Annotated in this window: 103 protein-coding genes (2 of these 103 only partly in view); 59 read left to right on the top strand and 44 right to left on the bottom strand. The window is 63.1% G+C overall.

Going from position 1 to position 113,878, the window contains the following annotated elements; translation table 11 throughout:
* A protein-coding gene (locus tag ACYUME_RS00800; protein WP_279887668.1) for an LLM class flavin-dependent oxidoreductase crosses the window boundary here: on the top strand, positions 1-237 show its 3' portion. 768 nt of this gene lie to the left of the window's left edge; 237 of the gene's 1,005 nt are visible here — the last part of the coding sequence; its start codon lies beyond the left edge, outside the window; it ends in the stop codon at positions 235-237.
* Between the two features lie 100 nt (positions 238-337).
* Here ACYUME_RS00800 and ACYUME_RS00795 read toward each other — a convergent pair whose 3' ends face one another.
* The gene (locus ACYUME_RS00795) at positions 338-559 is read right to left on the bottom strand and encodes a DUF1161 domain-containing protein (protein WP_279887667.1); all 222 of its coding nucleotides are present in this window, start codon (positions 557-559) and stop codon (positions 338-340) included.
* Between the two features lie 102 nt (positions 560-661).
* Positions 662-877, bottom strand: coding sequence for a dodecin (locus ACYUME_RS00790; RefSeq protein ID WP_011531496.1), 216 nt, complete (start codon positions 875-877; stop codon positions 662-664).
* A 118-nt stretch (positions 878-995) separates the two neighbouring features.
* On the opposite strand from ACYUME_RS00790, the gene ACYUME_RS00785 reads away from it, so the two are divergent.
* A complete protein-coding gene (locus ACYUME_RS00785) occupies positions 996-1,319 on the top strand; it encodes an ElaB/YgaM/YqjD family protein (RefSeq protein WP_279887666.1) in 324 nt (107 codons plus the stop codon).
* Here the strand turns inward: ACYUME_RS00785 and ACYUME_RS00780 are convergent.
* The gene (locus ACYUME_RS00780; RefSeq protein WP_460417762.1) at positions 1,316-2,212 is read right to left on the bottom strand and encodes a LysR family transcriptional regulator; all 897 of its coding nucleotides are present in this window, start codon (positions 2,210-2,212) and stop codon (positions 1,316-1,318) included. The two genes, ACYUME_RS00785 and ACYUME_RS00780, sit on opposite strands and share 4 nt — an antisense overlap.
* A 204-nt stretch (positions 2,213-2,416) precedes the next feature.
* Here ACYUME_RS00780 and trpB point away from each other — a divergent pair, with 204 nt between their 5' ends.
* The gene (gene trpB, locus ACYUME_RS00775; RefSeq protein WP_460417760.1) at positions 2,417-3,634 is read left to right on the top strand and encodes a tryptophan synthase subunit beta; all 1,218 of its coding nucleotides are present in this window, start codon (positions 2,417-2,419) and stop codon (positions 3,632-3,634) included.
* A complete protein-coding gene (gene trpA / locus ACYUME_RS00770; protein WP_460417758.1) occupies positions 3,631-4,440 on the top strand; it encodes a tryptophan synthase subunit alpha in 810 nt (269 codons plus the stop codon). Before trpB ends, trpA begins: the two co-directional genes overlap by 4 nt.
* Positions 4,441-4,538: 98 nt before the next feature.
* Here the strand turns inward: trpA and ACYUME_RS00765 are convergent, their stop codons facing one another.
* Complete coding sequence (locus tag ACYUME_RS00765) at positions 4,539-4,871, bottom strand: DOPA 4,5-dioxygenase family protein (RefSeq protein WP_028688720.1); 333 nt, start codon at positions 4,869-4,871, stop codon at positions 4,539-4,541.
* Between the two features lie 176 nt (positions 4,872-5,047).
* The gene (locus ACYUME_RS00760; RefSeq protein WP_460417756.1) at positions 5,048-5,947 is read right to left on the bottom strand and encodes a choline sulfate utilization transcriptional regulator; all 900 of its coding nucleotides are present in this window, start codon (positions 5,945-5,947) and stop codon (positions 5,048-5,050) included.
* A gap of 109 nt (positions 5,948-6,056) precedes the next feature.
* Here ACYUME_RS00760 and betC point away from each other — a divergent pair, with 109 nt between their 5' ends.
* The 3 genes from betC (at position 6,057) to ACYUME_RS00745 (ending at position 10,227) form a co-directional block, all read left to right on the top strand.
* A complete protein-coding gene (betC, locus tag ACYUME_RS00755; RefSeq protein ID WP_460417754.1) occupies positions 6,057-7,574 on the top strand; it encodes a choline-sulfatase in 1,518 nt (505 codons plus the stop codon).
* A gap of 14 nt (positions 7,575-7,588) precedes the next feature.
* Positions 7,589-8,512, top strand: a complete 924-nt coding sequence (gene choX / locus ACYUME_RS00750; protein ID WP_460417753.1) for a choline ABC transporter substrate-binding protein — start codon at positions 7,589-7,591, stop codon at positions 8,510-8,512.
* Positions 8,513-8,661: 149 nt separating this feature from the next.
* Positions 8,662-10,227: a SulP family inorganic anion transporter gene (locus ACYUME_RS00745; protein ID WP_460417752.1), complete on the top strand. Its 1,566-nt coding sequence runs from the start codon at positions 8,662-8,664 to the stop codon at positions 10,225-10,227.
* Positions 10,228-10,305: 78 nt separating this feature from the next.
* On the opposite strand, the gene aroE is transcribed toward ACYUME_RS00745, so the two are convergent.
* Both aroE and hemF read right to left on the bottom strand, forming a co-directional pair.
* Positions 10,306-11,130 carry a shikimate dehydrogenase gene (gene aroE, locus ACYUME_RS00740; RefSeq protein ID WP_460417750.1) on the bottom strand — a complete coding sequence of 275 codons (825 nt, stop codon included), beginning with the start codon at positions 11,128-11,130 and terminating at the stop codon, positions 10,306-10,308.
* 25 nt (positions 11,131-11,155) lie between these two features.
* A complete protein-coding gene (hemF, locus tag ACYUME_RS00735; RefSeq protein WP_011531485.1) occupies positions 11,156-12,067 on the bottom strand; it encodes an oxygen-dependent coproporphyrinogen oxidase in 912 nt (303 codons plus the stop codon).
* Positions 12,068-12,198: 131 nt separating this feature from the next.
* On the opposite strand from hemF, the gene ACYUME_RS00730 reads away from it, so the two are divergent.
* Positions 12,199-13,176 carry an NADPH:quinone reductase gene (locus tag ACYUME_RS00730; RefSeq protein WP_460417748.1) on the top strand — a complete coding sequence of 326 codons (978 nt, stop codon included), beginning with the start codon at positions 12,199-12,201 and terminating at the stop codon, positions 13,174-13,176.
* A gap of 82 nt (positions 13,177-13,258) precedes the next feature.
* On the opposite strand, the gene ACYUME_RS00725 is transcribed toward ACYUME_RS00730, so the two are convergent.
* The 5 genes from ACYUME_RS00725 to dprA form a co-directional block, all read right to left on the bottom strand.
* Positions 13,259-13,564 (bottom strand): Txe/YoeB family addiction module toxin, encoded by a 306-nt coding sequence (locus ACYUME_RS00725; RefSeq protein ID WP_460417746.1) that lies wholly within the window; start codon positions 13,562-13,564, stop codon positions 13,259-13,261.
* The gene (locus ACYUME_RS00720) at positions 13,530-13,814 is read right to left on the bottom strand and encodes a type II toxin-antitoxin system Phd/YefM family antitoxin (RefSeq protein ID WP_046853585.1); all 285 of its coding nucleotides are present in this window, start codon (positions 13,812-13,814) and stop codon (positions 13,530-13,532) included. Before ACYUME_RS00720 ends, ACYUME_RS00725 begins: the two co-directional genes overlap by 35 nt.
* A 294-nt stretch (positions 13,815-14,108) precedes the next feature.
* On the bottom strand, positions 14,109-14,420 hold the full coding sequence (locus ACYUME_RS00715) for a hypothetical protein (RefSeq protein ID WP_280081513.1): 312 nt from the start codon (positions 14,418-14,420) through the stop codon (positions 14,109-14,111).
* Positions 14,421-15,085: 665 nt separating this feature from the next.
* Positions 15,086-15,643 carry an L-threonylcarbamoyladenylate synthase gene (locus ACYUME_RS00710; protein WP_460417744.1) on the bottom strand — a complete coding sequence of 186 codons (558 nt, stop codon included), beginning with the start codon at positions 15,641-15,643 and terminating at the stop codon, positions 15,086-15,088.
* A 39-nt stretch (positions 15,644-15,682) separates the two neighbouring features.
* A complete protein-coding gene (dprA, locus tag ACYUME_RS00705; RefSeq protein ID WP_460417742.1) occupies positions 15,683-16,780 on the bottom strand; it encodes a DNA-processing protein DprA in 1,098 nt (365 codons plus the stop codon).
* Between the two features lie 208 nt (positions 16,781-16,988).
* Between dprA and def the strand changes: the two genes are divergently transcribed.
* The 5 genes from def to ACYUME_RS00680 all read left to right on the top strand — a co-directional run bounded on the left by def (position 16,989) and on the right by ACYUME_RS00680 (position 21,604).
* Positions 16,989-17,495, top strand: coding sequence for a peptide deformylase (gene def / locus ACYUME_RS00700; RefSeq protein WP_460417740.1), 507 nt, complete (start codon positions 16,989-16,991; stop codon positions 17,493-17,495).
* A gap of 62 nt (positions 17,496-17,557) precedes the next feature.
* On the top strand, positions 17,558-18,490 hold the full coding sequence (gene fmt, locus ACYUME_RS00695) for a methionyl-tRNA formyltransferase (RefSeq protein ID WP_460417738.1): 933 nt from the start codon (positions 17,558-17,560) through the stop codon (positions 18,488-18,490).
* A complete protein-coding gene (rsmB, locus tag ACYUME_RS00690; RefSeq protein ID WP_460417736.1) occupies positions 18,487-19,797 on the top strand; it encodes a 16S rRNA (cytosine(967)-C(5))-methyltransferase RsmB in 1,311 nt (436 codons plus the stop codon). Before fmt ends, rsmB begins: the two co-directional genes overlap by 4 nt.
* Positions 19,798-19,822: 25 nt before the next feature.
* Entirely contained in the window at positions 19,823-21,196 is a 1,374-nt protein-coding gene (gene trkA, locus ACYUME_RS00685; protein ID WP_279882473.1) for a Trk system potassium transporter TrkA, read from the top strand.
* Between the two features lie 99 nt (positions 21,197-21,295).
* Positions 21,296-21,604, top strand: coding sequence for a tetratricopeptide repeat protein (locus ACYUME_RS00680; protein WP_460417734.1), 309 nt, complete (start codon positions 21,296-21,298; stop codon positions 21,602-21,604).
* Positions 21,605-21,721: 117 nt separating this feature from the next.
* Here the strand turns inward: ACYUME_RS00680 and ACYUME_RS00675 are convergent, their stop codons facing one another.
* Both ACYUME_RS00675 and ACYUME_RS00670 read right to left on the bottom strand, forming a co-directional pair.
* A complete protein-coding gene (locus tag ACYUME_RS00675) occupies positions 21,722-22,609 on the bottom strand; it encodes a lysophospholipid acyltransferase (protein ID WP_279882470.1) in 888 nt (295 codons plus the stop codon).
* Positions 22,610-22,650: 41 nt separating this feature from the next.
* Positions 22,651-23,202 carry a DNA-3-methyladenine glycosylase I gene (locus ACYUME_RS00670; RefSeq protein WP_460417732.1) on the bottom strand — a complete coding sequence of 184 codons (552 nt, stop codon included), beginning with the start codon at positions 23,200-23,202 and terminating at the stop codon, positions 22,651-22,653.
* Positions 23,203-23,286: 84 nt separating this feature from the next.
* On the opposite strand from ACYUME_RS00670, the gene glyQ reads away from it, so the two are divergent.
* From glyQ to ACYUME_RS00650, 4 genes are all read left to right on the top strand, one after another.
* A complete protein-coding gene (gene glyQ / locus ACYUME_RS00665; RefSeq protein WP_011531473.1) occupies positions 23,287-24,234 on the top strand; it encodes a glycine--tRNA ligase subunit alpha in 948 nt (315 codons plus the stop codon).
* Positions 24,231-26,285, top strand: a complete 2,055-nt coding sequence (gene glyS / locus ACYUME_RS00660) for a glycine--tRNA ligase subunit beta (RefSeq protein WP_460417730.1) — start codon at positions 24,231-24,233, stop codon at positions 26,283-26,285. The genes glyQ and glyS overlap by 4 nt, the downstream gene beginning before the upstream one ends.
* A 4-nt stretch (positions 26,286-26,289) precedes the next feature.
* The gene (gmhB, locus tag ACYUME_RS00655) at positions 26,290-26,817 is read left to right on the top strand and encodes a D-glycero-beta-D-manno-heptose 1,7-bisphosphate 7-phosphatase (protein WP_460417728.1); all 528 of its coding nucleotides are present in this window, start codon (positions 26,290-26,292) and stop codon (positions 26,815-26,817) included.
* A gap of 64 nt (positions 26,818-26,881) precedes the next feature.
* The gene (locus ACYUME_RS00650; protein WP_460417726.1) at positions 26,882-27,652 is read left to right on the top strand and encodes a lysophospholipid acyltransferase family protein; all 771 of its coding nucleotides are present in this window, start codon (positions 26,882-26,884) and stop codon (positions 27,650-27,652) included.
* A gap of 261 nt (positions 27,653-27,913) precedes the next feature.
* On the opposite strand, the gene ACYUME_RS00645 is transcribed toward ACYUME_RS00650, so the two are convergent.
* Together ACYUME_RS00645 and ACYUME_RS00640 are read right to left on the bottom strand one after the other, a co-directional pair.
* On the bottom strand, positions 27,914-29,533 hold the full coding sequence (locus ACYUME_RS00645; RefSeq protein ID WP_279882460.1) for an MFS transporter: 1,620 nt from the start codon (positions 29,531-29,533) through the stop codon (positions 27,914-27,916).
* 97 nt (positions 29,534-29,630) lie between these two features.
* Positions 29,631-31,280 carry a GMC family oxidoreductase gene (locus ACYUME_RS00640; protein ID WP_460417724.1) on the bottom strand — a complete coding sequence of 550 codons (1,650 nt, stop codon included), beginning with the start codon at positions 31,278-31,280 and terminating at the stop codon, positions 29,631-29,633.
* A gap of 239 nt (positions 31,281-31,519) precedes the next feature.
* Between ACYUME_RS00640 and ACYUME_RS00635 the strand changes: the two genes are divergently transcribed.
* Positions 31,520-32,407 carry a LysR family transcriptional regulator gene (locus ACYUME_RS00635; protein ID WP_279882456.1) on the top strand — a complete coding sequence of 296 codons (888 nt, stop codon included), beginning with the start codon at positions 31,520-31,522 and terminating at the stop codon, positions 32,405-32,407.
* On the opposite strand, the gene ACYUME_RS00630 is transcribed toward ACYUME_RS00635, so the two are convergent.
* From ACYUME_RS00630 to ACYUME_RS00620, 3 genes are read right to left on the bottom strand one after another with little or no spacing between them, the layout of a single operon-like run.
* Entirely contained in the window at positions 32,396-33,214 is an 819-nt protein-coding gene (locus ACYUME_RS00630) for a sulfite exporter TauE/SafE family protein (protein ID WP_460417723.1), read from the bottom strand. The two genes, ACYUME_RS00635 and ACYUME_RS00630, sit on opposite strands and share 12 nt — an antisense overlap.
* Positions 33,211-34,491: an NAD(P)/FAD-dependent oxidoreductase gene (locus tag ACYUME_RS00625; protein WP_460417721.1), complete on the bottom strand. Its 1,281-nt coding sequence runs from the start codon at positions 34,489-34,491 to the stop codon at positions 33,211-33,213. The genes ACYUME_RS00630 and ACYUME_RS00625 overlap by 4 nt, the downstream gene beginning before the upstream one ends.
* Positions 34,492-34,532: 41 nt before the next feature.
* The gene (locus tag ACYUME_RS00620) at positions 34,533-35,417 is read right to left on the bottom strand and encodes an MBL fold metallo-hydrolase (RefSeq protein ID WP_460417719.1); all 885 of its coding nucleotides are present in this window, start codon (positions 35,415-35,417) and stop codon (positions 34,533-34,535) included.
* A gap of 246 nt (positions 35,418-35,663) precedes the next feature.
* On the opposite strand from ACYUME_RS00620, the gene ACYUME_RS00615 reads away from it, so the two are divergent.
* Complete coding sequence (locus ACYUME_RS00615) at positions 35,664-36,962, top strand: sigma-54 interaction domain-containing protein (RefSeq protein ID WP_460417717.1); 1,299 nt, start codon at positions 35,664-35,666, stop codon at positions 36,960-36,962.
* Between the two features lie 73 nt (positions 36,963-37,035).
* Here the strand turns inward: ACYUME_RS00615 and gyrB are convergent, their stop codons facing one another.
* From gyrB to dnaA, 4 genes are read right to left on the bottom strand one after another with little or no spacing between them, the layout of a single operon-like run.
* Positions 37,036-39,456 (bottom strand): DNA topoisomerase (ATP-hydrolyzing) subunit B, encoded by a 2,421-nt coding sequence (gyrB, locus tag ACYUME_RS00610; RefSeq protein WP_460417715.1) that lies wholly within the window; start codon positions 39,454-39,456, stop codon positions 37,036-37,038.
* A 4-nt stretch (positions 39,457-39,460) separates the two neighbouring features.
* Positions 39,461-40,564 carry a DNA replication/repair protein RecF gene (gene recF / locus ACYUME_RS00605; protein ID WP_028690032.1) on the bottom strand — a complete coding sequence of 368 codons (1,104 nt, stop codon included), beginning with the start codon at positions 40,562-40,564 and terminating at the stop codon, positions 39,461-39,463.
* Between the two features lie 15 nt (positions 40,565-40,579).
* On the bottom strand, positions 40,580-41,683 hold the full coding sequence (gene dnaN / locus ACYUME_RS00600) for a DNA polymerase III subunit beta (protein ID WP_279882443.1): 1,104 nt from the start codon (positions 41,681-41,683) through the stop codon (positions 40,580-40,582).
* Positions 41,684-41,723: 40 nt separating this feature from the next.
* The gene (dnaA, locus tag ACYUME_RS00595) at positions 41,724-43,259 is read right to left on the bottom strand and encodes a chromosomal replication initiator protein DnaA (RefSeq protein ID WP_279882441.1); all 1,536 of its coding nucleotides are present in this window, start codon (positions 43,257-43,259) and stop codon (positions 41,724-41,726) included.
* Between the two features lie 584 nt (positions 43,260-43,843).
* Between dnaA and rpmH the strand changes: the two genes are divergently transcribed.
* From rpmH to glmS, 21 genes are all read left to right on the top strand, one after another.
* Positions 43,844-43,978, top strand: a complete 135-nt coding sequence (rpmH, locus tag ACYUME_RS00590; RefSeq protein WP_003253163.1) for a 50S ribosomal protein L34 — start codon at positions 43,844-43,846, stop codon at positions 43,976-43,978.
* Between the two features lie 13 nt (positions 43,979-43,991).
* A complete protein-coding gene (rnpA, locus tag ACYUME_RS00585) occupies positions 43,992-44,396 on the top strand; it encodes a ribonuclease P protein component (protein ID WP_279882502.1) in 405 nt (134 codons plus the stop codon).
* A complete protein-coding gene (gene yidD, locus ACYUME_RS00580; RefSeq protein WP_011536514.1) occupies positions 44,389-44,634 on the top strand; it encodes a membrane protein insertion efficiency factor YidD in 246 nt (81 codons plus the stop codon). The genes rnpA and yidD overlap by 8 nt, the downstream gene beginning before the upstream one ends.
* 2 nt (positions 44,635-44,636) lie before the next feature.
* The gene (yidC, locus tag ACYUME_RS00575) at positions 44,637-46,319 is read left to right on the top strand and encodes a membrane protein insertase YidC (RefSeq protein ID WP_279882439.1); all 1,683 of its coding nucleotides are present in this window, start codon (positions 44,637-44,639) and stop codon (positions 46,317-46,319) included.
* 87 nt (positions 46,320-46,406) lie between these two features.
* On the top strand, positions 46,407-47,777 hold the full coding sequence (gene mnmE / locus ACYUME_RS00570; RefSeq protein WP_460417712.1) for a tRNA uridine-5-carboxymethylaminomethyl(34) synthesis GTPase MnmE: 1,371 nt from the start codon (positions 46,407-46,409) through the stop codon (positions 47,775-47,777).
* A gap of 565 nt (positions 47,778-48,342) precedes the next feature.
* The gene (gene mnmG / locus ACYUME_RS00565) at positions 48,343-50,235 is read left to right on the top strand and encodes a tRNA uridine-5-carboxymethylaminomethyl(34) synthesis enzyme MnmG (protein WP_460417710.1); all 1,893 of its coding nucleotides are present in this window, start codon (positions 48,343-48,345) and stop codon (positions 50,233-50,235) included.
* The gene (gene rsmG / locus ACYUME_RS00560; RefSeq protein ID WP_279882433.1) at positions 50,232-50,882 is read left to right on the top strand and encodes a 16S rRNA (guanine(527)-N(7))-methyltransferase RsmG; all 651 of its coding nucleotides are present in this window, start codon (positions 50,232-50,234) and stop codon (positions 50,880-50,882) included. The genes mnmG and rsmG overlap by 4 nt, the downstream gene beginning before the upstream one ends.
* Positions 50,883-50,900: 18 nt before the next feature.
* Complete coding sequence (locus ACYUME_RS00555) at positions 50,901-51,692, top strand: ParA family protein (RefSeq protein ID WP_028690024.1); 792 nt, start codon at positions 50,901-50,903, stop codon at positions 51,690-51,692.
* A 9-nt stretch (positions 51,693-51,701) separates the two neighbouring features.
* Entirely contained in the window at positions 51,702-52,574 is an 873-nt protein-coding gene (locus ACYUME_RS00550; RefSeq protein WP_460417708.1) for a ParB/RepB/Spo0J family partition protein, read from the top strand.
* A gap of 149 nt (positions 52,575-52,723) precedes the next feature.
* Entirely contained in the window at positions 52,724-53,131 is a 408-nt protein-coding gene (locus ACYUME_RS00545; protein WP_279882429.1) for a F0F1 ATP synthase subunit I, read from the top strand.
* A gap of 16 nt (positions 53,132-53,147) precedes the next feature.
* Positions 53,148-54,017: a F0F1 ATP synthase subunit A gene (gene atpB / locus ACYUME_RS00540; RefSeq protein ID WP_279882427.1), complete on the top strand. Its 870-nt coding sequence runs from the start codon at positions 53,148-53,150 to the stop codon at positions 54,015-54,017.
* Positions 54,018-54,161: 144 nt separating this feature from the next.
* Positions 54,162-54,419 (top strand): F0F1 ATP synthase subunit C, encoded by a 258-nt coding sequence (gene atpE / locus ACYUME_RS00535; protein WP_003097235.1) that lies wholly within the window; start codon positions 54,162-54,164, stop codon positions 54,417-54,419.
* A 58-nt stretch (positions 54,420-54,477) separates the two neighbouring features.
* The gene (locus ACYUME_RS00530) at positions 54,478-54,948 is read left to right on the top strand and encodes a F0F1 ATP synthase subunit B (RefSeq protein WP_279882425.1); all 471 of its coding nucleotides are present in this window, start codon (positions 54,478-54,480) and stop codon (positions 54,946-54,948) included.
* 12 nt (positions 54,949-54,960) lie between these two features.
* Complete coding sequence (locus tag ACYUME_RS00525) at positions 54,961-55,497, top strand: F0F1 ATP synthase subunit delta (protein WP_279882423.1); 537 nt, start codon at positions 54,961-54,963, stop codon at positions 55,495-55,497.
* Positions 55,498-55,518: 21 nt separating this feature from the next.
* Positions 55,519-57,063 carry a F0F1 ATP synthase subunit alpha gene (atpA, locus tag ACYUME_RS00520; RefSeq protein ID WP_011536503.1) on the top strand — a complete coding sequence of 515 codons (1,545 nt, stop codon included), beginning with the start codon at positions 55,519-55,521 and terminating at the stop codon, positions 57,061-57,063.
* 48 nt (positions 57,064-57,111) lie between these two features.
* A complete protein-coding gene (atpG, locus tag ACYUME_RS00515) occupies positions 57,112-57,972 on the top strand; it encodes a F0F1 ATP synthase subunit gamma (protein WP_248918073.1) in 861 nt (286 codons plus the stop codon).
* Between the two features lie 27 nt (positions 57,973-57,999).
* Positions 58,000-59,376 carry a F0F1 ATP synthase subunit beta gene (gene atpD, locus ACYUME_RS00510; RefSeq protein WP_279882418.1) on the top strand — a complete coding sequence of 459 codons (1,377 nt, stop codon included), beginning with the start codon at positions 58,000-58,002 and terminating at the stop codon, positions 59,374-59,376.
* Between the two features lie 44 nt (positions 59,377-59,420).
* The gene (locus tag ACYUME_RS00505; protein ID WP_011536500.1) at positions 59,421-59,840 is read left to right on the top strand and encodes a F0F1 ATP synthase subunit epsilon; all 420 of its coding nucleotides are present in this window, start codon (positions 59,421-59,423) and stop codon (positions 59,838-59,840) included.
* A gap of 122 nt (positions 59,841-59,962) precedes the next feature.
* A complete protein-coding gene (glmU, locus tag ACYUME_RS00500) occupies positions 59,963-61,330 on the top strand; it encodes a bifunctional UDP-N-acetylglucosamine diphosphorylase/glucosamine-1-phosphate N-acetyltransferase GlmU (RefSeq protein ID WP_460417704.1) in 1,368 nt (455 codons plus the stop codon).
* A gap of 306 nt (positions 61,331-61,636) precedes the next feature.
* Positions 61,637-62,404 carry a DeoR/GlpR family DNA-binding transcription regulator gene (locus ACYUME_RS00495; protein ID WP_460417702.1) on the top strand — a complete coding sequence of 256 codons (768 nt, stop codon included), beginning with the start codon at positions 61,637-61,639 and terminating at the stop codon, positions 62,402-62,404.
* An 11-nt stretch (positions 62,405-62,415) separates the two neighbouring features.
* Complete coding sequence (gene glmS, locus ACYUME_RS00490) at positions 62,416-64,251, top strand: glutamine--fructose-6-phosphate transaminase (isomerizing) (protein WP_279882411.1); 1,836 nt, start codon at positions 62,416-62,418, stop codon at positions 64,249-64,251.
* 261 nt (positions 64,252-64,512) lie between these two features.
* Here the strand turns inward: glmS and ACYUME_RS00485 are convergent, their stop codons facing one another.
* The gene (locus ACYUME_RS00485) at positions 64,513-65,289 is read right to left on the bottom strand and encodes a hypothetical protein (RefSeq protein WP_460417700.1); all 777 of its coding nucleotides are present in this window, start codon (positions 65,287-65,289) and stop codon (positions 64,513-64,515) included.
* Positions 65,277-66,296, bottom strand: coding sequence for a hypothetical protein (locus tag ACYUME_RS00480; RefSeq protein WP_460417698.1), 1,020 nt, complete (start codon positions 66,294-66,296; stop codon positions 65,277-65,279). The genes ACYUME_RS00485 and ACYUME_RS00480 overlap by 13 nt, the downstream gene beginning before the upstream one ends.
* A gap of 360 nt (positions 66,297-66,656) precedes the next feature.
* Between ACYUME_RS00480 and eprS the strand changes: the two genes are divergently transcribed.
* From eprS to hcnC, 6 genes are all read left to right on the top strand, one after another.
* Entirely contained in the window at positions 66,657-69,644 is a 2,988-nt protein-coding gene (gene eprS / locus ACYUME_RS00475; RefSeq protein ID WP_460417696.1) for an autotransporter serine peptidase EprS, read from the top strand.
* Between the two features lie 178 nt (positions 69,645-69,822).
* Positions 69,823-72,819: an autotransporter outer membrane beta-barrel domain-containing protein gene (locus ACYUME_RS00470; protein WP_460419459.1), complete on the top strand. Its 2,997-nt coding sequence runs from the start codon at positions 69,823-69,825 to the stop codon at positions 72,817-72,819.
* A 497-nt stretch (positions 72,820-73,316) separates the two neighbouring features.
* A complete protein-coding gene (locus ACYUME_RS00465) occupies positions 73,317-74,657 on the top strand; it encodes a hemolysin family protein (protein WP_460417694.1) in 1,341 nt (446 codons plus the stop codon).
* A gap of 189 nt (positions 74,658-74,846) precedes the next feature.
* Positions 74,847-75,161, top strand: coding sequence for a cyanide-forming glycine dehydrogenase subunit HcnA (gene hcnA / locus ACYUME_RS00460; RefSeq protein WP_279882402.1), 315 nt, complete (start codon positions 74,847-74,849; stop codon positions 75,159-75,161).
* Complete coding sequence (gene hcnB, locus ACYUME_RS00455; RefSeq protein WP_460417692.1) at positions 75,158-76,552, top strand: cyanide-forming glycine dehydrogenase subunit HcnB; 1,395 nt, start codon at positions 75,158-75,160, stop codon at positions 76,550-76,552. Before hcnA ends, hcnB begins: the two co-directional genes overlap by 4 nt.
* 2 nt (positions 76,553-76,554) lie before the next feature.
* The gene (gene hcnC / locus ACYUME_RS00450) at positions 76,555-77,805 is read left to right on the top strand and encodes a cyanide-forming glycine dehydrogenase subunit HcnC (protein ID WP_279882398.1); all 1,251 of its coding nucleotides are present in this window, start codon (positions 76,555-76,557) and stop codon (positions 77,803-77,805) included.
* Between the two features lie 336 nt (positions 77,806-78,141).
* On the opposite strand, the gene lpdA is transcribed toward hcnC, so the two are convergent.
* On the bottom strand, positions 78,142-79,542 hold the full coding sequence (lpdA, locus tag ACYUME_RS00445; protein ID WP_460417690.1) for a dihydrolipoyl dehydrogenase: 1,401 nt from the start codon (positions 79,540-79,542) through the stop codon (positions 78,142-78,144).
* A gap of 213 nt (positions 79,543-79,755) precedes the next feature.
* Between lpdA and cfaB the strand changes: the two genes are divergently transcribed.
* Positions 79,756-80,940, top strand: coding sequence for a C17 cyclopropane fatty acid synthase CfaB (gene cfaB, locus ACYUME_RS00440; protein WP_460417688.1), 1,185 nt, complete (start codon positions 79,756-79,758; stop codon positions 80,938-80,940).
* Between the two features lie 44 nt (positions 80,941-80,984).
* Here the strand turns inward: cfaB and cls are convergent, their stop codons facing one another.
* A complete protein-coding gene (cls, locus tag ACYUME_RS00435) occupies positions 80,985-82,424 on the bottom strand; it encodes a cardiolipin synthase (protein ID WP_279884489.1) in 1,440 nt (479 codons plus the stop codon).
* Positions 82,425-82,553: 129 nt separating this feature from the next.
* Here cls and ACYUME_RS00430 point away from each other — a divergent pair, with 129 nt between their 5' ends.
* Positions 82,554-83,081, top strand: coding sequence for a DUF3617 domain-containing protein (locus tag ACYUME_RS00430; RefSeq protein ID WP_279884487.1), 528 nt, complete (start codon positions 82,554-82,556; stop codon positions 83,079-83,081).
* Between the two features lie 21 nt (positions 83,082-83,102).
* Here ACYUME_RS00430 and folE2 read toward each other — a convergent pair whose 3' ends face one another.
* Together folE2 and ACYUME_RS00420 are read right to left on the bottom strand one after the other, a co-directional pair.
* Positions 83,103-83,984: a GTP cyclohydrolase FolE2 gene (gene folE2 / locus ACYUME_RS00425; protein WP_279884485.1), complete on the bottom strand. Its 882-nt coding sequence runs from the start codon at positions 83,982-83,984 to the stop codon at positions 83,103-83,105.
* Between the two features lie 22 nt (positions 83,985-84,006).
* Positions 84,007-84,384 carry a glutamine synthetase gene (locus tag ACYUME_RS00420; RefSeq protein ID WP_279884483.1) on the bottom strand — a complete coding sequence of 126 codons (378 nt, stop codon included), beginning with the start codon at positions 84,382-84,384 and terminating at the stop codon, positions 84,007-84,009.
* Positions 84,385-84,494: 110 nt separating this feature from the next.
* Here ACYUME_RS00420 and zigA point away from each other — a divergent pair, with 110 nt between their 5' ends.
* The 3 genes from zigA (at position 84,495) to ACYUME_RS00405 (ending at position 87,354) form a co-directional block, all read left to right on the top strand.
* Positions 84,495-85,703, top strand: coding sequence for a zinc metallochaperone GTPase ZigA (gene zigA / locus ACYUME_RS00415; protein WP_460417685.1), 1,209 nt, complete (start codon positions 84,495-84,497; stop codon positions 85,701-85,703).
* On the top strand, positions 85,700-86,317 hold the full coding sequence (locus ACYUME_RS00410; protein ID WP_460417684.1) for a DUF1826 domain-containing protein: 618 nt from the start codon (positions 85,700-85,702) through the stop codon (positions 86,315-86,317). The genes zigA and ACYUME_RS00410 overlap by 4 nt, the downstream gene beginning before the upstream one ends.
* Positions 86,318-86,379: 62 nt before the next feature.
* Positions 86,380-87,354: a CobW family GTP-binding protein gene (locus ACYUME_RS00405; protein WP_460417682.1), complete on the top strand. Its 975-nt coding sequence runs from the start codon at positions 86,380-86,382 to the stop codon at positions 87,352-87,354.
* Here ACYUME_RS00405 and ACYUME_RS00400 read toward each other — a convergent pair whose 3' ends face one another.
* Positions 87,355-87,747: a DUF3301 domain-containing protein gene (locus tag ACYUME_RS00400; protein ID WP_279808233.1), complete on the bottom strand. Its 393-nt coding sequence runs from the start codon at positions 87,745-87,747 to the stop codon at positions 87,355-87,357. It abuts the gene before it with no gap.
* 120 nt (positions 87,748-87,867) lie between these two features.
* Between ACYUME_RS00400 and pdxY the strand changes: the two genes are divergently transcribed.
* Entirely contained in the window at positions 87,868-88,740 is an 873-nt protein-coding gene (gene pdxY / locus ACYUME_RS00395; RefSeq protein WP_460417680.1) for a pyridoxal kinase PdxY, read from the top strand.
* On the opposite strand, the gene ACYUME_RS00390 is transcribed toward pdxY, so the two are convergent.
* Positions 88,737-89,222, bottom strand: a complete 486-nt coding sequence (locus tag ACYUME_RS00390; RefSeq protein WP_279884469.1) for an acyl-CoA thioesterase — start codon at positions 89,220-89,222, stop codon at positions 88,737-88,739. The genes pdxY and ACYUME_RS00390 overlap by 4 nt on opposite strands.
* A 325-nt stretch (positions 89,223-89,547) precedes the next feature.
* Between ACYUME_RS00390 and ACYUME_RS00385 the strand changes: the two genes are divergently transcribed.
* A complete protein-coding gene (locus tag ACYUME_RS00385) occupies positions 89,548-91,302 on the top strand; it encodes a cation:proton antiporter (RefSeq protein ID WP_279884466.1) in 1,755 nt (584 codons plus the stop codon).
* 143 nt (positions 91,303-91,445) lie between these two features.
* Here ACYUME_RS00385 and ACYUME_RS00380 read toward each other — a convergent pair whose 3' ends face one another.
* The 3 genes from ACYUME_RS00380 to uvrD form a co-directional block, all read right to left on the bottom strand.
* A complete protein-coding gene (locus tag ACYUME_RS00380) occupies positions 91,446-91,853 on the bottom strand; it encodes an SMI1/KNR4 family protein (RefSeq protein ID WP_279884465.1) in 408 nt (135 codons plus the stop codon).
* 113 nt (positions 91,854-91,966) lie between these two features.
* On the bottom strand, positions 91,967-92,815 hold the full coding sequence (locus tag ACYUME_RS00375; protein WP_279884463.1) for a Tim44 domain-containing protein: 849 nt from the start codon (positions 92,813-92,815) through the stop codon (positions 91,967-91,969).
* 232 nt (positions 92,816-93,047) lie between these two features.
* Entirely contained in the window at positions 93,048-95,231 is a 2,184-nt protein-coding gene (uvrD, locus tag ACYUME_RS00370) for a DNA helicase II (RefSeq protein WP_460417678.1), read from the bottom strand.
* 239 nt (positions 95,232-95,470) lie between these two features.
* On the opposite strand from uvrD, the gene ACYUME_RS00365 reads away from it, so the two are divergent.
* Complete coding sequence (locus tag ACYUME_RS00365) at positions 95,471-98,347, top strand: EAL domain-containing protein (protein ID WP_460417676.1); 2,877 nt, start codon at positions 95,471-95,473, stop codon at positions 98,345-98,347.
* Between the two features lie 21 nt (positions 98,348-98,368).
* Here the strand turns inward: ACYUME_RS00365 and ACYUME_RS00360 are convergent, their stop codons facing one another.
* Entirely contained in the window at positions 98,369-98,686 is a 318-nt protein-coding gene (locus ACYUME_RS00360; RefSeq protein WP_279884457.1) for a hypothetical protein, read from the bottom strand.
* Between the two features lie 93 nt (positions 98,687-98,779).
* The gene (zwf, locus tag ACYUME_RS00355; RefSeq protein ID WP_460417674.1) at positions 98,780-100,222 is read right to left on the bottom strand and encodes a glucose-6-phosphate dehydrogenase; all 1,443 of its coding nucleotides are present in this window, start codon (positions 100,220-100,222) and stop codon (positions 98,780-98,782) included.
* Positions 100,223-100,325: 103 nt separating this feature from the next.
* On the opposite strand from zwf, the gene hexR reads away from it, so the two are divergent.
* Both hexR and ACYUME_RS00345 read left to right on the top strand, forming a co-directional pair.
* The gene (gene hexR / locus ACYUME_RS00350) at positions 100,326-101,192 is read left to right on the top strand and encodes a transcriptional regulator HexR (protein WP_023630201.1); all 867 of its coding nucleotides are present in this window, start codon (positions 100,326-100,328) and stop codon (positions 101,190-101,192) included.
* 160 nt (positions 101,193-101,352) lie between these two features.
* Positions 101,353-101,571, top strand: a complete 219-nt coding sequence (locus ACYUME_RS00345; protein WP_460417672.1) for a PA3496 family putative envelope integrity protein — start codon at positions 101,353-101,355, stop codon at positions 101,569-101,571.
* Here the strand turns inward: ACYUME_RS00345 and ACYUME_RS00340 are convergent.
* Positions 101,513-102,460, bottom strand: a complete 948-nt coding sequence (locus tag ACYUME_RS00340) for a LysR family transcriptional regulator (protein ID WP_279884496.1) — start codon at positions 102,458-102,460, stop codon at positions 101,513-101,515. The genes ACYUME_RS00345 and ACYUME_RS00340 overlap by 59 nt on opposite strands.
* Before the next feature lie 204 nt (positions 102,461-102,664).
* On the opposite strand from ACYUME_RS00340, the gene ACYUME_RS00335 reads away from it, so the two are divergent.
* Together ACYUME_RS00335 and oadA are read left to right on the top strand one after the other, a co-directional pair.
* The gene (locus ACYUME_RS00335) at positions 102,665-104,080 is read left to right on the top strand and encodes an acetyl-CoA carboxylase biotin carboxylase subunit (RefSeq protein ID WP_279884450.1); all 1,416 of its coding nucleotides are present in this window, start codon (positions 102,665-102,667) and stop codon (positions 104,078-104,080) included.
* Between the two features lie 11 nt (positions 104,081-104,091).
* A complete protein-coding gene (gene oadA, locus ACYUME_RS00330) occupies positions 104,092-105,900 on the top strand; it encodes a sodium-extruding oxaloacetate decarboxylase subunit alpha (RefSeq protein WP_279884448.1) in 1,809 nt (602 codons plus the stop codon).
* A 116-nt stretch (positions 105,901-106,016) separates the two neighbouring features.
* Here oadA and ACYUME_RS00325 read toward each other — a convergent pair whose 3' ends face one another.
* The 3 genes from ACYUME_RS00325 to ACYUME_RS00315 are packed head-to-tail and all read right to left on the bottom strand — an operon-like array spanning position 106,017 to position 107,784.
* Positions 106,017-106,688: a GNAT family N-acetyltransferase gene (locus tag ACYUME_RS00325; protein ID WP_460417669.1), complete on the bottom strand. Its 672-nt coding sequence runs from the start codon at positions 106,686-106,688 to the stop codon at positions 106,017-106,019.
* A 7-nt stretch (positions 106,689-106,695) separates the two neighbouring features.
* Positions 106,696-107,142: a GNAT family N-acetyltransferase gene (locus ACYUME_RS00320; protein WP_460417667.1), complete on the bottom strand. Its 447-nt coding sequence runs from the start codon at positions 107,140-107,142 to the stop codon at positions 106,696-106,698.
* Between the two features lie 12 nt (positions 107,143-107,154).
* Positions 107,155-107,784: an FMN-binding negative transcriptional regulator gene (locus tag ACYUME_RS00315; RefSeq protein ID WP_279884442.1), complete on the bottom strand. Its 630-nt coding sequence runs from the start codon at positions 107,782-107,784 to the stop codon at positions 107,155-107,157.
* Positions 107,785-107,874: 90 nt separating this feature from the next.
* Between ACYUME_RS00315 and pdxR the strand changes: the two genes are divergently transcribed.
* Positions 107,875-109,413, top strand: a complete 1,539-nt coding sequence (gene pdxR, locus ACYUME_RS00310; RefSeq protein ID WP_460417665.1) for a MocR-like pyridoxine biosynthesis transcription factor PdxR — start codon at positions 107,875-107,877, stop codon at positions 109,411-109,413.
* A gap of 81 nt (positions 109,414-109,494) precedes the next feature.
* On the opposite strand, the gene ACYUME_RS00305 is transcribed toward pdxR, so the two are convergent.
* The 4 genes from ACYUME_RS00305 to aspA all read right to left on the bottom strand — a co-directional run.
* Positions 109,495-110,598 (bottom strand): extracellular solute-binding protein, encoded by a 1,104-nt coding sequence (locus ACYUME_RS00305; protein ID WP_460417664.1) that lies wholly within the window; start codon positions 110,596-110,598, stop codon positions 109,495-109,497.
* Between the two features lie 2 nt (positions 110,599-110,600).
* Entirely contained in the window at positions 110,601-111,641 is a 1,041-nt protein-coding gene (locus ACYUME_RS00300; RefSeq protein WP_460417662.1) for a histone deacetylase family protein, read from the bottom strand.
* A 188-nt stretch (positions 111,642-111,829) separates the two neighbouring features.
* Positions 111,830-112,822, bottom strand: a complete 993-nt coding sequence (locus ACYUME_RS00295) for an AraC family transcriptional regulator (RefSeq protein ID WP_460417660.1) — start codon at positions 112,820-112,822, stop codon at positions 111,830-111,832.
* A gap of 321 nt (positions 112,823-113,143) precedes the next feature.
* Positions 113,144-113,878: the 3' portion of an aspartate ammonia-lyase gene (aspA, locus tag ACYUME_RS00290; protein ID WP_240064215.1), read on the bottom strand. The gene runs 690 nt beyond the window's last position; 735 of the gene's 1,425 nt are visible here — the last part of the coding sequence; its start codon lies beyond the right edge, outside the window — the gene reads right to left on this strand; its stop codon occupies positions 113,144-113,146.

Below are 113,878 nucleotides of genomic sequence, written 5' to 3'. Positions count from 1 at the left end.
ATGCAGCGCCCGCCGGTCGAAAGCATGAATGGGCTGTGGCTGCCCCATGAGCGCGATGCGGTGAGCAGCTTCCTGGGCCTGGCGATGATCGGCAGCCCGCGGAAGGTACGGGCGAAGGTGGAGGTGCTGCTGGAGCAGACCGGGGCGGATGAGCTGATCTTCACCAGTGATCTGTACGAGCATGCCGACCGGATCAGGTCCTATGAGCTGATGGCGCAGGCTCTGAAGACCGAGTAAACCTCATTCGCGGGCAAGCCCGCTCCCACAGGTACCCCACTGACCTTGAGAACAGTGGGGTACCTGTGGGAGCGGGTTTACCCGCGAAGAATCCACTGCATCAGCCCCGCCGGTAGACAATCTCCTTGGTCCCGCCCTCGCAGGTGCCGACCACCTTGCCCGCCGGATCGCCCTTGTTGACGATCTCCAGCGTGTAACCCTTCACACCCTTGGCATCCAGCTTGGCGGCGATCTCGGCCTTGAGCGCCTCGCACGGCTTGCCCGCCGCCAGCGCGCCACCGGCCAACGCCATCAGCCCTAGGGCCAGAATCAACTTCTTCATCGATCGCTTTCCTTGTACAGATCAAAGACGAAAAGGGCGCGAAGCCCGCGCCCTGGAACCTTATTACCCGATCAGGCCGGGCAAGCCTAGCCCAGCTTCGTTTCAGCTATTGGCGATGCGGAAGCCCACCTTCAGCGTCACCTGGAAGTGCGCGGCCTTGTTGTCGCGGATGTGCCCGCGGGTATCGACCACCTCGAACCACTCCAGGTGCTTGATGCTCTTGCCAGCCTCGGCCAGGGCATTGTTGATCGCTTCTTCGATGCTGGTGGGCGAGGACCCGACCAGCTCGATCTTCTTGTAGGTGTGATGATCGGACATCAGTGCTCTCCTTGACGGTGAAGTGTCAATTGAGCCTAGCAGCGCTGAATCCGATCGCACTTTCGCCGGCCCGCACAGTCGCATTCCTTACAGCCCATCACTGCGAAGGAGAGTCACCATGGCCTACAACTCGCTGCGCAAAGCGTCGCTGGAAAGCATGGAAGCGGAGATCGAGAGCCTGCTCAAGACGCTGGAGCACCTCAAGCACGATGCCTCGGAAGAATCGCACAAGACCATGAAGGCGCTGCGCGGCAATGCCGAGAACGCCCTCAAGCATTCGCGCAGCCTGCTCGGCGATGCCTACGAGGAAGTGAAGACCCGCACCCGCCAGACCGGCGTCGCCACCCGCGACTATGCCCAGCAGCATCCCTGGGCCACCGCAGGCGTGGCGATCGGCGCCCTCGGCCTGCTGGCTGCCTACCTGATGTGCCGACGCAACTAGCCTGCCTGCTGCTGCAGCTCCCGGCGCAGCCATTGCGCCAGCTGCTCGGCGCGCCCGTCCGCGGCGCGCCGGGGCACCCACAGGGCCAATGCGGCACGGGTCGGGGAGAAGCCCCATGGCGCAGCCAGCCGCCCGGCCTTCAGGTCGTCCGCCACCAGCGGCTGTGGGGCGATGGCCACGCCAAGGCCGGCCACCGCCGCTTCCAGCAAGTAGTACAAATGCTCGAATGCCTGGCCGTAACTCAGCGCGCCGGGCTCAATGCCATGCTGCTGCGCCCAGGTCGGCCAAGCCTGTGGACGCGAGGTCGTGTGGAGCACCGCCTCTCGTTGCAAAGCCACGGCTGGCGCGGCTTTCAAACGATCGAAGCCTTCGAAGTGCGGGCTCATCACCGGGCCGATCCGCTCTTCGGCGAGCACATGCACCTGCATGTCCGCCGGCCATGGCGGCTCGGCATAGACCAGCAGCGCATCCAGCCCCGGCCGACGAGGATCGAGATCACCTTCGCCGGCTGACAGGTGCAGGCGCAGTTCCGGCAGGTCGGCCTTCAAGCGCCCCAGGCGCGGGATGAACCAGCGAGCCAGCAGGCTGCCGGAACAGCCGAGCACGAAGGGCGCTTCGTCGGCATCGCGGGAAAGCTCGGCGCAGACGGCACGCAGGCGGTCGAATGCGTCAAAACTTGCATCACGCAGCCGCACCCCGGAATCTGTGAGTTTGACGCCGCGCCCATCCTTAACGAACAAGGCCACGCCCAGGTGTTCCTCGAGCACCTTGATCTGCCGACTGACGGCGCCATGAGTTACGTGCAGTACTTCGGCGGCCTGGCTGACGCTGTTGAGCCTGGCAGTAGCCTCGAAGGCCCGCAGGGCATTGAGGGGAGGAAGGTCCTGGGCCATTTGATTTGTGAGTTTTCCTGACAGGTTTGCGCAATCTTATCGGTTTTCATCGGCGCATGTGCTGATTAGAGTAGACCTCATTGATCGGCGTCAGCCGCATCGCGGGGCAAGCCCGCTCCCACGCCCTCGTATGTGGGAGCGGGCTTGCCCCGCGATTGCAGAGCACACGATCCTATCTATCCCAAAACGCCTATGGAGCGCCCCATGTCCCAGACCCAATACCGCGCCGGCCCCGATGCCAACGGCCTGTTCGGCTCGTTCGGCGGCCGCTACGTGGCCGAAACCCTGATGCCCCTGGTACTCGACCTTGCCCGCGAATACGAAGCCGCCAAGGCCGACCCCAAGTTCCTCGAAGAACTGGCCTACTTCCAGCGCGACTACATTGGCCGCCCCAACCCGCTGTACTTCGCCGAGCGCCTGACCGAACACTGCGGCGGCGCGAAGATCTTCTTCAAGCGTGAAGAGCTCAACCACACCGGCGCGCACAAGGTGAACAACTGCATCGGCCAGGTGCTGCTGGCCAAGCGCATGGGCAAGAAACGCCTGATCGCCGAGACCGGAGCCGGCATGCACGGCGTGGCCACCGCCACCGTCGCCGCGCGCTTCGGCCTGCCTTGCGTGATCTACATGGGTGCCACCGACATCGAGCGCCAGCAGGCCAACGTGTTCCGCATGAAGCTGCTGGGTGCCGAGATCGTCCCGGTCACCGCCGGCACCGGCACCCTCAAGGACGCCATGAACGAGGCCCTGCGCGACTGGGTCACCAACGTCGACGACACCTTCTACCTGATCGGCACCGTGGCGGGCCCACACCCGTACCCGGCGATGGTCCGCGACTTCCAGTCGATCATCGGCAAGGAAACCCGCGCCCAGTTGCAGGAGAAGGAAGGGCGCCTGCCCGACAGCCTGATCGCCTGCGTCGGCGGCGGCTCCAACGCCATGGGCCTGTTCCACGACTTCCTCGATGATGCCAGCGTGCAGATCATCGGCGTCGAAGCCGGCGGCCACGGCGTGCACACCGACAAGCACGCGGCCAGCCTCAACGGCGGCGTACCGGGCGTGCTGCACGGCAACCGCACCTACCTGCTGCAGGACGGCGACGGCCAGATCACCGACGCCCACTCGATCTCCGCAGGCCTCGACTACCCCGGCATCGGCCCGGAGCACGCCTACCTGCACGAAGTGAAGCGCGTGGAGTACGTCAGCATCACCGACGACGAGGCCCTCGACGCCTTCCACGCCACCTGCCGCCTGGAAGGCATCATCCCGGCGCTGGAAAGCTCCCACGCCCTGGCCGAGGCGATCAAGCGCGCGCCGAAGCTGCCCAAGGACCACCTGATGGTGATCTGCCTGTCCGGTCGCGGCGACAAGGACATGCAAACCGTGATGAACCACATGGCCGCCCAGGAGAAACAGGCATGAGCCGTCTCGAACAACGCTTCGCCGAACTGAAGGCCGAAGGCCGTTCCGCCCTGGTCACCTTCGTCACCGCTGGCGATCCGGGCTACGATGCCTCGCTTCAGATCCTCAAGGGCCTGCCGGCCGCCGGTGCCGACGTGATCGAGCTGGGCATGCCGTTCACCGACCCGATGGCCGACGGCGTGGCCATCCAGCTCGCCACCCTGCGCGCCCTGGAAGCCGGCCAGACCCTGGCCAAGACCCTGCGGATGGTTCGCGAATTCCGTGTGGATAACCAGACCACGCCCATCGTGCTGATGGGTTACTACAACCCGATCCACCGTTTCGGCGTGGCGCAGTTCGTCGCCGAGGCGAAAGAGGCGGGCGTCGATGGCCTGATCATCGTCGACCTGCCACCGGAGCATGACGCCGAGCTGGCCACCCCGGCCCAGGCCGCGGGCATCGACTTCATCCGCCTGACCACCCCGACCACCGACGATGCGCGCCTGCCGCGCGTGCTGGAGCGCAGCTCCGGGTTCGTCTACTACGTGTCGGTTGCAGGTGTGACCGGTGCCGGTTCGGCAACCACCGAGCATGTCACCGAGGCCATTGCGCGCCTGCGTCGGCATACCGACCTGCCGATCAGCGTTGGCTTTGGTATCCGCACGCCTGAACAGGCCGCAGCGATTGCCCGTCTGGCCGATGGCGTGGTGGTGGGTTCGGCGCTCGTCGACAAGATCGCCCAGGCCAAGGATGCCGACCAGGCGGTGAACGACGTGCTGAGCCTGTGCTCGGCGCTGGCTGAAGGCGTACGCGCCGCCCGCAACTGATCCACGCAACAGGTGTATTTGTGGGAGCGGGCTTGCCCCGCGATAACGATGGTGGACTCACCGCCGCTGTCGCGGGCCAAGCCCGCTCCCACGTTGCATCAAGCACCAAATATCGACAGATCCAACGGCCTGATCGCCCCCATCCAGATCGCATGATCGCGGTGGTCCGCCAGCTCATCCCCGGTCTCCGGGTGCAGGAACACCACCAGCCCCTTGCGATACAGCGCCAGCCACGGCAGCACCACCCCCACCACTTCCGGCCCGAAGGCCAGCTGGCAGCTCCAGTCCGGGTGCGGCCCAACCGGCTTCTGGTGCATGCGTCCCATGGTCACGGGAAACAGCCGCGTTGCTTCCTCGCACAGCTCACGGGCCTGCTCCATGGTCGATGCGTCGTAGTACACGTGGGCGTGATAGCCCTTGATCCTTTGCACGGTGGCTCCTGATTGCGGTAATGCGAACATCTGGAAGTCTACGCCATCCCTGTAGGAGCGGCCTTGTGTCGCGAAAGGGGCGCGCAGCGGCCCCAGATTCCGAGCCGCCATCGAAATTGCCGGGGCTGCTGCGCAGCCCTTTCGCGACACAAGGCCGCTCCTACAGACAGCGCCGTTCATCGGCCACGCTCCTGCTCCAGCCAATCCACGAACCGCTGGATCAGCGCCCCGCGCCGTTTGCGCGGTGGCAGCACCACATAATACCCGCGCTCCGACCGCAAACTGCCTTCCATGGGCCGACACAACAACCCTTGCTCGACCAGCCCATCAACCAAGTGCGCCCAGCCAATCGCCACTCCTTGCCCGGCAATCGCAGCCTGGATCAGCAGCGTGTAATTATCGAAACGCAACTGCCCGGCCGGTGGCGGACTGTCTACGCCAAACCCGCGAAACACCCCCGCCCAATCAAACCAGCGACTGGCCTGCTCGCCCTTCAGATGCAACAACGGCAATCGTTGCAAAGCCGCGGCTGACAAGGGTTTGCCATGAGCCAGCCGTGGACTGCAGACCGGGAAGACCTCCTCGTCGAACAACCAGCGGCTCTCGCCCTGATGGAAACGCCCATCGCCAAACAGCACCGCCACATCGATGTCCGGGCGCAACATCCCCTGGCTGCGCTCGCCGGTCACCAGGCTCACATCCACCTGTGGATTGGCCTCGTGAAAGCGCTGCAAGCGCGGCATCAGCCAGAACGCGGCGAAGGCGAAGTCGGTAGCCACCTGCAGCACCTCACGCTGCCCGCGGCCACTGGCCTGGGCAACACCCTCGTCCATGGCCTGCAACCCTTGGTGCACCTGCTCGAACAACAGCTGACCCGCTTCGGTCAGCTCGATACCCCGGTAGATGCGGTCGAACAACCGCGTCCCCAGCTGCGCCTCCAGGCGCTTCACCTGCTGGCTCACCGCCGGCTGTGTGGTGCCCAGCTCCACGGCGGCAGCGGTAAAGCCGCGCAGGCGTGCGGCGGCCTCGAAAACCCGCAGCGCGTCGAGTGACAGGTCGGCAAGGTGCTCAAACATAAGCTCGGCTAATCCCAGTCATTGCCCGGCATGGGCTTTACCCACGTTATCCACAGCACCATGCTGGATTGCAAGCGTTCACCATAACTATCGACGATGGAAGGGCACCATGAAGCAACCCAACATCCTGTTCATCATGGCCGACCAGATGGCCGCGCCGCTGTTGCCGATCTACAGCCCGTCGCCGATCAAGATGCCCAACCTGGCGCGCCTCGCCGAGCAGGCCGTGGTGTTCGATTCCGCCTACTGCAACAGCCCGCTGTGCGCCCCCTCGCGCTTCACCCTGGTCAGCGGCCAGTTGCCCAGCCGCATCGGTGCCTACGACAACGCCGCCGACTTCCCCGCCGACATTCCGACCTACGCCCACTACCTGCGCCGCCTCGGCTATCGCACCGCGCTGTCGGGCAAGATGCATTTCTGCGGCCCGGACCAGTTGCACGGCTACGAAGAACGCCTGACCAGCGATATCTACCCAGCGGACTACGGCTGGGCGGTGAACTGGGATGCGCCTGGCGAACGTCCGAGCTGGTACCACAACATGTCCTCGGTGCTGCAGGCCGGGCCGTGCGTACGCACCAACCAGCTGGATTTCGACGAGGAAGTGGTCTTCAAGGCACGCCAGTATCTCTACGACCATGTGCGCGAAGACCATGGCCGGCCTTTCTGCCTGACCGTGTCGATGACCCACCCCCACGACCCGTACACCATCCCCAAACGCTACTGGGATCTCTACCAGGCTGTGGATATCCCGCTACCCCGCGACGAGATCGCCCAGGAACAGCAAGACCCTCACTCGCAACGCCTGCTCAAGGTCTACGACCTGTGGGACAAGCCGCTGCCTGTGGACAAGATCCGCGATGCCCGCCGCGCCTACTTCGGCGCCTGCAGCTACATCGACGACAACATCGGCCAACTCCTGCAGACGCTGGAAGAATGCGGCCTGACCGACGACACCCTGATCATCTTCTCCGGCGACCATGGTGACATGCTTGGCGAGCGCGGACTTTGGTACAAGATGCACTGGTTCGAGATGTCGGCGCGGGTACCGCTGCTGATCCACGCCCCCAAGCGCTTCGCCCCGAGGCGCATCAGCGCCAGCGTATCCACCTGCGATCTGCTGCCGACCCTGGTGGAACTGGCCGGCGGCGCTGTGGATAAAGACCTGCACCTGGACGGCCGCTCGTTGCTCGGCCATCTGCAAGGGCAGGGCAGCCATGACGAGGTGATCGGTGAATACATGGCCGAAGGCACCGTCGGCCCGCTGATGATGATCCGCCGCGGCGCGTACAAGTTCGTGTACAGCGAGGACGACCCCTGTTTACTCTACGACCTGAGCCGCGACCCGCACGAGCGGGAGAACCTCACCGGCAGCCCGGACCACCAGGCGCTGCTGCAGGCATTTGTCGATGAAGCGAAGCAGCGCTGGGATATCCCCAGCCTGCGCCAGCAGGTGCTGGCCAGCCAGCGCCGCCGCCGCCTGGTGGCCGAGGCGCTGGCCATCGGCACGCTGAAAAGCTGGGACCACCAACCCCTGGTGGATGCCAGCCAACAGTACATGCGCAACCACATCGATCTCGACGACCTCGAGCGCAAGGCACGTTATCCACAGCCCGCACCCCTGGATTGAGAAGAGAGGCCGCCATGCAGAAGTTCTCCATCGCCGTGCTCGCCCTGGCCCTGAGCCTGGGCACGGCCCACGCCGCCGACGGCGACGCGCAATGCAGCACCGTGAAACTGGCCGACCCCGGCTGGAGCGATATCGCCAGCACCAACGCCGTGGCCCGCCTGCTCCTGGAAAGCCTGGGCTACCAGGTGAAGATCGACAGCCTGGCCGTGCCGATCATCTACGGCGGCCTGAAGGATGGCCGGGTGGATGCCTTCCTTGGCAACTGGATGCCGGCGCACCAAGGCTTCCATGACAAGTTCATCGCCAATGGCGATGTGCAGCAGCTGGCGCGCAACCTGGAGGGCACCGAATTCACCCTGGCGGTGCCCGACTATGTGTGGGAGGCCGGCGTGAAGGACTTCGCCGACCTGCACAAGCACGCCGACAAGTTCGACAAGAAACTCTATGGCATTGGCTCCGGCGCACCGGCCAACCTGTCGCTGAAGGAGATCATCGACAAGAACGACTTCGCGCTTGGGCAGTGGAAGCTGGTCGAATCCAGCGAGCAGGCAATGCTGGCCCAAGTGGACCGGGCGGTTAAGAAGCAGCAGTTCATCACCTTCCTGGGCTGGACCCCACACCCGATGAACGTGAAGTTGAAGATGCATTACCTCACGGGGGGCGAACAATGGTTTGGCAGCAAAGGCGCTGTGTACACGCTGACCCGCAAGGGCTATCCACAGGCTTGCCCGAATGCGGCGAAGTTGCTGGCCAATTTGAGGTTCACACTGGACATGGAGAACAGCATCATGGCCGAGGTTGTGGATAAGAAGGTGAGCTTTGACGAGGTGGCCAAGGCTTGGGTGAAGAAGCGTCCAGAGTTACTGGATGGTTGGTTGGCTGGAGTGACTACCAAGGCTGGTGGGGACGCAGCAGAAGCGGTTAAAGCCAAACTCTGATTTTTGTCTGTTAGGCTGCTGGGGCCGCTTCGCGGCCCTTTCGCGACACAAGGCCGCTCCTACAGGCGAGCGCGAATCCCTGTAGGAGCGGCCTTGCGTCGCGAAACGAGGGCAACGTCCTCGCCAGCGATACTGAACAGGAATGACGCATGCCTCGTCTCCACCACCTGCTGCCCTTCCTCACCTGGCTCCCCCGCCAATCGGGCCGCAGCCTGCGCCAGGACCTGCTGGTGGGCCTGAGCGGCGCCATCCTCGCCCTGCCGCAATCTATCGCCTACGCCCTGATCGCCGGCCTGCCCGTCGAGTACGGCCTCTACGCCGCCATCGTGCCGGTGCTGGTGGCCTGCCTGTGGGGCTCGTCCTGGCACCTGATCTGCGGCCCCACCGCCGCCATTTCCATCGTCCTCTATGCCAGCATCAGCCCGCTGGCCGTGGCCGGCAGCGACGACTACGTGACCCTGGTGCTGCTGCTGACCTTTCTCGGCGGCATCTTCCAACTCTTGCTGGGGCTGCTGCGCTTCGGCGCGCTGGTCAACTTCGTCTCCCATTCGGTGGTGCTGGGCTTCACCCTCGGCGCCGCCGTCGTCATCGCCCTGGGGCAACTGCCCAACCTGCTGGGCCTGGACCTGCCGAGCCAGGCCACGGCTCTGAAGACCGTGCAAGAATTGGCTGGCCATGTTGGCGAGGTGGACATGCCTTCGCTGGTCCTGGGACTGAGCACCCTGGCGATTGGCGTGCTGTTGAAGCTGTGGCGCCCACGCTGGCCAAGCCTGTTGATAAGTCTGCTGCTGGTGAGCCTGGCGGCCTGGCTGTTGCCCGGCGTGTTCGGCCATGTGCCGCGCGTGCCCGCTTTCGTCGGGCAGTTGCCACCGCTCAGCCCACTGCCGTTACTCGATGTGGAACTGATCCTGCGCCTGCTACCCAGTGCCGTGGCTGTCGGCATGCTCGGGCTGGTCACCAGCCTGTCCATCGCCCGTTCCCTGTCCGCACGTTCCGAGCAACTGATCGACGCCAACCAGGAGATCCGTGCCCAGGGTCTGTCGAACATCGTGGGGGCATTGTTCTCCGGCTACCTGTCCTCCGGCTCCTTTACCCGCTCCGGGCTCAGCTACGACGCAGGCGCCCGCTCGCCGTTGGCCGGGGTGTTCTCGGCGCTGTGGGTGGCACTGTTCGCGGTCACTGGCGCCGGGCTGATCGCTCATCTGCCGATCCCGGCGATGGCGGGCAGCATCTTGCTGATCTGCTGGGGGCTGGTGGACCATCGCGGCATCCGCGCGCTGTTCCGGGTCAGCCGTTCGGAGTTCCTGGTGATGGCGCTGACCGCCGCCGCGACGCTGTTGCTGGAGCTACAGACGGCAATCTACGCCGGGGTGCTGGCATCGCTGTTCTTCTACCTCAAGCGCACCTCGAGGCCGCGAGTGCAGCAGAGCCGGGAAGGGGAGGCGGACGTATTGCGGGTGGGCGGGTCGATCTTCTTCGGCGCGGCGCATTACCTGCAGGTGCGCTTGCAGCGCTGCGAGGGGCCGCATGTGGTGATCGATGCGCGGCAGGTGAACTTCATCGATTATTCGGGTGTGGATATGTTGCACCGCGAGGCCCGGCGACTGATGCGCCTCGGTGGCAGCCTGACGCTGCACCGGGCACGGCCGCAGGTGGTCGAGGAGTTACAGAAGCTGGAAGGGGCCCAAGTCTGCCCGATCAGGTTCGAGGAGTAATCGCGGGGCAAGCCCGCTCCCACGCCATGATCAGCGGCTAGCGTGGGAGCGGGCTTGCCCCGCGATTGGATATCAAGCTCAGCTACGAGCGAGTTGTCGGCGCAGTTCATCCAAGACCGGCCCAGTCTCCGGCCGAACCCCTCGCCAAATGAAGAACGCCTCGGCCGCCTGCTCGGCCAGCATCCCCAGCCCATCCAGCACCTTGGCCGCCCCCAGCTTGCTCGCCCACTGGCAGAAAGGCGTCAGCTCCTTGCCATACATCATGTCGTAGCACACGGTGCGCCCCGCCTCGACCAGGCTATCGGCAATCGGCGGCAGCTCGCCGGACAGGCTCGCCGAAGTGGCATTGATGATCACGTCCACCGGCTCCTGCAACCAGCTGAACCCACTGGCCACCACAGGCCCCAGCTCATCGAACTCCCGCGCCAGTTGCTCGGCTTTCTCGACGGTACGGTTGGCAATCACCAGCGATTGCGGGTTGTGCGCCAGGATCGGCTCCAGCACCCCCCGAACAGCACCGCCGGCGCCAAGGATAAGGATGCGCTTGCCAGCCAAGACCACCCCGGCGTTCACCGTCAGGTCACGCACCAGCCCGGCGCCGTCGGTGTTGTCACCCTGCAGGGTGCCGTCGGCTAGCTTGGTCAAGGTGTTCACCGCGCCGGCACGTTGCGCACGCGGGGTGAGGCTGTCGCACAGGCGATAGGCCTCTTCCTTGAACGGCACGGTGACGTTGGCGCCGCTGCCCTGCTTGAAGAAGCCCGTGGCGCAGTCGCTGAACTCATCCAGCGGCGCCAGCAAGGTGGCGTACTCCAGGTCCTGGCCGGTCTGGTCGGCGAACAGGCGGTGGATCAGCGGCGACTTGCTGTGGCCGATGGGGTTGCCGAATACGACGTACTGGTCCATGGGAGCTCCTCGGTTATCCACAGGCTTACTGGGCGAGCCAGTCGCGGTCCTGCAGGAAGTAGTCGGTCAGGCGCGCTTCTTCGCTGCCCGGCTCGGCTTTCCAATCGTAGCCCCAACGCACCTGCGGCGGCAGCGACATCAGGATCGACTCGGTGCGACCGCCCGACTGCAAACCGAACAGCGTGCCACGGTCGTAGACCAGGTTGAACTCGACATAGCGGCCACGGCGGTATTCCTGGAATTCGCGCTGCTTGGCAGTGTACGGCGTGTCTTTGCGGCGTTGGATGATCGGCAGGTAGGCGTCGACGTAGGCGTCGCCGATGGCGCGCATGAAGGCGAAGCAGGTGTCGAAGTCCCACTCGTTCAGGTCGTCGAAGAACAGGCCACCAATGCCGCGCGGCTCGCCACGGTGCTTGAGGTGGAAGTAGCGGTCGCACCAGGCTTTGTAGCGTGGGTAGACGTCCGCACCAAACGGCGCGCAGGCCTGCTCGGCGACGCGGTGCCAGTGTACGCAGTCTTCTTCGTTGCCGTAGTACGGGGTCAGGTCGAAGCCGCCGCCGAACCACCATACCGCCTCTTCACCTTCCTTCTCGGCGATGAAAAAGCGCACGTTGGCGTGGGACGTCGGCACATGCGGGTTGTGCGGGTGGATCACCAGCGACACGCCCAGGGCCTCGAAACCACGGCCCGCCAGTTCCGGGCGGTGGGCGCTGGCCGACGGCGGCAGGCCGGCGCCGAACACGTGGGAGAAGTTCACCCCACCTTTCTCGATCACCTTGCCCTCGCCGATCACCCGCGTGCGACCGCCACCACCGGCATCGCGCACCCAGGCATCCTCGACGAAACGGGCGCCGCCGTCTTCGGTTTCGAGGGCAGAGCAGATGCGGTCTTGCAGGTCGAGCAGGTAGGCTTTTACGGCCTCGGTGCGGCTGGTCATCGGGTCACCTGGAAGGAGCGGGAAAATTCGCCGCGTAGCATACCACCGGCAAACACCGCGTCGCAGTTGACGGCGATCAAGCAAAGGCGTCCGATAGAAGGTCTTTGCAGCCCTACAGACAGGAGTGTGTGATGGCCAAGCGTATCCAGTTCAGCCAGCATGGCGGCCCGGAAGTCCTGCAACTGGTGGAGTTCGACCCGGCACCGCCCGGCCCGCAGCAGGTGCGGGTGCGCAACCATGCGATCGGGCTGAACTTCATCGACACCTATTTCCGCAGCGGGCTGTATGCGCCGCCTGCGCTGCCTTCCGGGCTGGGCACCGAAGCGGCCGGCGTGGTCGAGGCGGTGGGCGAGGACGTCAGCCGGATCAAGGTCGGCGACCGCGTGGCCTATGCCGGTGGGCCGCTGGGAGCCTACAGCGAGGTGCATACGCTGCCGGAGGCCAACGTGGTGAAGCTGCCGGAGGCGATCAGCTTCGAACAGGCGGCGGCGGTGATGCTCAAGGGGCTGACCACGCAGTATTTGCTCAAGCAGACTTATGCCGTTAAGCCGGGGGACTTTGTGCTGTTCCATGCCGCCGCCGGTGGCGTGGGGTCGCTGGCTTGCCAGTGGGCCAAGGCGCTGGGCGCGAAGCTGATCGGCACCGTGAGTTCTCCCGAGAAAGCCGAACGGGCCAAGGCCCTCGGCGCCTGGGCGACCATCGACTACAGCCATGAAGACGTGGCCAAGCGTGTGCTGGAGCTGACAGACGGTCAGAAGTGCGCGGTGGTGTATGACGGCGTGGGGGCCGATACCTGGCTGACTTCGCTGGATTGCCTGAGGCCGCGAGGGTTGATGGTGAGCTTCGGCAATGCCTCCGGCGCGGTAACCGGAGTCAACTTGGGGATCCTGTCGCAGAAGGGGTCGTTGTACGTCACCCGGCCGACGTTGGGGAGCTATGCCAACAATGCCGAGAACACCCAGGCCATGGCCGATGACCTGTTCGCGATGATCGCCAGTGGCAAGCTGGTTGTGGAAATCCAGCAGCGGTATCCGTTGAGCGAGGCGGCCAAGGCGCAGGCGGAGTTGTCGGCGCGGCGGACTGTGGGCTCGACTGTGCTTCTGCCTTGAGGGCTCTATCGCGGGGCAAGCCCGCTCCCACGCCGATCTCTGGTCATGGCGTGGGAGCGAGCTTGCCTCGCGATGCGATTGCTCAGTCGTAGTGGAACCGGCATTGCAATACCGTCAACCGGCCATCTTCATAGAAGTAAACCAGACGGTGCTCTCGGGTGATTCGACGAGACCAGAACCCGGAAAGATCGCCCTTGAGCGGCTCAGGTTTGCCAGTCCCTTTGAAGGGTGTACGCCAGCACTCGCGGATCAGCACATTGACCGTCTCGAAGATCGCCGAATCAGCTTCCCGCCAGTGGTGATAGTCTTCCCATCCCTCCGCAGTGAACGCAACACTCACGGAATTCCGAGCCTCAGTCTTGTTGCGTTGCTTTGACTTCATGTTCATCGATGATCAGCTCTTGAGTAACTGGCTGACCCGACCGCAGCTGCTCGACTGATGAACGCAAGCGCCTTGCGTTGGCAGAAGACCCTAGCAAGTAAAGGGTCTCCTGCATGCCGTTGTAATCCTCCAGGGACAGCATGACCACCGGCTCGCCACGTTGGCGCGTGATGATCGCCGGCTCGTGGTCGCGGCATACGTCATCCATCGTTTGCTTCAGGTCGGCGCGAGCTTGGCTAAAAGTCAGTACATGCATTTGTCCAATCCTTCCCGGATTACAAAGGAGAGCTGAGCGAACATTGTACAAAGCTGTGTACAAATCTCAACGACCCGCCGTCGGCGTCTTCATCACTCGGGATGGAGTGCTGCGCAAAGCAAAGGGAGATTACCGGCCCAAACCTTCAGCGAGAACGTGATTGGATCGGTGTGACGCGTAGGGTATTTCCCAGTTTCTATTTCATCGCGGGGCAAGTCGCAGCGGCGAACCGCCGCTCCCACGCCATGATCAGAGACCGGCGTGGGAGCGGGCTTGCCCCGCGATTGCGTCAGTTCAGCCAGCGGGTTTCTTCAACGCTGGCGCCGACTCGAGGCCATCGAGCATCGCCTCCACCAACCCCTCCGCCATTTCCAGCGAATGCAGGCTCGACCAGTACATGCCACGCCCCTCGTCGCGCAGGTGATCGAGGGCCTTGATGCCAGTGTCGTAGGCGCAGCGCAGGTAGAGCGCTACGTGCACCAGGGCGTCGTGGGCTTCGATGTTGGGGTTTACGGTGAAGAGCGGTGGGTGGCCGGCATCGCAGCGGCCGAAGGGGTGGGTTGTGGTGTTAGGAAGTGGTGGATCGGGGACAATCTTCTTGTTCATGGCAACCTCTACCAGAGTAGGGCTGACACCTCGTCCGTTACCACACGAATGGGTGGCAGCTGTACACGGGGTGGTAAACCGGGGAGGTACCAGACCCGGCAGGCTCGAAAGCCTCCCGCGCACAGCCGCCATAGGCGACTCTGATACCTTCCTGTTACCGGGTTACCACACCCGATCGCCAAGTTATTCGGCGACGGTCTGGAGCCTAGAGGCAGGAGTTCCCACTGAGAAGGTAATGGCAGTCGACAGACTGCGTAGGATAATTCTCTGAATGCGAGATGGGCAGCCTTGGGAGGAAAAATCAGAAAGTTCTGAGGGTGCTTAGAATCCCCGTGGGAGCGACACGCGAGAGAAAGGGTCTCGCTTGACCATGCCGGCTCTGAGGCGTAGCTTTTTCCGGAGGTTGTGCTGGTGCGCCGGTTGAGTTTCAAGTTATCCGGGCGAGTGCATCCTTACCCTTTGGCCGCTTAAGCGGCCATTATTTTTGGGCTTGTTTCTATCGCCTTTAGGCACGATGGAATAGAGCTCGGCCCTGGGGCCGCTTTGCGGCCCTTTCGCGACACAAGGCCGCTCCCACAGGTTACAGCGCCAAACCTGAGAGCTGCGCTGTATCTGTGGGAGCGGCCTTGTGTCGCGAAACGAGGGCGAAGCCCTCGCCAGCGGTATCAGCCCGGGCGCACAACCTCACCGGTCACGAGGTCGCGAATCAGGCTCGGGTTCTTCCGCCCACCCAACGCCCCACCCAGCACCATGTCCAGCTCGTTGTGGAAATACTGCTCCACCCGCAACCGGCTCTTGGCCGCCGGCCGCCCGGCCGGGTTGCACGAGGTGGAGATCAATGGCCCGACCAGCGCGCACAGCTCCCGCACCTGTGGATGATCGCTGACCCGCAGCGCCACGGTGTCGTGCTGCCCGGTCACCCACTCGGGCAGCAGACCCTGGTGCGGCACCAGCCAGGTGTTCGGCCCCGGCCAGGTGGCGCTCATGCGGTCGATCCAGTCCTGGGGGAAATCCTCGAACAGAAAGTCGAACTGGCGGATATTGTCGGCGACCAGGATCAGCCCTTTATCCACAGGCCGCGACTTGAGCGCCAGCAGGCGATACACCGCGTCCTCGTTCCACGGGTCGCAGCCCAGGCCCCAGACCGCTTCCGTCGGATAGGCGATCACCGCACCCGCCTTCACCTCGCGCGCGGCTTGTTGCACACGCCAACTGCTCACCATTTTCCGTCTCTCCGCATAAACGCCGTGCGCGCAGTGTACTTAGCCGGCACGGGCAAACCAACGCCCGGCTTCATTGCTCACCCGGCCTTCGAGCTCCAGCTCGGTAAGGCTGGCCAGTACCTGGACCAGTGGCAGGCCGCTGCTGCTGGCCAGGCCCTCGGTAGTCTGGGGTGCGGCGTGGAGCAGGGCGATCAATGGATGAGCGGGCTTATCCACAACCGCAGGCGGCAGGTTCTGCCAACCGCGCAGGCTGTCGAGGATCTGTTCCACGCTTTCCACCAGCAAAGCGCCATCGCGGATCAGCTGGTGACAGCCCTTGGCGCCGGGGTGATGAATGGAGCCGGGAATGGCGTACACCTCCCGCCCCTGCTCGGCGGCAAGCCGTGCGGTGATCAACGAGCCGCTGGCCAGGCTGGCCTCGACCACCAGCACACCCAGCGACAAGCCGCTGATGATCCGGTTGCGACGCGGGAAGTTGCCGGCCAGCGGCCCGGCATCCAGCGGGTACTCGGAAACCAGCGCGCTGCCACTGTCGAGCATTGCCCGTGCCAGGTCACGGTGGCGCTGTGGATAAAGTTTTTGCAACCCCGTGCCGAGCACCCCGATGGTGTGCCCGCCGGCCTTCAAAGCGGCCCGATGAGCGGCACCGTCGACGCCCAGCGCCAGCCCGCTGGTGATGGTGAAACCAGCCTGGGAAAGGCATCGGGAAAACGCGCCTGCGGTATCCAGCGCCGGGGGTGAAGCACGCCTGCTGCCCACGATCGCCAGTTGCGGTTGCTCGAGCAAAGCGGGGTCGCCCGCGACGAACAACAGCGGCGGCGGATCGTCTATCTCGGCCAGCAACGCCGGGTAGCCAGGCCCGTCCCACATCAGTAAATGCTGGCCCGGACGCTCTAGCCAGCGTATTGCAGCCAATGCGCCATCGCGCACTTGCGGGCTGCGCCGGGCGTCTGTACTGGCAGCCTTCAATCCCAATGCATGCCAGGCACTGGCCGGCGCGCTGAGTGCCGACGAGGCACTGCCGAACGCTTCTATAAGGGTATGGAAACGACGCAAGCCAATCTCCGGAAGGCTATGAAGACGCAACCGCGCCTCCAGTTCCGCAGGCGGACAAGGCGACGAACGGGATAGGTTCATGGTGGATCATCCTTGATCGACAGGGGGCCAGATACGTGGCACATCCTGTGGATAACTTTGTGAGTAACACTTTGAAAAGCTGTCCATGAAACGGCAGCTATCAAGCCCATAGAGACCCTAGCCAAGCTTCACAGGTGCCGAACGCCCCATTTCCCTTTATTATGTGTGCTCAGTTTTCAACCGACCGCACAGTGACTGCCTGACCCCTATGGCCATCTTGAACATTCTCGAATTCCCCGATCCGCGCCTGCGCACCATCGCCAAACCGGTGACGGAGTTCGACGCCGCCCTGAGCCAGCTGATCGACGACATGTTCGAGACCATGTACGAGGCGCCCGGCATCGGCCTGGCCGCCACCCAGGTCAACGTGCACAAGCAGGTCGTGGTAATGGACCTGAGCGAAGACCGCAGCGAACCGCGCGTCTTCATCAACCCCTCGGTCGAAGAGCTGACCCACGACATGGGCCAGTACCAGGAAGGCTGCCTGTCGGTGCCCGGCTTCTACGAGAACGTCGATCGCCCACTGCGCGTGCGGGTCAAGGCCCAGGACCGCGACGGCAAGCCCTACGAGCTGGAGTGCGAAGGCCTGCTGGCCGTGTGCGTGCAGCACGAGTTCGATCACCTCAACGGCAAGCTGTTCGTCGACTACCTGTCCCAGCTCAAACGCGACCGGATCAAGAAGAAGCTGGAAAAGCAGCACCGCCAGCAAGCCTGATCCCCACCTTCCAGAAGGCTTGCTCCGGCAAGCCTTTTTCTTTTTGAAGAAGCGAGAACTCCATGCGCATCGTCTTCGCAGGCACTCCAGAGTTTGCCGCCGAACACCTCAAGGCCCTGCTCGACAGCCCGTACGAGATCGTGGCTGTCTACACCCAGCCCGACCGCCCGGCCGGCCGTGGCCAGAAGCTCATGCCGAGCGCAGTGAAGGCGCTGGCCGTGGCCCATGACATTCCGGTGTACCAGCCGCAGACCCTGCGCAACGCCGAGGCGCAAGCCGAGCTCGCCGCGCTCAAGCCGGACCTGATGGTGGTGGTCGCCTACGGCCTGATCCTGCCGCAAGTGGTGCTGGATATTCCGCGCCTGGGCTGCATCAACAGCCACGCCTCCCTGCTGCCACGCTGGCGCGGAGCGGCACCGATCCAGCGCGCCGTGGAAGCCGGCGACGCCGAGAGCGGCGTGACCGTGATGCGCATGGAAGCGGGCCTGGATACCGGCCCGATGCTGCTCAAGGTGGTCACCCCGATCAGCGCCGAGGACACTGGCGGCACCCTGCATGACCGCCTAGCCACCATGGGCCCTGGCGCCGTGGTGCAGGCTATCGCCGGCCTGGCTGACGGATCGCTGCAAGGTGAGGTCCAGGACGATACCCTGGCCACCTACGCCCACAAGCTGAACAAGGACGAAGCCCGCATCGACTGGAGCCGCCCGGCCATCGAGCTGGAGCGTCTGATCCGTGCCTTCAACCCGTGGCCGGTGTGCCACAGCACCCTCGACGGAGAAAGCGTGAAGGTGCTGGCCGCCAACTTGTCCACAGGCAAGGGCGCCCCCGGAGAAATCCTCTCCGCCAGCAAGGACGGCCTGGTCGTCGCCTGTGGAGATCAAGCCCTGAGCCTGACCCGCCTGCAACTGCCCGGCGGCAAGGCCCTGGCCTTCAGCGACCTGTTCAACAGCCGCCGCGAGAAGTTCGCCAGTGGCAAGGTGCTCGGCCAATGAACCCACGCCTGGCCGCCGCCCGTGCCCTTGCCGCCGTGCTCAGCGGCAAGGCCTCGCTGAACAGCTCGCTGCCGGCGCAACTGGACAAGGTCGAGGAGCGCGACCGCGGCCTGACCCAGGACCTGGCCTTCGGCACCGCCCGCTGGCAACCGCGCCTGGACCTGCTGGCCGCGCAACTGCTGCAGAAGCCGTTCAAGGCCGCCGACGCCGATGTGCAGGCGCTGCTGCTGGTCGGCCTGTACCAGCTGTTCTACACGCGCATCCCGGCCCACGCCGCCATCGGCGAGACCGTGGGTTGCGCCGACAAGCTCAAGAAGCCGTGGGCCAAGGGCCTGCTCAATGCCGTGCTGCGCCGCGCCCAGCGTGAAGGCGAGGAGCTGCTCGCCGGCATGGAACGCGACCCGGTGGTGCGCACCGCCCACCCGCGCTGGCTGCAGAAGTCGCTGAAAGCCTTCTGGCCGGAACAATGGGAAGCCATCTGCGCCGCCAACAACGCCCACCCGCCGATGATCCTGCGAGTCAACCGCCGCCACCACAGCCGCGACGCCTACCTGGCGCTGCTGGGCGAGGCCGGCATCCAGGCCAGTGCCTGCCAGTACAGCCGTGATGGCATCGTCCTGGCCGAGGCCTGCGACGTGCGCGGCCTGCCGGGCTTCGCCGACGGCTGGGTGAGCGTGCAGGACGAAGCTGCGCAGCTGTCCGCCGACCTGCTCGAACTGGCCCCTGGCCAGCGCGTGCTCGACGCCTGCTGCGCCCCGGGCGGCAAGACCTGCCACTTGCTGGAAGCCGAGCCTGGCCTGTCCCGCATGGTCGCCATCGACCTGGAAGCCAAGCGCCTGACCCGCGTGCGCGAGAATCTCGACCGCCTCAAGCTCGACGCCGAGCTGATCGCCTGCGACGCCCGCGACACCGCCAGCTGGTGGGATGGCAAGCCATTCCAGCGCATCCTGCTCGACGCGCCGTGCTCGGCCACCGGTGTGATCCGCCGCCACCCCGACATCAAGCTGACCCGCCAGGCCGAGGACATCCCGGCCCTGGCCGCGCTGCAAGGCGAGCTGCTGGACGCCCTGTGGCCGACCCTGGAAGTGGGCGGCATGCTGCTCTACGCCACCTGCTCGAGCCTGCCGACCGAGAACACCGAAGTGATCGATGCCTTCCTCGCCCGCACCCCCGGCGCCCGCGAACTGGACCTGGCCACCGAGGCTGGCCTGCGCCAGCCCCATGGCCGCCAGCTGTTGGCCCAGGAAGGCGGTCACGATGGGTTCTATTACGCCAAACTGATCAAGATCGCCGCCTCGCGCGGGTAAGAACAAAAAGGGTAGGGAGTAGCGGATGAAGATCATCATCCTCGGCGCAGGCCAGGTAGGCGGTACGCTGGCAGAGCACCTGGCCAGCGAAGCCAACGACATCACCGTGGTCGACACCGACAGCGAGCGCCTGCGCGATCTCGGCGACCGTCTGGACATCCGCACCGTGCAGGGCCGCGCCTCGCTGCCGACGGTGCTGCGCCAGGCCGGCGCCGATGACGCCGACATGCTGGTGGCGGTGACCAACAGCGACGAAACCAACATGGTCGCCTGCCAGGTGGCCTATTCGCTGTTCCATACCCCGACCAAGATCGCCCGGGTGCGCGAGTCGGCCTACCTCACCCGCGAAGAGCTGTTCGACAACGACCATATCCCGGTGGATGTGCTGATCAGCCCCGAGCAGGTGGTGACCAACTACATCAAGCGCCTGATCGAACATCCGGGCTCGCTGCAGGTGATCGACTTCGCCGAGGGCAAGGCCCAGCTGGTGGCGGTCCGGGCCTACTACGGCGGCCCGTTGGTGGGCCAGCAACTGCGCCAGATCCGCGCGCACATGCCCAACGTCGATACCCGCGTGGCGGCGATCTTCCGTCGCGACCGGCCGATCACGCCCCAGGGCGACACGGTGATCGAGGCCGACGACGAAGTGTTCTTCATCGCCGCGAAGAAGGATATCCGCGCGGTGATGGGCGAGCTGCGGCGCATCGACGAGACCAACAAGCGCGTGGTCATCGCCGGCGGCGGGCAGATCGGCGAACGTCTGGCCGAGGCCATCGAGAGCCGCTACCAGGTGAAGATCATCGAAATGAACCCGGCCCGTTGCCGCCAGCTCTCCGACACCCTGGAAAGCACCGTGGTACTGCAGGGCAGCGCCTCGGACAAGGACCTGATGCTCGAGGAGAACATCGCTGACGCCGATATCTTCCTGGCCCTGACCAACGACGACGAGGCCAACATCATGTCGTCGCTGCTGGCCAAGCGCCTGGGCGCGCGCAAGGTGATGACCATCATCAACAACCCGGCCTACGTCGATCTGGTGCAAGGCGGTGATATCGATATCGCCATCAGCCCGCAGCTGGCCACCATCGGCACCCTGCTGGCCCACGTGCGTCGGGGCGATATCGTCAGCGTGCACTCGCTGCGCCGCGGCGCCGCCGAGGCCATCGAGGCGGTGGCCCATGGCGATTCGAAGTCGAGCAAGGTGGTGGGCAAGGCCATCGAGGATATTTCGTTGCCGCCAGGCACCACCATCGGCGCGATCATTCGCGACGAAGAGGTGCTGATCGCCCACGACGACACGGTGATCGAGTCGGGCGACCATGTGATCCTGTTCGTTGTGGATAAAAAGCATATTCGGGACGTGGAGAAGCTGTTCCACGTGGGCCTGAGTTTCTTCTAGAAGAGAAAGCCAACCCTGTGGGAGCGGGTTACCCGCGAATTCGCGGGTGAACCCGCTCCCACAGGCGCCCGCAACATCATGGATTCGGGAGAGAAACCTATGCGCGAATCGCTGGAGAAGATGCTGGCCAAGGGTGTGGATAACCCGCTGCTGAGGTTCGGGCTGGGCAAGGCCTGGCTGGACGAGGGCAATGGGGCTGAAGCGGTGGTGCACCTGGCTGCCTGTGTGAAGCAGGATCCGAAGTACTCTGCGGCGTGGAAACTGCTGGGGAAGGCGTATCAGCTCAGCGGGGATCTGGCTGGCGCACGCAAGGCCTGGGAAGAGGGGATCGTCGCGGCGCAGGCCCATGGCGACAAGCAGGCCGAGAAAGAGATGACCGTTTTTCTCAAGAAGCTGAACAAGGCTTGAGATTGCCTGGGCTGCTTTGCAGCCCATCGCGACACAAGGCCGCTCCTACAGGGGATTGCGGTCACCTGTAGGAGCGGCCTTGCGTCGCGAAAGGGGCGCAAAGCGCCCCCAGCAATCTCAATACCAGCGCGCTTCGCCCGCCGGACGCTTCTTGAAGCGCTTCATGCTCCACATGTACTGGCTCGGGTACTCGCGCACATAACGCTCGACCACCTTGCTCATGGCCGCCGCCGATTCAGTTACATCGGTGCTGTACATCGCTTCCGGCGCCGCCTCCAGGAACACCTTGAAGCCCGAGCCATCCGGCAGCCGCAGGGCATGCAGGAACACCCCGACCGCCTTGCCGCCGGCCAGCATGTTCGGCACGAACTTGCTGGTCAGCGCCTGGGTCCCGAGGAACGGCACGAACACGCCCGCCGACTCCGCTGGCTCCGGATCGGCCGGAATCCCCACCTGACCACCCCGACGCACTTCCTTGATCACGCTGAGAATGCCTTCCTTGGTCGAAGGCGCCACGCGGTTGCCCATCTGCACGCGCTGCTCGCGCAGCAGGTCATCCACCGCCTTCAGCTTGGGCGGGCGGTAGAAGATGATCGGTTTGCACTGGTTGCAATAGAAGTGGTTGAGCACTTCCCAGTTGCCCAGGTGGCTGGTGATGCCGACCACGCCCTTGCCCGAGGCCAGGGCCTGCTCCAGCACTTCCAGGCCATGCACTTCCTTGACCAGATCGAGCGAGCGCTGCGGCGGCCAGATCCAGGCACAGGCGCTCTCGACGAACGACTTGCCGATGTCCTTCAATGCGCGGCCAACCAGCTGCTCGCGCTCGACCGGGTCCATCTCCGGGAAACACTTGGCCAGGTTGATGCGCACGACATTGCGCGAGCCATTGGGGATTTTCCACATCAGCCAGCCGATACCGGCGCCGACACGCTGCACAGCGCCCCAGGGCAGCTTGGCAAACAGGCGCAGCACCCCGACCATCAGGGCGCCCTTGAACTTTTCCACAGGCCAATTCCTTATTTCAGCAAGGCGCGCATTGTACCCCGTCAGCGCACCAGCGCGGCGTAGCGATCGCAGTCGGTGGTGTGATCCATGACCATGCCGGTGGCCTGCATGAAGGCGTAGCAGATGGTCGGCCCGACAAAGGTGAAACCGGCCTTCTGCAGGGCCTTGCTCATGGCCTTGGCCTCGTCGGTGACCGCCGGCACGTCGCCGCGACCCTGGAAATGGTTGATCTTCGGCTCGCCGCCGACGAACGACCACAGCCACTCGGCGGGATTATCCACAGCCAGCCAGGCCTCGGCATTACGGCGCACGGCCTTGAGCTTGAGGCGGTTGCGGATGATGCCAGGGTCCAGCATCAGCTCCTCGATGCGCTCGTCGCTCAGGCGTGCCAGTTTCACCGGATCGAAACCGTCCAGCACCTGGCGATAGCGCTCGCGTTTCTTCAATACCGTGATCCACGACAGCCCCGCCTGGAACCCTTCGAGCAAAAGCATCTCGAAGAGCAACGCCGGATCGCGCTGCGGCGTTCCCCACTCATGGTCGTGATAGGCCTGGTACAACGGATCGTCGGAACACCAAAAGCAGCGTGGCATAAGGCTCCAATAACGTAGAGGGCGAGGCGAATCGGGTTATACTCCCGCTCTTTACATCCGCATCCCCAGATACAGGTGAATTTCGTGAGCCAGCCTACGCCAGCCGTGCGTACCTTCCAAGACCTGATCCTCGCCCTGCAGAACTACTGGGCCGAGCAAGGTTGTGTGGTGCTTCAGCCCTACGATATGGAAGTAGGCGCCGGCACTTTCCACACCGCTACCTTCCTGCGCGCCGTCGGCCCGGAGACCTGGAACGCCGCCTACGTGCAGCCCAGCCGTCGCCCTGCCGACGGGCGGTATGGCGAAAACCCCAACCGCCTGCAGCACTACTACCAGTTCCAGGTGGTGCTCAAGCCGAACCCGGCCAACTTCCAGGAGCTGTATCTCGGCTCGCTGAAAGCCATCGGCCTGGACCCGCTGGTTCACGACATCCGCTTCGTCGAAGACAACTGGGAATCGCCGACCCTCGGCGCCTGGGGCCTGGGTTGGGAAATCTGGCTGAACGGCATGGAAGTGACCCAGTTCACCTACTTCCAGCAAGTCGGCGGCATCGAGTGCTACCCGGTCACCGGTGAGATCACCTACGGCCTGGAGCGCCTGGCCATGTACCTGCAGGGCGTGGACTCGGTCTACGACCTGGTGTGGGCCGACGGTCCGTTCGGCAAGGTCACCTACGGCGACGTGTTCCACCAGAACGAAGTGGAGCAGTCGACCTACAACTTCGAGCACGCCAACGTCGAGAAGCTGTTCGAGCTGTTCGACTTCTACGAAAGCGAAGCGAACCGCCTGATCAAGCTGGACCTGCCGCTGCCGACCTACGAAATGGTCCTGAAGGCCTCGCACACCTTCAACCTGCTGGACGCCCGCCGCGCCATCTCGGTGACCGAGCGCCAGCGCTACATCCTGCGTGTGCGTACCCTGGCCCGGGACGTGGCGCAAAGCTATCTGCAAGCCCGCGCACGCCTGGGCTTCCCGATGGCCTCTCCTGAACTGCGTGATGAAGTGTTGGCTAAGCTGGAGGCTGCACAATGAGTGCTCAAGATTTCCTGGTTGAACTGGGCACCGAAGAGCTGCCACCGAAGGCCCTCGCCACCCTGGGCGACGCCTTCCTCGCCGGCATCGAGAAAGGCCTGCAGGCCGCCGGCCTGAACTACACCGGCAAGCAGGTCTATGCCGCGCCGCGCCGCCTGGCCGTGCTGATCCGCCAGCTGGACGTGCAGCAGCCGGACCGCAGCATCAACATCGACGGCCCGCCCGTGCAAGCCGCGTTCAACGCCGAAGGCCAGCCGACCCAGGCCGCCCTGGGCTTCGCCAAGAAGTGCGGCGTGGAGCTGTCGGACATCGACCAGAGCGGCCCCAAGCTGCGCTTCTCCCAGCACATTCCGGGCAAGGCCACCGCCAGCCTGCTGCCGACCATCGTCGAGGATTCGCTCAACGACCTGCCGATCCCCAAGCGCATGCACTGGGGCGCCAGCCGTGAAGAGTTCGTGCGCCCGACCCAGTGGCTGGTGATGCTGCTGGGCGACCAGGTGGTCGACTGCACCATCCTGGCCCAGAAGGCCGGCCGTGAATCCCGTGGCCACCGCTTCCACCACCCGGAAAACGTGCTCATCACCACCCCGGCCAACTACGTCGAGGACCTGCGCAAGGCCCACGTGCTGGCCGACTTCGCCGAGCGTCGCGAGCTGATCAGCAAGCGTACCGCGGAGCTGGCCATGCAGCAGGAAGGCACGGCCATCGTGCCGCCGGCGCTGCTGGACGAAGTGACCTCCCTGGTCGAGTGGCCAGTGCCGCTGGTGTGCTCGTTCGAGGAGCGTTTCCTCGAGGTGCCGCAGGAAGCCCTGATCACCACCATGCAGGACAACCAGAAGTACTTCTGCCTGCTGGACAGCGAAGGCAAGCTGCTGCCGCGCTTCATCACCGTGGCCAACGTCGAGAGCCGCGATCCGAAGCAGATAGTGCAGGGCAACGAGAAGGTCGTGCGCCCACGCCTGACCGACGCCGAGTTCTTCTTCAAGCAGGACAAGAAGCAGCCGCTGGAAAGCTTCAACGAGCGCCTGAAGAACGTGGTGTTCCAGGCTCAGCTGGGCACCGTGTTCGACAAGGCCGAGCGCGTTTCCAAGCTCGCCGCCTTCATTGCTCCGTACATCGGCGGCAGCGCCGCCAACGCCGGCCGTGCCGGCCTGCTGTCCAAGTGCGACCTGGCCTCGGAAATGGTCGGCGAATTCCCTGAAATGCAGGGCATCGCCGGCTACTACTACGCCCTCAACGACGGCGAGCCGGAAGACGTCGCCCTGGCGCTGAACGAGCAGTACATGCCGCGCGGCGCTGGCGCCGAGCTGCCGCAGACCCTCACCGGTGCCGCCGTGGCCATCGCCGACAAGCTCGACACCCTGGTCGGCATCTTCGGCATCGGCATGCTGCCCACCGGCAGCAAGGACCCGTACGCCCTGCGTCGTGCCGCCCTGGGCGTGCTGCGCATCCTGATCGAGAAGCAGCTGGACCTGGACCTGGCCGTCGCGGTCGAGTTCGCGGTCAAGCAGTTCGGTGCCAAGGTCAAGGCCGCCGGCCTGTCCGAGCAGGTGTTGGAGTTCGTCTTCGACCGTCTGCGCGCACGCTACGAGGACGAAGGCATCGACGTCTCCACCTACCTGTCGGTGCGTGCCCTGAAGCCGGGCTCGGCGCTGGACTTCGACCAGCGCGTGCAGGCCGTGCAGGCCTTCCGCAAGCTGCCCGAAGCCGAAGCCCTGGCCGCGGCGAACAAGCGCGTGTCGAACCTGCTGGGCAAGGCGGAAGGCGCCATCGCCGAGCAGGTCGAGCCGAAGTACTTCGACAACGCCAACGAGTTCTCCCTGTACTCGGCCATCCAGCAGGCCGACCAGGCCGTGCAACCGATGGCCGCCGCGCGTCAGTACAGCGAGGCCCTGGCTCGCCTGGCCGCCCTGCGTGACCCGGTCGACGCCTTCTTCGAGGCGGTGATGGTCAACGCCGAGGACGCCAAGGTGCGCGCCAACCGTTATGCCCTGCTCAGCCGCCTGCGCGGACTGTTCCTGGGCGTGGCCGATATCTCGCTGCTGGGGTGAGTCGTTGAAACTGCTGATTCTTGATCGAGACGGAGTGATCAACCACGACTCCGACGCCTACATCAAGTCGCTGGAGGAGTGGATCCCCATTCCCGGCTCGATCGAGGCCATCGCGCAGTTGAGCAAGGCGGGCTGGACGGTGGCGGTTGCCACCAACCAGTCCGGCATTGCCCGCGGCTACTACCCGCTGGAGACCCTCGAGGCCATGCATGCGCGCCTGCGCGCGCTGGTGGCCGAGCAGGGCGGCGAAGTCGGCCTGATCGTGCATTGCCCGCACGGCCCGGATGAAGGCTGCGACTGCCGCAAGCCCAAACCCGGCATGCTGCGGACTATTGCCGAGCATTACCAGGTGCCACTGACCGGTGTATGGTTCGTCGGCGACAGCAAAGGTGACCTGGAGGCGGCCCTGGCCGTCGATGCACAACCCGTGTTGGTAAAAACCGGCAAGGGCGAGAGGACCCTGGAAAAGGGTGTCCCGGAAAAAACGCTGATTTTCGACGATCTGGCAGCCATCGCCAGAGAAATTATTTAAATGAGTGCGCCAGGACTGGCGCACTTTTCATTAGGCGGGCACGCCCGCAACGGTACATGCCACTATGTCGATCCTGCAGGCGATCAGAATCTTTCTTTTTTACCTGCTGTTGGGCACCAGTTCGCTGCTGTGGTGCTCGCTGAGCTTTTTCGTCGCGCCTTTCCTGCCGTTTCCCAAGCGCTACAGGTTCATCAACGTGTACTGGTGCCGCTGCGCACTGTTCCTGGTGCGGACGATCCTGCGGATCGACTACAAGGTCGCCGGCGCCGAGAACGTGCCTGACGTACCTTGCGTGATCCTGTCCAACCACCAGAGCACCTGGGAGACGTTCTTCCTGTCGGCGTACTTCTCGCCGCTGAGCCAGGTGCTCAAGCGCGAGCTGCTGTACGTGCCGTTCTTCGGCTGGGCCATGGCCATGCTGCGGCCTATCGCCATCGACCGGAAAAACCCGAAGGAGGCCCTGCGCCAGGTTGCCAGCCAGGGCGACGAGCTGCTCAAGCAGGGCACCTGGGTGTTGATCTTCCCCGAAGGCACTCGCGTGCCGCATGGGCAGATGGGCAAGTTCTCCCGCGGCGGTACCGCGCTGGCGGTGAACGCCGGCTTGCCGGTACTGCCGATCGCCCACAACGCCGGCAAGTTCTGGCCGCGCGAAGGTTGGGGCAAACGCCCGGGCACCATCGAGGTGGTGATTGGCGAGCCGATGTATCCGGAGGGGACTGGCCCGCGTGCCATCGCCGAGCTCAACGACCGTGCCCAGGCATGGAACGAGGCAGCCCAACGTGCCATGGGTTCGCTGCCGCCAGCGGCGGAAAAACCCGAGCAACAGTCTGCCTGACGATCTGTGGATAACTTGTTAGCAATTTTTGGATTAAGCGACTTAGAACATAGCTAAGTGATTGAATTAGCTATTTATTTCTATGTATGACGTTTTTTCGAAAATCGTGCATAAGTTTTTTCCCGCGATAAAAAAACCGGCTTTTACGCCGGTTTTTTTGTGGGCTGAAATCGCTGCAGGCTTCTTCGCGGGTAAATCGCATCGGCGCACCGCCGCTCCCACAGGGTATTGCGCGAGCCCGCGAAGGCCCCAGCGAAAATCTCAGACCTTGTCGATATCCACATCCCGGGTCTCTTTCAGGCAGAAGATCCCCACCACCAGGCTTACCCCGGTGATCAGTACCGGGTACCACAGCCCATAGAAGATATCCCCGGTGTACACCACCAACGCGAACGACACCGTCGGCAGGAAGCCGCCGAACCAGCCGTTGCCGATATGGTAGGGCAGGGACATCGAGGTATAGCGGATGCGAGTCGGGAACAGCTCGACCATCACCGCCGCCAGCGGCCCGTAGGTCATGGTGGCGATCAGGATCATGGCAACGATCAGCACCACCACCATCACCTGGTTCACATGCGCCGGGTCCGCCTTGGCTGGATAGCCGGCAGCCTCGATGGCGCTGCGCATGGCCACTTCGTCGAAGCCGTTGATGACCTTGTCGCCAATGCTCACGCTGACATCGCTGCCGCTGGCGCTCACCGAGCTGTACGGCAGGCCTTGCTTGACCAGGAAGGTCTTGACCTTGTCGCAGGGGCTGTCGAAGCGCGCCTTGCCCACCGGGTCGAACTGGAAGGTGCAGCCCTTGGGGTCGGCGCTGACGACGATCGGAGCCTGACGGCTGGCGGCGTCGATCTGCGGGTTGGCGTAGTGGCTCAGGGCCTTGAACATCGGGAAGTAGCACACGGTGGCCAGCAACAGCCCGATCATCAGGATCGGCTTGCGCCCGACCCGGTCCGACAGCCAGCCGAAGAAGACGAAGAACGGCGCGCCGATCACCACGCTGATGATCAGCAGGGTGTTGGCTTGGGCCGGATCCATCTTGAGCATCTGGGTCATGAAGAACAGCACGTAGAACTGCGCGGTGTAGAAAGTCACCGCTTGGCCTGCGTTGATGCTGAACAGCGCCGTGAGCACCACCTTGAGGTTGGGCCAGGAGGTGAACGACTCGCGAATCGGCGATTTGCTGATCTTGCCCTGAGCCTTCATTTTCACGAAGGCCGGCGACTCGTGCATGCTCATGCGGATCCAGGTGGAGATCGCCAGCAGCACGATCGACAGCAGGAACGGCAGGCGCCAGCCCCAGGTCTCGAACTGGTCGCCGCTGATGTAGCGGCTGGCCAGGACCACGATCAGCGACAACAGCAGGCCAAGGGTGGCGGTGGACTGGATGAAGCCGGTATGGAAACCACGCTTGCCGGGCGGCGCGTGTTCGGCGACATAGGTCGCCGCGCCACCGTATTCACCGCCCAGCGCCAGGCCCTGGAGCATGCGCAGCACCACCAGGATGATCGGCGCGGCTATGCCGATGCTGGCGTAGGTCGGCAGCAGGCCCACGGCGAAAGTCGACAGGCCCATCAGCACGATGGTCACCAGGAAGGTGTACTTGCGCCCGATCATGTCGCCCAGCCGACCGAACACCAGCGCGCCGAACGGGCGCACCAGGAAGCCGGCGGCGAAGGCCATCAAGGCGAAGATGAAGGCGGTGGTGTCGTTGACGCCAGCGAAGAACTGCTTGCTGATGACCGCGGCCAGCGCGCCATAGAGAAAAAAGTCATACCACTCGAACACCGTCCCGAGGGATGACGCGAAAATGATCTTGCGCTCTTCACGACGGCTTGGGCTGCTCGTCGCCGCCCCCTGTTCCTGGATGTAATCCGACATCGTTGCTGTCCTCGGCCCTCGGGCCACAGTGATTATTCTTGTTGTTCCACTGCCGGCGGCTTGCGAACACAAGCCACCGCTGTTGCAAACACCCGGGTCAGGGCGTCGGTATCGCGCTGGCGTCGCTGAGGTTGGTCTGGGTATTGGCCCCCTTGAGGATCAGTTGTGCCGCCTTTTCGGCAATCATCAACGTGGGTGAACAGGTATTGCCGGAGACGATCTGCGGCATGATCGAGGCGTCGGCCACGCGCAGGCCAGGAATGCCATGCACGCGCAGCTGGTTATCCACGACGTCCAGCGCGCCGCTGCCCATGCGGCAGGTGCCCACCGGGTGGAAGATGGTGGTGCCGATCTGGCCGGCGGCCTGGTGCAGGTCGTCCTCGCTCTGCAGCGCGGGGCCTGGCAAATACTCACGAGGATCGAAGGCCGCCAGGGCAGGGGCCTGGACGATGCGCCGGGTAAGGCGGATGGCATCGGCGGCGACGCGCAGGTCCTCGGGGTCGCTCAGGTAGTTGGGGTCGATCACCGGCGCGGCATTCATGTCCGCCGAGCGGATATCGATGCGTCCACGGCTCGCCGGGCGCAGGTTGCACACCGAGGCGGTGAAGGCCGGAAAGCGATGCAGCGGTTCGCCGAAGCGGTCCAGCGACAACGGCTGCACGTGGTATTGCAGGTTGGCCGTTGCCTGCTCGGGGCTTGAACGGGCGAAGGCGCCCAACTGACTAGGCGCCATGGCCAACGGGCCGCTGCGGTCATAGGCATAGCGCAAGCCCATGCCCAGCTTGCCCCACAGGCTGTTGGCCATCTGGTTGAGGGTGCGGGTGTTGCGGACCTGATAGATCAGGCGCAGTTGCAGGTGATCCTGCAGGTTGCCGCCGACCCCCGGCATCTCATGGCGAACCCCGATACCCAAGCCTTCGAGCAGCTTGCGCGGGCCGATGCCGGAGCGTTGCAGGATGCCGGGCGAGCCCACGGAGCCCGCGCACAGGATGATCTCGCGGCGAGCGGCGAACTCGTGCCAGGCGCCTTGCCACAGGGCCTTCACCGCCCGGGCGCGGGTGTTGTCGAGCAGCACCTGGTCGACCTGCACGCCCGTCAACACTGTCAGGTTGGGGCGCTTGAGAATGGGCCTGAGAAACGCCTTGGCCGAGTTCCAGCGCACACCACTGCGCTGGTTAACCTGAAAGTATCCACAGCCGGCGTTGTCGCCCGCGTTGAAGTCGTCGACCTTGGCTATACCGCTCTGCTCGGCGGCGTCACGGAAGGCATCGAGGATCGGCCAGCTGTAGCGCTGCTGCTCGACCCGCCATTCCCCCCCGGCGCCGTGGCTGTCGCTGGCGCCGGCGAAGTGGTTTTCGCTGGCCTTGAACAAGGGCAGCACATCCTTCCACGCCCAGCCGTCGTTGCCTTGCTCGGCCCAGCGGTCATAGTCGGCGGCCTGGCCACGCATGTAGATCATGCCGTTGATCGACGAGCAGCCCCCCAGCACCTTGCCCCGTGGATAACCCAGGCTGCGACCGTTCAGGCCGGGCTGGGCCTCGGTCTTGAGGCACCAGTCGGTGCGCGGATTGCCGATGCAGTAGAGGTAACCGACGGGGATGTGAATCCAGGGATAGTTGTCGCGGCCACCCGCCTCGAGCAGCAATACACGGCACGAAGGGTCGGCGGACAAGCGGTTGGCCAGCAGGCAACCGGCGGGACCGGCGCCCACGACCACGTAGTCGTAGACAGAATCGGCTGATGGCATGTGCAACCTCGCGCCTGATTATTATTCTTGTCCCGGTCCATCTTATTGATTAATTTCGCTGAGGAAACACGAGATTTCGCGCAGCCGTTGTGCGTTTTAGCACAGCGTCATACCTGAGCAGGCCCATTCGCGGGTAAACCCGCTCCCACAGGTTCACTGCCGATCCTGAGTTTGGCATTGACCCTGTGGGAGCGGGTTTACCCGCGAATGGGCTAACGCGAACAGCCAAAAGGATCAGCATGTTCGACTGGAACGATCTGCGGTTTTTCCTCGAGTTGCAGCGCAGCGGCCGTCTGCTTACCGCCGCCAAGCGCCTCAACACCACCCACAGCACCGTGGCCCGGCACATCGAGAGCATCGAAAAGCACCTGGGCACCGCGCTGTTCGTCCAGCACGCCCAGGGCTACGAACTCACGCCTTCCGGCCAGGCCCTGCTCAAGCACGCCGAAGCCATGGAGAACGTCGCCCTGCTGGCGCAGGAAGAAATCACCCAGGCCATCACGCCATTGGGCAAGATCCGCCTGGGGGTGACCGAAGGCATCGGCATCATGTTCTTCACCCCGCGCATGAAAGCGTTGTTCCAGCGCTACCCGGGGCTCGAAGTGGAACTGGTGGCGGTGCCGCGGTTCGTCAGCATCCTCAACCGTGAAGCCGAGATCAGCATCCACCTGGAACGCCCCAACGCCGACCTGTTGATCACCCGCAAGCTTACCGACTACCGCCTGGCCCTGTACGCCAGCCAAGAGTACCTGGACCGCGCACCACCGCTGCACAGCCGCGAGGACCTGGCTCGGCACAGCTGGATCGGCTATGTCGACGACCTGCTGTTCAGCCAGGAGCTGCTGTTCCTCAACAGCTTCTGCCGGGCGCCCAACGTAGTGTTCCGCAGCACCAGCGTGATCGCCCAGCAGCATGCCGCGCAAGCCGGGCTGGGCATCGCCGTGCTGCCCAACTACATGGCCCGCCACGATCCGAAGCTGGTGCGCGTGCTGCCCAGCGAGACCATCCAGCGCAGCTACTGGATCTGCACCCGCCGCGAGCTGCATAAGTCGGTACGCCTGCGGGTGGTGTGGGACTATCTGCTGGCGCTGTGCGCCGCCGAGCAGGACGAGTTGCTAGCCGAGTAGCGCCTTGCCGGCCAGCAGCAGTGCGGCGCCACAACCCACCACGGCGAACAGCTGCTGCAGGCGCGGGCCGGCCAGCTTGCTCGCCAATGGCCGCGCCAGCAGCAGGCCCAGCACCGCCCCCACGGCGAACGGCGCCCCGACCCACCAGTGCATTACACCCGCCACGCTGGCGCTGACCACGCTGCCGGTGGACACCAGGGCGATCACCGCCAGCGAGGTGGCGACGATGCTTTTCATGTTCAGGTTGGTATAGCGGTTCAGCGCCGGGATGATCACGAATCCACCACCGACGCCCAACAGGCCTGACAGCAACCCCGACAGCATCCCGGTGAACGCCAGTGCCCGGGCGCAGGGCAGGGTCCAGCGCAAACGCCCCTGCAGCGGGTTGAGCACGCAGGGCATGATCTCCCGCTCGCCACAGGGCGACTCGCCACGCAGTTCACGCGCCGCCTTGCGCCAGATCCGCAGGCAGGCGTACACCAGCACCCCGGCGAACACCAAGGCCAACGGCGTGTTGGGCAAACGGTGAGCGAGCATCAGGCCGAACGGCGCGCAGGCAATCCCGATCGCCGCGATGAACAAAGCTGCCCGGTAGCGCACCAGGCCCTGGCGCAAGCCAAGCACCGCGCCGACCGCAGCCGCGAGCCCCACGGCCAGCAGGCCGATCGGCGCTGCCTCGACCATGCTCAGCCCCAGGCCGAACACCAGCAACGGCACCGCCAGGATGCCACCGCCGGCGCCGGTCAGGGCCAGCACCGCGCCAATGATCGCGCCGAGCCCAGCGCCCAGCAGTTGGTGTTCGATCACTGCTGCGCCTCGACCACCAGAGGTTGCGGCCGGGCCAGCCATTCGCGTCCCTTGAGCATGGCCTTCCAGTACAACGGCGGCAGGATCCGCGCCTTGAGCAACCAGGCCAGCCGCGTCGGCTTGCGGCCATCGAGCAGCCAGCGCGGGAAGCTCGGCGCCACCTTGCCGCCATAGGTGAACTCGGCCAGGACGATCTTGCCGCGCTCGACCGTCAACGGGCAGGAGCCGTAGCCATCGTACTGGGCCAGGGTCGCCAGGCGACCGAGTGCCACCAGCACATTATTGGCCACCACCGGCGCCTGCTTGCGGGCGGCGGCGGCGGTCTTGGCGTTGCTGGTATTGGCCACGTCACCCAGCGCATGAACATTGCCGAACTGGCGGTGACGCAGTGTGTGGGGATCGACATCCACCCAGCCCGACGCGTCGGCCAGCGGGCTCTGGCGGATGAAGTCAGGCGCCACCTGGGGCGGCACCACATGCAGCATGTCGAAGGCCTCGACCCGGGTTTCGGTGCTTCCGTCGGGAAGGGTACGGATAAACGTTGCGCGCTTGTTCGGACCATCCACCGCCGTCAGGCGATGCTGGTAGTTCAGGTCCACGCCGTACTTGTCGATGTAGCTCATCAGTGCTGGCACATAGTCCGGTACGCCGAACAGCACTGCCCCGGCATTGAAGAAGCTGGCCCTGACATTGCCCAGGTGCCCGTTGCGCAACCAGTGATCACAGGACAGGTACAGCGCCTTCTGCGGCGCCCCGGCGCATTTGATCGGCATCGGCGGCTGGGTGAAGAGGGCACGCCCCTGCTTGAGATTCTGCACCAGTTGCCAGGTGTAGGGCGCCAGGTCGTAGCGGTAGTTGGAGGTGACACCGTTGCGCCCGAGCGTCTCGCTCAAGCCCTCGATAGCGTTCCAATCGAGTTTCAATCCCGGGCAGACCACCAGCTGTTCATAGCTGACCGCGCGCCCGTCCTCGAGCCTCACCAGTTGCCCCTGAGGGTCGAAGCCCTCCACCCGCGCCTTGATCCAGCGCACGCCACGGGGCAGGGTGGCCGCCATGGTCTGGGCGGTGCTCGGCGCCTTGAACACACCGGCACCGACCATGGTCCAGCCGGGCTGGTAGTAGTGCACGTCGGCGGGGTCGATCAGGGCAATGTCCAGCGACGGATCACGGGCAATCAAGCTGGAGGCAGTGGCGATGCCAGCGGCACCGGCGCCGACGATCACCACCTTGTGGTGGTCGGCACGGGAGGAATCGGCAGGGGACAGCAAGGCAGGCATGGCGGTATTCCTTGGAAATCTCGTTATGGGTACGGCGTGGCTTACAGCTTGTTCAGCGGGATCTTCAGGTAGCTCACACCGTTCGCTTCAGGTTCGGGGAATTGTCCGCTGCGCATGTTGATCTGCACCGACGGCAGGATCAGCACGGGCATGTCGAGGGTCTTGTCACGGGCTTCGCGCATCTGCACGAAGCTGTCTTCGCTGATCCCTTCATGGATATGGATGTTGTCGGCACGTTGCTCGGCCACGGTGGTGACATAACGCAGTTCACGGCCACCGGGCAGGTAGTCGTGGCACATGAACAGCCGGGTCTGATCGGGGAAGGCGAGCAGGCGACGGATCGACTGGTACAGGGTTCTCGCGCTGGCCCCCGGGAAGTCGCAACGGGCGGTGCCGTAGTCGGGAGTGAACAAGGTGTCGCCGACGAACACAGCGATCTCGCCCGCGTCCTCGATCATGTAGCTCATGCACGCCGGGGTATGCCCAGGGGTGTGCAGGGCACGGGCGTGCAGGTTGCCGATGCGAAATCCCTCTTCATCTTCGAACAGCACGTCGAACTGGCTGCCGTCGCGGGCAAAACCCGGCTCGGCGTTGAACAGGGTGCCGAAGACTTTCTGCACCTGGGTGATCTGCGCACCGATCGCGATGCTGCCGCCAAGCCGCTCCTTGAGATAGGCCGCCGCGGAAAGATGGTCAGCGTGCACATGGGTATCCAGGATCCATTGCACCTTGGCGTCCAGCGCTTCGACACGGGCGATCAACTTGTCCGCCGAATCGCTGCAGGTGCGCCCGGACTTCGGGTCATAGTCCAGCACGCTGTCGATCAGCGCACATTGGCGAGTCTCGCCATCCATGACCAGGTAGCTGATGGTCCAGGTCGCCTTGTCGAAGAATGCTTCGACGTGAAGGTTGTTGCCGATGATCATTGCACTCTCCAGTTATCCACCGAGCCTCCTTGAAGGCATAGGCAGTGAAGGGGGCTTTATCAAGATGCATGCCAGCCTTTCAGATAGCACGCCGTCCCTTGCAGGAGCGGCCTCGTGCCGCGACGGGCTACGCAGCAGCCCCATTCCTGCCAAGCAAAGGTGACAGTTCCTGGCAGTCGACTGTCAGCCGATGGCAGTGTTTGGCAGTCCTTGCTACCCTCGCCAGGTCCTTCATCTGGTGCTGTCATGCTAGCCGCTTCCCATCCCGCGATCCTCGCGCTGGTGTCCTACCTCGAACACGATGTGCTGCCCAGCATCGTGCTGGACACCGACTACAACATCCTGGCTGCCAACGCGGCGTACCGTCGCCAGTTCGGCAACGAGGAGCACGCGCCTATCGGCGAAAAGTGCCATCGGGTCTCGCACCACTATGCCGTGCCTTGCGACCAGGCCGGGGAACATTGCCCGCTGCGCAAGTCGCTGGACAGCAAGGTGCCCGAGCGCGTGCTGCACATCCATCACACCCCGCGTGGGCCGGAACATGTGGATGTGGAGCTGCGCCCGATCCTCGATGACGAGGGCAGGGTGGTAGCCTTCGTCGAACGCCTGACCAGCATCACCCTGGCATCGGCACAGCCTCAACAGCAGGGGTTGGTTGGCCGGGCGCCAGCCTTCAAGACTGCGTTGGCCAGTCTGCAGCGAGCGGCCCCCGCACAGATCCCGGTATTGCTCCAGGGTGAATCCGGTACCGGCAAGGAGCTGTTCGCCCGCGCCCTGCACCTGGGCAGCCCCCGAGCCAATGGTCCCCTGGTGGTGGTGGACTGCACCGGGCTGACCGAGTCGCTGTTCGAGAGTGAACTGTTCGGCTATGAGAAAGGTGCCTTCACCGGCGCGACTCAACGCAAGATCGGCCTGGCCGAAGCCGCTCACGGTGGCACCCTGTTCCTCGATGAGATCGGTGAGGTACCGCTGGCCATGCAGGTGAAACTGCTGCGCCTGATCGAGTCCGGTAGCTTCCGCCCGGTCGGCAGCACACGCACGGTCCATTCGGACTTTCGCCTGGTCTCAGCCACGCACAAGCCATTGAAAGAGATGGCCGCCGAAGGGACGTTCCGCGAAGATCTGTATTACCGCATCAGCGGGTTCCCGATTCGCCTGCCGTCACTACGTGAGCGAGTCGAGGATTTACCGTTGCTCTGTGAGAGCCTGCTGCAACGCATGGCCGGCAAGCACGCGCCCAAGGTTACCGCCGAAGCACTCGAGTGCCTCAACCTGCATACCTTCCCAGGCAACATTCGCGAACTCAGGAACATCCTGGAGCGCGCGCGATTGTTTGCTGATGATGGGCTGATCCGTCCCGAGCATCTTCCGGAAGATATCTACCCGACTATAAGGCAGCCAGGTGTTCGGGGACGTAAGAACGAAATGGCCGATCTGGCCCACGCCTTGGAAACCTTCAGCGGTTCCCGAAGTGAATTGGCCGATCACCTCGGGATGAGCGAACGCACGTTGTACCGCCGACTTAAAGCATTGGGAATTTCGTAGTTCCACGTGGAACATTCGTGAAGGCAAAAAAAAGCCAATCCCATGGATTGGCTTTTTTGGTACTGCCAGCTAATCAGAAGTCCAGGTTGGACACCGACAGCGCGTTGCTTTCGATGAAGTCGCGACGCGGCTCGACCGCATCCCCCATCAAGGTGTTGAACAGCTGGTCGGCAGCAATGGCGTCCTCGATGGTCACCTTGAGCATGCGGCGCACAGTCGGGTCCATGGTGGTTTCCCACAGCTGGTCCGGGTTCATCTCACCCAGCCCTTTGTATCGCTGGATGGTGTGGCGCTTGGTGCTCTCGTTCATCAGCCAGTCCAGGCCTTCCTTGAACTCGATAACCGCCTTGCGACGCTCACCACGCTGAACGTAGGCGCCTTCACCGAGCAGGGTACCGAGCTTGGCGCCCAGGGCGACCACAGAACGGTAATCGTTGCTGCCGAAGAACTCGCGATTGAAGGTGACATAGCTGGCCAAGCCGTGGGAGGTGACTTCCACTTCCGGCAGCCAGATATTGCGTTCCTTGTCTTCGCGCAGGCTGGCGACGTAGCTCAGGCCCGACTTCTGGCTGTTGTTCAGACGCTCCTGGAACTTGCCCAGCCAGGTCTGCATGGCAGCATGGTTGGCCAGTTGCTCCTGGGTGACTTCCGGCAGGTAGATGAAGTGCTCGGTCAGCTCTTCCGGATACAGGCGCGACAGACGCTTGAGGGTCTTCATCACGGCGCGGAATTCGTTGACCAGCGCTTCGAGCTGCACACCGGAAACGGCAGGCGCGGACTCGTCCAGGTGCAGGCTGGCATCTTCCAGGGCCGACTGGGTCATGTATTCTTCCATGGCCTCGTCGTCCTTGATGTACTGCTCCTGCTTGCCCTTCTTCACCTTGTACAGCGGCGGCTGAGCGATATAGATGTAGCCACGCTCGACCAGCTCCGGCAACTGACGGAAGAAGAAGGTCAGCAGCAGGGTACGGATGTGCGAACCGTCGACGTCAGCATCGGTCATGATGATGATGTTGTGATAACGCAACTTGTCGATGTTGTACTCTTCGCGACCGATGCCACAGCCCAGTGCGGTGATCAGCGTGCCGACCTCCTGGGAAGAGATCATCTTGTCGAAGCGCGCTTTCTCGACGTTGAGGATCTTGCCCTTGAGCGGCAGGATCGCCTGGGTGCGACGGTTGCGGCCTTGCTTGGCCGAACCACCCGCGGAGTCACCCTCCACCAGGTACAGTTCGGAAAGGGCAGGGTCCTTCTCCTGGCAGTCGGCCAGTTTGCCCGGCAAGCCAGCGATGTCCAGCGCACCTTTGCGGCGGGTCATCTCACGGGCCTTGCGCGCCGCTTCACGGGCGCGGGCGGCGTCGATCATCTTGCCGACCACGGCCTTGGCTTCGTTGGGGTTCTCCAACAGGAAGTCGGCGAAGTACTTGTTCATCTCCTGTTCCACGGCGGTCTTCACCTCCGAGGAAACCAGCTTGTCCTTGGTCTGCGAGCTGAACTTCGGATCCGGTACCTTGACCGAGATGATCGCGGTCAGGCCTTCGCGGGCGTCATCACCCGTGGTGGCAACCTTGTTCTTCTTCGCCAGGCCTTCCTGCTCGATGTAGCTGTTCAGGCTACGAGTCAGCGAGGAACGGAAGCCGACCAGGTGGGTACCACCGTCGCGCTGGGGAATGTTGTTGGTGAAGCACAGCAGGTTTTCGTTGAAGCTGTCGTTCCACTGCAGGGCGATTTCCACACCCACGCCGTCGTCACGCTGAACGTTGAAGTGGAAGACCTGGGAGTTGACCGGGGTCTTGTTGGTGTTCAGGTATTCAACGAATGCGCGCAGGCCACCTTCGTACTTGAAGAACTCTTCCTTGCCGCTGCGCTCGTCCTTCAGCAGGATGCCAACGCCGGAGTTCAGGAACGACAGCTCGCGGATACGCTTGGCGAGAATGTCCCAGCTGAAGTGGATGTTCTTGAAGGTTTCAGCGGAAGGCTTGAAGTGGATGTGGGTACCGGTGGTTTCGCTGTCACCGACGACCGCCATCGGCGCCTGCGGCACACCATGGACGTAGGTCTGCTCCCAGATCTTGCCGCTACGACGAACGGTGAGCACCAGCTGCTCGGACAGGGCGTTCACCACCGACACGCCTACACCGTGCAGACCGCCGGACACCTTGTAGGAGTTGTCGTCGAACTTACCGCCAGCGTGCAGCACGGTCATGATGACCTCGGCTGCGGAAACGCCTTCTTCTTTATGCACATCGACCGGAATGCCACGGCCGTTGTCACGGACACTGATGGATTCGTCCGGATGAATGATGACGGTAATGTCATCGCAATGCCCGGCCAGGGCTTCGTCGATCGAGTTGTCGACCACCTCGAACACCATGTGGTGCAGGCCGCTGCCGTCATCGGTGTCGCCAATGTACATGCCGGGACGTTTGCGTACGGCATCCAGCCCTTTCAGCACCTTGATGCTGGAGGAGTCGTACGTTTGATTTTCGCTCATGCCTTCACTCCCGATGGTCGTGGGTCTGGGTGATACGGCCTTGTTCCACGTGGAACAAGGCGACTGGCGTTTCCGTCTGCCAGCCTTCCCTCAGAAATTCGTGGTCTACACAGGTGATGAACACCTGGCAGTTCAATTCTTCAAGCAAGCGGCACAGGGCGCGGCGGTGCTGCTCGTCCAGTTCGGACGGCAAGTCATCCACCAGATAAATACACTGACCGCGACGAACCTGGCTGACCAGATGCCCCTGGGCGATGCGCAGGGCACAGACCACCAGCTTCTGCTGCCCTCGCGAAAGGATGTCGGCCGCATTGTTCGCGCCCAATCGCAGGCGCAGATCAGCACGCTGTGGCCCGGCCTGGGTGTGTCCCATCTGCTGATCGCGAAGGAGGGAGGTTGCGAGGACTTCGTTGAGTTCCCGGTCCTTGTCCCAGCCTCGGTAATAGCTCAGGGTCAGCCCGTCCAGTTCGACCAGTTCGCTCAGGGTTCGCTCGAAGACAGGCTTCAAGGCCTTGATATAGTTGCGACGGTATTCATCTATCTCCGCACTGGCGAGGCATAACTCCCGATCCCAGGCGGCTTGCGAAACGGCGTCCAGTGTACCATGCCGCAGCCATGAGTTCCGCTGCCGCAGGGCCTTCTGCAGGCGCTGCCAGGTCGCCATGAAACGGGGTTCCACGTGGAACACGCCCCAATCGAGGAACTGCCGACGCACTTTGGGCGCCCCCTCGAGCAAGCGGAAGCTGTCCGGGTTGATCAACTGCAGCGGTAGCATCTCGGCCAATTGCGCAGCGCTACGCGCATTCTGTCCGTCGATGCGAATGGTGAAGTCGCCTTGTCGTTCACGTGAAACGCCCAGGTTGCTGGTACCACCTTCGGCCAGTTCAACCTGGCCGAACACGGTGCAGGTTGGCTGCTCGTACTGAATGACTGGATTCAACCGTGTGCTGCGGAACGAACGTGCAAGCCCAAGCAGATGCACGGCTTCGAGCACGCTGGTCTTGCCGCTGCCGTTGGCGCCATAAAGGATGTTGATGCGGGGGGAGGGTGAGAGGGTCACCGGGTGCAGGTTGCGCACCGCGGTGACCGAGAGACGTCGAAGGGACATGTCGCCTGCTATGGGTTACAGGCGCATCGGCATGACAACGTAGGACGAGTCGTCATTGCCGGCTTCCTGCAGCAGGGCGCTGCTGTTGGAGTCCGACAGAATCAGGCGAACCTGTTCAGTGGTCATGACGCCCAGCACGTCCAGCAAGTAGCTGACGTTGAAACCGATCTCCAGCGAGCTGCCGTTGTAGTCGACGCTGATTTCTTCTTCCGCTTCTTCCTGCTCCGGGTTGTTGGCCTGGATCTTCAACTGACCGGCAGCCAGTTGCAGACGGATACCGCGGTACTTCTCGTTGGACAGGATCGCAGTACGGCTAAACGCCTCACGCAGCGCCTGACGATCGCCGATTACCAGCTTGTCGCCGCCCTTGGGCAGTACGCGCTCGTAGTCCGGGAACTTGCCATCGACCAGCTTGGAGGTGAAGGTGAACTCACCAGTGGTAGCACGAATGTGGTGCTGGCCCAGGACGATGCTGACCGTGCCTTCCGGATCGGTCAGCAAGCGCGCCAGCTCGAGGATACCTTTGCGTGGCACGATGACCTGGTGACGATCAGCTTGGTCGATAGGTGCCTGCATGGCACACAGCGCCAAGCGGTGGCCGTCGGTGGCCACGGCACGCAGGGTGCCGGGGGACACTTCCAGCAACATGCCGTTGAGGTAGTAGCGCACATCTTGCTGGGCCATGGCGAAGCTGGTGCGCTCGATCAGGCGGCGCAGCTTGCTCTGTTCCAGGTTGCAGGTCAGCGAGCCCGGGCCTTCTTCCACGGTCGGGAAGTCATTGGCCGGCAGGGTGGACAGGGTGAAACGGCTGCGGCCGGCCTTGACCAGCAGCTTCTGCTCGTCGACCTTGATGTCGATCAGCACATCGCTGGGCAGGCTCTTGCAGATGTCCATCAGCTTGCGCGCCGGCACGGTGATCTCGCCCGGTTCGGCGGGCTCTTCCAGCTGGACGCGGCCAACCAATTCGACTTCCAGGTCGGTACCGGTCAACGACAGCTGCTGGCCTTGCACGACCAGCAGGACGTTGGACAGGACCGGCAAGGTCTGGCGGCGCTCGACGACGCCTGCGACCAGTTGCAGGGGTTTCAACAGGGCTTCGCGTTGAATGGTGAAATGCATGGTCTAGTCCCTTGCCTTCAATTAGCTGCGCAGACGGCCATCAGGTCGTCAGCGTGCGCAGCAGGTTCTTGTAGTCCTCGCGGATGTCCGCGTCGGATTCCTTCAATTCGTTGATCTTGCGGCAGGCGTGCAGCACGGTGGTGTGGTCGCGGCCGCCGAACATGTCGCCAATCTCCGGCAGACTGTGGTTGGTCAGCTCTTTCGACAACGCCATGGCCACCTGCCGTGGACGCGCCACGGAGCGCGACCGTCGCTTGGACAGCAGATCGGAGATCTTGATCTTGTAGTACTCGGCCACGGTGCGCTGGATGTTATCCACACTGACCAGCTTGTCCTGCAGCGCCAGCAGATCCTTGAGCGACTCACGGATCAGCTCGATGGTGATGTCGCGGCCCATGAAGTGCGAGTGAGCAATCACCCGCTTCAAAGCACCTTCGAGCTCACGCACGTTGGAGCGGATACGCTGGGCGATGAAGAACGCGGCGTCGTGCGGCAGCTCGACCTTGGCCTGGTCGGCCTTCTTCATCAGGATCGCCACGCGGGTTTCCAATTCCGGTGGCTCGACAGCCACCGTCAGGCCCCAACCGAAGCGCGACTTCAGACGCTCCTCCAGGCCTTCGATCTCCTTCGGGTAACGATCACTGGTGAGGATCACCTGCTGACCGCCTTCGAGCAAGGCGTTGAAGGTATGGAAAAACTCTTCCTGGGATCGCTCCTTGCGGGCGAAGAACTGGATGTCGTCGATCAGCAACGCATCGACCGAACGGTAGAAACGTTTGAATTCATTGATGGCGTTAAGCTGGAGCGCCTTGACCATGTCCGCGACGAAGCGCTCGGAATGCAGGTAGACCACCTTGGCATTCGGGTTCTTCTTCAACAGATGGTTACCCACCGCATGCATCAAGTGCGTCTTACCCAGGCCAACACCGCCATAAAGGAAGAGCGGGTTGTAGCCATGCTTGGGGTTGTCGGCGACCTGCCAGGCCGCAGCACGGGCCAGCTGGTTGGACTTACCCTCGACGAACGTCTCGAAGGTGAAGGTGCGGTTGAGGTAGCTGGTGTGCTTGAGCGCGCCTTCGACCTGCACCGTACGTTGCTCGGTGCGCCCAGTAGTCGCAGGCATCGCGGCAGGTTCAGCCATGCTGTCGAAGCTGTCACGGGAAGTCGGTTCTTCGACCTCGGCGTTCGGCGCAGGCTCGATCACCGAGGCACTGACAGGCTCGGCCGGCTGTTCGACTTTTGCCGACTGCTGCAACTGAGCTTGTTGCGCCATGTTGGCTGCGACTGCGGCACTGACGGGGGCATTGGGTGCCGCACGCGCCGCGGAGCTGCGACGACTGCCAATTAATAAGGAAAGGACGGGCGCGATACCGCTGCCCTGTTCGCCGAGCAATTCGAGCAGGCGGCCAAGATACTTCTCATTGACCCAATCGAGCACAAAGCGGTTGGGCGCATAGACGCGCAACTCGTCGCCTTCGGCTTCGACCTGTAGCGGACGGATCCAGGTGTTGAATTGCTGGGCAGGCAGTTCATCGCGCAGAAGCTCCACGCACTGCTGCCAAAGTTCCACTGACACGGATATCCCCTGAGTTGAAAGCCGGCTGAGGCAAAAACAAACCGCCATTGTACCGGTCGGGCGACCAGTTATCCACACGTGGCGGGCGTCTCGGGCACAGTAAAAGCGCCAAAAATTGACTTTTTTACCACCCCAAACGGTAGATAAGCCCTGTGGATAACGCTAGCTGAGGTCTATGCACAACCCTGGGTTTTGATCTGTGGATAATCGTCCTGTGGATAAACTCATCTTCGGTACACAGCTTTTACGCAAGCCCGCCACAGAGAGAACACCTGTTACCGACAAGGTTGTGAATTGCTGTACAGCAGGTGATTTATGGGCTCAACGCAGTTATCCACAGAAGGTTATCCACTTAAGCTCTATAAGTTCTTCAGAAAAGCTTTCTATATGCCTCTTTGTTTTTTTATCTCACGCGGCTGTCTCGAGAATCGACGGACAACCCGGCTAACCGCTGATCACCCACTTCACCGGCTGAAGGAAAGGCTGGTTGGAAATTGACCTATCCGCTTGCTTTCTCTAGAATCGCCGATCTCTTAAAAAGGGGGCCCTTCCGGCCCGTTGTCGACCAACCCAGGTAACACGCCATGAAACGTACTTTCCAACCAAGCACCATCAAGCGCGCCCGCACCCACGGTTTCCGTGCCCGTATGGCCACCAAGAACGGCCGTGCCGTTCTGTCGCGTCGTCGCGCCAAAGGCCGTAAGCGTCTGGCCATTTGATTTTCCGGCACAGGTGGTGAGTCAGGACTTCAGTCGGGAAAAGCGACTGCTTACACCCCGACACTTCAAAGCGGTCTTCGACTCCCCAACCGGCAAGGTTCCAGGGAAAAACCTGCTTATCCTTGCCCGCGAGAACGGTCTCGATCACCCACGCCTCGGCCTGGTGATCGGCAAGAAGAGCGTCAAGCTCGCCGTTCAACGCAATCGCCTGAAACGCCTGATGCGCGACTCGTTTCGCCTGAACCAGCAGCTGTTGGCTGGTCTGGATATCGTGATCGTTGCGCGCAAGGGGTTGGGCGAAGTGGAAAACCCAGAATTGCACCAACACTTTGGCAAGCTCTGGAAGCGACTGGTTCGCAGTCGACCCTCTCCAGCGGTCAATGCCGATCCCGCAGGGGTAGACAGTAACAATGCGTAAACTGGCCCTCGTTCCGATCCAGTTCTACCGTTACGCCATCAGTCCACTGATGGCCAGTCACTGTCGTTTCTATCCCAGCTGTTCCTGTTACGCATACGAAGCCATCGAAAACCATGGCCTGTTGCGTGGTGGGTGGCTGGCCGTTCGTCGCCTGGGGCGCTGTCATCCGTGGAACGACGGCGGTTTCGATCCCGTTCCACCTGCTCCTTCCTCCCGAACTTCTTCGATAGCCGAGTAATCATGGATATTAAACGCACGATCCTGATCGTCGCCCTGGCAATCGTGTCCTACGTACTGGTCCTCAAGTGGAACCAGGACTACGGCCAGGCTGCCTTGCCGACTCAGCATGCTGCTGCCAGCAACGCTGCTCCGTCCCTGCCGGATACCGTGCCGGCTGGCAACTCCGGTGCCAGCGCCGATGTGCCGAGCGCCAATGCTGAATCCAGCCCTGCGGAGCTGGCGCCGGTCGCGGTCAGCAAGGACCTGATCCGGATCAAGACCGATGTCCTGGACCTGGCTATCGACCCGGTCGGTGGCGACATCGTCCAACTGAACCTGCCGAAATACCCACGTCGTCAGGACCATCCGGACATTCCGTTCCAGCTGTTCGATAACGGTGGCGAACGTGTGTACCTTGCCCAGAGCGGCCTGACCGGTACCAACGGCCCGGATGCGCGCGCCACCGGTCGCCCGCTTTACGCTGCGGACCAGAAGAGCTTCCAGCTGGCCGACGGCCAGGACCAATTGGTCGTGGACCTGAAGTTCAGCGAAAACGGCGTCAATTACATCAAGCGCTTCAGCGTTAAGCGTGGCGAGTACGACCTGACCGTCAGCTACCTGATCGACAACCAGAGTGGCCAGGCCTGGACCGGCAACATGTTTGCCCAGCTCAAGCGTGACGCCAGCTCCGATCCGTCGTCGAGCACCGCCACCGGCACCGCCACCTACCTGGGTGCGGCCCTGTGGACAGCTTCGGAGCCGTACAAGAAAGTGTCGATGAAAGACATCGACAAAGGCAGTTTGAAAGAAAATGTAACCGGCGGCTGGGTCGCCTGGTTGCAGCACTACTTCGTGACCGCCTGGATTCCAAGCCACTCGGACAACAATGCGGTCCAGACCCGCAAGGACAGCCAGGGCAACTACATCATCGGCTACACCGGTCCGGCCCTGAACGTGCCTGCCGGCGGCAAGGTCGAGACCAGCGCCATGCTGTACGCCGGTCCGAAGATCCAGTCCAAGCTCAAGGAGTTGTCCCCAGGCCTGGAACTCACCGTCGACTACGGCTTCCTGTGGTTCATCGCCCAGCCGATCTTCTGGCTGCTGCAACATATCCACAGCCTGCTCGGCAACTGGGGCTGGTCGATCATCGTCCTGACCATGCTGATCAAGGGCCTGTTCTTCCCGCTCTCGGCCGCCAGCTACCGCTCGATGGCGCGCATGCGTGCCGTGGCGCCGAAACTGGCCCAGCTCAAGGAACGCTTCGGTGACGATCGCCAGAAGATGTCCCAGGCGATGATGGAGCTGTACAAGAAAGAGAAGATCAACCCGCTGGGCGGCTGCCTGCCGATCCTGGTGCAGATGCCGGTGTTCCTGGCCCTGTACTGGGTACTGCTGGAAAGCGTCGAGATGCGCCAGGCCCCGTGGATGCTGTGGATCACCGACTTGTCGATCAAGGATCCGTTCTTCATCCTGCCGATCATCATGGGCGCCACCATGTTCATCCAGCAGCGCCTGAACCCGACGCCACCGGATCCGATGCAAGCGAAGGTCATGAAAATGATGCCGATCATCTTCACCTTCTTCTTCCTGTGGTTCCCGGCCGGTCTGGTGCTGTACTGGGTTGTGAACAACTGCCTGTCGATCGCACAGCAGTGGTACATCACTCGCGGCATCGAGGCAGCGGCCAAGAAAGCTGCTGCTTGACGGGCACTTCTGTTTGCCTGTGAATAAAAACGCCCCCTAGTGGGGCGTTTTTGCTATCCGTCGAATTCGTTGTAGAGGCTTTCGAGCATGAACACTGTGCGTGAAACCATCGCCGCCATCGCTACCGCCCAGGGCCGTGGCGGTGTTGGCATCGTCCGCTTGTCCGGGCCGCTGGCCAGCCAGGCCGGGCAGGCCATCACCGGCCGCACGCTGACCCCGCGCCATGCCCACTACGGCCCGTTCCGCGATGCCGAAGGCCTGGTCCTGGACGAAGGCATCGCGCTGTTCTTCCCCGGACCGAACTCGTTCACCGGCGAAGACGTGCTGGAGCTGCAGGGCCACGGGGGGCCGGTGGTCATGGACATGCTGCTGCAGCGTTGCCTGCAGTTGGGTTGCCGGTTGGCGCGCCCGGGCGAGTTCAGCGAGCGAGCGTTCCTCAACGACAAGCTCGACCTGGCCCAGGCCGAAGCCATCGCTGACCTGATCGAAGCCAGCTCCACCCAAGCTGCCCGTAATGCCCTGCGTTCCCTGCAGGGGGCGTTCTCCAAGCGTGTGCACGGGCTGACCGAGGCGCTGATTGCCTTGCGCATCTACGTCGAGGCGGCAATCGACTTCCCCGAGGAAGAAATCGACTTTCTCGCCGACGGCCATGTGTTGCGCATGCTCGATGACGTGCGCAGCGAGTTGTCCACAGTGCAGCGTGAAGCCGGGCAGGGCGCCTTGTTGCGCGACGGCATGACCGTGGTCATCGCCGGCCGGCCGAACGCCGGCAAATCGAGCCTGCTCAACCAGTTGGCCGGACGCGAGGCGGCGATCGTCACCGATATCGCCGGCACCACCCGGGACATCCTGCGCGAACATATCCACATCGATGGCATGCCGTTGCATGTGGTCGATACCGCCGGCCTGCGCGATACCGATGACCATGTGGAAAAGATCGGCGTGGAAAGGGCGCTCAAGGCCATCGGCGAAGCCGATCGGGTGCTGCTGGTCGTCGACTCGACCGCACCGGAAGCCAGTGATCCCTTCGCCTTGTGGCCAGAATTTCTCGATCAGCGTCCGGACGTGGCCAAGGTCACCCTCATCCGCAACAAGGCCGACCTCAGTGGTGAAGCCGTTGGCATGGAACAAAGCGACGACGGCCATGTGACCATCATCCTGAGTGCCCGTGAGAGCGATATGGGCCTGGACCTGCTGCGTAACCACCTCAAGGCCTGCATGGGTTATGAACAGACCGCGGAAAGCAGCTTCAGCGCCCGTCGTCGGCACCTGGAGGCGCTACGCCAGGCTAGCGAGCACCTGGAACATGGTCGGGCGCAGTTGACCCTGGCTGGCGCCGGAGAGCTGTTGGCGGAGGATCTGCGCCAGGCACAGCAGGCGTTGGGGGAAATCACCGGGGCGTTCAGTTCGGATGACCTGCTCGGCAGGATCTTCTCGAGCTTCTGCATCGGTAAGTAGTCCACAACCCTGCGATATCGAAGCCGCTCCTACCTGGAGCGGCTTTTTTTTGCCTGTGATTCAGGATTGTGGGAGCGGACTTGACCCGCGAACACCGGTGCAGCCGGTGCCATATCTGCAAGCCTGCTTCGCGAGACAAGCTCGCTCCCACGACGTCATCCACAGATTAAGGCCCTGACTCAGGAGCTCTGTGGAAAACTCGCCTTCAGCTCCGTTGATAACCAGGCTTTTTTTCTGAGGACAAACCCGCCTGTGGGTAACAGGCACATTCATCCACAGGTTAAACAGCAGTATCCAGAGCCCCCAGGCCCATTTCGACACAGGGTTATGATTCTCTGTACACACCGTAATATATGGCCTAGAAGTACTTATACACAGGCATAGCAGAGCCTAAACATAAACATAAAAACAAAGCTTTTTTAAATTTTTCCTCTTTGTTTTCTTTTGCCTGCCACTCATCCACAGCCTGCTCATTTTTTGCTCAGAAGGTTTCTTTGAAGGGCGGGAAGTCCCTATACTTGTCCGCTTACCTTCTCTATTCGCAAAAACAGGCACGAGGTGCGTGGTGGATTTCCCTTCCCGTTTTGAAGTGATCGTCATCGGCGGCGGCCATGCCGGTACCGAGGCTGCGCTTGCGTCCGCACGCATGGGTGTGAAAACCCTGCTGTTGACTCATAACGTGGAAACCCTCGGTCACATGAGCTGCAACCCGGCCATCGGTGGCATCGGCAAGAGCCACCTGGTCAAGGAAATCGATGCGCTCGGCGGCGCCATGGCGTTGGCCACCGACAAGAGCGGCATCCAGTTCCGCATCCTGAATAACCGCAAGGGCCCGGCCGTGCGCGCCACCCGTGCGCAGGCCGACCGCGCCATCTACAAGGCGGTGGTGCGCGAGATCCTGGAAAACCAGCCGAACCTGTGGATATTCCAGCAGTCGTGCGATGACCTGATCGTCGAGCAGGACCAGGTCAAGGGCGTGGTCACGCAAATGGGTCTGCGCTTCTTCGCCGATTCCGTGGTCCTGACCAGCGGCACCTTCCTCGGCGGACTTATCCACATTGGTTTGCAGAACTACTCCGGTGGCCGCGCCGGCGATCCGCCCGCCAATGCCCTGGCCAACCGCATGCGCGAACTGCCGCTGCGCGTCGGTCGGTTGAAGACCGGCACCCCGCCGCGCATCGACGGCCGTTCCGTGGACTTCTCGGTGATGACCGAGCAACCGGGCGACACGCCGATCCCGGTGATGTCGTTCATGGGCAATGCCCAGATGCATCCGCGCCAGGTGAGCTGCTGGATCACCCACACCAACGCCCGCACCCACGAGATCATCGCTTCGAACCTCGACCGTTCGCCGATGTACTCCGGCGTGATCGAAGGCATCGGCCCGCGCTACTGCCCGTCGATCGAAGACAAGATTCACCGTTTCGCCGACAAGGAAAGCCACCAGGTGTTCATCGAGCCGGAAGGCCTGACCACCCATGAGCTGTACCCCAACGGCATCTCCACTTCGCTGCCGTTCGATGTGCAACTGGAGATCGTGCGCTCGATCCGCGGCATGGAAAACGCTCATATCGTGCGTCCGGGCTATGCCATCGAGTACGACTACTTCGACCCGCGCGACCTGAAGTACAGCCTCGAGACCAAGGTCATCGGCGGCCTGTTCTTCGCCGGCCAGATCAACGGCACTACCGGTTACGAAGAAGCCGGTGCCCAGGGCCTGCTGGCCGGGACCAACGCCGCGCTGCGCGCCCAGGGCCGTGAAAGCTGGTGCCCACGTCGCGACGAAGCCTACATTGGCGTTCTGGTCGATGACCTGATCACCCTCGGCACCCAGGAGCCGTACCGCATGTTCACTTCGCGTGCCGAGTACCGGCTGATCCTGCGCGAAGACAACGCCGACCTGCGCCTGACCGAGAAAGGTCGCGAACTGGGTCTGATCGACGACGCCCGTTGGGCCGCATTCTGCGCCAAGCGCGAAGGCATCGAGCGCGAGGAACAGCGGCTGAAGAGCACCTGGGTTCGCCCGGGCACGCCGCAGGGCCAGGCCATTGTGGATAAGTTCGGCACGCCGTTGGCTCACGAGTACAGCCTGCTCAACCTGCTGGCGCGTCCGGAAGTCGACTACGCTGGGCTGATCGAGGCCACCGGCGGTGAAGTGATCGATCCACAGGTCGCCGAACAGGTCGAGATCAAGACCAAGTACGCCGGCTACATCGACCGCCAGCAGGAAGAGATCGCCCGGCTGCGCGCCAGCGAAGATACGCGCCTGCCTGTGGATATCGACTACACCACGATTTCCGGCCTGTCCAAGGAAATCCAGGGCAAGCTCGAGCAGACCCGGCCCGAAACCCTTGGCCAGGCATCGCGCATCCCGGGTGTGACCCCGGCGGCGATTTCCCTGTTGCTGATTCACTTGAAGAAACGCGGCGCAGGCCGCGAATTGGAGCAAAGCGCTTGAGTTCCCCGGTCACCCCGCAACATGCCGAAGAGTTGTCCACAGGTGCGCGCCAGCTCGGTGTCGAGCTGAGCGCGCAGCAGCACGAGCTGCTGTTGGGCTACCTGGCCCTGCTGATCAAATGGAACAAGGCCTACAACCTCACCGCCGTGCGCGACCCGGACGAGATGGTTTCGCGGCATCTGCTCGACAGCCTGAGTGTCATGCCGTTTATCCACAATGACGCCCAGCGCTGGCTGGATGTCGGTAGCGGCGGCGGCATGCCCGGCATCCCGCTGGCCATCCTGCACCCGCACAAGCAAGTGACGGTGCTGGACAGCAACGGCAAGAAGACCCGCTTCCTGACTCAGGTGAAGATGGAACTGAAACTGGACAACCTTACGGTTATCCACAGCCGGGTCGAAGAGGTGCAGCCCGAGCAGCCGTTCTGCGGGATCATCTCCCGCGCGTTCAGCAGCATGGAGAATTTCACCAACTGGACCCGCCACCTGGGTGACGCTCGCACGCAATGGCTTGCAATGAAGGGGCTGCATCCTGCCGACGAACTGGTAGCATTGCCCGCAGACTTCACAGTGGAAAGCGAGCAGGCCCTGACCGTTCCGGGTTGCCAGGGCCAGCGCCATCTGCTGATACTGCGCCGCAAGGCATGACTGGGAACACACGCAACAATGGCTAAGGTATTCGCAATCGCGAACCAGAAGGGTGGTGTGGGCAAGACCACCACCTGCATCAATCTCGCCGCATCGCTGGCCGCGACCAAGCGTCGCGTGCTGCTGATCGACCTCGATCCACAGGGCAACGCCACCATGGGCAGCGGTGTGGATAAACACGAGCTCGAGCACTCGGTGTACGACCTGCTCATCGGGGAATGCGACCTGGCCCAGGCCATGCACTATTCCGAGCACGGCAATTTCCAGCTGCTGCCGGCCAACCGCGACCTGACCGCCGCCGAGGTGGTGCTGCTCGAGATGCAGATGAAGGAGAGCCGCCTGCGCAACGCGCTGGCGCCGATCCGCGAGAACTACGACTACATCCTCATCGACTGCCCGCCGTCGCTGTCGATGCTGACGCTCAACGCCCTGGTCGCCTCCGATGGCGTGATCATCCCCATGCAGTGCGAGTATTACGCGCTGGAGGGGCTCAGCGACCTTGTGGATAACATCAAACGCATCGCCGCGCGGTTGAACCCTGAGCTGAAGATCGAAGGCCTGCTGCGGACCATGTACGACCCGCGCCTGAGCCTGAACAACGATGTTTCGGCACAGCTCAAGGAACACTTCGGCGACCAGCTGTACGACACGGTGATTCCGCGCAACATCCGCCTGGCCGAGGCGCCGAGCTTCGGCATGCCGGCCCTGGCCTACGACAAGCAATCCCGAGGCGCGCTCGCCTATCTGGCGCTGGCCGGGGAACTGGTTCGCCGTCAGCGCCGTCCATCACGCACTGCACAAACAACTTAAGGAATCCGCATGGCCATCAAGAAACGCGGTCTCGGACGTGGGTTGGATGCACTGCTCAGTGGTCCTTCCGTCAGCGCGCTCGAAGAGCAGGCTGTCAAGGTCGACCGGAAGGAACTGCAACAACTGCCGGTCGAGCTGATCCAGCGCGGCAAGTACCAGCCGCGTCGCGACATGGACCCCGAGGCGCTGGAAGAGCTGGCGCACTCCATCCGCGCCCACGGCGTCATGCAGCCGATCGTGGTGCGCCCGATCGGCGACAACCGCTACGAGATCATCGCCGGCGAGCGCCGCTGGCGCGCCACCCAGCAGGCCGGCCTGGACACCGTTCCGGCCATGGTCCGCGAGGTGCCCGACGAAGCCGCCATCGCGATGGCGCTGATCGAGAACATCCAGCGCGAGGACCTGAACCCGCTGGAAGAGGCGTTGGCCCTGCAGCGTCTGCAGCAGGAGTTCGAGCTGACCCAGCAGCAGGTGGCCGATGCCGTCGGCAAGTCGCGGGTCACTGTCGCCAACCTGCTGCGCCTGATCTCGCTGCCCGAGGCGATCAAGACCATGCTCGCCCATGGCGATCTGGAGATGGGCCACGCCCGTGCCTTGCTCGGCCTCGAGGAAGAGCGTCAGGAAGAGGGGGCGCGTCATGTTGTCGCACGTGGCCTGACCGTGCGCCAGACCGAGGCACTGGTGCGCCAGTGGCTCAATGGCAAACCTGAGCCGGTCGAATCGAGCAAACCTGATCCGGATATCGCTCGCCTCGAGCAACGTCTGGCAGAGCGCCTGGGCTCGGCGGTGCAAATTCGCCATGGCAACAAGGGCAAGGGCCAGTTGGTTATTCGCTACAACTCGCTTGATGAGTTGCAAGGCGTGCTTGCTCACATCCGCTGAAACAATTCCCGTTGTAGCGCGCAGTCGGAAATCACTACCGAAGAGTTGAATAGGGGTTAATCCACCCCTATACTCTGCGCGCATTTTGTCGGCACAAATTATGCCAAGTCATAGCTGACTAGGCGGTCGACTTCCGAGGAGCAGTTGAGATGGAAATCCGCACGCCAAACCGCCTGCCTTTCCATCGCTGGGCAGTTTTCCCGGTTCTGTTGGCTCAATTTGCCGTACTGCTGCTGGCAACCCTGGTGTTGTGGCAGTGGAAAGGGGCGGTCAGTGGATATTCAGGTCTCTGCGGAGGCTTGATTGCCTGGCTGCCCAATGTGTATTTCGCCTGGAAGGCATTCCGCTTCAGTGGAGCCCGGGCGGCGCAGGCCATCGTCAAGTCGTTCTACGCGGGCGAGGCAGGCAAGATGATTTTGACGGCAGTGCTGTTCGCACTGACCTTCGCAGGAGTGAAGCCATTGGCGCCGTTGGCAGTATTCGGCGTCTTCGTGCTGACCCTTTTGGTCAGCTGGTTCGCGCCCCTGCTGATGAATAAAAGACTTTCGAGACCTTAGGGCGTTTGAGGCAACCATGGCAGCAGAAACCGCTTCGGGCTATATCCAGCACCACTTGCAGAACCTGACCTACGGTCAACTACCAGACGGCAGCTGGGGCTTCGCCCATTCGGCTGCAGAAGCCAAGGCAATGGGCTTCTGGGCGTTCCACGTGGACACCCTCGGCTGGTCCGTTGCACTGGGTCTGATCTTCCTGTTCATCTTCCGCATGGCAGCCAAGAAGGCGACTTCCGGCCAGCCAAGCGGTCTGCAGAACTTCGTGGAAGTGCTGGTGGACTTCGTCAACGGCAGCGTGAAGGACTCCTTCCACGGCCGTAGCCCGGTGATCGCCCCGCTGGCGCTGACCATCTTCGTCTGGGTCTTCCTGATGAACGCCATCGACCTGGTACCGGTCGACTGGATTCCTCAGCTGGCCATCCTGATCTCCGGTGATCCGCACATTCCGTTCCGCGCCGTGTCGACCACCGACCCGAACGCGACCCTGGCCATGGCCTTCTGCGTGTTCGCCCTGATCATCTTCTACAGCATCAAGGTCAAGGGCCTGGGCGGCTTCCTCGGCGAGCTGACCCTGCACCCGTTCGGCAGCAAGAACATCTTCGTGCAGATCCTGCTGATTCCGGTGAACTTCCTGCTCGAATTCGTCACCCTGATCGCCAAGCCGATCTCGCTGGCCCTGCGTCTGTTCGGCAACATGTACGCCGGCGAGCTGGTGTTCATCCTGATCGCGGTGATGTTCGGCGCCGGCATCCTCTGGCTCAGCGGCCTGGGTATCGTGCTGCAATGGGCGTGGGCTGTGTTCCACATCCTGATCATCACCCTGCAAGCCTTCATCTTCATGATGCTTACCATCGTCTACCTGTCGATGGCTCACGAAGATAACCATTAAGACCGCCTGGCGTGTCTGATAGCCTTCCCCGCCCGTTCGGGGGGAGGGCTTAAAAAGTCCGCAAGGGCATGCTGTAACAAACGATTTGTTTTACCGCTTCAAACTAAAAACCTAACCAATACGACGTAAAAGTCGGGAGGAAAGATGGAAACTGTAGTTGGTCTGACCGCTATCGCTGTTGCTCTGCTGATCGGCCTGGGTGCTCTGGGTACCGCCATTGGTTTCGGCCTGCTGGGCGGCAAGTTCTTGGAAGGCGCTGCTCGCCAGCCAGAAATGGTTCCGATGCTGCAGGTCAAAATGTTCATCGTTGCCGGTCTGCTCGACGCCGTAACCATGATCGGTGTTGGTATCGCTCTGTTCTTCACCTTCGCGAACCCCTTCGTTGGTCAGATCGCCGGCTAATCACTCGTTTCTTACGAGTTGATTGGTGTGATGGACAAAGACCGAGCGAGGTGTTGGCGTGAACATTAATGCAACCCTGATTGGCCAATCCGTTGCTTTTCTGATTTTTGTACTCTTCTGCATGAAGTACGTATGGCCTCCGGTCATCACTGCCCTGCAAGAGCGCCAAAAGAAGATTGCAGACGGCTTGGACGCTGCCAACCGCGCAGCTCGCGACCTGGAGCTGGCCCAAGAGAAAGCGGGTCAGCAACTGCGTGAAGCGAAGGCACAGGCAGCCGAAATCATTGAGCAAAGCAAGAAGCGCGCTGCTCAGCTTGTCGAGGAAGCCCGTGAACAGGCTCGCGTCGAAGCTGACCGTGTGAAGGCTCAGGCTCAAGCCGAGATCGAACAGGAAATTAACAGCGTCAAAGACGCCCTGCGTGCCCAAGTGGGTGCCCTGGCCGTTGGCGGTGCTGAAAAGATCCTTGGCGCCACAATCGATCAAAACGCGCATGCGGAGCTGGTTAACAAACTGGCCGCTGAAATTTAAGCGAGGGCGATCATGGCAGAACTGACCACGTTGGCCCGACCTTACGCTAAGGCTGCCTTCGAGCATGCCCAGGCCCATCAGCAACTGGCCAATTGGTCAGCCATGCTCGGCCTGGCTGCTGCGGTGTCGCAAGACGACACCATGCAGCGCCTGCTCAAGGCCCCGCAACTGACTAGCGCAGAAAAGGCCGCCGCATTCGTTGAAGTGTGCGGTGACAAGTTTGACGCCCAGGCACAGAATTTCATTCATGTTGCCGCGGAAAACGAACGTCTCCTGCTTCTGCCGGAGATTTCGACTCTGTTCGATCTGTACAAGGCCGAGCAAGAGAAATCCGTGGACGTGGAAGTCACCAGTGCTTTTGCGTTGAACCAAGAACAGCAAGACAAACTCGCCAAGGTTCTCAGTGCACGGTTAGGCCAGGAAGTGCGCCTGCACGCGTCGGAGGATGCCAGCCTGATCGGCGGCGTCGTCATCCGCGCCGGCGACCTGGTAATCGATGGCTCGGTTCGCGGCAAGATCGCGAAACTGGCCGAAGCATTGAAATCTTGAGTTTGAAGGGGCAGCAGAGCAATGCAGCAACTCAATCCTTCCGAAATTAGTGAAATCATCAAGGGCCGCATCGAGAAACTCGATGTCAGCTCCCAAGCCCGTAACGAAGGTACCGTCGTAAGCGTTTCCGACGGTATCGTACGGATCCACGGTCTGGCCGACGTCATGTACGGCGAAATGATCGAGTTCCCGGGCAGCGTCTTCGGTATGGCACTGAACCTGGAGCAAGACTCCGTAGGTGCAGTTGTCCTGGGCGACTACACCTCGCTCGCCGAAGGCATGTCGGCCAAGTGCACCGGTCGCATCCTGGAAGTTCCGGTTGGTAAGGAACTGCTGGGTCGCGTCGTCGACGCACTGGGCAACCCGATCGACGGCAAAGGTCCGCTGAACAACACCGAGACCGACGCGGTCGAGAAAGTTGCTCCAGGCGTGATCTGGCGTAAGTCGGTAGACCAGCCTGTACAGACTGGCTACAAGTCGGTCGATGCCATGATCCCGGTTGGCCGTGGCCAGCGTGAGCTGATCATTGGTGACCGTCAGATCGGCAAGACCGCCATGGCGGTCGACGCGATCATCAACCAGAAAAACAGCGGCATCTTCTGCGTCTACGTGGCCGTCGGCCAGAAGCAGTCGACCATCGCCAACGTTGTTCGCAAGCTGGAAGAAGCCGGCGCCCTGGCCAACACCATCGTTGTTGCCGCCAGCGCCTCGGAATCCGCCGCGCTGCAGTTCCTGGCACCGTACGCCGGCTGCACCATGGGCGAGTTCTTCCGCGACCGTGGTGAAGACGCCCTGATCGTTTACGATGACCTGTCCAAGCAGGCCGTTGCCTACCGTCAGATCTCCCTGCTGCTGCGCCGTCCACCAGGACGTGAAGCGTACCCAGGCGACGTGTTCTATCTCCACTCCCGTCTGCTGGAGCGTGCATCGCGCGTTTCCGAAGAGTACGTCGAGAAGTTCACCAACGGTGCCGTAACTGGCAAGACTGGCTCGCTGACCGCCCTGCCGATCATCGAAACCCAGGCTGGCGACGTTTCCGCGTTCGTTCCGACCAACGTGATCTCGATCACCGACGGTCAGATCTTCCTGGAATCGGCCATGTTCAACGCAGGCATCCGTCCTGCCGTTAACGCCGGTGTGTCGGTATCCCGTGTTGGTGGTGCCGCCCAGACCAAGATCATCAAGAAGCTGTCCGGTGGTATCCGTACCGCTCTGGCTCAGTACCGTGAGCTGGCGGCATTCGCCCAGTTCGCTTCTGACCTGGACGAGGCTACCCGCAAGCAGCTGGAGCATGGTCAGCGCGTTACCGAGCTGATGAAGCAGAAGCAGTACGCGCCAATGTCGATCGCCGACATGGCCCTGTCGCTGTACGCCGCTGAGCGTGGTTTCCTGACCGACGTAGAAGTCGCCAAGGTCGGTAGCTTCGAGCAAGCGCTGATCGCCTACTTCAACCGTGATCACGCCGAACTGATGGCGAAGATCAACGTGAAGGGTGACTTCAACGACGAAATCGACGCTGGCATGAAAGCCGGTATCGAGAAGTTCAAGGCCACCCAGACCTGGTAAGCCGCAGCGGGGGCTCCGGCCCCCGCTTGCTAACCTGATAGGTGATACATGGCAGGCGCAAAAGAGATTCGCAGTAAGATTGCGAGCATCAAAAGCACGCAAAAAATTACCAGCGCCATGGAGAAAGTGGCGGTCAGCAAAATGCGCAAGGCACAAATGCGCATGGCTGCTAGCCGTCCTTACGCGGAGCGTATCCGCCAGGTGATCGGTCATCTGGCCAACGCCAACCCGGAATACCGCCACCCGTTCATGATCGAGCGCCCTGTAAAGCGCGCCGGTTATATCGTGGTGAGCAGTGACCGTGGTCTGTGCGGTGGCTTGAACACCAACCTGTTCAAGGCCCTGGTCAAGGACATGAACGAAAACCGCGAACAGGGCGTGGAAATCGACCTGTGCGTGATCGGCAGCAAGGGTGCGACTTTCTTCCGCATCTTTGGCGGCAACGTCGTAGCCGCGATCAGCCATCTGGGCGAAGAGCCATCGATCAACGATCTGATCGGCTCCGTCAAGGTGATGCTGGACGCCTACCTGGACGGCCGCATCGATCGCCTCTCGGTGGTTTCGAACAAGTTCATCAACACCATGACCCAAAAACCGACGGTAGAGCAGTTGGTACCGTTGGTGGCAACCCCGGATCAGGAACTCAAGCACCACTGGGACTACCTGTACGAACCCGACGCAAAAGAGCTGCTGGACGGCTTGATGGTGCGTTACGTGGAGTCGCAGGTGTACCAGGCGGTGGTCGAGAACAACGCTGCTGAACAAGCGGCCCGGATGATCGCCATGAAGAACGCCACAGACAACGCCGGTGATTTGATCAGCGAACTCCAGCTGATCTACAACAAGGCGCGTCAGGCTGCGATCACCCAGGAGATCTCGGAAATCGTCGGCGGCGCTGCCGCGGTTTAACGGTTCAAATATTCAGAGGATCCAGCTATGAGTAGCGGACGTATCGTTCAAATCATCGGCGCCGTCATCGACGTGGAATTCCCACGTGATGCCGTGCCGAGTGTTTACAACGCGCTGAAAGTACAAGGCGCGGAAACCACCCTGGAAGTTCAGCAGCAGCTGGGCGACGGCGTGGTTCGTACCATTGCGATGGGCTCGACCGAAGGTCTGAAGCGCGGTCTGGACGTCGTCGACACCGGCGCGGCCATCTCCGTTCCAGTTGGTAAGGCCACTCTGGGCCGTATCATGGACGTTCTGGGCAACCCAATCGACGAAGCCGGCCCGATCGGCGAAGAAGAGCGTCGTGGCATCCACCAGAAGGCACCTTCGTTCGCTGACCAGGCAGGCGGCAACGACCTGCTGGAAACCGGCATCAAGGTTATCGACCTGGTCTGCCCGTTCGCCAAGGGTGGTAAGGTTGGTCTGTTCGGTGGCGCCGGCGTCGGCAAGACCGTGAACATGATGGAACTGATCCGTAACATCGCCATCGAGCACAGCGGTTACTCCGTGTTCGCCGGTGTGGGTGAGCGTACTCGTGAGGGTAACGACTTCTACCACGAGATGAAGGACTCCAACGTTCTCGACAAGGTAGCGCTGGTCTACGGCCAGATGAACGAGCCACCAGGAAACCGTCTGCGCGTAGCGCTGACCGGCCTGACCATGGCTGAGAAGTTCCGTGACGAAGGTAACGACGTTCTGCTGTTCGTCGACAACATCTATCGTTACACCCTGGCCGGTACCGAAGTATCCGCACTGCTGGGCCGTATGCCTTCGGCAGTAGGTTACCAGCCGACCCTGGCTGAAGAGATGGGCGTTCTGCAAGAGCGCATCACTTCGACCAAGGAAGGTTCGATCACCTCGATCCAGGCCGTATACGTACCTGCGGACGACCTGACCGACCCGTCGCCAGCCACCACCTTCGCCCACCTCGACGCCACCGTCGTACTGTCCCGTGACATCGCCTCCCTGGGTATCTACCCAGCGGTCGACCCACTGGACTCGACTTCGCGTCAGCTGGACCCGAACGTGATCGGTACCGAGCACTACGAAACTGCCCGTCAGGTTCAGTATGTTCTGCAGCGCTACAAAGAGCTGAAGGACATCATCGCGATCCTGGGCATGGACGAACTGTCCGAAGCCGACAAGCAACTGGTTGCCCGTGCTCGTAAGATCCAGCGCTTCCTGTCGCAGCCGTTCTTCGTGGCCGAAGTCTTCACCGGCTCGCCAGGCAAGTACGTTTCGCTCAAGGACACCATCGCTGGCTTCAGCGGCATCCTCAAAGGTGACTACGACCACCTGCCAGAACAAGCGTTCTACATGGTCGGCAGCATCGACGAAGCGATCGAGAAAGCCAAGAAACTGTAATCCCGGCGCCCCGCAAGGGGCGCTAATCAGGTTGAGGCAAGCAGATGGCTATGACAGTCCATTGCGATATCGTCAGCGCGGAAGGAGAGATCTTCTCCGGCCTGGTCGAGATGGTAGTAGCGCACGGCAACCTGGGCGATCTGGGTATCGCTCCAGGCCACGCGCCGCTGATCACCAATCTCAAGCCTGGTCCGATCACGCTGACCAAGCAAGGTGGCGATCGTGAGGTGTTCTACATCTCCGGTGGTTTCCTCGAAGTGCAGCCGAACATGGTCAAGGTTCTTGCCGACACCGTGCAGCGCGCTGCCGACCTGGACGAAGCTCAGGCTCAGGAAGCCCTCAAGGCTGCTGAGAACGCACTGAACGCGAAAAGCTCGGACTTCGACTACGGCGCCGCCGCCGCACGTCTGGCCGAGGCTGCAGCTCAGCTGCGTACTGTCCAGCAATTGCGCAAAGGCAAGTAACCTGGCTTTGGCCGGTCACTGCCGTTGCAATTGAGTTAAAGGGTAGCCTCGGCTACCCTTTTTCTTTTTCTGAAATTCCCCTTTGGTCACGTCCCTGACCGCCCAGGATTGGTAGCCAGTCAATGTCCCTTGATATCGTCATTCTCGCCGCAGGCCAAGGCACCCGCATGCGCTCCGCGCTGCCGAAGGTACTGCACCCGGTCGCCGGCAATTCCATGCTCGGCCACGTTATCCACAGCGCGCGTCAGTTGCAGCCCACCGGTATTCACGTGGTTATCGGCCATGGTGCGGAGCTGGTACGTGAGCGCCTGGCCGCCGACGATCTCAATTTCGTCATGCAGGACAAGCAACTGGGCACAGGCCATGCCGTGGCACAGGCGCTGCCTGCCATCACCGCCGACACCGTACTGGTGTTGTACGGCGATGTGCCGCTGATCGAGGTGGAAACCCTGCAGCGTCTGCTGGCCAAGGTCAGCGAGCAGCAGCTTGGTCTGCTCACCGTGACCTTGCAGGACCCGACCGGCTACGGCCGCATCGTGCGTGACGCTGCGGGCAACGTGACCGCGATCGTCGAGCACAAGGATGCCAGCGAAGCGCAGAAGGCAATCAAGGAAGGCAACACCGGCATCCTCGCCATGCCTGCCGCACGCCTGGCCGACTGGATGGGCCGGTTGTCCAACAACAATGCCCAGGGCGAGTACTACCTCACCGACGTAATCGCCATGGCCGTGGCCGATGGCCTGGTGGTCGCCACCGAACAGCCCCACGACCCGATGGAAGTGCAGGGCGCCAACGACCGCCGTCAGCTGGCGGAGCTCGAGCGTCACTATCAGCTGCGCGAAGGTCGCCGCCTGATGGCCCAGGGCGTCACGCTGCGTGATCCGGCGCGTTTCGATGTGCGTGGCGAGGTGACGGTTGGCCGTGATGTGCTGATCGACATCAATGTCATTCTCGAAGGCAAGGTGGTGATCGAGGACGACGTGCAGATCGGCCCCAACTGCGTGATCAAGGACAGCACCCTGCGCAAGGGCGTGGTGGTCAAGGCCAACAGCCACCTTGAAGGCGCGGTGCTGGGCGAGGGCAGCGATGCCGGCCCGTTCGCCCGTCTGCGTCCAGGCAGCGTCCTGGAAGCCCGTGCCCATGTGGGTAACTTCGTCGAGCTGAAGAACGCACACCTGGGCGAAGGTGCCAAGGCCGGTCACCTGACCTACCTGGGCGATGCCGAAGTCGGTGCCCGCACCAATATCGGTGCCGGCACCATCACCTGCAACTACGACGGCGCCAACAAGTTCCGCACGGTGATGGGCGAGGACGTGTTCATCGGCTCCAACAACTCGCTGGTCGCGCCTGTGGAAATCCAGGCCGGGGCCACTACTGCGGCGGGCTCGACCATCACTCAGACGGTCGAAGCCGGGCAGTTGGGCGTGGCCCGTGCGCGCCAGCGCAACATCGAAGGCTGGAAGCGGCCGGAGAAGATCAAGAAGAGCTGAGTTATCCACAGCACTTTCGATCGAAAGCCGGCTTATGTGAATAAGCCGGCTTTTTATTGGGTGCCGTATCGCGGTCCCTGTAGGAGCGGCCTTGTGTCGCGATGGGCCGCAAAGCGGCCCCAGCTATTTCTGCCTTGGCGCTGAGATCCTGGGGCTGCTATGCAGCCCATCGCGACACAAGGCCGCTCCTACAGGGACCGCGTCAGGGCAGAGAAAAACTATCCACAGCGCAGCGGCAACTTGACGAATCCTCCATCTTAGGTTTTGATTGCAACACTTATCTTTCGAATCGAAACTTAAACCGACATGTCGAAACGAAACACCCCCCAGCGCCGCCACAATATCCTGGCCTTGCTCAACGAGCAGGGCGAGGTGAGCGTCGACGCCCTGGCCAAGCGTTTCGAGACTTCCGAAGTGACCATCCGCAAGGACCTCGCCGCCCTGGAGGCCAATGGCCTGCTGCTGCGTCGCTACGGCGGCGCGGTGACCATGCCCCAGGAACTGCTGGGCGACACAGTCCAGCCAGTATCCCTGTACAAGCAGGCCATTGCCCGGGCGGCGGTCGGACGCATCCGCGAGCATGCGCGCATCATCATCGACAGCGGCAGCACCACGGCGGCGATGATTCCCCAGCTCGGGCGCCAGCCAGGCCTGGTGGTGATGACCAACTCGCTCAACGTGGCCCGCGCCATCAGCGAGCAGGAGCACGAGCCCGTCCTGCTGATGACCGGCGGTACCTGGGACCCGCATTCGGAGTCGTTCCAGGGCCAGGTGGCCGAGCAGGTACTACGCTCTTACGACTTCGACCAGCTGTTCATCGGTGCCGACGGCATCGACCTGGAGCGTGGCACCACCACCTTCAACGAGCTGCTGGGGTTGAGCCGGGTCATGGCAGACGTGGCCCGCGAGGTGATCGTCATGGTCGAGTCGGACAAGGTCGGTCGCAAGATTCCCAATCTCGAGCTGCCCTGGAGCAGCGTGAACACCCTGATTACTGATGATCGCCTGTCCGCCGAGGCACGCGACCGGATTCAAGCCCGCGGCGTCACCCTGATCTGCGCCGCTATCAGCTAGGAGCAACATATATGTGTGGAATCGTTGGTGCCGTTGCCGAGCGCAATATCACAGCCATCCTCATCGAAGGTCTCAAGCGCCTGGAATACCGTGGTTACGACAGCGCCGGCCTTGCGGTCTTCACCCAGCAGGGCGAGCTGCAGCGCCGCCGTCGCATCGGCAAGGTCAGCGAGCTGGAGGCAGCGGTTGCCGCGGATCCTCTGGCTGGCCAGCTGGGCATCGCCCACACTCGCTGGGCAACCCACGGTGCGCCAACCGAGCACAACGCTCACCCGCATTTTTCCGGCCATGAAGTGGCGGTGGTGCATAACGGCATCATCGAGAACCACGAAGCCCTGCGCGAAGAACTGAAGGACCTGGGTTACGTGTTCGTGTCGCAGACCGACACCGAGGTGATCGTTCACCTGCTCCATCACCTGCTCAAGAGCATTCCCGACCTGACCGACGCCCTCAAGGCCGCGGTCAAGCGCCTGCACGGCGCCTATGGCCTGGCGGTGATCAGCGCCAGCCAGCCGGATCGTCTGGTGGCGGCCCGCAGCGGCAGCCCATTGGTGATTGGCCTGGGCCACGGCGAGAACTTCCTGGCGTCGGACCAACTGGCCCTGCGTCAGGTCACCGACCGTTTCATGTACCTCGAAGAAGGCGACATCGCCGAGATCCGCCGCGACCAGGTGCAGATCTGGGACCAGGCCGGCCATTCGGTCCAGCGTGAAACGGTGCAGTACCACGAAGGCGCCGAAGCCGCCGAGAAGGGCAACTATCGCCACTTCATGCTCAAGGAAATCCACGAGCAACCCAGCGTCGTGCAGCGTACCCTCGAAGGGCGCCTGGGCAAGGACCATGTGATGGTGCAGGCCTTCGGTCCACAGGCCGCCGAGCTGTTCGCCAAGGTGCGCAACGTGCAGATCGTCGCCTGTGGCACCAGCTACCATGCCGGCATGGTTGCCCGCTACTGGCTGGAAAGCCTGGCCGGTATCCCCTGCCAGGTGGAAGTGGCCAGCGAGTTCCGCTACCGCAAGGTGGTGGTGCAGCCGGACACGCTGTTCGTCTCGATTTCGCAGTCCGGCGAGACCGCCGACACCCTGGCGGCACTGCGCAACGCCAAGGAGCTGGGCTTCCTTGGCAGCCTGGCCATCTGCAACAAGGGCATCAGCTCGCTGGTGCGCGAATCCGACCTCACCCTGCTGACCCTGGCCGGTCCGGAAATCGGCGTTGCCTCGACCAAGGCGTTCACCACCCAGCTGGTGTCGCTGATGCTGCTGACCCTGGCCCTGGGCCAGGTGCGTGGCACGCTGGAAGCAGGCGTCGAAGCCGAGCTGGTCGACGAGCTGCGTCGCCTGCCGGCGCGCCTGAGCGAAGCACTGGCAATGGATGGCGTGGTCGAGAAGATCGCCGAACTGTTCGCCGACAAGCACCACACCCTGTTCCTCGGCCGCGGTGCCCAGTACCCGGTGGCAATGGAAGGCGCGCTCAAGCTCAAGGAGATCTCCTACATCCACGCCGAAGCCTACCCGGCCGGCGAGCTCAAGCACGGCCCGCTGGCGCTGGTGGACAGCGACATGCCGGTGGTCACCGTGGCGCCGAACAACGAGCTGCTGGAAAAGCTCAAGTCGAACCTGCAGGAAGTCCGCGCCCGTGGCGGCGAGCTGGTGGTGTTCGCCGACGAGCAGGCCGGCATGAGCAACGGCGAGGGCACCCATGTGATCAACGTGCCACACATCAACGATGCACTGGCGCCGATCCTCTACACCATTCCGCTGCAACTGCTGTCGTACTACGTCGCCGTGCTCAAGGGCACCGACGTCGACCAGCCGCGCAACCTGGCCAAGTCGGTGACGGTGGAGTAATCAGCGGCAGGGTTCGCTTCGAGTTATCTCGAAGATTAAAAACTGTCGCAGAGGGGGAGCCGCGCCTGGCTCCCTCTCTCAAGATGGCTTTCCAATCTCTTGCTTCATGCGTGCGGCGTAACTTGCACCTCAACTGGCACATGGGTCTGACATGGGATCACCTGAGACTTGTGAGCGATTCCCTGCGTTTCAATGCGCAGTGAGCGTCCAAGGCATGGCGCTCGATCTGACGGTCGGGCGCAGAAGGGGCGCAGGCCTGCCTTACGAAGCAGCCTGAAGGCCGAAGGACTCTGCAATACGACCGATAATGGTCGGAAGGTCGCCCGGGATCTTCAGTGATTTGGGGTCGATGTTCTCAGCTGCCAAAAGCCCAAGGAACTGCGCCATGTCTGCGGTAAGGCTTTCGGACAACTCAATCACTTCACCGGTCAGTAGGCCGGAAAGGCGCAGGACGTCGTTACGGTGCTTTCTGATGTCCCCGCTGTCGACCCCACTTTCTCCGTTTGCTTTGCGCTGAGACAGGTCGAGCCAGGCTTTGACCTTGAAGGGGATGAGCCGATCAGCGCTGATGTAGGTCAGCTCCTCGTTCTGCTGGCGACCCGCTAGAAGGAACTGGTAGTAGTCCTCATTCAGGAGGATGGCGCTCAAACTCGAAACCGATTCACCTGTGGGGATCGGGGTCAGCGTTGCGTTTTCCTCATGCTCCAGTCCTTCAGGCGCACGCGAAAAGAGTTCAATCATGGCCGGGTACGCTTCGTCTTTCGGGCCCTGGAACCGATAGAAGATGGGATCAGGACGCTCGCCGCCTCTCTGCCTGATCTCATACCCACCCGCGTTGATAAAGTCCCAGAAATGCGCGACGAACCCAGCATCCAAGGCTTCGATCACCAAGACGATGTCCAGGTCCTTGGTGGTCCTGAAACGTTCACCCGCTTCGTCCATTGCCAGTGCGCAGGCAACGCCACCGATCAGGACGTAGCGATCGCGGAAATCCCGGAAATGCTGGCCGAATACGTCCAGACCTTTCACGCTAACCATTTCACCTGTTCCTTGAGTTCATTCAATGCAATCTGAATGCGTTCGTCGGGGGCGTCGTCCAAGCTCAGAAACAGCGACGCTGCGTCTGCTATGTATGTGCTTTCGGTGAGCGACGGATACGCCCAGATCTCCACCCATTCCTCGATCGCGTCCACCGACTCAACGACCTCGAACGCTCGGTGCGCCAGCATGTCGTTGAACACTTTCTTGGTCATTCCCCACACTGCTTGCTCAGGCTCCGCCAGCATCGTGTATTTGGCCAGAGCAGTTTCTCCAGCGAGATATACACCGGGTGCCATAGGGATGGTGTTGCGCGTAATGCCAACCGTTTTTCTGACGGGTGACCGTAGGTATTGCCTGGCTTTTCGGAACACCTCAGCGGGTGATCCTTCGAATGCGTAGGTCTTCCAGGGAAGATCGCTTTTGGCTGGGGTAATCACCTCCAGCGATGTCAGTTGTTCCACGGCCTTCGAGAGCGTTACACGGCTGTAATTGAGATCGCCCAGCAGAGCGTTCGTGGTGAAATAGGCTTCGTCGGTTTTGCCGTCATACAGGCAGGAGAGAAGCATGGCCTGCGCTGCGGGGAGGAGGGCGGCAATCTCACTTTGCTCGCGCCGCTGGCGGAAGCTTTCGCGCAGGTCCAGCGCGATCTCCGGTATGAACATCTGAAAGCCGGGCTGGATAAAGTTGACCTGATGCGTGATCAGGCTTCGGCGGTCCGGAATCGACATGGATCTGCAGACGTAAGCGATCACTTGGTTGGTGGCTTTACGTACCAACTCGATGTGCTTCTGTAGCTTCACGATGCCTGGGTAATCGACCTCATCCCGGGCGACCAGCAGCATGATCTTGAGCGCGGAGTTCTTCCCCGTCGGGATGCTCAACTCATAAGTCTTGTAGCTGTCCTGGACAGTGTAGGGGACCCTGATTTGCATCGGCTCCAGGTGCGCGGTTACCCCAAGAACAGACTCGATGTAGGTCTTGGCTTCGTCTTGTAAATTTGGCATGTCCGAGCTTCGTGTAAACCAATTTTTTAAACTGTAAACCACGGTAGTTTACAGGTCAAAAAAGTGGTTTACAGTCTAGTCTTTACAAGCTCGAAAAGGATAAATGCCATCCAGAGTGCATACGGGGTGGTTAAAGCGGACCGTGCTAGCCTGCTGGGGGCAGGTTTTGCACGAATATTTGACGTGGTAGCAATATTTGCAACCGAAGGCTACCGTCTCGGCCTGAGGCCGAAGTAACCTGCCCAGGGCCGAGCGCCCCTCCGGCTCGATCGGGCCGCGAGCTTGTGGCCAAGCGATGCAGCGACACATTGGTCGTCCAGGAACGGACGATCCGACAACAAGAACAAGGAAGTCATCGACATGGATGTGAGATGTGATCAGCTCAAGGCGCTGATGGGCACCCTGTGCCTGGCGTTCGCCACCGGACTGCCGCTGTCGGCTGCGGCGGCCTATCAAGAGACTGGCCGCCCGGGCGACCCCGCCAGCTGGCGGTCGGCCGAATACCAGCAGGACTGGGGCCTGGAGCGCATGCAGGCGAGTCAGGCCTATGCCGCCGGGATCACCGGCGCCGGAGTCCGCATCGGCGCCCTGGACTCAGGGTTCGATGCCGCCCATCCTGAGGCCAGTCCCGAACGTTTTCACGCGGTTACCGCCACCGGCCAGTACCTGGACGGCACCCCGTTCAGCGTGTCCGGGGTGCTCAACGGCGCCAACGACAGCCATGGCACCCATGTCACCGGCACCATGGGCGCTGCCCGTGATGGCATCGGCATGCATGGCGTGGCCTTCAATGCCCAGGTCTACGTGGGCAACACCAACAAGAACGACAAATTCCTGTTCGGCACCGACCCCGATCCGCGGTATTTCAAGGCGGTCTACGGTGCCCTGGTGGATGCCGGGGCACGGGCCATCAACAACAGCTGGGGCAGCCAGCCCAAGGATGTCAGCTATCAGACCCTGGGCGACCTGCGCGCGGCCTACGCCCAGCACTTCCAGCAGGACACCTGGCTCGACGCCGCCGGCGATGTGGCGCGTCGTGGGGTGATCAACGTGTTCAGCGCCGGCAACAGCGGTTATGCCAATGCCAGCGTGCGTTCGGCGCTGCCGTACTTCCAGCCGGAGCTGGAAGGCCACTGGCTGGCGGTGTCGGGCCTGGACAAGAACAACCAGCAGAAATACAACCAGTGCGGCATCGCCAAGTACTGGTGCCTGGCGACCCCGGGCGCGGCGATCACCAGTACCGTGCCCGGTGGCGGCTACGCCACCTACAACGGCACCTCGATGGCCGCGCCCCATGCTACCGGGGCCTTGGCCCTGGTCATGGAGCGTTACCCCTATCTGAACAACCAGCAGGCCCTGCAAGTGCTGCTGACCACCTCGCGCCAGCTGGACGGCTCGCCAACCCAAGGGCCCAGCGACCGGGTGGGCTGGGGCGTCCCGGACCTGGGCCGGGCGTTGCACGGCCCAGGGCAGTTGCTGGGCGAATTCGACGTCAACCTGGGGCGCGGGCAGGGCGATACCTGGAGCAACGGCATCTCCGATCAGGCACTGGTGCAGCGGCAGGCCGAGGACGCCACTGAACGCCAGGCCTGGCAGCAGACCCTCAAGGAGCGCGGCTGGGAAAATGGCCTGGCGCCGGGCGCCAGCCAGCAGGATCGCAGCGACTATGCCCTGGGCATGGCCCGCGACACGGCCGCCGCGCAGCGGATCTACCAGGGCAGCCTGGTCAAGTCCGGGGCTGGCTGGCTGGCGCTCACCGGTGACAGCAGCTACCGCGGCCCGACCCGGATCGATGGCGGGTTGCTGGTGGTCAACGGTAGCTTGCAATCAGCGGTGACGGTCAACGCAGGCGGTAGCCTGGGCGGCAATGGCCGAATCGGCGCCCTGACTGCTAGCGCCGGGGGGGTGGTGGCTCCGGGTAACTCCATCGGCACCTTGAGTGTCGCCGGCGACCTGGACTTGCAGCCGGGCTCGACCTACCAGGTGGAGCTGTCGCCCACGGCCAGCGACCGGCTCGTCGTCGGCGGCCAGGCCAGTGTCGCTGGCGCCAATCTCAGCCTGGAGCCCCAGGCGCGACCGAACCTGTTGGCCGGTGGCCCGGTAGCCAGCCTGGTGGGGCGCCAGTTCGACATCCTGCAGGCCGCGGGTGGCGTCGACGGGCGCTTCGCCCAGGTCCAACCCGCCTACCTGTTCCTGGGGACCATGCTCGATTATTCGGCCAACGCCGTGCAACTGGACGTGACGCGCAGCGCCACGACGTTCGCCAGTGTCGGCGCCACACCCAACCAGCGTGCCAGCGGCGGTGCTGTGGAGCAGCTGGGGCCGGGCAATCCCGTGTATGAAAGCGTGCTGCTTTCGACCTCGGTGGACCAGGCCCGGGACGGCCTGCGGCAGCTGGCCGGGGAGATCTACCCGGCGCTGGACTCGATGCTGCTCAGCCAGGGCTCGGTCTTGCGCGATGCCTTCGGTGAGCGCGTGCAAGGTGGCGACGGGCCTGCAACGACTGCCCGCGAGCCAGGTTCGACCCAGCTCTGGCTCAAGGGCCTGGGTAGTTGGGGACGTATCGAGGGCGTGCAGGGCAGCGAGTCCTATACCACCTCCCTGGGCGGCATGCTGCTGGGCCTGGACCGTGACTTTGACGAGCAGACCCGGGCCGGCCTGGCCGCAGGCTACAGCGACAGTTCCCTGGGCATGGGGGGCAGTCACTCCCGGGCCACGGTCGACAGTTATCACCTGGGCGCCTATGCCCGCCACGACCTGGACCAGCTGCGCCTGAGCCTGGGCGCCAGCTACAGCTGGCACCGTGCCGAGGTCCGGCGCGACCTGGCCTATGGCGAGGTGTCCGGTCGCCAGCGCGCACGGATCGATGCCCGCAGCCAGCAGCTGTTCGCCGAGGCGGCCTATCGCCTGACGTTGCCGGCGGTGCAGTTGGAGCCCTTCTTCAACCTGACCTATCAGCACCTGGATCGTGACGGCTTCCACGAGAAAGGCGATGCCGCGGCGTTGCATGCCGGTGATGAGCAGCGTGACGCCTGGCTCAGCACCTTGGGCCTGCGTGGGCGCCAGCAATGGCAACTGGGCCCGCGGCAGGACCTGCAGCTGGCGGCAAGCCTGGGCTGGCAGCATCGCCTGAGCGGGACCCAGGATCGCGAACACCTGGCCTTCGCCGGCAGCGACCTGCCGTTCCGGGTGGAGACTGCACCGGCCTTGCGCGATGCCGCGCTGGTTGGGCTGCAGGCACGGATTGGGTTGACCCGCGACCTGGACCTGAGCCTGGACTACCAGGGGCGCCTGGCCAGTCGCGAGCAACAGCATGGCGCGGGGCTCAACCTGCAATGGCGGTTCTGAAGCGCCCTGGTGCGGGTTGGGCCAGGCGTTGCAACACGGAGTGTGACCAACGCGGTATTCAATCAAAACAAAACTAAGGAAGGTCGTAGTGAAGCAAGTCAGAAAGGATGACAGCGCACTCGCGCAGGGCTGGGCCCTGGCTCCGTTGGGGCGGGCATTGGTGGGTTGGGTGGCGCTGATGGGCACGGCCCAGGCCGCGCCCTACGTGGAAAGCGGCCGGTTGGGCGATGCCAGCAGCTGGCGCAGCAGCGAATTCAAGGCCGACTGGGGGCTGGGGGCGATCCACGCCGACAGCGCCTATGCCGCTGGCTACAGCGGCAAGGGGGTGAAGCTTGGGATCTTCGACCAGCCGGTCTACGCCCCGCACCCCGAGTTCGCCGGCAAGGACAAGATCGTGACCCTGGTCACCAGTGGCATTCGCCAGTACACCGATCCCTACATCCCGGTGAAGGCCGGCGATGCGTTCCGCTATGACGGCAGCCCGTCGTTGGGCTCGGATGGCAAGCTCGGCTCCCACGGCACCCATGTCGGCGGGATCGCCGCCGGCAACCGTGACGGCGAGTCGATGCACGGCGTGGCCTTCGATGCGCAGATCATCAGCGCCGACAACGGCGACCCCGGCCCCGAGGACGGCATCGTCCTGGGCAACGATGGCGCGGTGTACAAGGCCGGCTGGGACGACCTGGTGGCCAGCGGCGCGCGGATCATCAACAACAGCTGGGGCATCGGCATCACCGATCGCTTCGCCAAGGGCGGGCGCAATCCGGATTTCCCGCATTTCACCGTGGACGATGCCCGGGCACAGTTCGCGCAGATCCAGCCGCTGCTGGGCACCTTGCCCGGTGGAGCCTATGACGGCGCCCTCGCCGCCGCCCGCAGCGGGGTCATGACGATCTTCGCCGCCGGCAATGACTACAACCTGAACAACCCCGATGCGATCGCGGGCCTTGCCTATTTCGTCCCGGACATCGCCCCCAACTGGCTGACCGTGGCGGCGTTGCAGCAGAACCCCGATACCAGCAGTGCCAATCCCTATCTGATCAGCACGTTCTCGTCCCGTTGCGGCTATACCGCGAGCCTCTGCGTATCGGCCCCCGGTACCCGGATCTACAGCGCGGTGATCGGCGGCACCAGCCTTCAAGACCTGACCCTGGGCTACGCCAACAAGAACGGTACGTCCATGGCCGCGCCCCATGCCGCCGGTGCCGCGGCGGTGCTGATGGAGCGTTTTCCCTACATGAGCGGCGCTCAGATCGCCAGCGTGCTGCGCACCACCGCCACCGACATGGGCGCGCCCGGCATCGATGCCTTGTACGGCTGGGGCATGATCAACCTGGACAAGGGTATCCGCGGCCCGGGCATGCTGGTCACCGAGCAGGACATTCCCGAGGAGTTCCGCATTGCCGGTGGCTACGGCCCGAGCCAGTTCGTGGTCGATCTGCCGGGTATCGGCGCCCTGGTGGATGCCGGCAGGCCGACCCAGAGGCGCTGTAACGACCTGAGTTGCATGCTGGACCTGTGGAGCAACGATATCTCTGGCCATGGCGGCCTGACCAAGCAGGGCATCGGTACCTTGGTGCTCACCGGTAACAACACCTACTCCGGGCCAACCCTGGTCAACCAGGGACGGCTGGCGATCAATGGCTCGCTGCAATCGACGGTGACGGTCAATGACGGCGGTGTGCTGGGCGGCAATGGCCGGATCGGCGCGCTGGTGGTCAACACTGGCGGCGTGGTGGCCCCAGGCAACTCCATCGGCACCTTGCGCGTGGGTTCCGACGTGACCTTCCAGCCGGGCTCGACCTATGCCGTGGAGGTGGATGCCAGTGGCAGCGATCGCCTGGTCAGCGATGGCACGGTTTCCCTGGGCGGTGCGAACCTGGCGCTGGACCTGCAGAACCCCGGAGTTTCGCTACAGTCCCAGCAGGCAACGAGCCTGGAGGGGCGTCAATTCGACATCCTGGATGCCGCGGGCGGCGTGCAGGGTGGTTTCGCCACTGTGCAGTCCAACTTGCTGTTCCTCGGCGGCGGCGTGTCCTATGGCGGTAACGGGGTGCGGCTGGCAGTGCAGCGTAGTGCCTCCTTCGCCAGTGTCGGCTTGACCGCCAACCAGCGTTCGGTGGCCGCGGCCGCCGATCGGCTCGGCGCGGGCAACCCGGTCTACGAGAGCCTGCTGCTGTCGACCGATGCACACAGCGCCCAGCAGGCGTTCGATCAGCTGTCCGGGGAAATCCACCCGGCGGTGGGCAACCTGCTGCTCAACGACAGCCGCCAGTTGCGCGACGCCGTGGGCGAGCGTACCCGCCAGCAGGGCATCGCCGCCGCTCCGGCCGTGGACGGCCAGGGCAATGGCCTGTGGGTCAAGGCCCTGGGTGCCTGGGGCAAGGCCGACGGTGATTCCGGACATGCGCGCTATAGCAGTTCGATTGGCGGCATGCTGCTGGGCGTCGACGGGCAGGTGAGCGAGGACACCCGCGTCGGGATCTTCACCGGCTACAGCGACAGTTCGCTGAGCATGGGCGATGGTCGTCATTCCTCGGCCAGCGTCGATAGCTACCACCTGGGTGCCTATGCCGGCAAGGAGCTGGAGCAGATACGCCTGAGCCTGGGCGCCAGCCACAGCTGGCACCGCATCGAGACCAAGCGCGAGCTGCAGTACAACGAGGTCAGCGATCGCCAGAAGAGCAAGCGCGATGCCCAGAGCACCCAGGTGTTCGGCGAGGCCGCCTGGAAGGTCGCCCTGCCGAGCATGGCGCTGGAACCGTTCGCCAACCTGGCCTATGTGCATATCGCCAGCGACAGCTTCAAGGAACATGGCGGCGCTGCCGCGCTCAAGGGTGGGCGGGACAACCGCGACGCCTGGCTCTCGACCCTGGGCATGCGCGCCGGCAAGCAACTGCAATTGTCCGGCGGCCAGGCGGTGGAGCTTGCCGCCACCTTGGGCTGGCAGCACAACCTGAGTTCCACCGGGGCCGACCAGCACTTGGCCTTCGCTGGCCAGGGCGACAGCTACAAGGTCCAGGCGCTGTCCCTGGATCGTGATGCGGCGGTGGTCGGCGCACGGGTGGGGATTGCCCTGGGGCATCAGGCCAGGGTCAACCTCGACTACAACGGGTTGCTGGGTAGTCGCGACAAGAGCCACGGGGTCGGCCTGACCCTGGACTGGGCGTTCTGAGGCCATTTCGTACCAGCCCCGCGGACTTGGCAACGGGTTCGCGGGCGCACAAGATAGCCCGCTCAAAAGCCCGACATGGCTCACATAGCTTGTAAAACAATGCAACCCACGCCAGAGGTTGCAGTGGTTAACATTGAGTTCCCTCAGCCGCCATCATTTCTACATGGCAACTTCATCGGAGCCGCCCAGTTGGGCCTTCCTTGACGAGAAAGGCTCACACTGCACATCACCCTTCCCGGCAGAGCGCTCTACACGGCCTCTGACCAGTCGATTCATCACGCCAGCTTTCCTGTCGCCATCCCACTTCGTTGAGATGCTACGCCTACCTGCACGCGAGCATGCCCAAGCCGGCATGTCACGCATGACGGTGGATGTGGGTTCCTCGTCGCGTTTCGACTATTCGGGTTCGCCGTGGTCTGGGCTGCCCCGCGAGGGCGGCCACCGACGGCAGGGGCATGCACGGGGCTTGCGCCGATGGCGCATGCAGGAGAACCGCAATGGAGTTTTTACTACTGGCTTTTTTGATCGTCCTCAATGGTCTGTTCGCCATGTCGGAGATCGCCCTGGTTGCCGCCAGGAAGGCGCGGTTGATGAAGCTGGTGGCCGAAGGAGACTCGTCAGCCGCGGTGGCCTTGAAGCTTGGCGAGGATCCGACCAAGTTTCTCTCCACCGTGCAGATCGGTATCACCTCCATAGGTATCCTCAACGGGATCGTTGGTGAAGCGGTGCTGGCCGAGCCTTTGGCTCAATGGCTGAAAACCCTGGGCGTACCGAGTTCGATGGCCGGCATCGGGGCGACGGCCGTCGTGGTGATCGTGATCACCTATGTATCCATCGTGATCGGTGAGCTGGTGCCCAAGCGCATCGGGCAGATCAATCCCGAGGGCGTCGCATGCCTGGTCGCACGGCCGATGGTGAGCCTGGCCTTCCTGACCAGGCCGTTCGTGGCCGTGCTGTCGTGGTCGACCCAGACCATCCTGCGCATCATGGGCGTGCGTGCGGTCGACAACTCGGGCGTCACCGAGGAAGAAATTCAGGCAATGCTCGAAGAGGGTTCCGAAGCGGGTGTGATCGAACAGAATCGGCATCAGATGGTACGCAACGTGTTCCGCCTGGATGCCCGCCGACTCGGTTCGTTGATGATCCCACGCTCAGAGCTGATCTATGTCGACATTCGCAGGGCGACACAAGAGAACGTCCAGCTGATGCTCGAGTCCGAGCACAGCCGCTTTCCGGTCTGCGACGGTGGCCTGGACAACCTGCTCGGCCTGATTCATGTCAAGCAGGCCTTTGCCTGCCTGGCCAAGGGAGAACAGCCCAACTTCACCGAACACCTCCCTCCCTGTGTGTTCGTTCCTGAAACCCTTACCGGGATGGAGTTGCTGGAGCAGTTTCGTGTCAATGGCATGCACATGGCGTTCGTGATCGACGAGTACGGCGAACTGGAAGGCATAGTCACTCTGCAGGACTTGCTGGAAGCGGTAACCGGCGAATTCACCCCCGACAATGAAGACGATGCCTGGGCCGTCCAGAGGCACGATGGCTCCTGGCTGCTCGACGGTGCAATTCCGATTCCGGAGATGAAAGACCGCCTGGCATTCAGGGCAATGCCCGAGGAAAACAAGGGCCGTTATCACACCCTGTCCGGCATGGTGATGCTTCTGCTGGGGCATGTGCCGGCCACGGGGGATCGAGTGGAGTGGGACGGCTGGATGCTTGAAGTGGTCGACATGGACGGCAAGCGCATCGACAAGGTGCTCGCGACTCCAATCGAGGCTCACGAGGGCTCGCTGCACTGGAATGACATGAGCGGCCGCGATGAAGGGAATGAGCGCTGATACTGCTCAAGCTCGCTACGAAAACCGTGGAAGCCGCTGTCGCCGCGCCTGAGCGGCGAGGCTCGGAAGGGTTTGTGCCACTTGTCTGGTTAAGAAAATTCCTGCGCATTTTTAGGACATGGGTCAATAGAGCGGCATTGCGCTTGTCTTACTTTTCCGAGTCCCTGTATCACCAAGGACGAGAATGCCATGCAGACAATGGAACGTAGCCACGACATACAACCCTTGCAGCACCCTGATATCTCCCTCCAACTCAACGGTCAGCCAGTGCTCGCAGCCGCAGGCGAAACCGTGCTCAGCGTCCTCAACGCGGTGGGCCTGCGCCTGGTGGCGCGCAATGATCACGGCCAGGTCAGTGGTGCGTTCTGTGGCATGGGCGTATGCCACTGCTGCCTGGTACAGATCGATGGCCGCCCCAAGCGCAAGGCCTGTCAAACCGTGGTCAGGCCCGGTATGCGCATCGAGACCGAAGTGAACCGCGTGCAAGAGGAGACCCAGCCATGAGCCTTCGTCCCGTGATCGTCGGTGGCGGTTCGGCCGGCATGGGCGCGGCCATCGAGCTGGCCGAGCATGGCGTGGACTGCCTGCTGTTCGACGAGGCCTCGCGTCCCGGTGGCGTGGTCTACCGTGGCCCGCTGCGCGCCGGTGTCGACCTGGGCTACCTGGGGCCGCGCTACAGCAAGGCCCTGAACAAGCTGCACGAAGACTTCAGTGCCAGTGCCAGGCATATCGACCTGCGCCTCGGGCATCGTGTGGTGGGCGGTGACGAGCAGCGTCTGATGGTGCTCGATGGCGAGGAGAAACTGCACGAGATCGACTATTCCCACCTGTTGCTGGCCGCTGGCTGCCACGAGCGCAATGTGCCGTTTCCCGGCTGGACCTTGCCGGGCGTGATCCTGCTCGGTGGCTTGCAGTTGCAGATCAAGAGCGGCGTGGTCAAGCCACTGGGCAGCACCTTGATTGCCGGTACCGGTCCGTTGCTGCCGCTGGTCGCCTGCCAGCTGCACGCGGCCGGCGCCAAGGTGGCTGGCGTGTACGAGGCCTGTTCGTTCAACCGCATCGCCAAGCAAAGCCTGGCGTTGATGAACAAGCCGCAGCTGTTGCTCGATGGCCTGAGCATGCTCGCGTACATGAAGCTCAACGGCATCCCCATGCATTACGGCTGGGGCGTGGTAGGCGCCACGGGGGAGGGCGAACTGCAGGAGGTCCAGGTCGCCCCCTACACCCAGGACTGGAAGCCGGACATGACCCGCATCCAGCGCGAGCAGGTCCAGACCCTGGCGGTGGGCTATGGCTTCATTCCGCGTACCCAGCTCAGCCAGCAGCTGGGCTTGGATCATGGCGTCAGCGAGGATGGCTATCTGCGTGCCGAGTGCAACGTGTGGCAGCAGAGCAGCCAGCCGAACATTCATCTGGCCGGCGACATGGCGGGCATCCGCGGTGGCGAAGCGGCGATGCTCACCGGACGCATTGCCGCGGTTTCCATGCTGCAACAGATGGGCAAGCTCGATGCCGAGCAAGCTATCGAGCGCCGTGAGCAGTACCTGGGCAAGCTGGCGGCGATCAAGCGCTTCCGCTCCGGGGTGGAGCGCTACACCGCGCGCGGGGCGGCGCAGATCGAGCTGCCCCAGGCCAACACAGTGATCTGCCGCTGCGAGCACGTCACCCGCGAGCAGATCGACCTGGCCCTGGAGCAGGGCGTGGAGGACATGGCCAGCCTGAAGATGCGCACCCGGGTGAGCATGGGCGACTGCCAGGGGCGCATGTGCGTTGGCTACTGCAGCGACCGCCTGCGCGATGCCACCGGGCGCAAGGACGTGGGCTGGTTGCGTCCGCGTTTCCCGGTCGACCCGATCCCATTTTCCGCATTCGAGCAACTCGGCACGGAGGCCTGAACATGAACAAGCATTACGACATCATCATCGCCGGCGGCGGCGTCATCGGCGCGTCCTGTGCCTACCAACTGTCCAAGCGCGGTAACTTGAAGATCGCCCTGATCGATTGCAAGCGTCCGGGCAACGCCACCCGCGCCTCGGCCGGCGGCCTGTGGGCCATCGGCGAGTCGGTCGGGCTGGGCTGTGGGGTGATCTTCTTTCGCATGATGTCCTCGCGCGGCAAGCGCGAGGCCAATGGCGCGGCGGTGGTGGTCGATTCGAGCACGCCGCATATCCTGCCGGAGTGCTTCTTCGACTTCGCCCTGCAGTCCAACGCGATTTATCCACAGCTGCACCAGGAACTGATCGAACGTCACGGCATGGACTTCAAGTTCGAACGCACCGGACTCAAGTACATCATCCAGGATGAAGAAGACCAGCTGTACGCCGAGCATATCGTCAGGCAGATCCCGCACCTGGCCGATCAGGTACGCTGGCTCGATCGCGACGCGTTGCGCGCTTCGGAGCCCGCGGTGACGCTCAAGGCCAATGGCGCGCTGGAGTTTCTCTGCGACCACCAGGTCAGCCCGTTCCGCCTCGGCGATGCCTACATGGAGGCGGCGCGGCAGAACGGCGTCGACCTGTACCCGAACGTGAACATCACCGGTGTGCTGCATGAAGGTTCGCGCATCAAGGGTGTGCGCACCGCCGAGGCTGGCGAGTTTCACTGCGGCACTTTGATCAATGCCGCGGGCGCCTGGGCCGCCGAGCTGAGCGAATGGGCGACCGGGGAGAGCATTCCGGTCAAGCCGGTGAAAGGCCAGATCGTGTTGACTGAGCGCCTGCCCAAGCTGCTCGATGGCTGCATCACCACCAGCGACTGCTACATGGCGCAGAAGGACAACGGCGAGATCCTGATCGGCAGCACCACGGAAGAGAAAGGCTTCGATGTCAGCAATACCTTCCCAGAAATCAATGGCCTGGTGCAGGGCGCGATTCGTTGTGTGCCGCAGCTGGCGCAGGTGAACCTCAAGCGCACCTGGGCCGGCCTGCGCCCGGGGTCACCAGACGAGCTGCCGATTCTCGGGCCTGTGGATAATGTGCAGGGTTATTTCAATGCCTGTGGACATTTCCGCACCGGGATCCTGACGTCGGCGATTACCGGTGTGTTGCTGGACAAGGTTGTCCACAACGAGGCGTTGCCGTTGGATATCACACCATTCCTGGCGTCGCGCTTCCGTGGGGGTGTGGATAAACAACTGGCCCACGGCTAGGTCGAGCACTTGTGGGAGCTGCCGGCAGGCCTGCCGATGCCATCGCGGGACAAGTTCGCTTTCATGGCACTGCATATGACTTATTGATTTAGCAGGGGCTTGTGGTAGCAACTGTCTTGCTGAGATTTTTCAACTGGCGTGATCTCTGTAGGAGCGGCCTTGCCGAGGCGTCGGACCGGTCGGAAAGGGCTGCGAAGCAGCCCCGGGATTTCAGCGTTGTTGCAAAGATCGTCGGGGCCGCTTTGCGGCCCTTTCCGACCGGTCCGACGCCTCGGCAAGGCCGCTCCTACAGGTTGGCGTAGTACCTGCGCAAGCAGCTTAACGCAAGGCTTTGCATCAGATCTGCATCGCTTTCCCATCCACATTCATCGCCGCCTGGCGCAGGGCCTCGGAGCGGGTCGGGTGCGGGTGGCAGGTGAGGGCGATGTCCTCGGCCGAGGCCGAGAATTCCATGGCCACGCAGAATTCGCCGATCATCTCGCTCACGCTCGGGCCCACCAGGTGTACGCCCAGCACCTCGTCGGTGACGGCGTCGGCGATGACCTTGGCGAAGCCTTCGGTCTCATGGTTGATCTTGGCCCGGCTGTTGGCGGTGAAGGGGAACTTGCCAACCTTGTAGGCACGGCCTTCGGCCTTGAGCTGTTCTTCGGTCTTGCCAACACTGGCCAGTTCCGGTCGGGTGTAGATGACGCCGGGGATGAGGTTGTAATTGACCTCATGGGCCTTGCCCGCGATGCGCTCGATACACGATACCGCTTCGTCCTCGGCCTTGTGCGCCAGCATCGGGCCAGAGGTGACGTCGCCGATCACCCAGATGCCCGGGACCGCACTGCGGTGATGGTCGTTGGCGAGCATGCCGCGCTTGTCGGTTTCCAGCCCCACGCTTTCCAGGTTCAGGCCCTTGGTGTAAGGGCGGCGACCGATGGCCACCAGCACGTAGTCGGCCTGCAGGGTTTCGGCGTTGCCACCGGCGGCGGGCTCCAGGGTCAGGCTGACGCCGTCGGCGCTGGATGTGGCCTGGGTCACCTTGCTGCCGAGCTTGAAGGTCATGCCTTGCTTGGCCAGGGCCTTCTGCAAGGTCTTGGCGGTTTCCTCATCGGTGCCAGGGCAGATGCGATCAAGGTATTCGATCACCGTCACTTCGGCGCCCAGGCGGCGCCACACCGAACCCAGCTCCAGGCCGATCACCCCGGCGCCGATCACGATCAGGTGCTTGGGCACCTGGGGCAGCGACAGGGCGCCAGTGGAATCGATGATGCGCTGGTTGTCGATGGTCACGCCGGGCAGCGGCGTGGGCTCTGAGCCGGTGGCGATGACGATGTCCTTGGCCTGCAGGGTGGTTTCGCTGCCGTCCTCGGCCTTGACGATCACCTTGCCGACACCGTCCAGGCGCCCCCAACCCTTGATCCAGTCGACCTTGTTCTTGCGGAACAGGTACTCGATGCCCTTGGTCAGGCCGGTCACGCTTTCATCTTTCTGCTTCATCATCTGGGCCAGGTTCAAGGTCGGTTTGACCTCGATGCCCAGGTGGGCGAATTCTTCTCCACTGGCCGCCTCGTACAGTTCGGAAGCATGTAGCAATGCCTTGGAGGGCATGCAGCCTACATTGAGGCAGGTACCGCCGAGGGTCGCACGCCCTTCGACACAGGCCACGCTCAGGCCCAGCTGACCCGCGCGAATCGCCGCGTTGTAGCCGCCGGGGCCGCCGCCAATGATCACCACGTCATAGGATTTCATGGGTTTTACTCCGAGAGTGTGAGGAAGCGAGAGGGGCACAAGGTTAATCCCGGCGCGGAAAATTGTATACAATCCGTTGGCCGTAAGCTGATCAGATAGCTCTAGACTATGGTCGCGATTAACGGAAACTTCGCACGGATGAACTACCCTGATCCGGTGACGTCCGACAAGTTGAGACGTGACGTCCCGTATCTATGAAGGGGAGGGTCATGAATGCTTGCGCAACTTCCACCTGCGTTGCAGAGCCTGCACTTGCCTTTGCGCGTCAAGCTCTGGGACGGTAACCAGTTCGATCTGGGACCGAGTCCGCAGGTCACCATCCTGGTCAAGGAACCTCAGCTGATCACTCAGCTCACTCACCCGAACCTCGACGAATTGGGCGCGGCCTTCGTCGAAGGCAAGCTGGAGCTGGAGGGTGATATCGGCGAAGTCATCCGGGTCTGCGACGAGCTCAGCGAAGCGCTGCTCAAGGATGAAGAAGAGAGCGTGCCGGTACGTACCGCCCACGACAAGACGACCGACGCCGAAGCGATTTCCTATCACTACGACCTGTCCAACGAGTTCTACCAACTGTGGCTCGATCCGGACATGGCCTACTCCTGCGCCTACTTCAAGGAACCGGACAACACGCTGGCCCAGGCCCAGCAGGACAAGTTCGACCATCTGTGCCGCAAGCTGCGCCTGCAGGCCGGTGATTATCTGCTGGATGTCGGCTGCGGTTGGGGCGGGCTGGCGCGCTTCGCTGCTCGTGAGTACGGCGCGAAGGTGTTCGGTATCACCCTGAGCAAAGAGCAGCTGAAGCTGGGCAGGCAACGGGTCAAGGACGAGGGGCTGGCCGACAAGGTCGACCTGCAGATTCTCGACTATCGCGACCTGCCCCAGGACGGTCGTTTCGACAAGGTGGTGAGCGTCGGCATGTTCGAACACGTTGGCCATGCCAACCTGGAGCTGTATTGCCAGAGACTGTTCGCCGCGGTGCGCGAAGGCGGCCTGGTAATGAACCATGGCATCACCGCCAAGCATGTCGATGGCCGCCCGGTGGGGCGTGGCGCGGGCGATTTCATCGACCGCTATGTCTTCCCCCATGGCGAGCTGCCGCATATCTCGATGATCACCGCGCGGATCTGCGAAGCGGGCCTGGAGGTGGTGGATATCGAGAGCCTGCGCCTGCACTACGCCAAGACGCTCAACCACTGGAGCGAGAACCTGGAGAACCAGTTGCACCGCGCCGCCGCGCTGGTGCCGGAGAAGACCTTGCGTATCTGGCGCCTGTACCTGGCCGGTTGCGCCTACGCCTTCTCCAAGGGCTGGATCAACCTGCACCAGATTCTCGCGGCGAAGCCTTACGCCGATGGTCATCACGACCTGCCATGGACCCGTGAGGACCTCTATCGCTGACCTTCAGCCCGGCGTGCCTGCCCTGCCTGGGCACGCCGGCGCGTTCACAGGATAGGCGAGATCAAGCGCGCAATGCGCATCCCCAGTTGCTGCAGGCGATGGGTGTCGCGGCTGTCTTCCGCGGTGATCTCCCTGGCCTGGGCGAAATCATTTTCCAGCATCTGCTCGACCTGATCGGCGAAGGCGCGATCCACCGTGAGCAAGGTGATCTCGAAGTTCAGCCGGAACGATCGGTTGTCGAGATTGGCACTGCCGATGGCGCTGACCTCGTCGTCCACCAGCACCACCTTCTGATGCAGGAAACCAGGCTGGTAGCGGAACATGCGCACTCCCGCCCGAACCGCCTCGAAGGCGAACAGGCTGGAGGCGGCATAGACGATGCGATGGTCGGGTCGCGAAGGGATCAGGATGCGCACGTCGACACCGCGCAGTACCGCCAGGCGCAAGGCCGCGAAGATGGCTTCGTCGGGAATGAAGTAGGGGCTGGTGATCCACACCCGGCGGGTGGCCGAGTGGATCGCTTCGAGGAAGAACAGCGCACAGGTTTCCTGGGGATCGGCCGGGCCGCTGGCCAGGGCCTGACACAGCACACCGTCTTCGGGGTAGGCATCGGGCAGGATCAGCGGTGGCAGCTGGCGCGTGGCCCAGTACCAGTCCTCGGCGAAGGATTCCTGCAGGCAGGCCAGCACCGGGCCGCTGATCTGGACATGAGTATCGCGCCAGGGCGAGAGCCGGGGGTGAGCACCCAGGTATTCGTCGCCTACGTTGTGGCCTCCGAGAAAGCCTTGCACGCCATCGACCACCACGATCTTGCGGTGGTTGCGGAAGTTGACCTGGAAGCGGTTGAACCAGCCACGTCGTGTGGCGAAGGCTTCGATCTGCACGCCACCGTCACGCAGCACCTGGCTGTAGCTGGCAGGCAGGGCATGGCTGCCGACCCGGTCGTAGAGCACGAAAATACGTACCCCTTCGGCGGCCTTGTGCAGCAGCAGTTGTTGCAGCTCTTTGCCCAGGGCGTCGTCGTGAATGATGAAGAACTGCACCAGCACGGTATCCCGTGCCGCGCGGATGGCCGCGAAGATCGCTTCGAACGTGGCTTCGCCGTCGATCAGCAGCTTCACCTCGTTGTTGGCCAGGCATGGCATGCGCCCCAGCTTGGGCATGGCGCGCAGGGCGGCATAGCTGTCCGACTCCCGCGCCGTGAGCGCCTCCTCGACCCAGGGGCGCCAGTTCAGGTTGGCCATGGCCACGTGCATCTCCTGGTTGGCCTGGCGCCTGGCCTGGATGTAGGCATAGAAGGAGCGGGCGCCGAACACCAGGTATGGGATGAGGGTGAGGTAAGGAATGAACAACAGCGACATCGCCCAGGCAATCGCGCCTTGGGCGGTACGCACGGTGAACACCGCATGCAGGGCGGCGATGAAACCGAGCAAATGAATGACGCCGAGCAAGTAACCGAAGAAGTAGGGGCTGTGGTAATCCATACGCATCCTGCTTGCCAATAGCACTGCCGCTAACAGACCACGTTCAAGGGGTCGCCTGCAACCTGCAGGCGATTTTGCCGTCTAAAGGCTCAGTCCGGCCGGAGCCGGTATTTCGAGGAGCTTTCATCCATGAAGATTCGTCTGCCATTGCTCGCCCTGGTCCTGGGGCTGGGCAGTCCGCTGGTTCACGCGCAGATGCTGCAACCTGGCTTATGGGAACTGACCACCAGCAATATGCAGGTCGACGGCAAGCCGCTGCCAGACATGGCATTCATGCTTGGCCAGTTGAAGAACCTGCCACCCGAGCAACGGGCGATGATGGAGGGCGCTCTGGCCAAGCAGGGCATCACGGTGGGTGGCAAGGGTGTGCGCTCGTGCCTGACTCCGGAACAGGTCAAGACCAATGACATTCCCTTGCAGGATCCGCAGTCGGGCTGTACGCAGAAGATCACCGAGCGCAACGGCAATGTCTGGAAGTTCCAGTTCAGCTGCCCGAAGGCGCAGGGACAAGGTCAGGCGACTTTCCTCAGCGACCGCGAGTTTCTGACCAAGGTCAATGGCACGTTCAATGCGTCGGGTGTCCAGCAGCAAGGCGCCATGGACACTCGGGCGGTCTGGTTGGGGGCCGATTGCGGAACAGTGAAGCCGCGTACCTGAGCCTGTTCCGGTTGGCAAGATCTACCAGCGATGCCGACTGACCGCCACCGCGTCGTGGGCGTGCAGGCTTTCTGCGTGTTCCACGCGCACGCTGAATCCGCCCACGCCCTCTAGCTGCCGTAACGCCCCATGCAGGCGCCTGGCGGCATCCTCGCAGAACATCAGATTCTGCCCATTGGCCAAGGCAAAGGCCTGTTCGTCGGCACGCTTGACCGCTGTCTGGACCGCCGTCCCCAACGCCTGCTCGGCAATGTCGATCAACTCGGTCAGCTGGATCTCGCTGCCTTCCAGCCTGACCTTGAGCTTGGCCATGCTCCGTTGGCTATGGGGTGTGGCGACGATGCCGTCGCTGCTGCCCAGCCATTGGCGAACCCTTTCCCGCTCGACTGTCTGGCCAGCAAAGTTCTGATCGAAGCGCTCCTGGATCAGCTGGCGAGCCAATGCTGCGGAGCAGGGGCAGGTCGAGGAATAAGGAATATCCACGGATAGTTCCACGTGGAACATTTGCTTTTTCAGCTGTGCGTCGATGCTCACTGGGTAGCTTTTCCAGCCTGCGAGCGGGCTGACCAGGGCCGGACGCTTGAGCAGATAGCCGAACGACAAGCGCAGGTAGGCCGCGTCCGAGAGCCCTTCATGGCTGGCGAGAAAGCGTTCGAGTGTCCGGCGAATCAGCTGTGGGCTCAGTGCCTGCTGTTCCAACGCCTCCAGCGCCAGGTACAGCCGAGACATGTGTATTCCCCGAGCTGCGCCATCGTCCAGACTCACGCCAGCATCGGCGTGTGCGCTCAGGCTGCGGCCGTCGATATGCAGCGGCAGGGCAATGCCGCACATGCCGACCCAATCCAGCGGCAGGGCCTGCTGGCTGTCTTGTGCGGCGATGTCGGGGAGGGTGAGGCTGGTCATGGCTGGAATCCTGGAATGATGGTCAGCGGCAACCGCCGACCAGGCTGCAATGCAGATCGAAACGCTGACCGCTGGAACTGGAGACGCGGTTGAGGGTGGTCCAGCCAATGCGCCGGCTGTAGCCGACCCAGGCTTCACCGTCACTGGCCAGGCCGGTGAAGAACATCAGCGATCCATAGCGGCTGTTGGTTTGTGCCCACAGGCGCTTGCTCGCCACTTCAAACCCGCGCAGGTAGAAGGTGCTGCCCTCGGTACGCACGCTGTAGTAGTTGCCCTTGCTGTCCTGGCACGCCAGCAAGGTCGCACTGCGTGTGCATAGCGCAAGGTCGGTACGCGGCATGGCGAACAGCTGTGAGGGCAGCACGAACAACAGCAGCGCAACCCAGGCAGTGACTTTCATGTGGCTCTCCAGACAACCGTTCGGTCAACACGGCTTGGCGAAATTGTATTGTTATAATATAACATTGCGCAATGCATCGTTTCGAATGCGCCTGCCCGATGAGGTCTGTCATGTCCAACCGCCTTCCTGTCACTGTGCTGTCCGGCTTTCTCGGCGCCGGCAAGAGCACGCTGCTCAACCATGTCCTGCGCAACCGCGACAACCTGCGCGTCGCCGTGATCGTCAACGACATGAGTGAAATCAATATCGATGCCAGTGAGGTTCAGCGCAATGTCAGCCTCAATCGCGCGGAAGAAAAACTGGTGGAGATGAGCAACGGCTGCATCTGCTGCACGCTGCGTGAGGACCTGCTGGAAGAGGTGGCGCGACTGGCTGGCGAGGGCCGCTTCGATTACCTGTTGATCGAGTCCACCGGGATCTCCGAGCCGCTGCCGGTCGCCGAGACATTCACGTTCCGCGATGAACAGGGCCGCAGCCTGTCCGACATGGCGCGTCTGGATACCATGGTCACCGTGGTCGATGGCTTGAACTTCCTGCGCGACTACCAGGCTGCCGACAGTCTTGCCAGCCGTGGTGAGACCTTGGGCGAAGCAGACGAGCGCTCGATCAGCGACCTGCTGATCGAACAGGTCGAGTTCGCCGATGTGCTGCTGTTGAGCAAGATCGACCTGATCAGCCAGCACCAACGCGAAGAGTTGATCGCCATCCTGCGCAGTCTCAATGCTCGGGCACAGATCGTGCCGATGGTCATGGGCCAGGTGGCGCTGTCGCGCATACTCGATACCGGTCTGTTCGATTTCGACCAGGCCGCCCAGGCGCCGGGCTGGTTGCAGGAGCTGCGGGGCGAGCATGTGCCGGAAACCGAAGAGTACGGCATTGCCGCCACCACCTGGCAGGCGCGTCGGCCGTTCCATCCGCAGCGTTTCTTCGACTTTGTCCACAAGCCCTGGAGCAATGGCCGGCTGCTGCGCTCCAAAGGTTTCTTCTGGCTGGCCAGCAAGTTTCGCGAGGCCGGTAGCTGGTCCCAGGCCGGCGGCATGATGCGCCATGGGCTGGCGGGGCGCTGGTGGCGTTTCGTGCCCCGCGAGCAATGGCCCCAGGATGAAGAAAGCACCGCAGCGATCCTCGAGCACTGGTCGGTGGAAAGTGGTGACTGCCGGCAGGAGCTGGTCTTTATTGGGCAGAACATCGATTTTGCACAGTTATCCACAGAACTCGAGGCCTGCCTGCTGGATGACGAAGAAATGGAGCTCGGGCCGATGGGCTGGTTGCGGCTGCCCGATCCATTCGGGGCCTGGCATGAGGACGTCGCGGCATGACTGTGGATATCCGCCAGGTCTTCGGTACATCGCCCCAGGTGATGACTGACATTCTCCAGGACGGCGTCAATCTGGCAGTGTGGCAGCGCCGCTTGCCCGCCCAGGTGGAGGACTTCGCCGGCCTGGTGCTCAGCCTTGGCCAGACGCTGTCCGATGAGCGGGTGATCGAGGTGGATGAGCGCCAGCCACCGGTGCTTGTGGATTTGCTCAGGGAAACCGCTGATCTACACGGTTACGAGGGTTTCGTCGCCGATGTGCGCTGGCTGGTGGCGGCGTATACCTGCCTGCTGGGCGCCCGGCGGATCGGTGTGCGCCTGCGCGTGCTGGAGGGGGCGATGTGTCCGCGCATGCATGTGGATCATGTGCCGTTGCGCTTGCTCAGCACCTACGCCGGTGCCGGCAGTGAATGGCTGGAGGAGGGGGCGATCGATCGTTCGAGGTTGCAGCACGATCAGCCGTCTGTGGATAACCTTCGTCGGCTGGTGGCGGGTGATGTGGCGTTGCTCAAGGGTGAGAGGTGGTTGGGCAACGAAGGCGCGGGGTTGGTGCATCGCTCGCCTTCGACGCCAGCGGGTGAACGGCGATTGCTGCTGAGTCTGGACTGGTTGGCCTGATCCACGCTTGCCCCATGATCAGACCGGTATAGACTGCCATGAATCCATGCTGACGCTGAGCCATGCTGCAGAACATCCCCACCCATGTGATCGCCGGTCCACTCGGCGCTGGCAAGACCAGCCTGATCCGTCATCTGCTCAGCCAACGTCCGACCGATGAACGCTGGGCCGTGCTGGTCAACGAATTCGGCCAGATCGGCATCGACGCCGCCATGCTCCACCGTGACGAGACGGGCATTGCCATTGGCGAAGTGGCGGGTGGTTGCCTGTGTTGCGTCAATGGCGCGCCATTTCGGGTAGGTCTCGGTCGCCTGCTGCGCAAGGCGCGCCCGGACCGCTTGTTCATCGAGCCCTCCGGGCTCGGTCACCCGCTGCAATTGCTGGAGCAATTGGGCCAGGCGCCTTGGACCGGTGTGCTGGCGGTGCAGCCGTTGCTGATGGTCCTCGATTGCGCGGCCCTGGCCCGCGGAGAGCTTGTGCCTGCAGCGCAGCAGCAGGCCATGGAACAGGCGGGATTGCTGGTGTTGAACAAGTCGCGTGCTGTGGATGAAAAAAAACGGCTGTTGATAACTTCATCGTTAGCGGATGTGCCGGTGGCCTGGGCGGAGCAGGGGGCCTTGGCTCTCGCCGATCTTCCAAGGTCTTCAGGTACGCTGGCAAACGCTGCCAGGGCAGCCGAGTCACCTGTGGATAGCACGCCGATCGCTCCCCCGGCGCTGTGGACAGACCCGCGTCAGCCGATTTGCCTGTTCCAGCAGGGCGAGGGCGGTTGGAGCATTGGCTGGCGTTGGCATCCGAGCCAGCGTTTCGACGTGGAGCGTCTGCATGCATTGCTTGAGCGATGGCCGTGGCGTCGGGCCAAGGGTGTTATCCACAGCCTGGATGCGTGGCAGTCGTTCAACGGCCTCGAAGGCGGGGCATTGGCATGGCGCCCCAGTGATTGGCGCAAGGATTCACGCATCGAGCTGATCTTCGATCGGCCGCAGCTATTGTCTGCCCTGCAGGCGGCGGTTGCGAATTGTCTCGTCAGCGGGTGATCAATTGCGCCAGCGGTTATGTTCCTGGCGCCATTGCTGCATTTCGATGACGTTGTCGCTGCGCGGCGGGGTCTTGATCTCGAACGGATAGGGGGCCAGCTCGATCTGCATGGTGTGCGCGCCGAACTGCGTGACCGTGCCGGGGTGGCGCTGCTCGCCGGTGACGGTGAACTCGAAGTTGTAGATGCGGGCCAGGCGTTTGCGGCCATTGGCGTCACGCACGAAGGCGATGCGCTTGAGCGCCACGGCATCGTCGAGCAGTTCCAGGTCGAGCTTGGCGCAATGCTGCTTGACCCGCGCCAGGGCCTTTTCGCGCAGCCCGTGGTTGTGCCACAGCCAGGCGCCGGCGGTCGCCACCAGCATCAGGACGAAAAGGTTTTCCAGGGTCAGCATCTACGTAAGCTCCAGACAGGTAGATCCAGCTTAACTGCGTCTCTGGCCTGTCGTACAGATGGCAATCGGGTTCATACTGCGGGCCGCACACTTCTTCACACAGTTTCGGAATCGCCCAGCATGAAACGTACGCCACACCTGCTCGCCATTCAGTCCCATGTGGTCTTCGGACACGCTGGCAACAGCGCTGCGGTGTTTCCGATGCAGAGGGTCGGGGTCAATGTCTGGCCGCTGAACACTGTGCAGTTCTCCAACCACACTCAGTATGGCCAGTGGGCCGGGGAAGTGCTTGCCCCAGCGCAAATTCCTGCGTTGGTGGAAGGCATTTCCAACATCGGCGAGCTGGGTCACTGCGATGCGGTGCTGTCGGGCTACCTGGGCAGTGCCGAACAGGGGCGGGCCATTCTTGCCGGCGTCGAGCGGATCAAGGCGGTCAATCCCAAGGCCCTGTACCTGTGCGACCCGGTCATGGGCCATGCCGAGAAAGGCTGCATCGTGCCGGCCGAAGTCAGTGAGTTCCTGCTCGAACAGGCCGCCGCCAAGGCTGACATCCTGTGTCCCAACCAGCTGGAACTGGACAGCTTCTGCGGTCGTCGCGCGCAGTCCCTGGAGGATTGCGTGGGCATGGCGCGCGGGCTGCTGGAGCGTGGCCCGCAGGTGGTGTTGGTCAAGCACCTGAACTATCCCGGGCGAGCCGATGACGCGTTCGAGATGCTGCTGGTGACCCGCGAGGGCAGCTGGCATCTGCGCCGGCCCTTGCTGGCCTTCCCGCGTCAGCCGGTGGGCGTGGGTGACCTGACGTCGGGGCTGTTCCTCGCCCGCGTGCTGCTGGGCGACAGCTGGCTGCAGGCCTTCGAGTTCACCGCTGCCGCGGTGCATGAGGTGCTGCTGGAGACCCAGGCCTGCGCCAGCTATGAACTGCAACTGGTGCGGGCCCAGGATCGCATCGCCCATCCACGCGTACGCTTCGAGGCGCAGCGCCTGCTGTACTAAATGGCGTCGGTCTTGAGGTTCTGGTAGCGCTGCTCCAGCTCCTGGCGGATCTGGCGGCGCTGCTGCCCCTGCAGGAAGCGGCGTTTCTCCTCGCTGCTCTGCGGCTGGCGCGGCGGCACCTTCACCGGGCGACGGTCATCGTCCACCGCGACCATGGTGAAGAAGCAGCTGTTGGAGTGGCGCACCGAGCGCTCGCGGATGTTCTCGGTGACCACCTTGATGCCCACCTCCATCGAGGTATTGCCGGTGTAGTTGACCGAGGCCAGGAAGGTCACCAGTTCGCCGACATGCACCGGTTCGCGGAAGATCACCTGGTCCACCGACAGGGTGACCACGTAGCTGCCGGCATAGCGGCTGGCGCAGGCATAGGCGACTTCGTCGAGGTACTTGAGCAGGGTGCCGCCGTGTACGTTGCCAGAGAAATTGGCCATGTCCGGTGTCATCAGGACGGTCATGGTCAGCTGGGCGTTTCCAGGTTCCATAGAGAGCTCACGGTGAATTTGCACGGATTCGGGGCGGGTATCTGCAGACACTTCTGTTTCCCCTCTTTGAGGTTTCCCATCCTGGTACGGGACGTCGGCTGACGCTCCATCGTCACGCCAATCTTGCCATCGGCGGTGTCGAATCTGCCGATCTGTTTCTGCATATTGCATTGGCAAAATGTGGCAAGACGCGATGTTAACCTGACGGCGCCCATGCAACGTGGGCTTTTCCGTTTACCAAGACAGTATGTGCCCGCACCTCGGTCAGGGTTTTCCGGCAGAGGAACGGTCCGCCCCGTGCATTGAAAACAAGGAGTATCACGCCATGCATGCCATCAGTTTCATCCAGGATCTGGCGGTGATCATGCTGGTCGCCGGGGTGGTCACCATTCTCTTTCACCGTTTCAAGCAGCCAGTGGTACTGGGCTATATCGTCGCCGGCTTCATCATCGGCCCGCACACGCCGCCGTTCGGCCTGATCCACGACGAAGACACCATCAAGACCCTGGCCGAACTTGGGGTGATCTTCCTGATGTTCTGCCTGGGCCTGGAGTTCAGCCTGCGCAAGTTGTTCAAGGTCGGCGCCACGGCCTTCATCGCCGCGTTCCTGGAAATCGTCCTGATGATCTGGATCGGTTTCGAGATCGGTCGCTGGTTCGGCTGGAACACCATGGATTCGCTGTTCCTCGGGGCGATCCTGGCGATCTCCTCGACCACCATCATCGTCAAGGCGCTCAACGACCTGAAGATGAAGAACGAGCGTTTCGCCCAGCTGATCTTCGGCGTGCTGATCGTCGAGGACATCCTCGGCATCGGCATCATCGCGCTGCTGTCGGGGATCGCCGTCAGCGGCTCGGTGAGTTCCGGCGAGGTGTTTTCCACCGTGGGCAAGCTGTCGCTGTTCATGATCGTCGCGCTGGTCATTGGCATCCTGCTGGTGCCTCGGCTGCTGGCCTACGTGGCGAAATTCGAAAGCAACGAGATGCTGCTGATCACCGTGCTGGGCCTGTGTTTCGGCTTCTGCCTGCTGGTGGTCAAGCTCGAGTACAGCATGGTGCTCGGCGCCTTCCTGATCGGCGCGATCATGGCCGAGTCGCGGCAGTTGCTTAAGATCGAGCGCCTGATCGAGCCGGTTCGCGACCTGTTCAGCGCGATTTTCTTCGTCGCCATCGGCTTGATGATCGATCCTAAGATCCTCGTCGAGTATGCCTGGCCGATCGTGGTCATCACCGTGGCGGTGGTGCTGGGCAAGATGCTGTCCTGTGGCATGGGGGCGTTCATTGCCGGGAACGATGGGCGTACCTCGCTGCGCGTGGGCATGGGGCTTTCGCAGATCGGCGAATTCTCTTTCATCATCGCTGCCCTGGGCATGACCCTGCAGGTCACCAGTGACTTCCTCTACCCGGTGGCGGTGGCCGTATCGGCCATCACCACCTTGCTGACGCCGTACCTGATTCGCGCCGCCGACCCGCTGTCGATCAAGCTGGGCAAGGTGGTGCCGAGCCGCCTGGCGCGGGTGTTGTCGTTGTATGGCGAGTGGTTGCGCAGCATTCAGCCGCAGGGCGAAGGTGCCATGCTGGCGGCGATGATCCGGCGCATCCTGCTGCAGGTCGGGGTCAACCTGGCATTGGTGATCGCGATCTTCTTCAGCGGAGGCTACTTCGCCGGGCGCATCGGCTCCTGGCTCAGCGAGTGGGTGGGCGATGTCGGCCAGCAGAAGGCGCTGATCTGGGGCGCGGCGCTATTGCTGTCGCTGCCCTTCCTGATTGCGGCCTATCGCAAGCTCAAGGCACTGTCGATGCTGCTGGCGGAGATGGGGGTCAAGGCGGAAATGGCCGGGCGGCATACCCAGCGCGTGCGGCGGGTGATTGCCGAGGTGATCCCGCTGCTGTCGTTGCTGGTGATCTTCCTGCTGCTCTCGGCCTTGTCGGCGAGCATCCTGCCGACCAGCGAGCTGTTGCTGATCATCGCGGTGGTGGCGGCGGTGGTGGTGGCGTTGTTGTGGCGCTGGCTCATCCGCGTGCATACGCGCATGCAGGTGGCCTTGCTGGAGACGCTGGAGAACAATCGCGATCATTAGCGCTGAGCGCGAAGCCTTCTGCGCGAGGCTTCATCGTCGTCCGAGGGGATGGAGCGGTAGCAATGTCGCCAGGCGCAGAAAGCCTGGCGATTCTACGAGTGATTGATGGCTATAGGCCACCAATTTGTGCGGGCATTTCGCGTTCAGCTTTCCAGCCAGACATCCCTCGCCCAGTGCCAGACCGACTCCCAGCTTTCCTCGGTGACAATCTCTTCCTCGCCGGACCAGAGCACGACAGTGCCGTCTTCCTCGACGCAGTAATAATCGTCGCCGTCCTGGCAGATCGGGATCAGGTCGCGTGGAACGCCTGCGTCCCATGCATTGGCCGCCACTTCCGGCAGGTAGGTATGGGATTGCGAGTCGGTGACGGTCACCGGCTCCAGGCTGCCGTACACCACATCACTGACGGTCAGCAGGTATTCCTTGAACACGAACGGGATGTTGATGAACAGCTCTTCCTCGATCTCGACCAGCTGATCCTCGTCCGGCAGTTCCAGCGGCACCGGCACCGGCTCGTTGGCTTCACGGAGTTGTTCGATCACTTCTTCCACGGTTCACATCCTCTGACCTTATGACAACGCTGCGCGTTATACCCTAGTAGGCCGCTCTGGCAAAAGCAAAAACCCCGGGACAGGCCCGGGGTTTTTTGTGCAACGTGCGGTGGTTAACCGTTTTGACGGATACCGGCAACCAGCCAAGGCTGGTTCTCGCCGTGGGCACGCACCATGTGCCAGCTTTCGCTGAAGGCTTCGCCCTGGTCGAAGCGCGAGGTCTTCGAGACGCCACGGAAGGTCAGGGTGGCGTCGGTCTGGTCGGCGCGATCGTCGACACCGTCCAGCTGCACATCGAGGTCATCGATGTAGGTCGACTGGAAGCCTTCGCCCAGCTCTGCACGCTCGCGCTTGAGGAACTCGAGCATCTGCGGGGTGACGAACTCGGCGATCTTGTCCATCTCGTTGGCGTCCCAGTGCTGCTGCAGCGACTGGAAGTGCGAACGGGCGGCGGCCAGGAAGCTGGCTTCGTTGAACCAGGCCGGAGCGTTGATCACAGGCGAGGCGACCGGCGCGGCGGAGCCACCGAAGATCGACTGTGGGGCTGCCTGTGGCTGGGCTTCGCGCTGGTACGGGGCGTGGCCGGCGGCAGCGTGTTGCGGTTGCTGCTGGCGGCGGCGCGCGGCGATGAAGCGGAAGACCAGGAAGGCGATCAGGCCCATGATCAGGAAGTCGAGGATCTGCATGCCCTGGAAGCCGTCGCCCATGAACATGGAAGCCAGCAGGCCACCGGCGGCGAGGCCGGCCAATGGGCCCAGCCAGCGCGAAGCACCGCTGGCGGCGGCAGGCGCGCGGCCTGGAGCGGTCGGGGCGGCGGCAGGCGTGGTCGGGGTTGCCTGGCGAGTCTGGTGGATTGGCGCGGAGCCCGAGCTCTTGCCACCACCGAAGCGCTTGGCGTTGGCGTCGAGGCTCAGCGTCAGGCCGACGCAGAGCGCCAGAGCGATGCTAAGAAAACGTTGCATAAGTTGGGGGTTCCCGTTTGTGTGGATTGCACGCGCGTCATGTTGCACATGAACTGTAGGACATAGCCAGCGACAAGATGTTTCGAGCTTTTGCCTGCTCGTAAGGACGGCCAGGGTCGTGTGGGAGCGGGTTTACCCGCGAAGAAGGTGACGCGGTGCCTGGCACGGGCTTCGCCCGTGTTCGCGGGTAAACCCGCTCCCACAGGATCCGCGAGGCCTGTGGGAGCGGCAGTCAGATAGCTTCCAGCTTGGCGTAGCCCAGCATCAGCCACTTGCTGCCCTCGGAGAAGTTCACCTGCACCCGCGCCTGGGCACCGGAGCCCTCGAAGTTGAGGATCACGCCTTCGCCAAATACCGCATGCTGCACTCGCTGGCCAAGGCTGAAGGCGGTCTGCGGGATGCTGGCGTTGGCGAACAGGCTGCTTGCCGGCGCCTTCGCGCCGCCGAACGGGCGGCTGACGGTGTTCGACAGGCGCACTTCCTGTACCAGCCCGGCTGGAATCTCCCGTACGAAGCGCGACACCTTGTTATAGGTTTCGCTGCCATACAGGCGGCGGGTCTCGGCGTAGGTCATGACCAGCTGGCGCATGGCGCGGGTGATGCCCACGTAGGCCAGACGGCGCTCCTCTTCCAGGCGACCGGGTTCTTCCAGGCTCATCTTGTGCGGGAACAGGCCTTCTTCCATGCCCACCAGGAACACGTACGGGAACTCCAGGCCCTTGGCACTGTGCAGGGTCATCAGCTGGATGCTGTCCTCATGCTCATCGGCCTGGGTGTCGCCGGCCTCCAGCGAGGCGTGGCCGAGGAACGCCGACAATGGCGAGAGGTCGGCATCTTCGTCGCTGGCTTCGAAGTTGCGCGCGGCGCTGACCAGTTCCTCGAGGTTTTCTACCCGGGCCTGGCCCTTTTCGCCTTTTTCTTCCTGGTGATAGATGATCAGCCCGGACTGCTCGATGACGGTCTGGGTCATCAGGTGCAGCGGCATGTCCAGCACCTTGGCGGCGAGATTCTCGAGCAGCTCGATGAACGCGCCCAGGGCGCTGGCGGCGCGGCCCTTGAGGGCCTTGGCGGCCAACAGCTGGCACATGGCATCCCACATGGACAGCTGGCTGTGACGGGCGTGTTCGCGGATGGTCTCGACGGTCTTCTCGCCGATGCCCCGTGGTGGCACGTTGATCACCCGCTCCAGGGCCGCGTCGTTGCCACGGCCTTCGAGCAGACGCAGGTAGGCCATGGCGTTCTTGATCTCGGCGCGTTCGAAGAAGCGCTGGCCGCCATAGATGCGATAGGGAATGCGTTCACGCAGCAGGGCCTCTTCCAGCACCCGCGACTGGGCGTTGGAGCGGTACAGGATGGCGATCTCGCTGCGCGCGTTGCCCTGCTTGACCAGGCTTTCGATGGTCTCGACCACGTACCGCGCTTCGTCATGTTCGTTGTACGCGGCATAGAGCGTCAGCGGCTCGCCTTCGCCCATGTCGGTCCACAGCTCCTTGCCCAGGCGTCCACTGTTGTTGGCGATCAGGGCGTTGGCGGCCTTGAGGATGCCACCGGTGGAGCGGTAGTTCTGCTCCAGGCGGATCAGTTCGGCATCCGGGAAGTCGGCGGTGTACTGGTGAATGTTCTCGATCTTGGCGCCACGCCAGCCGTAGATCGACTGGTCATCGTCACCCACCGCCATCAGGCTGTCGCCACCGCTGGCCAGCAGGCGCAGCCAGGCGTACTGCACGGCGTTGGTGTCCTGGAACTCGTCCACCAGAATGTGGCGGAAGCGGCGCTGATAGTGCTTGAGCAGGTCCGGGTGGTCGCGCCACAGGTCCAGGGCGCGCAGCAGCAGTTCGGAGAAGTCGATGACCCCGGCGCGGTCGCAGGCCTGTTCGTAGGCCAGGTAGATGTCGCGCATGGTGGCCAGGAACAGGTCGCCGCTGGCCTGGATGTGCCGTGGGCGCAGACCTTCGTCCTTCTGGCCGTTGATGAACCACTGGACCTGGCGCGCGGGCCATTTCTGCTCGTCCAGGCCCATCTCGCGGATCACCCGCTTGATCAGGCGCTGCTGGTCGTCGCTGTCGAGGATCTGGAAGTTCTGCGCCAGCCCCGCTTCCTGCCAGTGGGCGCGCAACAGGCGGTGGGCCAGGCCGTGGAAGGTGCCCACCCACATGCCGGCCGGGTTGATGCCCAGCAGTTGCTCGATACGCTGGCGCATTTCCGCCGCGGCCTTGTTGGTGAACGTCACCGACAGGATCGAATGCGGCGAGGCCTGTTCGACCTGGATCAGCCAGGCGATACGGTGCACCAGCACGCGGGTCTTGCCCGAGCCGGCGCCGGCCAGCACCAGTTGGCGCCCCACCGAGGCCGCCACGGCCTGGCGCTGGGCGTCGTTGAGGGAGTTCAGCAGGAGAGAGAGGTCGTCATTGTGCATCCGCGCATTCTATGGCTGTGCGCAGGCAGGGGCAAACGCGCGCGTCGCAAATCGCCGAAGACGCTTGTGACCATTCGTCGGTGAGATTGGCCAGGCGGCGTGGTTGAGCAGTCGCACTGCGACGCACGAGACATTTTCGAATTCCTGACCTGGAGCAGTTTGGTCCGACGCGACGCTTGTGTATGCTCCCTGCACATTTGCGGTCAGCCATAACAAGAACTCCATAAGAATCCAGCCATATGACCCAGGATTTCACGGCGATCGGCACATCGCCGCAGACATCACGGAGCGTTCGCAGGCAATTCGCCACGCAGCTTTCGATCGAGCGCACCCGTCTGCTGTACCAGGGCTCTCTGCTGCCCACCCTGTTCATGTTGCTCAACGGCCTGCTCTGCGCATGGCTGCTGTGGAGCCCTGCGCGCTATCTGCTGGTTGGCGTATGGATGGCCTGGTTGCTGGCGCTTGTGGCCCTGCGAGTGATCCAGGTGGCGGCATTCGAGGCGGCCACGCCAGTCCGACAGGCCAGGCCGGCATGGCGACGAATGTTCCTGCTGGGCTCGGCGTTCAGTGGCTTCACGCTGGCCTGCGCGGCGATCGCGCTGGCGCCGGTTGACGACTTCGTGCAGCAGGCATGGGTTTTCGGCCTGCTCGGCGCGGCGGCGCTGTCGGCCAGCGTCGCCTATGCGGTCAGCCTGACGGCGTTTCTCAGTTTCGCCTTGCCCTGCCTGCTGCCGCCGATCGCCTTTCTGTTCTTCTACGATGCCGGGCAGCAGCGCGGGTGGGGCTGGCTGGGCCTGATCCTCCTGGGGGCGTTGATGGTGGTCGCCTGGCAGGTCAACCGCCTGATCGAGCGTGGCCTGTTGCGGCGCTTCCAGAACCAGGCGCTGATCGAGCACCTGCAGAGTGCCCAGCAGCATGCCGAAGACCTCAACCACCAGCTCAGCGCCGAGGTGCGTCAGCGCCGTCGGGCCGAGGATGAACTGCGCCAGGCCCATGCCGGCCTCGAGCAACGTGTAGCCCAGCGCAGCCACGAACTGGACCTGGCGAACCAGGCCTTGAGCAAGAGCGAGCAACGCCTGGCCTTGGCGCTCGATGCCAGTGAACTGGGGTTATGGGACTGGAACCTGCTCACCGACGAGGTCCACCATACCCAGTTGCACGCGCTGTTCGGCATCGACGCCGAACAGGTTCGCTCCGTGCGGGCCGATCTCAAGCCGCTGCTGCACCCGGATGACCTGTCTCTGGTACGGCGCACGCTGGTCGAGCACCTGAAAGGGCAGACCGAGGACTATCGTGTCGAATACCGCGTACGTCATGCCCAGGGCCACTGGTGCTGGATCGAGGACCGTGGTCGGGCGGTGGAGACCGATGCCGATGGCAAGGTCGTGCGCATGCTCGGTACCCGCCGAGACATCACCGCGCAGAAGGAGCAGGAGGAGCAGCAGCGCCTGGCCGCCACGGTGTTCGAGGCCGCCAGCGAGGGTATCGCCATCCTTGACGCCGACTTCCAGTTGCTGGCGGTCAATCAGGCGTTCTGCGACGTCACGGGGTACGGTCGTGCCGAACTGATCGCTCGCAATGCCCTCGAGCTGCCCTGCAGTCGCGACGCGCGACGTCACAGTCAGGCCATCGAACAGGCGCTGGAGCAGCAGGGTCGCTGGCAGGGTGAGCTGGTGGAGGCGCGCAAGAACGGCGAGCTGTATCCACAATGGCTACAGCTGAACAGCGTGAGCGATGCACGGGGCAGAATCGTCAATATCGTCGGCTTCTTCAGCGATCTGTCGGCTCGCCGCGAGTCGGAGGAACGTCTGCGCTATCTGGCTCATTACGACGACCTGACCGGGTTGGCCAACCGCGCGCTGTTCCGCCTGCGCCTGCACGAGGCCACGCAGCGCGTACGCCTGAACGGGCGCAGCCTGGCGTTGCTGCATGTGGACCTGGATCGCTTCAAGCAGCTCAACGAGAGCCTGGGCCACGAACTGGCCGACCAATTGCTCAAGAAAATGGCCCAGCGCCTGGCCAATGCGGTGCCGGAGGCCGACACCGTGGCGCGGCTGTCGGGTGACGAATTCGCCGTGCTGTTCGACGGCTACAGCAACCTGTCCAGCCTGGTGCGGGTGACCACGCGCCTGCTGGACAAGCTACGGGTGCCGCAGCGGGTCGGCGGGCACGAGGTGGTGATCAGCGCTTCGGTGGGCATCAGCGTGCTGTCTGACGCCACCTTCGATCTCAATGCGCTGGTCAGTCAGGCCGACATGGCCAAGCAGCACGCCAAGCATCTGGGAGGGGACAACTTCCAGTTCTACACCGAAAGCCTGCGCGCCAGCACCCTCGAGCGCCTGCAGCTGGAAAACCAGCTGCGCAAGGCCATCGACGACGGCCAGTTGCTGGTCTATTACCAGCCCAAGTTGTGCCTGCGCACGGGCCGGTTGCAGGCGGCCGAGGCCCTGGTGCGCTGGCAGCATCCACAGTGGGGCATGGTGCCGCCCAGCGAGTTCATCGGCCTGGCGGAAGAGACCGGGCTGATCGCGCCGATGGGCGAATTTGTCCTGCGCCAGGCTTGCTGGCAGGCGTGCGAATGGTTGAGGCAGGGGGTGCAGATACGCGTGTCGGTCAACCTGTCGGTGTATCAATTGCGCCAGGGCAAGCTGGTCAGCCTGGTTCGCCAGGTGCTGCAGGAGTCGGGGCTGGCGCCTCAGCTGCTGGAGCTGGAACTGACCGAGAGCCAGTTGCTGGACAGCGTCGAGCACATCATCGCCACGTTCCAGCAGTTACACGAACTGGGGGTAAAACTGGCCATCGACGATTTTGGCACCGGGTACTCGTCGCTGAGCTATCTGAAGCGTTTCCCGGTCGATTACGTGAAGATCGACCAGGCGTTCATCCGCGGCCTGCTCGAGGGCAGCCAGGACGCCGCGATAACCCGGGCGATCATCGCCATGGCCAAGAGCCTGCAGTTGAAAGTCGTGGCCGAGGGGGTGGAAACCCTGGAGCAGCTGGCATTCCTGCGTGAGCATGGCTGCGATGAAGTCCAGGGTTACCTGATCAGCCGACCGGTAGACGCGGTTGCGTTCCGGGCCTTGCTGGAACGACCCATGATGCACCTTATGCAGTGATCATGGGGCGTCTTGCGGCGATCAGTGGGTTTCGATGATATCGGTGATGCTGGCGATCAGCTGGTCGTCGTGGAAGATATCCACTTTCGGAATGTGGCTGTGGTCGCCTGGCATTTCGAAGCTCACCGACTTGCGGTCCAGGGCTTGCAGGAAGATGCCGGCCAGCGCCTTCGATTCCAGGTCCAGCGCCAGGGCGTGGGACTTGTCCTGGATGGCGCGTGGTTTCAGGGTCACTTCGAAGCCTGGGTGAGGGGTGACCACGGTGCCGTAGACACGGAAGCCTGGGTCGCCCGGCATCTTGTCGTTCTGGGCAATCCAACCTTTGGTTTCGATGATCATGTTTTGAATCCTTGTGTTCAGAGCGGCGCGGAATGCGTCGCTGTGGATCCAATTTTCGTTCGCTATGCCATGCCTGAATCAGCAGGAAAATGTTCAGCTGTGCCAGTGTCTTCCCTGGCGCGCCAACAGACTGCTGGCCTGCTCCGGGCCGTTGCTGCCGGCCGGATAGGGGCGCGGGGCCTGGAAGTGTTCTTCCCAGCCCTGCAGGATCGGGTCGATCCAGGCCCAGGCCGCCTCGACCTCGTCACGGCGCATGAACAGCGTCGAGTCGCCCTCGAGCACATCCAGTAGCAGCCGTTCGTAGGCATCCCAGCGGCGTGTCTGGGCGAAAGCCTGGGCCAGGTTCAGGTCCAGCTCGACCGGTGCCAGGCGCATGCCCTTGCCCGGGCTTTTGGTCATCATGCGCAGGCTGATGTGCTCGTCCGGCTGCAGCTGGATCAGCAGTTGGTTGACCTGGCCGCCGCTGAACAGCTCATGGGGCACCGGCTTGAACTGGATGACGATCTGCGACGAGCGCCGCGCCATGCGCTTGCCGGTGCGTAGGTAGAAGGGCACCCCGGCCCAGCGCCAGTTGTCGATGTGCGCCTGCACCGCGACGAAGGTCTCGGTGTCGCTGTCGTTGTCCACGTCCTTCTCGAAGTAGTAGGCCGGCACTTCCTGACCGCCGATCCTGCCGGCGCCGTATTGGCCGCGCACGGTTTTGTCCTGCACGTCCTGGCCGGTGATGGGCTTGAGCGCGCGGAGGATCTTCACCTTCTCGTCGCGCACCGCCTCGGCCTCGAACTGTGCCGGGGGCTCCATGGCCACCAGGCACAGCAACTGCAGCAGGTGGTTCTGCAACATGTCGCGGGTGGCGCCGGCGCGATCGTAGTAGGCGCCGCGATTCTCCACGCCGAGGGTTTCGCAGACGCTGATCTGCACATGGTCGACCTGGCCGTTGCGCCATGCCGGCTCCAGCAGGGCGTTGGCGAAGCGCAGGGCCATGAGGTTCTGCACGGTTTCCTTGCCCAGGTAGTGGTCGATGCGAAAGACCTGGGACTCGTCGAACACCGCGCCGATCGCTTCGTTGATCGCGTGGGCCGATTCCAGCGAGTGGCCGATGGGCTTTTCCAGCACGATGCGTGCCTCGCTGTCTGCCAGGCCGGCGATGCGCAGGTGGTTGGCGATGGGCACGAACAGCTTGGGCGCGGTGGCCAGATAGTAGATGCGCGTCAGCCCGCCGGGCTCGCCCAGGTAGCGGGCCAGGCGGCCGAAGTCGGCGCTTTGCGCGGCGTCCATGGGGAAGTAGTCCAAGCGCGCGGAAAAACGCTGCCACACGTCCTCGTCGAAGTCCTGACGGGCGATCTGCGCCCGGCAGTGGCGCTCGGCGAGCTTGAGGTAGTCGATGCGCGGCAGGTTGCGCCGGGCCAGGGCGATGATGCGCACGGCGTTGTGCAGGCGGTCCTCGCGATACAGGTGGTAGAGCGCCGGGAGCAGTTTGTGCAGGGCCAGGTCGCCCGTGCCGCCGAAGACCAGGATGTCGCAAGGAATCGTCAAGCCACCACTCTCCACGTTCGTTTAGCTGGGCGGGTTGGCAAGCATGTAGTATAACTACAAGAAAGCTACATCCCGGCACGCCGATCATAACCGAGTCCAGCCCGTGAATCTGTTGCAACATATCGACCAATCGCGCCACCTGCTGCGCAAATCGGAACTCAAAGTGGCCGACCATGTGCTGCTCGATCCGGCTGCCGTCATGCACAGCTCGATGGCCGACCTGGCGCACAGCGTGGGGATCAGCGAGCCGACCATCGTGCGTTTCTGCCGGGCGATCGGTTGCTCGGGGTTCCAGGATCTCAAGCTCAAACTGGCGCAGAGCCTGGCCGCTGGGGCCAGCTTCGGCCAGTTCGCCATCCATGAAGACGACTCGGTCGCCGACTACAGCCTGAAGATCTTCGACACCACCCTGCATACGTTGATGGAAGTGCGCGAGCACCTCGATCCCCAGGCCTTGCAGCAGGCGGTGACGGCCATGGCCCAGGCGCAGCGTGTGGAGTTCTATGGCTTTGGCGCATCCGGCGCGGTCGCGGCCGATGCCCAGCACAAGTTCTTCCGCCTGCTGCTCAGCGCCGCCGCCTACTCCGACCCGCACATGCAGGCCATGTCGGCAGTTACCCTGAAGCCGGGCGATGTGGCGGTGTGCATCTCGCAGTCGGGGCGCTCCAAGGACCTGCTGATCACCGCCAACCTGGTGCGCGAGAGCGGGGCCAACCTGATCACCCTGTGCCCGAGCCAGACGCCGCTGGCGGAACTGTCGACGGTCAACCTGGCCATCGATGTGCATGAAGACACCGAGATCTACACCCCGCTGACCTCGCGTATCGCTCACCTGGTAGTGATCGACGTGCTGGCCATGGGCGTGGCCATGGCCCGCGGACCGAGCCTGGTCAACCACCTCAAGAGCGTGAAGCGCAGCTTGCGCAGCCTGCGTTTGTCGCCCAAGTCGATCAAGGCCACCGACGACTGAGCAATGCAGAGGTTCCGTGGGAGCGGGCTTGCCCCGCGATTGCAATCGCGGGGCAAGCCCGCTCCCACGCAGATTTCATCATTTCGTCACCATTCCACCGCCAAACCGTAAACCGCCAAGGCCAGTCTGAAACTCCCGCATCCTATCTGGGAGACAGGCAATGGCACATGATCACGCAGGTGTGTACCAACCCAACGCCAAGGCTCGCAAGCAGCAGGAAAAGGACCAGCGCCGCATGGAGTTTCGCCGCGCGATCGAAAGCTACTGCGACCAACGCCAGCTGCTGCGCGAGCTGGCCGATTACCCCGAGCTGCAGGACATCACGGTGTGGCAGGTATCGGCGGCAACTTCCCCGAAAAACGCTGCACAAGCCCGCTGATCTGCGCACGTTCGCCACGGATGAACGCCTGGAACGCCAAGGCGACCGGCGACTGGCGCTTGTTCTTGGACTGCACCAGGCACCAGCTGCGGTATAGCGGCAACTCCTCCACCGGCAGTTCCCTGAGCACGCCGGTGGCCAGCTCCAGGTTGACCGCGTGGCGGGTCAGCAGGGCGATGCCCAGGCCGGCCACCACGCACTCGCGCTGGGCATCGGTGGAGGCTACCTCGAGGGTCTGGGTGAAATGCACGCGCTTGTCCTTGAAGAACTCCTCGCAGGCCTTGCGCGTGCCCGACCCTTGCTCGCGGACCAGCAGGGCATGAGGCTCGAGGTCCTGCAGGCGCAGCTGTTCGAGCTTGCACAACGGATGATCCGGCGGCGCCACGGCAACGATCGGGTTGTTGAGGAACGGCAGGAACTCCAGGCCCATGTCCTGGGGCACCATGGACATGATGGTCAGGTCGTCGCGGTTGTCCGACAGGCGCCGGATCGCCTGGGCTCGGTTGACCACCGTCAGGGTGAGGTTGACCTCCGGGTGGCGCTGCTTGAAGGCGGCGAACAGGTGTGGCACGAAGTACTTGGCACTGGACTCGATCGCCAGTTTCAACTGCCCCTGCAATGAGCCCTGCAGGTCCGACAGCTGCATGTCGAGGTTCTCCAAGCGCCCGAAGATATCGCGGCTGGCGCGTTGCAGCGCTTCTGCCGCCTCGGTCAGGTAGAGCTTCTTGCCGACGTACTCGAACAGCGGCTGGCCGACCAGCTCCTCGAGCTGGCGGATCTGTAGACTAACGGCGGGTTGCGTCAGCGCCATCTCCTCGGCCGCCCGGCTGTAGGAGCGCAGGTCACACACTTCGTTGAACACTTGCAGTTGGCGCAAAGTCATACGCATCAAGGACTTACGCATTTTCTTCAGGGCTCCGGCAAAACCTTGTTACCTAACTATAAGCTTTTGCTAATACTACCCCTAACAAATATTGATTTTTGTTTATCCACCTTCGGCGCTAGGGTGAATATGCGACTGGCCAGCGACGTCTGGTCACGCGCCGACCGGTAGAACCGGATCGTCTGTTCCTACGGCTTTGGGAAGACTCCAGTGATAACAAAAATCCTGATCGCCAACCGGGGTGAAATCGCAGTTCGGATCGTGCGCGCCTGCGCCGAAATGGGCATTCGCTCCGTCGCGATCTATGCCGACGCCGACCGTCACGCCCTGCACGTCAAGCGCGCCGACGAGGCCTACAGCATCGGTGCCGAGCCCCTGGCCGGCTACCTGAACCCGCGCAAGCTGGTGAACCTTGCTGTCGAGACCGGCTGCGATGCCCTGCATCCAGGCTATGGTTTCCTGTCGGAAAACGCCGAACTGGCAGAGATCTGCGCCGAACGCGGGATCAAGTTCATCGGCCCGGCCGCCGACGTCATTCGGCGCATGGGCGACAAGACCGAGGCACGCCGTACCATGATCGCGGCCGGTGTCCCGGTTACGCCCGGCACCGAAGGCAACGTCGCCGATATCCATGAGGCCCTGCGCGAAGGCGACCGCATCGGTTACCCGGTGATGCTCAAGGCCACCTCCGGTGGCGGTGGGCGTGGCATCCGCCGCTGCAACAGCCGCGAAGAGCTGGAGCAGAACTTCCCCCGTGTCATCTCCGAGGCCACCAAGGCTTTCGGCTCGGCGGAAGTGTTCCTGGAAAAGTGCATCGTCAACCCCAAGCACATCGAGGCGCAGATCCTTGGTGACAGCTTCGGCAACGTGGTGCACCTGTTCGAGCGCGACTGCTCGATCCAGCGCCGCAACCAGAAGCTGATCGAGATCGCCCCGAGCCCGCAGCTGACCCCCGAGCAGCGCGCCTATATCGGCGACCTGGCGGTGCGCGCGGCCAAGGCGGTGAACTACGAAAACGCCGGCACCGTGGAGTTCCTGCTCGCCGATGGCGAGGTGTACTTCATGGAAATGAACACCCGGGTGCAGGTGGAACACACCATCACCGAGGAAATCACCGGCATCGACATCGTCCGCGAGCAGATTCGCATCGCTTCCGGCCTGCCGCTGTCGATCAAGCAGGAAGACATCCAGCACCGTGGCTTCGCGTTGCAGTTCCGCATCAACGCCGAAGATCCGAAGAACAACTTCCTGCCCAGTTTCGGCAAGATCACCCGCTACTACGCCCCCGGCGGCCCCGGCGTGCGCACCGACACGGCGATCTACACCGGCTACACCATCCCGCCGTTCTACGACTCCATGTGCCTGAAACTGGTGGTCTGGGCGCTGACCTGGGAAGAAGCCATGGACCGTGGACTGCGGGCCCTGGACGACATGCGTGTGCAGGGGGTGAAGACCACCGCCGCGTACTACCAGGAAATCCTGCGCAATCCGGAATTCCGCAGCGGCCAGTTCAACACCAGCTTCGTCGAAAGCCACCCTGAACTGACCAACTACTCGATCAAGCGCAAACCCGAAGAGCTGGCCCTGGCCATCGCCGCCGCCATCGCCGCGCACGCAGGCCTGTGAGGAACCGAACAATGTCCAAGAAAATCTTTGTCACCGACACGATCCTGCGCGACGCCCACCAGTCCCTGCTGGCCACCCGCATGCGCACCGAAGACATGCTGCCGATCTGCGACAAGCTCGACAAGGTCGGCTATTGGTCGCTGGAAGTCTGGGGTGGCGCCACCTTCGACGCCTGCGTGCGCTTCCTCAAGGAAGACCCGTGGGAGCGCCTGCGCAAGCTGCGCGCCGCGCTGCCGAACACGCGCCTGCAGATGCTCCTGCGCGGCCAGAACCTGCTGGGCTACCGCCACTACAGCGACGACGTGGTCAAGGCCTTCGTCGCCAAGGCCGCGGTCAACGGCATCGACGTGTTCCGCATCTTTGACGCCATGAACGACGTGCGTAACCTGCGCGTGGCCATCGAGGCGGTGAAGGCTGCCGGCAAGCACGCCCAGGGCACCATCGCCTACACCACCAGCCCGGTGCACACCATCGACGCCTTCGTGCAGCAGGCCAAGCAGATGGAAGCCATGGGCTGCGACTCGGTGGCGATCAAGGACATGGCCGGCCTGCTGACTCCGTTCGCCACCGGCGAGCTGGTCAAGGCGCTCAAAGCCGAGCAGTCGCTGCCGGTGTTCATCCACTCCCACGACACCGCCGGCCTGGCTGCCATGTGCCAGCTCAAGGCGGTGGAGAACGGCGCCGACCATATCGACACCGCGATCTCCAGCTTCGCCTGGGGCACCAGCCACCCGGGCACCGAGTCGATGGTCGCCGCGCTCAAGGGCAGCGAGTTCGACACCGGGTTGGACCTGGAGCTGCTGCAGGAGATCGGCCTGTACTTCTACGCCGTGCGCAAGAAGTACCACCAGTTCGAGAGCGAGTTCACCGCCGTGGACACCCGCGTGCAGGTCAACCAGGTGCCGGGCGGGATGATTTCCAACCTGGCCAACCAGCTCAAGGAGCAGGGCGCGCTCAGCCGCATGAACGAAGTGCTGGCAGAGATCCCGCGTGTTCGCGAAGACCTCGGCTTCCCGCCGCTGGTGACCCCAACCTCGCAGATCGTCGGCACCCAGGCGTTCTTCAACGTGCTGGCCGGTGAGCGCTACAAGACCATCACCAACGAGGTGAAGCTGTACCTGCAGGGCGGTTACGGCAAGGCCCCGGGCGTGGTCAACGAGCAGCTGCGCCGCCAGGCGATCGGCAGCGAGGAAGTGATCGACGTGCGCCCGGCCGACCTGCTCAAGCCGGAGATGGCCAAGCTGCGCGCCGATATCGGCGGCCTCGCGCATTCCGAGGAAGACGTGCTGACCTTCGCCATGTTCCCCGACATTGGCCGCAAGTTCCTCGAGGAGCGCGAGGCCGGTACCCTCAAGCCCGAAGCCCTGCTGCCGATTCCGGAAGCCGGTGCGGTGGGCTCGGTGGGCGGTGAGGGTGTGCCGACCGAGTTCGTCATCGATGTGCATGGCGAGACCTATCGCGTCGACATTACCGGCGTGGGCGTCAAGGCCGAGGGCAAGCGCCACTTCTACCTGTCCATCGACGGCATGCCGGAGGAAGTGGTGTTCGAGCCGCTCAACGACTTCGTCGGCGGTGGCGGCAGCAAGCGCAAGCAGGCCAGCGAGCCGGGGCATGTCAGCACCAGCATGCCGGGCAATATCGTCGATGTGCTGGTCAAGGAAGGCGATGTGGTCAAGGCCGGCCAGGCGGTGCTGATCACCGAAGCGATGAAGATGGAGACCGAAGTCCAGGCGGCCATCGCCGGCAAGGTCGTGGCCATTCACGTGGCCAAGGGCGACCGGGTGACGCCTGGCGAGATCCTGATCGAGATCGAAGGCTGACAGAAGCCTTCATCTACAAGCAGTTAACCTCTGGGGAGCGGATGCTCCCCTTTTTTTGTCTGGTTTCAGGACCCTATCGCGGGTCATTGTGGGAGCGGGCTTGCCCCGCGATGAGGTCAGCCCTGGCGACAGGCCTCCAGCGTCCTCACCTGACCTTCAGGTTGCTGGTTATCCACGCTCAACCAGCGCTCGAACCCTGTTGCCACCGCCGGCCACTCGGCATCGGTGATCGAGTACCACGCCGTATCCCGATTGCGATCCTTGACCACCATATGGTTGCGGAACACGCCCTCGAAGACGAAGCCGAACCGCTCGGCCGCGCGCTTGGAGCGGGCATTGGCGTCATTGCATTTCCACTCAAGGCGGCGATTGCCCAACTCGAAGCCCAGCTTGCCCAGCAGGTAGACCGCCTCGGTGCCTTTCGGCGTGCGCTGCATGGCGGCACCGAAGGCGATATGCCCGATTTCGAAGCGGCCCTGCTCGGGAACGATCGACATGTAGCTGAGGATGCCCTGGACCTGGCCGCTGGCGCGGTCGATCACGCTGTAGAACAGCGGGTCGCGGCTCGCGGCGTTGCCTTCCAGCCAGCGCTCGAAGCTGGCGCGTTCACTGAACGGGCCATAAGGGAGGTAGTCCCACAGCAACGGATCCGAGCCCGGACCCTGGAGCACGTCCCAGAGATCGTCGCCATGGCGCGTCGGGTCAAGCTTTTCCAGGCGCACGAAGCGACCCTCCAGGGGCTTTGCGTTCGGCGTGGCGGCGGGTTTCCAGTTCAATACGTCAGTCATGGGCGGCCTACAGAGCTTTGCGAAATTGGATGAAGCCCGGACGCTCGGCGACCTGCTCGTACAGGCCGATAGCGGTAGCGTTGCTCTCGTGGGTCAGCCAGTGGACCTTGATGCAGCCGGCGGCCTTGGCCGTGGCATACACGTGCTCGATCAGTTGGCGGCCGATGCCCAGGCCGCGTGTCTCGCTGTCGACATACAGGTCTTGCAGGTAACAGGAGTTCTCGATGCTCCAGTTGGAACGATGGTAGATGTAGTTGACCATCCCCACCGCCTTGCCATCGACCCAGGCCAGCGCTGAATGCGTGGGCTCGTTCGGGTCGAGCAGACGCTGCCAGGTGCTGAGGCTGACATGTTCGGGCAGTTCGGTCTGGTAGAAGCGCAGGTAGGCCTGCCACAAGGGTAGCCAGGCGGCGTGGTCGCTGGCGCCAACCGGGCGCAGGGTGATGTGGGTCATGGGGCTTTTCCTTCAGAGCTGGCGCATGTGCGCCGCGAGTTGGTTGTCCTGAGGGTCGGCACTGGCGGCCAGGCCGTCGCGCACACCGGCCATGTCCTCGGCCGAGCGATTCTGGCTGAGCTTGCGCGCGCCTTGCAGGCGCGTGATGGGCAGGCGGATGCCGACGATGGCGCGGAGCATGCCGTCCAGGTAGTCGCCGGGGGCGTCCGTCACTTTCCAGGGCTCGGCACGGCCTTGCTCATGGCGGTCGGTCAGGCGGCTGACGATGTCCAGCAAGGGCCCCGGTTCATGGATCACCTCGACCGCGCCGTAGGCATGCACGGCGGTGTAGTTCCAGGTGGGCACCACCTTGGGGTTGTCGGTCTTGCTGGGGTAGTACGAGGGGCTGACATAGGCGTCGGCGCCGGGGAACACCAGCAGCGCTTCGGCGCCTTGCTCCAGGTCCTGCCATTGACGATTGGCTCGGGCCAGGTGCCCATACAGGGTGCCGAACTCACCTTCGTCGGTCGCCACCAGCACTGGCAGATGGGTTGCCAGCAAACCTTGTTCGCCGTGGCTGACGAGCATGGCCAGGCGAGTGTGCAGCATGTGTCGATGCAGGCTGCCGAGGTCATGGTCCTGATGGGGTTTGCTGTTGTACATGCCAGAGTTCCTTGTGCGATGACTCCATCGTAGGCAGGCTATTGGTTCTGCATAAGGTCCATTCAGCGCAGTTTTCATAGGTCCAATACCATGAGCGAGCGTAGCCACGCGTTGCCTTTCGACCCGGCCGGTATCGTCCTTGACCGCCGACGAGGGCTCAGCCAGCAGCTGTATCAGGCGTTGAGGGCGCGGGTGCTCGATGGAAGGCTGGGCAGCGGTACCCGTCTGCCGGCAACCAGGGACCTGGCTGCGATGCTGTCGCTGTCGCGCAATAGCGTGGTGCGGGCCTATGACCAGCTGTATGCCGAAGGCTTTATTGAGAGCCGGGTCGGAGATGGCACTTATGTGAGTCGGCTGGCGAAACTATCCACACAACTATCCACAGGGTTATCCCGTGGGTTATCAACAGGGTTATCCACATTTCAGGCTGTTGATACTGAGGATTTATCCAGTTCAAGCCCTTCCAGCGAGCCGTTGGATCGTCTGAAAAATCACCATTTGCCAATGCCCCGGAGCGGACCGCCAAGGGCATTTCGTGTCGGCGTGCCGGCATTCGACCTGTTCCCATTCGACGTCTGGGCCAAGCTGCAAGCGGGTTTCTGGCGAAACCCCGACCCGGCGCGGCTCGGCTATGGTGACCCGGCGGGGGAGCCGCAACTGCGCGAGTTGATCGCCACTTACCTGCGCCGTTCACGGGGCCTCTCCTGCACCGCTGAGCAAATTGTGATCACCAGTGGCGCGCAGGAGGCAATCAGCCTTTGTGCACAGTTGCTGTTGCAGCCGGGCGATGGTGTGGCTGTGGAAAACCCGGGGTATCGTGCGGCCGGGCATGCCTTCGCGGTGGCCGGCGCCAGGTTGTGCGGTGTGCCGGTGGACCAGGAGGGCATGAATTGCGCGAGGCTCGCCGGGATGCCCGGCTGCCGGATGGCCTACGTGACACCGGCCCACCAGTACCCCACCGGCGTCACCATGAGCCTGGACCGGCGCCTGTCGTTGCTGGCCTGGGCCGAGGGTCACGATGGATGGATCGTCGAGGACGACTATGACGGCGAGTACCGCTACAGCGGCGCGCCCCTGGCGCCGCTGGCCGCGTTGGACCGGCACGAGCGAGTGCTGTACGTCGGCACCTTCGGCAAGATCGCCTTCCCGGCGTTGCGACTGGGCTATCTGGTTTTGCCCCGGCGCCTGGTGCAGCCGTTCAGCCAGGGCAGGGCGCTGGCGGTGCGACATTCCGAGGTGGGCACCCAGTGCGTCATGGCGCAGTTCATGGCCCTGGGGCATTTCCAGCGCCATATCCGCCGTATGCGCCGGGCGGCGCTGGCGCGGCGCAATGTGCTCAAGGCCGGCTGGCCGCAGGACGTACCGGGGCTGGGGGCCATGCCGGTGGTGGCGGCGGGGCTGCACGTGAAGGTGGATGTGGATAACTTTGCGCGGGAGCAGGAACTGGTGGCCAGGGCTGAAGCGGTGGGGGTGGAAGTCAATCCGCTGAGCAGCTACTGGCTGGAGGACAGCGAGGAGCCTGTGGATAAAAGGGCAGGGCTGGTGCTGGGATTTGCAGCGGTGCCGGAGGCGCAGATCGCGGATGCGTTGATGCGCCTGCGCAAGGCTTGGCGGCCTATTCGCGGGTGAACCCGCTCCCACAGGGTTTGCGCCGCCGCTCAGAACAGTGGCTATACCTGTGGGAGCGGGTTTACCCGCGAAGCAGTCGACTCAAGTCCCCGACTTGATCTTGGTCCAGGCCCGTGTCCGTGCCCGCTCGGCATCCCGTGGCAACGGCTTCAAGGTATACAGCTTGGCCATCGCCTCCGCCGTCGGGTACAGGTTCGGGTTGTTGCGGATCGCCGGGCTGACCTTGGCGGTCGCATCCTTGTTGGGGTTCGGGTAGCCGACGAAATCGCTGATCGGCGCGATCACCTCGGGCCGCAACAGGTAGTTGATGAAGGCATGGGCATCCTCCGGGTTGGCCGCGTTCTTCGGGATCGCCAGCATGTCGAACCAGATCGGCGCGCCCTCCTTGGGCAGGCGCATGTCCACCACCACGCCGTTCTTCGCCTCGCGGGCGCGGTTGGCGGCCTGGGAGAAGCTGCCCGAATAGCCCACCGCCACGCAGATATCGCCATTGGCGATGTCGGCCATGTACTTCGACGAGTGGAAGTAGGTGACGTACGGGCGGATCTTCAGCAGCAGGTCCTGGGCCTTCTGGTAATCGGCAGGCTTGCCGCTGTTGGGGTCCAGGCCCAGGTACGACAGCGCCAGCGGCAGGATTTCCGACGGCGAGTCGAGCAGCGCCACGCCGCACTGCTTGAGCTTGGCGATGTTCTCAGGCTTGAAGATCAGGTCCCAGCTGTCCAGCGGGGCGTCGTCACCGAGCGCGGCCCTGACCTTGGCCGGGTTGAAGCCGATCAGCACGGTGCCATACATGTACGGCACGGCGAACTTGTTGCCTGGGTCGTTGGCCTCGATCAGCTTCATCAGCGCCGGGTCCAGGTGCTGCCAGTTGGGCAGCTTGGCGCGGTCCAGTGGCTGGAACACGCCAGCCTCGATCTGCTTGGCGAGGAACACGTTGGACGGCACCACCACGTCGTAGCCGGAGTTGCCGGTCAGCAGCTTGGCCTCCAGCGCTTCATTGGTGTCGAAGATGTCGTAGACCAGCTTCACACCGCTGTCCTTCTGGAAGTCGGTGAGGGTCTGCGGGGTGATGTAGTCGAACCAGTTGTACACCCGCAGGGTGCGCTGTTCGGCGTGAGCCTGGAGCGCGCCGACGCACAGGCCGGTGGCGAGGAGCGGGGCGAGCAGACGCTTGAGTCGGACCATGTTCAGGCTCCTGGCTGGGCGCGCTGGAAGCCTTCCAGCACGTTGACCGCGTTGATACCAATTTCTTCCACGGCGTAGCCGCCCTCCATCACGAACAGGGTCGGCTTGCCGAGCTGGGCGATGCGCTTGCCCATCTCCAGGTAATCCGGGCTGTCCAGCTTGAACTGCGAGATCGGGTCGTCCTTGAAAGTATCCACGCCGAGGGAGATCACCAGCACCTCGGCGTCATAGGCGGCGATGCGTTGGCAGGCATCTTCCAGCGCGGCGCTCCAGGCCTTCCAGTCGCTGCCGGCGGGCAGCGGATAGTTGATGTTGCAGCCTTCGCCCGCGCCTTCGCCGACTTCGTCGGCATAGCCGAGGAAGAACGGGAATTCGTCTTGCGGGTCGCCGTGGATCGAGGCGAAGAACACATCGCCGCGGGCATAGAAGATGTCCTGGGTGCCGTTGCCGTGGTGATAGTCGACATCGAGGATGGCCACCTTGCGCCGGCCCTGGTCGAGGAATGCCTGGGCGGCGATGGCGGCGTTGTTCAGGTAGCAGTAACCGCCCATCACGTCGGCGGCGGCGTGGTGTCCTGGCGGGCGGCACAAGGCGAAGGCCGCGTGGGCGCCTTTCTGGATCGCGGCCTGGGCGGTCAGGGCCACTTGCGCGGCGCTGTAGGCGGCCTGCCAGGTGCCGGCGGTGATCGGTGCGCCGGCATCGAAACTGTAGTAGCCGAGTTCTCCGTGCAGGCCGGAGGGCTTGACCTGGCGCAGTGTGCGCGCCGGCCAGGTGAAAGGCAGCAGGTCGCCGTCTTGGCCGAGCGCGGCCCAGCGGGCCCAGGCGCCTTCGAAGAAGCTCAGGTAGGCGTCGCTGTGGATGCGTTGCAGCGGGGCTCGGCCGAAATCGGTGGGGCCTTGCACGGGGCCGAGGTTGCGCCTTTGCACTTGCTCCAGGACGTGGTCGGCGCGCGAGGGCATCTCGAAGCAGGGCATCAGCTGGCCGTCGATCAGCTCGCAGCGGCCGTGGTGCAGGCGGTGGTCATCGGAATAGATCGTCAGCACTTGTTGTTCTCCGGTTATGACTGGCGTGAGGCCATTCTGGTGGGCGGCCAATCGCGGGAGAACGACGCAAACGGCCAAAAGGGGATCGATGTGGCCAAGGCATGTGCTGGCCTCATCGCGGGGCAAGCCCGCTCCCACGCCAGATCATTCGTGGGAGCGGGCTTGCCCCGCGATAGGGTCGGCTCAGGTCAGCCGCGAAAATGACTGGGCGCCACGCCGCTCCAGCGTTGGAAGGCATGCCTGAAACTGGCGGTCTCGCTGAATCCCAGCGTTTCGGCGATACGGTAGATCGGCATCTGGTCCTCGGCCAGCAACTGCTTGGCGCGCTCGAAGCGCAGTTCGTCGAGCAGCTGTTGATAGCTGCTGCCCAGCGCCTGCAGATGGCGACGCAGGGTGCGCGACGAGCAGTTCATCTGCCGTGCCAATCCCTCCAGCCCCGGTGCGGCATCGAGTTGCTGCATCAGCAATTGGCGAATCCGCCCCAGCCATGCCTGGCGCCCGGTGAACTCCAGGTTCAGGCGTCGGCAGCGTTCGCTCATGGCCTTGTGGGTAACCGGGTCGGCCAGCGGGAGTGGCATGTCCAGCCAGCGACGCTCGAAGGCGAAGGCGTTGTCGCCTGCATCGAACCCCAGCGGGCACTGGAACGCACCGGCATAGAGCGGATGGTAGCTGGGCCTAACATGTTCGAAGCGCGCCGCCAGCAGAGGCAGCGGGCGACCGAGCAGGTCGTCGCAGATCACCTTGAGCGACAGCAGGCAGAACTCGGCGTTGAATGCGGCAAGGCCTGGCGCGTCGTAGTGTTCGCTGGCGGTTAGCCAGACGCGCTGGCCATCATCGACCAGACGCAGGTGGAAGACTGTTCCCAGCAGTGCCGGATAGCTCAGCGCCAGGCGTAGGGCGTCACCCAAAGTGGCACTGGAGAGCAAGGCGTAACCGAGCATGCCGTAGCACGACACATGCATGCGCCGGCCCAGTTCCAGGCCGATGTCCTCGCGCCGGGCCACGGCGTTGGCGCACACCTGCAGCTCCTGTTGGGTGGTGATGCGCGCATCGGCGTGGCCCAGGTCCGCCGGGCCTATGCCGCTGCCGGCGAGCAGCTGACGCGAGTCGACGCCGGCCTCCTGGAATACCTGGAGGATCAGCGAAACCGCGTTGAGGGTGGTGAGGTGGCTGTGCAGCATGCTCGGCGTCTCATTGGGCTGAGAAGCTTTAGCGAGCAAGTTATATGCCGCTCGAGACGTATAACCCCTGTAGGAGCGGCCTTGTGTCGCGAAAGGGCTGCATAGCAGCCCCGGGATTTCAGCATTGACGCAACGATCGCCGGGGCCGCTTTGCGGCCCTTTCCGACCGGTCCGACGCCTCGGCAAGGCCGCTCCTACAGGGACCGCGCAGGGTTTGAAGCGCAGGCATAAAAAAAGGGCCCGGAGCGTGCGCTCGGGCCCTTGAAAGGTTGAGAGGTGTCTAGTCCCTCGACCTGGTGAGACTGTTTGCAGCGGTCTGGATTACGCCTTCAGCGGAACCAGACGGGGAGCGATCATGTTTTCCGGACGCAGGATGTCGTTGAGCATCGCTTCGTCCAGCAGCTTCTCCTCGCGCACCAGTTCCAGCACGCCGCGGCCGGTTTCCAGGGCGACGCGGGCGATACGGGTGGCGTTTTCGTAGCCGATGTACGGGTTCAGGGCGGTGACCAGGCCGATCGAGTGCTCGACCAGCTCACGGCAGCGCTGTTCGTTGGCGGTGATGCCGACGATGCAGTGCTCGCGCAGCATGTCCATGGCGCGTTGCAGCAGGCGGATCGAGTCGAAGATCTTGTAGGCGATCAGCGGCTCCATCACGTTCAGCTGCAGCTGGCCACCTTCGGCGGCGACGGTCAGGGCCAGGTCGTTGCCCATGATGGCGAAGGCCACCTGGTTGACGGCTTCCGGGATCACCGGGTTGACCTTGCCTGGCATGATCGAGCTGCCTGGCTGACGCGCCGGCAGGTTGATCTCGTTGATGCCGGTGCGTGGGCCGCTGGACAGCAGGCGCAGGTCGTTGCAGATCTTCGACAGCTTGACCGCGGTGCGCTTGAGCATGCCGGAGAACAGCACGAAGGCGCCCATGTCGGAGGTGGCTTCGATCAGGTCGGCGGCCGGGACCAGCGGCTGGCCGCTGATGATCGCCAGGCGCTGAACGGCCAGCATCTGGTAGCCTGGGTCGGCGTTGATGCCGGTACCGATGGCGGTACCGCCCAGGTT

The sequence above is a fragment of the Pseudomonas sp. microsymbiont 2 genome (assembly GCF_054788395.1).
This window is presented reverse-complemented; position numbering and strand designations above follow the sequence as displayed.

Excerpts from the sequence above, each read along its gene's own strand:
- gyrB (WP_460417715.1), bottom strand. The coding sequence starts at position 39,456 with ATGAGCGAAAATCAAACGTACGACTCCTCCAGCATCAAGGTGCTGAAA.
- pdxY (WP_460417680.1), top strand. The coding sequence starts at position 87,868 with ATGAAACGTACGCCACACCTGCTCGCCATTCAGTCCCATGTGGTCTTC.
- zigA (WP_460417685.1), top strand. The coding sequence starts at position 84,495 with ATGTCCAACCGCCTTCCTGTCACTGTGCTGTCCGGCTTTCTCGGCGCC.
- ACYUME_RS00710 (WP_460417744.1), bottom strand. The coding sequence starts at position 15,643 with ATGGTGAGCAGTTGGCGTGTGCAACAAGCCGCGCGCGAGGTGAAGGCG.
- recF (WP_028690032.1), bottom strand. The coding sequence starts at position 40,564 with ATGTCCCTTCGACGTCTCTCGGTCACCGCGGTGCGCAACCTGCACCCG.
- choX (WP_460417753.1), top strand. The coding sequence starts at position 7,589 with ATGCAGAAGTTCTCCATCGCCGTGCTCGCCCTGGCCCTGAGCCTGGGC.
- ACYUME_RS00385 (WP_279884466.1), top strand. The coding sequence starts at position 89,548 with ATGCATGCCATCAGTTTCATCCAGGATCTGGCGGTGATCATGCTGGTC.
- ACYUME_RS00465 (WP_460417694.1), top strand. The coding sequence starts at position 73,317 with ATGGAGTTTTTACTACTGGCTTTTTTGATCGTCCTCAATGGTCTGTTC.
- yidD (WP_011536514.1), top strand. The coding sequence starts at position 44,389 with ATGCGTAAACTGGCCCTCGTTCCGATCCAGTTCTACCGTTACGCCATC.
- ACYUME_RS00785 (WP_279887666.1), top strand. The coding sequence starts at position 996 with ATGGCCTACAACTCGCTGCGCAAAGCGTCGCTGGAAAGCATGGAAGCG.
- ACYUME_RS00760 (WP_460417756.1), bottom strand. The coding sequence starts at position 5,947 with ATGTTTGAGCACCTTGCCGACCTGTCACTCGACGCGCTGCGGGTTTTC.
- glyS (WP_460417730.1), top strand. The coding sequence starts at position 24,231 with ATGAGTGCTCAAGATTTCCTGGTTGAACTGGGCACCGAAGAGCTGCCA.
- ACYUME_RS00295 (WP_460417660.1), bottom strand. The coding sequence starts at position 112,822 with ATGCTGCACAGCCACCTCACCACCCTCAACGCGGTTTCGCTGATCCTC.
- ACYUME_RS00470 (WP_460419459.1), top strand. The coding sequence starts at position 69,823 with ATGGGCACGGCCCAGGCCGCGCCCTACGTGGAAAGCGGCCGGTTGGGC.
- ACYUME_RS00325 (WP_460417669.1), bottom strand. The coding sequence starts at position 106,688 with ATGACTGACGTATTGAACTGGAAACCCGCCGCCACGCCGAACGCAAAG.
- ACYUME_RS00400 (WP_279808233.1), bottom strand. The coding sequence starts at position 87,747 with ATGCTGACCCTGGAAAACCTTTTCGTCCTGATGCTGGTGGCGACCGCC.
- hcnA (WP_279882402.1), top strand. The coding sequence starts at position 74,847 with ATGCAGACAATGGAACGTAGCCACGACATACAACCCTTGCAGCACCCT.
- ACYUME_RS00635 (WP_279882456.1), top strand. The coding sequence starts at position 31,520 with ATGTTCGACTGGAACGATCTGCGGTTTTTCCTCGAGTTGCAGCGCAGC.
- cls (WP_279884489.1), bottom strand. The coding sequence starts at position 82,424 with ATGGATTACCACAGCCCCTACTTCTTCGGTTACTTGCTCGGCGTCATT.
- atpG (WP_248918073.1), top strand. The coding sequence starts at position 57,112 with ATGGCAGGCGCAAAAGAGATTCGCAGTAAGATTGCGAGCATCAAAAGC.
- trpA (WP_460417758.1), top strand. The coding sequence starts at position 3,631 with ATGAGCCGTCTCGAACAACGCTTCGCCGAACTGAAGGCCGAAGGCCGT.
- ACYUME_RS00340 (WP_279884496.1), bottom strand. The coding sequence starts at position 102,460 with ATGCGTATGACTTTGCGCCAACTGCAAGTGTTCAACGAAGTGTGTGAC.
- yidC (WP_279882439.1), top strand. The coding sequence starts at position 44,637 with ATGGATATTAAACGCACGATCCTGATCGTCGCCCTGGCAATCGTGTCC.
- ACYUME_RS00390 (WP_279884469.1), bottom strand. The coding sequence starts at position 89,222 with ATGGAACCTGGAAACGCCCAGCTGACCATGACCGTCCTGATGACACCG.
- ACYUME_RS00430 (WP_279884487.1), top strand. The coding sequence starts at position 82,554 with ATGAAGATTCGTCTGCCATTGCTCGCCCTGGTCCTGGGGCTGGGCAGT.
- ACYUME_RS00305 (WP_460417664.1), bottom strand. The coding sequence starts at position 110,598 with ATGGTCCGACTCAAGCGTCTGCTCGCCCCGCTCCTCGCCACCGGCCTG.
- rsmB (WP_460417736.1), top strand. The coding sequence starts at position 18,487 with ATGAACCCACGCCTGGCCGCCGCCCGTGCCCTTGCCGCCGTGCTCAGC.
- ACYUME_RS00625 (WP_460417721.1), bottom strand. The coding sequence starts at position 34,491 with ATGCCTGCCTTGCTGTCCCCTGCCGATTCCTCCCGTGCCGACCACCAC.
- oadA (WP_279884448.1), top strand. The coding sequence starts at position 104,092 with ATGTCCAAGAAAATCTTTGTCACCGACACGATCCTGCGCGACGCCCAC.
- ACYUME_RS00620 (WP_460417719.1), bottom strand. The coding sequence starts at position 35,417 with ATGATCATCGGCAACAACCTTCACGTCGAAGCATTCTTCGACAAGGCG.
- ACYUME_RS00315 (WP_279884442.1), bottom strand. The coding sequence starts at position 107,784 with ATGTACAACAGCAAACCCCATCAGGACCATGACCTCGGCAGCCTGCAT.
- hcnB (WP_460417692.1), top strand. The coding sequence starts at position 75,158 with ATGAGCCTTCGTCCCGTGATCGTCGGTGGCGGTTCGGCCGGCATGGGC.
- ACYUME_RS00485 (WP_460417700.1), bottom strand. The coding sequence starts at position 65,289 with ATGGTTAGCGTGAAAGGTCTGGACGTATTCGGCCAGCATTTCCGGGAT.
- ACYUME_RS00670 (WP_460417732.1), bottom strand. The coding sequence starts at position 23,202 with ATGCCACGCTGCTTTTGGTGTTCCGACGATCCGTTGTACCAGGCCTAT.
- ACYUME_RS00720 (WP_046853585.1), bottom strand. The coding sequence starts at position 13,814 with ATGCATGTACTGACTTTTAGCCAAGCTCGCGCCGACCTGAAGCAAACG.
- ACYUME_RS00640 (WP_460417724.1), bottom strand. The coding sequence starts at position 31,280 with ATGCCATCAGCCGATTCTGTCTACGACTACGTGGTCGTGGGCGCCGGT.
- ACYUME_RS00495 (WP_460417702.1), top strand. The coding sequence starts at position 61,637 with ATGTCGAAACGAAACACCCCCCAGCGCCGCCACAATATCCTGGCCTTG.
- ACYUME_RS00730 (WP_460417748.1), top strand. The coding sequence starts at position 12,199 with ATGGCCAAGCGTATCCAGTTCAGCCAGCATGGCGGCCCGGAAGTCCTG.
- dnaN (WP_279882443.1), bottom strand. The coding sequence starts at position 41,683 with ATGCATTTCACCATTCAACGCGAAGCCCTGTTGAAACCCCTGCAACTG.
- uvrD (WP_460417678.1), bottom strand. The coding sequence starts at position 95,231 with ATGCACAATGACGACCTCTCTCTCCTGCTGAACTCCCTCAACGACGCC.
- trkA (WP_279882473.1), top strand. The coding sequence starts at position 19,823 with ATGAAGATCATCATCCTCGGCGCAGGCCAGGTAGGCGGTACGCTGGCA.
- ACYUME_RS00410 (WP_460417684.1), top strand. The coding sequence starts at position 85,700 with ATGACTGTGGATATCCGCCAGGTCTTCGGTACATCGCCCCAGGTGATG.
- ACYUME_RS00650 (WP_460417726.1), top strand. The coding sequence starts at position 26,882 with ATGTCGATCCTGCAGGCGATCAGAATCTTTCTTTTTTACCTGCTGTTG.
- ACYUME_RS00780 (WP_460417762.1), bottom strand. The coding sequence starts at position 2,212 with ATGGCCCAGGACCTTCCTCCCCTCAATGCCCTGCGGGCCTTCGAGGCT.
- ACYUME_RS00545 (WP_279882429.1), top strand. The coding sequence starts at position 52,724 with ATGGAAATCCGCACGCCAAACCGCCTGCCTTTCCATCGCTGGGCAGTT.
- folE2 (WP_279884485.1), bottom strand. The coding sequence starts at position 83,984 with ATGACCAGCCTCACCCTCCCCGACATCGCCGCACAAGACAGCCAGCAG.
- ACYUME_RS00480 (WP_460417698.1), bottom strand. The coding sequence starts at position 66,296 with ATGCCAAATTTACAAGACGAAGCCAAGACCTACATCGAGTCTGTTCTT.
- ACYUME_RS00405 (WP_460417682.1), top strand. The coding sequence starts at position 86,380 with ATGCTGCAGAACATCCCCACCCATGTGATCGCCGGTCCACTCGGCGCT.
- ACYUME_RS00680 (WP_460417734.1), top strand. The coding sequence starts at position 21,296 with ATGCGCGAATCGCTGGAGAAGATGCTGGCCAAGGGTGTGGATAACCCG.
- ACYUME_RS00645 (WP_279882460.1), bottom strand. The coding sequence starts at position 29,533 with ATGTCGGATTACATCCAGGAACAGGGGGCGGCGACGAGCAGCCCAAGC.
- ACYUME_RS00375 (WP_279884463.1), bottom strand. The coding sequence starts at position 92,815 with ATGCAACGTTTTCTTAGCATCGCTCTGGCGCTCTGCGTCGGCCTGACG.
- ACYUME_RS00525 (WP_279882423.1), top strand. The coding sequence starts at position 54,961 with ATGGCAGAACTGACCACGTTGGCCCGACCTTACGCTAAGGCTGCCTTC.
- fmt (WP_460417738.1), top strand. The coding sequence starts at position 17,558 with ATGCGCATCGTCTTCGCAGGCACTCCAGAGTTTGCCGCCGAACACCTC.
- cfaB (WP_460417688.1), top strand. The coding sequence starts at position 79,756 with ATGCTTGCGCAACTTCCACCTGCGTTGCAGAGCCTGCACTTGCCTTTG.
- ACYUME_RS00345 (WP_460417672.1), top strand. The coding sequence starts at position 101,353 with ATGGCACATGATCACGCAGGTGTGTACCAACCCAACGCCAAGGCTCGC.
- mnmE (WP_460417712.1), top strand. The coding sequence starts at position 46,407 with ATGAACACTGTGCGTGAAACCATCGCCGCCATCGCTACCGCCCAGGGC.
- atpE (WP_003097235.1), top strand. The coding sequence starts at position 54,162 with ATGGAAACTGTAGTTGGTCTGACCGCTATCGCTGTTGCTCTGCTGATC.
- betC (WP_460417754.1), top strand. The coding sequence starts at position 6,057 with ATGAAGCAACCCAACATCCTGTTCATCATGGCCGACCAGATGGCCGCG.
- ACYUME_RS00505 (WP_011536500.1), top strand. The coding sequence starts at position 59,421 with ATGGCTATGACAGTCCATTGCGATATCGTCAGCGCGGAAGGAGAGATC.
- glmS (WP_279882411.1), top strand. The coding sequence starts at position 62,416 with ATGTGTGGAATCGTTGGTGCCGTTGCCGAGCGCAATATCACAGCCATC.
- hcnC (WP_279882398.1), top strand. The coding sequence starts at position 76,555 with ATGAACAAGCATTACGACATCATCATCGCCGGCGGCGGCGTCATCGGC.
- aroE (WP_460417750.1), bottom strand. The coding sequence starts at position 11,130 with ATGGACCAGTACGTCGTATTCGGCAACCCCATCGGCCACAGCAAGTCG.
- glmU (WP_460417704.1), top strand. The coding sequence starts at position 59,963 with ATGTCCCTTGATATCGTCATTCTCGCCGCAGGCCAAGGCACCCGCATG.
- ACYUME_RS00365 (WP_460417676.1), top strand. The coding sequence starts at position 95,471 with ATGACCCAGGATTTCACGGCGATCGGCACATCGCCGCAGACATCACGG.
- ACYUME_RS00725 (WP_460417746.1), bottom strand. The coding sequence starts at position 13,564 with ATGAACATGAAGTCAAAGCAACGCAACAAGACTGAGGCTCGGAATTCC.
- ACYUME_RS00360 (WP_279884457.1), bottom strand. The coding sequence starts at position 98,686 with ATGATCATCGAAACCAAAGGTTGGATTGCCCAGAACGACAAGATGCCG.
- atpA (WP_011536503.1), top strand. The coding sequence starts at position 55,519 with ATGCAGCAACTCAATCCTTCCGAAATTAGTGAAATCATCAAGGGCCGC.
- ACYUME_RS00550 (WP_460417708.1), top strand. The coding sequence starts at position 51,702 with ATGGCCATCAAGAAACGCGGTCTCGGACGTGGGTTGGATGCACTGCTC.
- ACYUME_RS00790 (WP_011531496.1), bottom strand. The coding sequence starts at position 877 with ATGTCCGATCATCACACCTACAAGAAGATCGAGCTGGTCGGGTCCTCG.
- ACYUME_RS00555 (WP_028690024.1), top strand. The coding sequence starts at position 50,901 with ATGGCTAAGGTATTCGCAATCGCGAACCAGAAGGGTGGTGTGGGCAAG.
- atpB (WP_279882427.1), top strand. The coding sequence starts at position 53,148 with ATGGCAGCAGAAACCGCTTCGGGCTATATCCAGCACCACTTGCAGAAC.
- ACYUME_RS00745 (WP_460417752.1), top strand. The coding sequence starts at position 8,662 with ATGCCTCGTCTCCACCACCTGCTGCCCTTCCTCACCTGGCTCCCCCGC.
- ACYUME_RS00320 (WP_460417667.1), bottom strand. The coding sequence starts at position 107,142 with ATGACCCACATCACCCTGCGCCCGGTTGGCGCCAGCGACCACGCCGCC.
- rpmH (WP_003253163.1), top strand. The coding sequence starts at position 43,844 with ATGAAACGTACTTTCCAACCAAGCACCATCAAGCGCGCCCGCACCCAC.
- ACYUME_RS00795 (WP_279887667.1), bottom strand. The coding sequence starts at position 559 with ATGAAGAAGTTGATTCTGGCCCTAGGGCTGATGGCGTTGGCCGGTGGC.
- eprS (WP_460417696.1), top strand. The coding sequence starts at position 66,657 with ATGGATGTGAGATGTGATCAGCTCAAGGCGCTGATGGGCACCCTGTGC.
- ACYUME_RS00615 (WP_460417717.1), top strand. The coding sequence starts at position 35,664 with ATGCTAGCCGCTTCCCATCCCGCGATCCTCGCGCTGGTGTCCTACCTC.
- pdxR (WP_460417665.1), top strand. The coding sequence starts at position 107,875 with ATGAGCGAGCGTAGCCACGCGTTGCCTTTCGACCCGGCCGGTATCGTC.
- lpdA (WP_460417690.1), bottom strand. The coding sequence starts at position 79,542 with ATGAAATCCTATGACGTGGTGATCATTGGCGGCGGCCCCGGCGGCTAC.
- ACYUME_RS00715 (WP_280081513.1), bottom strand. The coding sequence starts at position 14,420 with ATGAACAAGAAGATTGTCCCCGATCCACCACTTCCTAACACCACAACC.
- trpB (WP_460417760.1), top strand. The coding sequence starts at position 2,417 with ATGTCCCAGACCCAATACCGCGCCGGCCCCGATGCCAACGGCCTGTTC.
- def (WP_460417740.1), top strand. The coding sequence starts at position 16,989 with ATGGCCATCTTGAACATTCTCGAATTCCCCGATCCGCGCCTGCGCACC.
- dprA (WP_460417742.1), bottom strand. The coding sequence starts at position 16,780 with ATGAACCTATCCCGTTCGTCGCCTTGTCCGCCTGCGGAACTGGAGGCG.
- hemF (WP_011531485.1), bottom strand. The coding sequence starts at position 12,067 with ATGACCAGCCGCACCGAGGCCGTAAAAGCCTACCTGCTCGACCTGCAA.
- ACYUME_RS00420 (WP_279884483.1), bottom strand. The coding sequence starts at position 84,384 with ATGAAAGTCACTGCCTGGGTTGCGCTGCTGTTGTTCGTGCTGCCCTCA.
- atpD (WP_279882418.1), top strand. The coding sequence starts at position 58,000 with ATGAGTAGCGGACGTATCGTTCAAATCATCGGCGCCGTCATCGACGTG.